The sequence below is a fragment of the Cellulophaga sp. Hel_I_12 genome (genome assembly GCF_000799565.1).
Classification (GTDB): domain Bacteria; phylum Bacteroidota; class Bacteroidia; order Flavobacteriales; family Flavobacteriaceae; genus Cellulophaga.
Map to the genome: position 1 here is coordinate 3,638,330 of NZ_JUHB01000001.1, position 115,343 is coordinate 3,753,672.

Consider the following 115,343-nt stretch of genomic DNA (forward strand, 5'->3'; position numbering starts at 1 on the left):
TTACCTGTGGCGCCTAAAGCATCCCAGCGCTGATCATCTGTCAACAGAAAAATGATGTTAGGCTTGCTACTTTGTTTTAATTCCGGATCCTTCTTTTTGCATCCAAATAGCAAAAAAATCGATAGTACGACATAATTAAATTTTAGCATAAGATGACTTGGATTTTAGACATATATTTAATTATCAATAAGCTAAAAAAATGAAAATGAATTTATTTTTCATCCTGTACAAACCTGCTTCTATGTTTTTTGGATTTTGTTAAGGTTTTTTTTGATAGTTGCTTTTGAGTTCATCGGGCATTGCAGAAGGAACATATAGGTTTCCTGTTCCTCTATCGCCTTGAGGTTTATAATGTGGATTATTCTTTGTGCTCTCTGGTATATGGGTTGTTTCTCCGCTTTCATTTTTCCACCAATTTAACCAATCTACTTCAAGTTCAATAACTTTCTTTGGAAATGACTTAGAAAGATCATTTGTTTCCAAAGGGTCATTTACAGCATCATATAATTCCCAACCAGAGCCATCTATTTCCACAAGACTCCATTTTTTTGTTCTAATCGCACGATTGTCCATAAACTGAAAATATAGGGGCAATTTTCTTTTAAATTTTTTGCCATGAAGAATACTAATAAAAGATTGGCCAGCAAAATCAGTGGTGATATGAATAGTGTTCTTTGTGGGATTTGCCAATTCTAAAAATGTTGGGAACACATCCACCACATGCAAAGGTTCGTTTTGGATTGTATTTGTTTTTTCTATACCCTTCGGCCAATATAGGATGGCGCCTGTCTTGACTCCACCATTGTGTTGACTAATTTTATATAATCGGTTTGGTCCCACACTTGAATAAGCCCATCCTGTACCAGGTTGATAATTTGAACCTTTATCTCCAGGCAAAAGCCCTCTCTTTAACATTTCTTTGTCCATAACAGAAAAGGAGTCGGTGCCGTTATCGCTCATGAAGAGAATAAGTGTGTTTTCTGCTTGACCGTTTTCTTCCAAGGCTTTCATAAGTCTCCCAATACCATTGTCCATACGTTCTACCATGGCGGCATAAACTGACATTCGTAAATCTTCTAAATCCTTTTGTTCTGCGGATAAGGACTCCCAATCTGGTAGGTTTTTAGGAAATTTAGGCAACGGGGTATCTGCTTCTATTATCCCAAATTTAATTTGGTTTTTAATACGCGTTTCTCTTATGGCTTTCCAGCCCTTTAGATAATTGCCACGATAGGCCATAATGTCCTCTTTAGGAGCCTGTAGAGGATTGTGTGGTGCCTGATAACTGAGAAATAGAAAAAAAGGTTGATCATCCGTTTTTTTAACTTTCCTGGTAAAATCAATGGCGTGATCTGTAAATGCGTCTGTACTGTAGTACGTATTGCCAAAATCATTAAAAGGCGTTTTGTTCAAACGATAGTCTTTGCTGCCTTCAAAATAACTAGAATAACCTCCTAAAAATCCAAAAAAGTAGTCGAATCCTTTGTTATTTGGTTCACCATTAAGATGCCATTTGCCTACCAAGCCTGTTTTATAACCTAACGTTTTTAGTTCTTGCGCCATATTATTTCCGTTCTCAATGCCATATCCTGTATTTGGCCACCACCTGCCAGTTAACATTGAACTGCGCGAAATTACGCACATACCAGCATTATACATATTGGACAGTCTTATCCCATTTTGAGCCATTAGGTCCAGAGAAGGAGTTTTAATTTCGCCTCCATACGCGCCAATGTCACTATAGCCCAAATCATCTGCAACAATAAAAATAATGTTTGGTCTGTCTTTTTTTTTTGCCTTGTCTACAGGTAAAGTGAGTGTCACAAAAAATAAAATAGCAAGTAGTGTTTTTATTGGCATAATGGAACGTTTTATAAGTTTTTAAAATGTGTCATGTAAAAGAAATCAAAACCTTATAATTATTTATCCTGCACAATACTGCTTCCTTAGACTATGTTAATATCAGGCTAATCTGACAGGGAGGTACAGGATGCTTTTATGTGTTTGAATTCCTTTTTTCGTTCTAATTGATTTTTAAATTTATGATCATGTCCATCCAAACATTCACTCTCAAACTTTTATTTTTGAGCTCATTTTTTCTATGTCTTTATTCTTGTTCAGAAATCAACTCAACTAAGAACATCAAAATTAATGATATTACGGTGGAATATTTGACCAATCCATTAGGTATTGATGACCCTCACCCTAGTATTAATTGGACGATGACATCAGAGGGAAAAAGCAAAAAGCAATCCGCTTACAGAATTATCGTTGCGGCAAGTCAAAATCATTTAAATAAAGAAGCGAATCTCCTTTGGGACTCTGGAAAAATAGTTTCAGATCAAAATTCTCAAATTAGATATTCGGGAAAGCCATTGGAATCCGGTCAAAATTGCTATTTTAAGATTCAGGTGTGGGATGAAAATGATAATATGTTTGATTGGAGTGATACGGCTTATTGGACTATGGGTTTGTTAAAAGAAGAAGATTGGAAGGCTAATTGGATAGGGTTCAAAACTAACGATTACAATTCGAAAGACTCACTACACCTACCGGCAGCATCTTATCTTAGAAAAACCTTTTCAGTAGAAGGAAAAGTAAAAAGAGCAACCTTATATGTCACTTCATTAGGTGTCTTTGAGATGTCTTTGAACGGAGAAAGAATAGGAAATGATTTATTGGCCCCCGGATGGTCTGATTATAATCAACGAATTTACTATAAGACCTATGACTTAACTGATCATGTTGATGGTGGTATGAACGCTTTGGGAAGTATTCTTGGAGATGGTTGGTACGCCGGGTATGTTGGCCCCAAAGAACTTTCTAATCCTAAAAATAGGGAATTATATGGCACAAATCCAGCTTTGTTATGTCAATTGGAGATAGAATATGAAAATGGACATAAGGAAATAATAGCCTCTGATGAAAGTTGGAAAGGCAGTGAAGGACCATGGGTATATGCTGATTTGCTTATGGGAACCGAATATAATGCCAATTTAGAATTGAAGGGATGGCATACTCCAGACTATAACGACCAAAATTGGCAAAATGTTTACTTGCATGAGGGCACTCAAGGTGTTCTCCAAGCCTATCCAGGAAATAGTATTCAGGTGTATGATAAACTTGAACCTATTGAAATAACTGAACCAAAAGAGAACGTTTACATTTTCAATCTCGGACAGAATTTTGCAGGACATGCCAGATTGAAAGTTTCAGGAAGTAAAAATGATACCATAATCATGCGTTTTGGCGAAATGCTTCATTCAGATGGTTCCTTGATGACTGAAAATCTTAGGTTTGCGAGAGCTACCGACACGTACATTCTTAAGGGAGAAGGAACTGAGGTTTGGGAACCTAAATTTACTTATCACGGTTTTCAGTATGTTGAAGTGACTGGATTAAAAGAAAAGCCAGATAAAACTTTAATCACAGGTATTGCTTTTGGGTCCTCGATACCAATGGGGAGCTCATTTACTTCTTCAGACGATACCTTAAACCGTATGTTCGAAAACGTCCTTTGGACCCAACGTTCAAATTTCATGGAAGTGCCTACTGACAGTCCTCAACGGGACGAGCGTTTGGGCTGGTTGGGCGACGTTCAGATATTTTCCAAATCAGCACTATATAATGCCAATTTGGGGGCATTTAATGCAAAATGGTTTGCGGATGTACGTGATGCCCAATATGATTTTGGACCTTATTCTACGTTTGCACCAAGACCTTATCCTAAACTGATCTGGTATTCTCCAGGATGGATGGAAGCGGGCGTCATGGTGCCTTACAATACATTCAAATTTTATAATGACACAAAAATTGTAGAGGATCATTACGAATCTATGACTCGCTTTATGAACTATCATATTGAGAAAAGTGGAGCGCAAAAATTTTATCAAGAAAACTCATGGACAGAGATAGGGCCTAAGGGGGGGTTTGGTGATTGGCTCTCAATGACTGAGAAGAATTTGGCGCATGATATTATGGCTTCGATGTATTATCAGTATGCATTAAAGATTATGGCAGAAATGAGTGAAGCCATCGGAAAAACAGAGAAGTCTACATATTATAAGCGCATATACGAGGCCTCAGTTAAGGCATTTATTCAGCATTATTTGAATGAAGATGGGAAATTTATCATAGATGAAACAGCTTATGGTGATGGAGCAGGCTATTTTGAAGGTGAAAAAGGATTTACTGGCCATACACAATCTGCTTACGCCACGGCCATTTATTTTGATATTCTTCCACAGGATTTGAGAGATAAAGCTGCTTATCATTTGGTTCAGCTTATTGAAGATAACGAAAATCTACCAACTTCTGGAATTTTAGGAATCCGACAGCTTTTACCCGCTTTATCATTGATTGGCCGTTCGGACTTGGCCTATAAAATTTTATTGAAGAAAGATTATCCAAGTTGGGGCTTTCAAGTCAAAAATGGTGCAACAACTATTTGGGAACGATGGAATAGTTATACCCCTGAAAAAGGCTTTAATGGTGCAATGAACGCTAAAATGAATTCTTTTAACCATTACGCCTTTGGTGCATTTTCCCAATTTTTATTTAGTGATTTGGCAGGCATCTCTACTGAAGATTCTGGTTTTAAGCGTATTGTATTTAAGCCTGTACTAGGAGATTATTCGTTATCAAATGTTCGAGGCGAATATCAGTCTATTAACGGTAGAATAGTGTCTTCTTGGACAATAGATGCTTCAAAATTCATTTTGAAAGTTGAAATTCCAGTTAATACTACAGCAAAAGTTTATGTACCTTCTCTTGACGCAAAAAAAGTCATGGCGAATGGAAAAGAGGTTAATACTGCTCATGTTAAATTCTTGAAGCAAGAAAAAGGTTACAAAATCTTTGAAGTGGGTTCTGGGAGTTATGAGTTCGAGTCTGAAATCCAAAAATTATAATTATCCACCAAATAGTTTGCTCTATAAAAGTTTTTTTTAAATATCATTTAGGCTGCAAGAAGTAGCCTAAAAAGCCATAAGTTTTATTCTTAAATTTTAAACGATTCAATGTAAAATCTTAAAATTCATGCTTCAATTCTTCTAAATGGTTGAAGGATAAACTAAAAAGATGTTGTCCCTAGTTGTGAGTTTTGATCATGATTTAAAAAATTGATAAGTATTTATTAAAAAAAAGCTCTTTTTTATATTATAAATTAGACAAAACAGTATTGTACAGGATACATTCATATTAATCTTAGGTTAATATTGATAAAAATTAATTAAAACTAAACCAAAAAAATTATGAAACACCAATATTTTAAAGATGTCATAAAAAAGGTATTATTTTTTTGTTTGATGCTGTTTTCACTTGGGATTTACGCTCAAGAAACTATCGTTAGTGGAAAGATAATATCTTCAGACGGTATGGGACTTCCTGGAGCAAATGTTTTTCAAAAGGGAACAACCAATGGAGTTGTGGCTGACTTTGATGGAAACTATCAAATTACTTTGAAAAAAGGTTCAAACATACTAGTTTATACCTACGTTGGCTATGAAGATAGAGAAGAGGCAATCTCTGGAAGATCAGTTATTAATGTTACTCTTTTGGAAGATACGGAGAGTTTAGATGAAGTAGTTGTGATTGGTTATGGATCGCAAAAAAAATCGGATATAACAGGTGCTGTTAGCTCTGTTAAAAGTGAAGACTTAGAAAAAGCTATTTTCAACACCGTTGATCAATTACTTCAAGGGCGTTCTTCTGGGGTCATTGTTACATCTGCATCGGGAGAACCTGGATCAAATTCATCAATTAGAATTAGAGGAAATAATTCTATCTCTGGAAATAATGCGCCACTCTATGTTGTTGATGGTATTCCAATTAATGGAACTCCGGCATTTAACCCAACAGAAATATCAAATATTGAAATTTTGAAAGATGCTTCTGCAACTGCTATTTACGGTTCAAGAGGTTCTAATGGTGTTATTCTAATTACGACTAAGAAAGGTAAAGTTGGAAAAGTCGTAATTGACGTGAATATAGATACGAGTATTTCTTCTGTAACTTCAAGTCTTGATATGCTTAACGGCCAAGATTATGCAGCGTATAGAAATGAAGCAGCAGGACTACAGAATAATCCAATACCATTTCCTAATCCAGAGCAATATGCAGGACAAGGTTTTGACTGGCAAGATGAAATTATAGGGTCAGGTCTAAGAAACAACATAGGTGTTAATTTGTCTGGTGGATCTGATGACATCCGTTTTTTTTTAGCAACAAATTTATTAGATGACAAAGGGATTGTACTCAATTCTCGTTTCAGCAGAGGTACGCTAAGAGCTAACTTGGGTGCTGATGTTTTTAATGATAAATTAAAATTTGACTTCGGTATTTCACTTGCTCATTCACAAGGAAATCAAGCGGTATCTGCGACCAGGGGCTTTCCAAGTTCATTGGGACCTATTACAAACGCTCTATTGTCAGAGCCACTAGTTCCTTCACTTGATTATAGTGGTCTTGCTGCAGAAGGAGCTCAATTTTTTAATCCCTATCTAGAAGTAACAGAAAAGGACGATAGAACATTTAATACCGATATTTTATTTAACACCAAAATTAGTTGGGATATTACTAAAAATTTATCCTATACTTTTAATGGAGGTATTAATTTTAGAAATGATGTAAGAGAAATATTTTATCCTTCTACCGTAGGTCAAGGAATTATTCCTGTTGGTGTGGCAACATCTAATACTGGAAGAGCTTACGATTATGTTGTGAGTAATTATTTTGACTACAGTAAAATGTTTAACGATATTCACGATTTTTCTGCAACGGCAGGATTAGAATATAGTGAGTTTAATAATTACGCATTTAATACAAACGTATCGAACTTTGAATTAGAAATACTAGGTTTAGATAACGTAGGAATTGGAACTAGTTTAAACAATATTGGTTCTGGAAGAAGCTTAGCAGTTCTCCAGTCAGGATTCTTTAGATTACAATATGCTTATAAAGAAAAGTACCTCTTAACGGCAACGGCTAGAGCGGATGGTTCTTCTCGTTTTTCTCAAAATAGAAAATGGGGATATTTTCCATCGGTTTCTCTCGGTTGGAATATTGCAAAAGAGAACTTTTTAAAAGAGAGTAAGACAATTAATAACTTGAAACTAAGAGGGTCTTATGGCGAGGTTGGTAGCCAGTCTATTGCTCCTTACCAATCACTCGCACGTTATGGAACAACTCAATATCCTATTGGTAACTCCCCCTCTTTAGGCTTTATACCTACGAGTGTAGAAAATCCTAATTTAAAATGGGAAACCACAGAACAACTTAACGTAGGGCTTGACCTAGGGCTGCTTAAGGACCGCATAACCTTTACAGCGGAGTATTACAAAAAAACAACCAGAGACCTACTACAATCCATACAACTTCCCTCACAATCTGGTTTTGGAGGAGCTTTAGTAAACTTTGGTAGTATTGAAAATGCTGGTTTTGAATTCGACTTAAATGCTTATGTTATTCAAAAAGAAAAATTCACTTGGGATACTTCTTTTAATATTTCTTTTAACAAAAACAAGGTTTTAGAACTTGGCGGTGATGAAGAAATTTTTGGACCTGGAATTGGTGCTAATTTTATAGGTGGAGCTCACATTTATCGTCCAGGTGATGAGTTTGGTTTATTTTGGGGCTATATTGCAAATGGTCTTATTCAACAAAGTGATTTAGATGCCGCTGCAGCTTCTGGAACTCCATTGCCAGCAAGAAATAACGACAGACAATTAGGTCATTGGCTACTTGAAGATAGGGAGCCAGACGGAGTTATAAATCAAAATGATAAAACTATAATTGGTAACCCCAATCCAGATTATGTTTTTGGATGGAATAACGATTTCACATTTAAAAATTTTACATTGAATGTTTTTATTCAAGGTTCTCAAGGGAATGATATCCTTAATGCACTAAGAACAATAACTAATATGGGTTTCGATAATAACGAGTCCTATAAGAATCAAACCGTAGATTGGTATAGAAATCGTTGGACACCTGAAAACCCAACAAATAATATTTTGTATCCATCTATCAACACTCCATCCCCAGATGCAGGTAATTACATGGTGGAAGATGGCAGTTATATTCGTTTGAAAAACTTGTCTTTACGATATAGTATCCCGTCAAATAATTTAGGCTTTTCGGCCATACAAGTTTTTGTTACAGGGACAAATTTATTTACGATTACAAATTACTCTGGATTTGATCCAGAAGTAAGTTCGTTAGGTGCAAATACTTTAGCACCAGGTGTTGATTTAGGAGTTTATCCGAGGCAACAATCGTACACTTTAGGGGTTAATCTTAAATTTTAAATAAAAAATTAGAAAATTATGAAAACAATATATAAAACAATTTTAGCTTTTATTCTAATTTTAGGATATGGATGTGAATCTTTAGATGAAGTGCCATTTGCCTTTATAGGGGTTGAGAATATTTACAAAAATGAAGCAGATATTGATAAAGCTTTGTTAGGTGCTTACCAGCCAATTTTTCAAGATGGGGTTAATGACTTATGGTTGTTTTTAACTCTTTCAGGACCTTCTGAAAATGTGACAGTTCGTTTAAAAGCAGGTGCTCAAGGGCGCATGGCTTCTGTAAATTTTATTGATAGCGATCCTCAAGGGGGTATGTGGAATAATTACTACAGAGGAATTAACAGAGCAAATACTGTTATTGAGACAATTCCGACAGTTGGTTTAGAAACCTCTTTAGAAGAACAAAAAATTGCAGAAGCTCGGTTTATTCGTGCATACTACTATTTTAATTTAGCCCATATGTTTGGTGGAGTTCCGCTTCATTTAACATCTACAACCTCATTTGATGATGAGTCGGTTAAAAAACCTAGAGTAACCTTAGAAGAAGTATATGCGGTAGTTGAAGAAGATTTAATCTATGCAGAAAGCCGTTTAAGACCATCTTGGGACGCAAGCAACTTACGTAGAGCTACTTCGGGTGCTGCTAAAGCATTTTTAGGAAAACTATACTTAACAATGGCAGGTAAACCTTTAGAAAAAGATGGTATGTATGAAAAGGCTGCAACTAAACTTGCCGAGATTTATGGCGACTATAGTTTAGTTCCTAATTATTCTGATGTTTTTAGTATAAATAATGAGAATAATCCTGAAATTATTTTTGCAAGACCTAATATTACTAATATTGCAGGTAGTGGTACTGTGTTAACTTTTTTTGCTGGAGCACCAAATACTCCATTTTCATTTAATGGAGGACAATATCAATTTGCATTAAGCGAGGCTTTTTATGATTCTTTTGATGCAGCTGATGAAAGGAGGGATGGTTCCATGTTGTTTGCTTATACTAATAGAAACGGAGTAGATGTCGAATACAAACGTTCAGGTGCAGCCACTCCGGGTTTGCAGTTTGGAGGGCCAAGAAGGCCTAACGGAATTCCTTTTAATAAGTTGAGAGACCCTGAAGCAAGTACTTCTCCATTTGATCATGGGAACGATATTATTTTTATGCGTTATGCCGATGTATTATTGATGTTAGCAGAAGCAAATAATGAAGCAGGAAATTCTGCTGGCGCTCTTCCTTTTTTAAATGAAGTAAGAAATCGCGCGGGTCTTGTCAATAATATAACAGAAACAAACCAAGATTTACTACGTGATATTATCAAACAAGAAAGAAAATGGGAACTAGCTGGTGAATATACTGAGTATTTTGATTTACAACGTTGGGGAGATTTAGAAGCCTCTATGGCCATAAATCCAGATGCCATTCAATTTAATGTGGTTTACGAACCAAAATTAGAATTGTTCCCAATACCCTTGAGTCAATTACAAACAAATCCTAATTTGGTACAAAATCCAGGATATTAAATATTATTTATTGTTGAGTTAGTTTTTAAAATTGGGTAAGATTTTTTATAATTTTATCCAATTTTTTATTTAAAATATAGTCATTTAAACAATTTTCAGATGAATTTGTTAAGAGGTAAAGCTTTTAGGGTTTTTATTATTGTACAGCTTTTTATTGGAGCAGTAGTCGCACAAAATATAAAACAAGAAAAGAAAAAAAATATTGTTTTCATTTTGGCCGATGATTTAGGGTGGATGGATTTGAGCAGTTACGGATCAGATTTTTACGAAACACCAAATCTGGATGCCTTAGCCAAAGAAGGTATGTTATTTACAAATGCTTATGCAGCGAGTCCGCTATGTTCGCCTACCAGAGCAAGCATTTTAACAGGTCAAGAACCTGGTCGTTTGCGATTTACAACACCATCTGGTCACGTACCTCAGGTAGTACTAGATCCAAAAGAAACATATACTTCAGACCCGCACGATAAAACAGCAACGCCTCAAACACGAACACGGCTACCAAATGATTATTTGACTTTTGCTGAAGTTCTTAAAGAAAATGGCTACTCCAACGCATTTATGGGAAAATGGCATTTAGGAAGTGAACCATATATTCCAGAAAACCAAGGTTTTGACGTCGTTGTTGGAGGTCGTGAACATCCTGGGCCTCCAGGTCCAGGACATTTTTTTTCACCTTGGAATTGTGAAACGCTACCTGTAGTTCCAGAAGGAACCCACATAAGTGATGTTTTAACTGATGAAGCTATATCATATATGACAACCAATAAGGACAATCCTTTTTTATTGTGTTTGTGGTATTATGATGTGCATGCGCCATTTCAAGCAAAGAGAGAATTGATAGAAAAATATCAAAACAAATTGAATCCAAGCCACATTCAGCGTAGTCCAACTATGGCAGCAATGATAGAAACTATGGATATTAATGTTGGAAGAGTGGTGCAGACACTTAAAGATCTTCAATTGGAAGATGAAACCATCATTATTTTCACTTCAGATAACGGTGGTAATATGTATGATGGCCCAGACAACACCAATCCTACCAACAATTATCCATTGCGCGCAGGTAAGGGTAATAATTATGAGGGTGGTGTTCGTGTACCTTTAATCATTAAAGTACCTGGAGTAACGAAGGAGGGAAGCACCTCTAAAGTAGTAACCTCTACTGTAGATCATTATGCAAGTTTACTAGAACTTTTAAGCATTCCTTTTCCTGAAAATCTTACAACGGATGGTGTAAGTTATGTAAAAGCGTTAAAGGGTGAAGATTATGAAAGAGCGCCAATGTATTCAACTTTTGCACATAATGTTATCGCAACTGGTAACCGCGCCAATATTTCTATGAGGCAAGGCTCTTGGCGATTGTATAAATTTTATTTTGATGGTCCTAATCAAGAACATCGTTATGAATTATACAATTTAGATGACGATATTGGAGAAACAAATAATCTAGCTGACATTATGCAAGATAGAGTTAAGAAAATGCAAATCTTACTCGACGCTCATGCGGAAGAAGCTGCAATTTTGCTGCCTAATAAAAATCAAAATTATGATGGCAATTCTGCCGATGCATGGTGGGGTTCAACAAATACTCAGCTGTCTGTTTTAGATAAAATACTTCATATTGAGGCTTCTGAAGATAATCCAAAGGTAGAAACAGTTTATACACCAAATGTTAGCAAAGGCACCTATTATCTTACGTTCGAGATGAAATCATCCGGAAATGGCGAGGGAACATTGGCTTGGAAAACTGGAAAGGACAAGGATTATATTCCAGAAAATAAAACTGAATTTGAGGTTAAACATGATAACCAATGGCATCAATACAAAATTGAAATCCCGCTATCAGATAGGTTAAGTACCATACAAATTCAACCATCACAAAGTAAAGGTAAAATTCAGATTAAAAATATTGAATTAGTCAATGAAGATGGTTATTATATCAGAGATTGGCCATTATATTAATTTAAATGTTAATGAGCTTTAAAAATTACGTCTTATCAATTTCCATATAAAATGAAAACCAACTATTTAATTACCTCAATAGTATCACTTTTAATAGCCATATGTTCTTGTAAAGAAACTCCCAAAGCACTAAAGAACACTTCCCAGGAAGTCAAAAAACCTAATCTTTTAATCGTTTTATCCGACCAACATTCTTATGATATGCTCGGTTCTTATGGAAATGATCAAATTATCACCCCCCATTTGGATCAGTTAGCTACAGAAGGTGTTCGACTTACAAGTGCCTTTTCAAACCAACCTGTTTGCACCCCATTTAGAGGTATGATCATGAGTGGTATGCAACCCTTGAAGAATGGAGCTTTTATTAATGATGCGCCCTTATTGCCAAACAAATCCAAACTATTGGGAGAAATTCTTAAAGAACAGGGTTATCAAACGGCTTACATTGGTAAATGGCATTTATTGGGTGGCGATCGTGATCGACCTGTGCCAAAAGGAGAATTGCGTTACGGATTTGATACGCTCTTGACCAATAACTGTCATGTCGATTTTAGACCGGGTAAAGCTTTTTTTTGGAATGAAAATGATGAAAAAGAATACTTTGAGGATTGGGAAGTTTACGGACAGACCCAACAAGCCTTAAACTATTTGGACCATATTGATACGTCGAAACCATTTGCTTTGATTGTGTCTTGGCATCCACCACACGATTGGGGGAAATTTAAAGGAGAAGACGGTAAAATGCATTATCGATATGATACCATGGATGAGCTAATGGCTTTATACAATAGAGATTCTATTAAACTACGTCCTGGTTTGGAATCAACACCGGATAGAAAAAGGATGTACCACGGTTATATGGCGATGGTGAGCGGCGTAGATAAAGCTTTTGGAATGCTCATGGATAAATTAAAAGAAATCGGTGTAGATGACAATACCCTAACAGTTTTTTCAGCAGACCATGGCGATATGTTAGAATCACACAACGCTTTATTGCCAAAACAGTATCCTCATGATTATTCAAATCATATCCCATTTATCGTAAAATATCCAAATAAAATAAAAGCAGGCACTACGTCTGATGCTCTATTTGGAGCTTTAGACATTATGCCATCATTATTGGGGCTTATGGATATTGAAAGTAATCAAACCTATGATGGGCTAGATATGTCGAAGACCTTAGCTTCAAAAAATGGAAATACGCAAGATTTTGTCCCTTTGTGGCTTTATAAAAGAGGGGTAGCCAATAACAACAATTGGCGAGGTGTTGCTACTAAAGATTATACATTCGCTATGGGTAAGGGTGAAGATTCCATAGCGTTGACCAATGTGCTTTATGATCGAAAAAATGATCCTTACCAACTCAATAATTTATTCAATGATCCGAAATATGCCAATGTAAAGAAAGATTTGGAAAAAATGACCTACGGATGGATGGATAAATATAACGATAAATTTTACGGTGTGGATGATTTTATGAGAATTAGACCCAAGGAAACCTGGATGTATAATTACGCTAAAAGTCCTTATGAGCTTTTTGCTGAAGAGAAAGAGAAGAATTAGTCAAAAGAGCTCACAGTCCCGAAAAGCTTTCGGGATTGAAACCTGCGAGATCTGAAGTAACTAAATTGAATTACCTTTATTCTCTATCCCAAACTTTAAAGCTAATAATTCCATCTTTTATTTTTGAAAACGGTCCTGGCGCAGGATTTTTGATATTTCTTTTCTTTCCTAAGTAGTCTTTATCCAAGGTATATAGAGAACCATCAGCTTGAACGAAAGGCAAGTCAGGAATTTTAGCTTTACCTAACATATCTGTAGTAACTAAGTGCCTTCGTTGTTGAAGCCAATCTTTGTTCATGTTTATTTCAAGGTAAGCACCATCTGGTTTTCCTAAAATTTTAACAGCAGTTTTGAAGTTAGGACTTTCTATCCTATTGATTTCTGTCTTAAAAGCCGTTGCTTGGTCCACGTAAACATTTCCCTCTGCGTAAATTGGAAACTTATCAGGATCATAGGCGCCAAGTCCAAAGAAATTTCCTTCCTTTTTCTGTCCCATTCTCTCCGGCCACGGTGGCTCGTTATTATAGCTCATGAAAATGTTATTATAATATTTGTCATCGCCATGAATTATCAGTTTAGTCCCCGCCAATTCAATAGAATGCTCTTTAAAATAAGGTGTTTCCCTGTGATTGGTTTCAGGAACATCAATACCCAGAAAAAGATTATGCACAAAAGCGGTTCCTCCTGAAAGGTTACGAATGGAATTAGCTGAAAGTAGGATATTATTATCAATCAACATCGGCCCATGATTTACTTCGATGAACATATCGTGGGCCGCATTATTGTCGTGCAATAGATTTCCAGTTATGCGGGTACCCTGTGCCATCCAATCTATCCAGATACCTCGCCAGCAATGGTGTACATAATTTTTACTGATTAGCATATCAACTGGGGCGTGAATTTTAATACCACCCATTTCCATCCCTGAAAAAAATCGTTTTACATGAATATCATGCACTTCATTTCCAGAAATCTCACTAAAAATAGCACCCAACGAGCCGACAATCCCAACTTGTTCACAATGATGAATGTTGTTGTTTCGAATGATGTGACTACCAACCGTTTCTTTAGACCAGCCATATGCAACTGCACGTTCTATGGTGCCGATGTAGCCTTTTGCAGTATCTCCAGATTTGTTATCAAATTCATCACCATACTTACCTAAGGTAACTCCAGAGCATATGGAATAAGAAATCTCATTATTTTCAATAATCCATCCTTTGCTCCAATGGGTACCAATCAAACCTATTTGTTCAGCGGTAGGTGGTGCCCAAGGTGTTGCAGCCTGCTCTAATTTGAATCCTTTAACAGTAATGTAATTAATGCTCTCCTTTTCAGGATAAAAAACAGATTGACGGACGTTGATTTCCACATTTTCGTTATTTGGATTAACATTTTCAAATTGAGCCCAAATAGTGGTTGTTGTGTCATTTACTTCTGCAAACCATAATTTAGCATCAGAAAGGGGTTCAAAAATTTTTCCTTTTTCAGCAGCTTCGTCAAGCCAATGGCCGTTAAAATAAACTGCTCCAGTATGGTGGGTACGATCTAGGTCAAAAAACCAATCGCCATAAATAACATCGGCATATGGATTAAAATCGCCAAAAAATGAATTATCCAATGTTACTTTCCAAACACCCTTACTTTGCAACTCCCATGTCTTAATCTGTTCAGAGCCTTTAATGGTCACTTTTTCTCCTTTGGCTGCTCGGTAAACAATTCGTTTTGAATCTGATGTACCGCCTCGAGGAGGATTTATATATTCCCGATATATCCCTGCATGAACTGTAATAATGTCTCCAGGTTGCGCCATATCTGCTGCTTTTTGAATAGTAAGAAAGGGAGATATGGCAATCCCTTCATTTGCATCATTACCAGTTTTGGCAACATGAAATTCTTGTGCCTTTATCTCTGAAAAAAGCAAGAATATGAATAGTAGTGATAGAATTTTGATAGTTTTCATTTTAGTTTAGAAATTGGAATTTTATTGAATTAAACTCTTAAAAGGTATCTCCCTAACTTCTTTTTGTGGATTGTAATTTTCGTTTAGAGTGGGCCAATACCGTTTCTCAACATTTTTTTCTAACCATGTTATAAGTTTAGCAAACATTTCGTTTTTCAGCGCTGGTATGTCTTCAACAAGATTTGTTTTTTCATAAGGATCTTTCTCAATATCATAAAGATACAAACGGCCGTACCAATCAAAAATGAGTTTGTAGTCGCCATCCCTTATGGCAGAATGTGGTGTGAGCGGATATCCATCATACGGACTGTTGTAAATGACATTGAAAGGATAATGCCAGTAATGCTCTTTTTTGGTGTAGGATTTTTTTTCGTTTTTGGTGTCTTCAAGTAAAAACATCAAATTTTGACCATCTAAATCTTGGGTCCTGATCATCACTTTTGAATCCATTCCGGCAGCAGCTAAAATGCTTGGGTAAATATCAGTACAATCCACGGGAACATCCACCCATTGCCCACTTTTAATAGTACTTTTCCAACGGAAAACGAGAGGCACTCTTATGCCACCTTCGTTTAATGTGGCCTTTCCTCCTAAAAATGGGGTGTTGTCTGTGCCATCGCCTTTTGGCGTAATCTTGGAATCAATACCACCGTTATCCGACATAAAAATAACCAAGGTGTTATCTTCAATTCCGGTATCCTTAAGTTTCTTCAAAATAGCACCCACGGAATTATCCATACTTTTTATCATGGCGGCATACACAGGGTCTTTGTGCCCATTCCAACCTTTCGTGGCTTTATTTTCAAAATATTGAATGTCCGCTTCAATACCTTGATATGGTGAATGCACTGCAAAATGTGAAAAGTATAAAAAGAACGGTTGATCTTTTATTTTTGAACGTTCTTCTATGTAGCTTAAAGCCTGCTGCGTGAGGTCATTGGTCAAGTAGGTCTCTCCTGTTTCTTTACCTGAATTTCCAAATTCCCATTCCTCTTGCGGCATTTTTGGAAATGCTGCTTTAGATTTGTTGTCCCATCCTTTTCTCCAGTTAAAATAGGTGGATCCCCCAGCGTCAGCCCACGCCAGTGGCTCAAAGCCCTGGTCTTTTGGTTGGTAACCATGAGCGCCAAAACCACCAATATGCCATTTGCCAATAAATGCCGAGTGATAACCTTTTAGTGCTTCAGTAATAGAAATTTCATCTTTACCGTTATCATAGACGGTGCCTGTTGGAACGGCCGAATTTGAAGTGCCATTGATCCAAGCTTGCTCAATTTTAATATCATCTTTATGTTCCAAAACATCATGGGCATAAAAGCCATCTGGTACTGCAATGTTCTGATTATAGTAGGTTGGTCGCAATGGCATTGCCGTAGTAAATCCTAATCGGGAAGCATATTTTCCCGTCAAAATACTCGCTCTTGTTGGTGAGCATAATGGGTTGGCATAAGCTTGTGAAAAAGCTGTGCCTTCAGCTATGAGTTTGTCCATGTGTGGTGTTTCGTAATACATTTTGGAGGTGTCAACTCCCATAAAATGATTGGCATACGCCTGGGTATCCATAATACCAAAATCGTCGGCTAAAATGAGTATTATGTTAGGACGTGAAGTTACATCAACACCTTTATTTTTTTTATCGAGTTTAGTTGAACAGCTACTATAAAGTAAGGCAATAAAGTAAATTATTCCAAGTTCTAAGTGTTTCATAATTTCAAATTATAATTAAATTGTGATAATTCTATTTTTATAAAGGAACAATTGTCGCCGCTATTTTCTGTTGATACATTAAAAGGATTTCTTCCAATGTTCAATCACCTTTAAATTGGGATAGTCTATTCCGTTTAATATACCTGCTAAACAAAAAGAGCCTTTTTATGTACTGCTACTATGTAGTATTTCCGAACTTAAAATTTATTTGGATTTGTATTTCTTAAATCAAGCAACAGTTGTCGTTTGGGATTTTCTTTGATTATTCGATCATAAATTAGTTTCGTTTTTTCAGGATCACCGGCTTGTTTCAGTAATTCATCCAGTTTAATATCCAATCTTTTGATCAACTTACTATAGCTTAGGTTACCAACCAAATTATTCATCTGGTAGGGGTCTTTTAAATTGTCATACAATAACCAGGGACTTTTATCTTCATAACGCGCATACGTAAATTGTTTAGTTTGTATTCCTCTATACGTATCTAGGCCATTAATTAGGCTAGTACCATTAAAATGAGTTAAATTCATAAGCAAAATAGCATCACGGGTATCATCTTGTTCTTTTTTGATTATGTTGCTTAAATCAATTCCGTCAACCTTTGAATGCTTAAGATTGGCTAAACCCAAAACAGTTGGGAGCATGTCAATGGGAGAAAGCAAAGCATCGGATACTGTTTTCGCTTTTAAAGCTTTTGGATATCGTAATAAAAAAGGTATTGAAATGGATTCTGAAAATGGTGTATTTTTACCATAAAACTGGTGTGACCCGAGGTGATCTCCGTGATCTGAAGTGAAAACAACTATAGTATTGTCGAGTATTCCTTCTTTTTGAAGCGTCTTCATTAAATTACCGAAATAATCATCCAAAGCCAATATTGAGGCGAGGTAACCAGCGTAACGTTCTTTGATCATTTGCTTGTCTTTTGCAAGTTTACGGAGACCGCTAAAGCTCTTAATAAATTTATCAGGTATTTTAAAACGAGGATTGTTTTGCAGCTCATCTACAATTTCATGCTCTGTTATATTTTTTCTTAATACTAAGTTTTCGGCAATAATTTTGTCTCGATATTCGTCTGGAGCAATATATGGATCGTGTGGCGGACCCCAGGAAAGTGTCAGAAAAAAGGGTTTTTCTTTATCTCGGTTTTCAATATAACTTTGTGCCGATTTTGTTTGTGCTTCAGCATCATAGCCTTCCCAAAATTCAAGTTCTTTAGAATTATTGTCATAATATGGTGAATTAAAATAATCGTGCGTACATTCTAAAGCTTGCCAATAGTCATATCCTAAACGTCTTTCTGGAGGTATATAAGATGTTCTTCCAATCCCATCCAGATGCCATTTGCCAATAAAAGCAGTATTATAACCAACTTCTTTGCAAGCTTTGGCAAATGATGGCAAGTCAGGATTTAAGGGGTGGTCATTATTAGAGATTCCAGAGTGTAATGGATAGAGACCTGTTATCAGCATTCCTCTGAATGGGGAACAAATGGGATAGGTGCTAACCGCGTTGGTCATTCTTACGCCTTCTTCTGCTAATCGATCCAGATTAGGAGTTTGAATATTAACTCCTCCATAAGAACTCAGTTCGTGTGATCTTAATTGATCGGCAATAACAAATACGATATTAGGTTTTGAGGTGATTTTATGGTCTTTCTCTTTTATTTCTGCAATAGATTGACAACCAAAAATGAATAGTGCCAACATAAAATAGAAAAATGATTTTATTTTTTTCATAAGGAGTTGCTTAGTTTGTATTTGTTGTAATTGTTCCTTTGAGCATGTCATCAAAATTTGGATGCCTTGTCCATACTTCCCTTTTTTCTGGGTTAAAATCAGGATTTTGAATGGGTATTAATGCTTCAGTGTCTTTGATCCAATTTTTTAGAGATCTTAGTAGATCTTCTTTTTTCTCGGGATGATTTTTTGCAACATCATTTGTCTCTCCAATATCAACTTTAAGATTAAATAATTCTTCATGATCGTCTTCATAAAAATAAATCAATTTCCAGTCCCCTTGTCTGATAGCACTTGCAGGTGTTGCATGGTGATAAACAGGATAGTGCCAATAGAGGGTTCGTTCTGTATGATTTTCTTTGTTCAAGAGTGTGTTTACAATACTTTGGCCATCTATTAGTTGATTTTTAGGAAGATTTGTTTTTGCCAATTCAATAAACGTGGGAAAAAAGTCAATACTGCTCACCAAAGCGTCTGATGTACTAGCTGCCTTTATTTTTTTTGGCCATTTTACGATGAGTGGTTCTCTTATACCACCTTCAAAGAGCGTTCCTTTTTCTGCACGCAAAGGCTTATTTGAAGATGCTATATATTGCAACGTGTCCTTTTCGTAATAGTGCAGTTTTTCTTTGGCAATCAAGGGTATTTTATCGTAACGGGTTACCAAACCACCATTGTCGGAAAAAAATACGACTACGGTATCATCTTCAAGATCCAACTCGCTCAAGGTTTTTAATATTCTACCCACACTTGTGTCTACATTTTCAACCATCGCCGCATAAATAGCATTGGATGGATAATCTATCGGTTTTGGTTTTTTTAGATACTTATCAATCAGTTCAGATTGGGCATCTAACTGAACATGAACATCATAATGTGCTAAAAATAAAAAGAATGGCTGTGCTTTATTTTTATTTATGAAATCAATACTCAAATCAGTAAGTGCTTCTGACAGGATCTTCCCCGGAGGAAAATCTGTTTTTGGCGACATCAGATTATTGTAATCAAAAAATCCTCCTCCGTTGTAAACCACACTTTCATCATAACCTTGATTTTTGGGATGGTGTTTTTCCGTATGTCCCAAATGCCACTTTCCAAAGTAACCTGTTTTATATCCTGCACTTTGCAAAACTTCACCAATGGTTTCATAACTTAAAGGGAGAAATTGTGTTTTATTGGATGGAACGGTAAGTTTTTCAAAAGACCTCCAATGTCCTGGTAAAAAATCGTTAAGACCTATTCGTGCTGGATATTGGCCTGTTTGAATGCTGGCTCTACTTGGTGAACATACAGGATTTGCCGCATAGGCATTGCTGAATTGCATTCCTTGTTTCGCTAAGGCTTCAATGTGTGGAGCTTCGTTGAATTGATTCCCATAATTTGGTAAATCTGCCCAACCCATATCATCGGCTAAAATAAAGAGAATGTTCGGTGGTCGCTTTTCTTTTTTTTCAATCTTGTTACAGCTAAATAGCAGTAAGGTGATGAGCACTATACTTCCTATATTCCTCATAGTTTAAATTTTAATACCTATAATTAGCTCTTCTACTTGGGGCATTATCTCCTGCTTGAATAAGATCATCAATGGTTTTTAATGCTGATGGATGATCCACCCAATGGAAGTCAAAACTTAAGTGGTCTTTTGTGGATTTGAATATTTTTTGTGGTACTTCTAACATCAATTGATTGCCTTCTTTTTTATACATAATGTTTTCAACGAAAACCCATCCTTTGTTTGGATGGTAGGTTTTGAGAGATGTTGTATTTTCGTTTTTAACCCCATTATTGATAAGTAAGTCATAGCCATTCCAACCTGTGTTTGGGTTTTGGTCGGTATCAATTAGCAAAAGCATCCAATAAGGATCTGTGTTAGACGAGATGTCATTTGTGGTTTTGATATAAAAAAATACCGAGGTGTTATTGTGGGCGACTTTGGCAAGTTCAAAATCGTTTCGTCCTTTAGTGTCGGTATATGATCCAGCATTTCCCTGTTTTTGACTATGCCGATGTTCAGTGTCTCCAATATGGTCATAATAAATAGACTCAATATCTTCCCATTGCTCAAAATTTTCGTACAGGTCTATATCTTTAAAAGTTTGGGAGGAAGGTTTTTCTACACCTTTGTACTTTCTTATGTTGGCCATCAATTGGTAGTAATAATTATCCGTATGACCGCCTTTCATAGGTTCAATATCTCTGCTGTATTCTTGATTGTACTGATCAATAAAATAGGAGTCTCCTAGATGTAGTTTCTTTCCAACTTTTCCTAAATGTGCTCCAGGATAGAATTTCCATTGCTGCAATTCTTTACTCACATTGAATCTTATGGTTTGCCTTCCAGCCGACCATTCATTCCATCCGGTTACAAAAACAAATTCAGGATCGACTTCCAAAGCCCTTTTCCATTGTTCTTGAAAAAATAATCCATTATTCGTAACAGGTGTCAAGTCAAATTCGTTGAGTTCTGGTTGGTGAAAATTATGAAAACTCCGTCCCATGTTTGATAATGGATGTTGTGCTACAGCAACAGGTACCATTTCTTTTTCTGACGGATCATTGTGCCATGATATTGCTTGCGGATAGTGGTCAATCCATGGCCATTCATCCTGTCCTTCTTCATACCATGGTAAGGAGGTCCAAGCCCAACTTTGCTTCAGAGTGAAGAAATTTTCGATCTCTTCAGAGAATTTAATATCGTTGATTAAATGGCGTTGTGGTTGTTCATGTTGGCCATAGAGTAGAAGTGGTTTGCCCTTCCAAATGAACCATAAATCTTTATAACGTCCTTTGGAATAAAATTCTTCCCATAATGTGTTAACGGATATTTCGCTCCCTAAAAAGGCGATATCAGGGGTTCGTTCGCCTTCTCTACGCATTTTTTTAAAGACTTTACAAATGGTAGAATAGACTTCAAAATAGGTTTTATTGTTGGTCACATCGATAATGATGACGTCTACACCAGCGTCCGTCAATTGTAGCGCATGACGTCGAATGGCCCATTCTTCTTGATTGAGATAGTATCCAATTTCAGGTTCACCCCAATAATGGCTGCCGCTGCCCCATTTAGGATTTTCAGGATTTTTCGCGATGATTTTGCTAACATTAAAAGGTCCTAGAGCGTCGGGATCATTATGGGTAATAAAATAAAACATGCCTACAAAACGATCCTCTTTTTTCGGACCACATTCGTCGTAAGTTGGAAGTTTTCTTCCCAAGGCATCTGTTGCCACCCAAGTATCGCTATGCACATTCCTCAAGGTTTGGATTTTTTTTTTCCTGTATCTACTTTTTGTCTGATCTCATCCCAATTTTCAATGCCGATCATTTTCTTGTATGGATCAAAAACTTCATCTTCTTGGTCTGTCCCAAAGGCTTGATAAACATTCCAAACAGGTTTTATAGCACCTGGTTGATCTTCGTCATCAGGAAAGCGTCGCAGTCCAATCCTTAAACCACCTTCTCGACGGTTATCTTGCCAATTATGATATTGAAATCCATCAATGCCATCTAAGTATTTTATCTTTTTTAAAGCATAAGCCATTCCAGCGGCCTGCTCCTTTAGATCCTGCTCACTATAGGTTGGTGAATTGGTGCCATTTTCTGAGAGATATACAATACGTTTTGTTTTACCCTTAAAAAGCACTTCGGGTTGTTTTACCCAAGCATCTAAAACTTCAGTGTTTTTAAAGGTGATCAGTTGGGTATCAAAATCAAAACTCACTTTTTTGTCCAACCAAGTTTTTGGTTCTCTAAGTGATTCAGGATATGGATGCTGTGCAATTGCCCATTCAAAGTCGCCTTCTGTTTTTGAGAACTGTAAAAGTTGCTCCAATAATTCTTTGGAATGGTAGAAATGCGGATTGGACGTCCAGTTCCAATAATGTGTCAAGGAAATAAACACTTTAGAATTTGAATTGTATTTTCTGGCAATATTGTGAGACATTCGCATGGATTTATGATAAAGATCCATGAATACTAAGGCGGTTTTATCTCCAGCATTGGTCCAAACCCAACCTGCATCAACTTCATTGTGAATGATATAATGATTAATCGTTCCATATTTTTTATCAGGTCGGCTATATCGGTTAGCCAGAAAATCGAGAACGGCGGAATAATATTGTACACCTTCTGGCGTAGTAAAATTAGGCATACTGTAAATGCCTGCGGGATCACAATCTGGATGTTGAAGAATACGTCCTATTTCTTTGTCTTTTGCTTTGGTAGCTTTGTCCACTAACAAAATTGCTGAGACTTCAATATTCCGTTCTGCGGTTGATAATAAGGTATCATCGTAACTTTTTACTTTTACTTTATCTACATAATAGGTTTTGCCCATATATTCAAAAGGCATATTGGTTGGAGATGGTCCAGACATAAAGAAGTGCGTGATCCAAATATTTACCGTAGCACTAGTGATGCCTAAGTCGTCTAAATCAGACATAGGCGCATCCCTATTGGCGCTGTAACCGCCAAGACCTTTTTTTGTGGACGGCTTTAGAAAATTATGAGTGTATTTTGGCACGATAGAATCGGCGTAACGTGAACCCGAGGCTAATTGATAGTTGTTGTCTTTTTGTGTGACAATAACCCATTTTGACAAAGCCCGATCCTGATTAAAACCATGCCTTTTTATGGTACGGTCTATATTCATTTCAAAGAATTTTCCAACCGTTTTAATCGGTGCGATGAATTCAAAGGCTTTAAGTTCGGTCACATTTTCGTAGGGGCTGACTTCAGCCAAGTAGTAATTATCATTCGTAGAGACTGTTCCTTTTATTTGAATTTCCTTGTCGGTAGCCAAAACATATTCGACTTTATTTTGGAAGTTTGTTGACAGATAATCTTTTAAATGTTTCTCAAGAATAGCTTCTTCCTCTTTTTTGGCCTGTTTGTTGACTTCAATTTCCTTTTCTCTAATAGTCAATGCCCTAATCTGAAGATTTTTAATTTGAATTTTTAAATCGGGAGCATTGCCAAAATCCAAACGAATTACATCGTTCATTTCTCCCCAGTTTTCAAGAGCATCGGAAATAGCTACTTTAAATTCTACCCAACCTTCCGTTGAACCCACATCACCTATTCTTTTTGAGCTAATTTCTTTTTCTGAACGAAGAAAATGAAGTTTGATAAAATCAACACCTGTTGGACAGAAATATTCAAAACTCAGTTGTGTGCTGGGTTTAGAGGTTTTTGAAACTAATGGTGTTGTCAAAACATACGGATTTTTACCTGTTGTTGTGATATCGTAAATTTCGTTTTCTTGAAATGCTATCTTAATATCATTGGTTTTATCTAGGTCAATAGATAACTGAACCGAAGCATTTTGAGCAATTGCAAAACAAGGGAGAACGAATAAAATACTAAGTAGTTTTTTCATAAACGGAATCTTGAATGATTCCTAAAACTACTTTAGCAATTTTAAATAACTGTCCTGTGGTATGCTGATGAGGTTGTTTAGTGAAGTATCTTATATGGAGTTTCTGTCAATAAAATTAAAAGGGACTTTAAATTTTCCTTTCTTCTTGTCTAAAATCATTTGAGCCGCTGATGCTCCCATCACCTTGAAATCTGTAGACATAACCGTTATGCCCAAAAGTTCTTTCAACGGCGTATCATTATAAGAAATGACACCAATATCTTTGCCCATAATATATTCATCATCTCTAATTTGCTTCACTAAATTAACCAAGTCAGATTCTTCTATTGTGATAAATAAGTCACCTTTTTTAAGGATCATCTCATCATAAACCTCACTCAAGATTTCAAAATTTAAATTGAATTCCACACAAAATTTTCTAAAACCGTGTAAAATACGTCTAGGAAAAGGATAAACGGCTTTATCTGGATATATCAAAATTAATTTTTGATAGGTTGAAATTTTGGTGAGGCCTTTTTTTAAAGCGTTATAGATGTCATTTTCAAAATCTTGATAAATCTCAACAATTTCACCATCCATATTGAGTTTAATATTATCGAGGATGACTAATTTTTGCTTAGGTATTTTCTTTATTGCGTTTACAACGGGCTCGGTAAAACTGATATGCTTTAAATCTTCTGTTTTAAAATGGGGCATAATCACGTAATAATCATACGTCGATTTATGCTTTTCCATCAAATTCAAAAAAAGTGATTCGTCGCAATGGTAAATGTGTAGATCCGTATGGGCATTAGTCCCTATGGCATTGATAAAAGAATTATAGGTTTGTAATTTATAGGAACTCAATTTATTTACAAGAAATAAAATGTTGATTTTAGACAAGAGTTGAGTCCTATTAATGTAATAACCTTTACCTCTAATGGAGGTGATGATTTTTCGTTCCTTTAAAATATTATAGGCTTTTTCTACTGTATCTCTCGATAAATAAAATTCTTCACTAAATCTATTAATTGATGGAATCTTTTGATCCATTTTTAAATTTCCAAGAGAAACATTATAGATCATTGAATCCACAATTTGCCTGTATTTAGGGATTCTTGAGTTTTCGTCAATTTTAATGAATTTGAATATGTCCATTGGGTAAATTCTTTAGTAGATTTATTATAAGTTAGACAACAAAGTAAATAGATTTTTGAGAAAATATCATTTTAATTACAATTATATTTAGATTAGTTAAAATAAAATTATCAAGATTTAGCGGTACAGTACAGGATAGAAACACAACTTTACTATTTTACTTTAGCAGCAATAATATAATATTTTAAGATTTATAATATGAGTGGTTCTCTGAAACAATTTAAATATGTCGATTATCTTTGGGATGAAAAAAAAGCGGCAGAATTAGGTGACGACCAAGTTGCTTTATTTTTATACCGATCAAATATTCTCGGAGCAGATTTAAGAATAACTAATTATGGTGGAGGAAACACAAGCTGCAGAACTATAGAAAAAGACCCTCTCACCAATGAAGATGTTGAGGTAATGTGGATTAAAGGCTCTGGTGGCGATATAGGCACTTTAGATAGATCAGGTATTGCCGGAATTTATGTAGATCGTTTACGTAATTTAAAGAATGTATATGGGGGCTTAGAAGATGAAGACCGTATGGTAGGTTTGTTTAACCACAGCATTTATGATTTGGACAGCAAAGCACCATCAATCGATACGCCACTCCACGGTTTACTCCCATTTAAACATATAGACCACTTACACCCTGATGCACTTATTGCTGTTGCGGCTGCGGAAAATAGTGAGCAAGTAACCAAAGAAATTTGGGGAGATACTATGGGCTGGGTACCTTGGCAACGTCCAGGGTTCGATTTAGGACTTCAAATAGAAAAATGTTTAGCAGATAATCCAGGGATTCGTGGTATCGTTTTAGGGAGTCATGGTTTATTTACTTGGGGAGATACTTCTTATGAGTGTTATATCAATAGTTTAGAAGTAATAGAAATGGCCTCTGAATTTATAGCAAAAAAGATAAAAGAAAAAGGGAGTGTTTTTGGTGGACAAAAAATTGAAAGCTTACCAAAAGAAAAGCGTTTAGAAAAAGCGGCTCAAATGATGCCTTTATTAAGAGGGTTGTGTTCTTCAGAAAATAGAATGATTGGCCATTTTTCAGATACGGATGTGGTGATGGAATATATTAATAGTTATGATTTGGAACGCTTAGCACCCATGGGAACTTCATGTCCTGATCATTTCTTAAGAACTAAAATTCAACCTTTGGTATTAACCTTAGATAAAAAGGAAGATTTATCGGATGCTGATGCTATTTTAAAGAAATTAGAGCCTGCGTTTGCGGCTTATAGACAGGAATACGCTGATTATTATAATACCTGCAAAAAGGCGAATAGTCCTGCCATGCGTGACGCTAACCCTGTAATTATTATATATCCAGGGGTAGGTATGTTTAGTTTTGCAAAAAATAAGCAAACCACACGTGTGGCTAACGAGTTTTATATTAATGCTATTAACGTAATGCGAGGTGCTGAAGCTATTACGGCGTATACGTCATTACCAAGACAAGAAGCTTTTGATATTGAATACTGGTTATTAGAAGAAGCAAAGTTACAACGTATGCCAAAAGAACAACCGTTATCGCGCAAAGTAGCTTTTGTTACTGGAGCGGGTGGTGGAATTGGTAAAGCTATTGCTGATAAATTAGCCGCTGAAGGCGCTAATGTGGTGTTAACCGATATTAACGAAGAAAGTTTAATAGAGGCAAACGCTACTTATAAAAGAGATGTGTCAACCTATGCTATTTGTGATGTAACAAAGACCGAATCTATTGCTTCTGCCTATAAAAAAGCATGTATTGAGTTTGGTGGTGTCGATATCGTAGTACATAGTGCAGGGTTAGCGATTTCAAAAGCTCTAGAAGATACCACAGATAAAGATTGGAATATTTTACAAGATATTTTAGTAAAAGGTCAGTTCTATTTAGCAAAGCAATCCGCAGCCATTATGCGTCAGCAAGGTTTAGGAGGTAATTTTATTTCTATCGCTAGTAAAAACGGATTAGTAGCTGGACCTAATAACGTAGCCTATGGTACTGCTAAAGCAGCACAACAACACATGGTACGTTTATTAGCCGCTGAATTAGGTAAAGATAAAATTAGAGTAAATACTGTAAACCCAGATGGTGTTATTATAGGGAGTAAAATTTGGGAAGGTGCTTGGGCAGAAGGGAGAGCAAAAGCAAATGGCATTACGGTAGAAGAATTACCTGCTTTTTATGCTAAAAGAAACTTACTAAATGAAATCATTACACCTGATGATATTGCAAATGGCGTGTTCGCTTTGGTTGGAATTCTAGATAAGTCTACTGGAAATATTATTAATGTTGATGGGGGTATGGCGAATGCTTTCGTACGTTAAATTATTTTGATAAAAACAGAACTTTTATCTTTAAAAATTTCATCTAATAACTAAGATATACCTATAAATGCGTTTAGACAAAACACACATAGAAGATTGCAATAAAAAAGACCTATTAAATCATACGACTGATTTTGATTTCCTTGCTAACAGTTTAACAAAAAATGGATCAAATGTTGATCAGTTAGTAAAAAAATTAGCTGATTTTCAAGTAGCCATTCCTAGTTGGGCTCTAGGCGCTGGTGGAACACGTTTTGGACGTTTTGGCTTCCAAGGAGAACCATCAAACTTAGAGCAAAAAATAGATGATATTGGGATGATTCATGCCCTTACGCAAACAGCAGGAGCCGTATCGCTGCATATTCCTTGGGATGTTCCTAATGATTATGCTGCAATTAAAGAAAAAGCGGCTTCCCACAATATTTTATTTGATGCTGTAAATTCTAATACTTTTCAAGATCAAAAAAATGCCAAAGAGAGCTATAAATTTGGCTCTTTAAGCAATACAAGTAAGGCCGTTCGCGATCAAGCCATTGCTCATAATATTGATGTAATCAATATTGGCAACAAACTAGGTTCAAAAAGTTTAACGGTATGGTTAGCTGATGGTTCTAATTTTCCAGGCCAAAGTAATTTTCAAACCGTACTAAGTCATACACAAGGTAGTTTAAAGGAAATTTATAGAGGATTACCGGAGGATTGGAAGCTATTTATTGAATATAAACCTTATGAACCTAATTTCTATAGTACTGTTATTCAAGATTGGGGAACTTCATTCATGTTGGCTAACGAATGTGGCGATAAAGCCTATACCTTAGTTGATTTAGGACATCATTTACCAAATACGAATATTGAACAAATTGTAGCCACGTTAATGTTAAAAGGGAAACTAGGTGGTTTTCATTTTAATGATAGTAAATATGGTGATGACGATGTTACCGTTGGAAGTATAAAACCTTATGCCTTGTTTTTAATATTTAATGCCTTGGTTTACGGGATGGAAAATAATCCACAGAATCCGTATCCTGCCTGGATGATCGATGCTAGTCATAATATAAAAGATCCTTTAGAAGATATTATGCAATCTTTAGAAGCGATTCAAGAAGCCTATGCAAAAGCGCTGTTAGTAGACCAAAAAGCATTAAAAGAAGCGCAAGAAAATCATGATGTAGTGAAATGTCAAGAGCTAATTCAAAATGCGTACAGAACAGATGTTCGCCCTTTATTAGCTAAAGCTCGTTTAGTACGTGGAGGTGCATTGAACCCAATAGAAGCGTATAGAACACTCCAAATACGGAAAAAATTGATTGATGAAAGAGGTGCAAATTCAGTAGCATCGGGATTATAATACATAACCATGAAGAAGGTAACTGCTGTATTTGATATTGGAAAAACAAATAAGAAATTTTTTCTTTTTGATGCTGATTTTCAAGAAATTTATAGAGAATATACAAGGTTTGAGCTGATTGAAGATGAAGACGGTTATCCAACAGAAGACTTAGCCTCTTTACAAATTTGGTTAAAAGAAGTTTTTGATAGAATTCTACATGCAGAAGAATATAATATTATAGCTATTAATTTTTCAACGTATGGAGCCAGTTTTGTTCATTTAGACGAAAACGGAGAGGTTGTGACCCCGCTTTATAATTATACAAAAACTTTAGATCAAAGCTTAATTACAGAATTCTATGATACCTATGGGCCAGAAATAGAATTTTCAACAGCAACGGGATCTTCTAATTCAGGAATGCTGAATTCAGGAATGCAACTCTATTGGTTAAAACATACCCAACCTAAAGTCTATCAAAAAATTGCTCTTTCGTTGCACCTTCCACAATATATCAGCTATATATTTACAGGTATCCCTTTAAGTGAATACACCAGTATTGGCTGTCACACAGGTTTATGGGATTATAGCAAAAAAGACTACCATAGTTGGGTGTATCAAGAAGGCATTCATACCAAACTACCCCCTATTGTTTCTACTGAAACCAGTATTAACATGAACTATAACGGCAAACGTATCAAAATAGGTGTTGGCATTCATGATAGTTCTGCCGCTCTTTTACCTTATGTACGAAGTGTAAAAGAAAAATTTATTTTAGTATCAACAGGTACATGGAGTATTGCGCTTAACCCATTTTCAGAACAATTATTATCTAATGAAGATATAGAGAAAAATTGTATTAATTACATGCGTATAAATGGAAAACCTGTTAAATCTAGTCGCTTATTTTTAGGTAATGAATATAGTCTTCAAGTAAAAGAATTGTCAGATAAATTTGAGGTAGATAAAGACTATCATAAAACTGTAATGTTTAATTATGATACTTTTTTTGATATCATAAAAGACTTTAATTACAGTTTTAAATGGAAAAGTATTGTGCATGAAAATATGCCTAAAGAAACTACTGTTTCTTATGATAAATTTGAACATGCCTATCACCATTTAATGATAGAGTTAGTTTTATTACAAGTAGAAAGTATAAAAATCGCAACAGGCGATGATACTATTGAAAAATTATTTATTGATGGTGGTTTCAGTGATAATGATGTGTATATTAAATTAGTATCGCATTATTTACGAAATATGGTCTTGAGAACAACAGACTCCTCTTTAGGTTCAGCTATGGGTGCTGCCATTGCTATATCAGATACCAAGTTAAATTCTAAATTCTTAAAAAAGAATTATTCTTTAAAAAAACATATTCCTTTTATATCAAAATAAAAAATACGCACCGAATGGCTATGAAATTTAATTCTGATTACCCGTCTATGGACGATTTACGAAACAAAGCCATGAAGCGTATTCCAAAATTTGCTTTTGAATACTTAGATGGTGGTTGTAATGAAGATGTAAGTATTGTTAGAAATACTGCCGACATAAGAGAAGTACAATTACAACCCAGATACCTTAGAAATGAAGGTATAAGTTCTACAAAAACAAAAGTATTAGGAATGGAGTTTGACGCTCCTTTCGGAATAGCTCCAGTAGGCTTGCAAGGTTTAATGTGGCCTAATTCCCCACAGATTTTAGCAAAAGCGGCTCACCAACATAACATTCCTTTTATTCTGAGTACGGTAACCACTATGGATATTGAAACTGCAAGTGAACTTACCGAAGGTAACGCTTGGTTTCAGTTATACAACCCTGCAGAGGATAGTCTAAGAGATGATATTATCAATAGAGCCGAAGCTGCTGGTTGTCCCGTTTTAGTATTATTGTGTGATGTACCCACTTTTGGATATCGGCCAAGAGATATCCGTAACGGATTGGCTTTACCACCCAAAATGTCGATTACCAATATTTTACAAATATTAGGAAAACCGACTTGGGCTTATAACACCTTAAAATACGGTCAACCCACTTTTGAAACTTTAAAACCTTATACACCAGAAGGTTTAAACTTAAAGCAGTTAGGGCAGTTTATGGATAGAACCTTTTCAGGACGATTAAATGAAGAGCGTATAAAGCCAATTCGTGATAAATGGAAAGGAAAGCTAGTGTTAAAAGGTGTTGCTTCTGAACAAGACACACAAGACGCTATTCGTTTGGGTTTTGATGGCATTATTGTTTCTAATCATGGTGGTAGACAGCTTGATGCTGCAGAATCTTCTATTAACTCTTTACAAGAAATCACTAAAAAATATAGCGATCAAATTGAAATAATGATGGATAGCGGTTTACGCTCTGGTCCTGATATTGCCAGAGCTATCGCATCTGGTGCCAAGTTTACCTTTATGGGAAGATCATTCCTTTATGGTTGTGGTGCTTTAGGAAATCAAGGAGGAGACCATACCATATCAATCCTTAAAACACAATTTAAGCAGGTCATGGACCAATTATGCTGTGAAAAAGTAGAAGATTTACCAAAACATTTAATCACCAATTAAGTAAAACTAACCATGAGCCAATTCAATATAGAAGAAGAAGTTATCGAGCGTATCGTAGGTGGCGAATTCGAAAGAGAGCCAATTCCCCCATCGAAATTAAAAGGATGGCAAAGTTTTTTAGGGATGTATGCCGGAGAACACGCCGCGGGAACTGAATTTATGATTGGCCCTTTGTTTTTAACTGCTGGGGTAAGTGCTTTTGACCTTATAATTGGTTTATTACTAGGGAATCTTTTAGCAGTATTAAGCTGGCGCTTTTTAACAGCAGAAATTGCGGTAAAAAACAGGTTAACATTATACTACCAGTTAGAAAAAATTTGTGGTAAAAAATTGGTTACTGGCTATAACCTTGCTAACGGAATTTTATTTTGCTTTTTAGCAGGTTCTATGATTACGGTTTCTGCTACGGCGGTGGGTATTCCTTTTGATATGGAGATGCCAAAACTAACCGATACCATGCCTAATGGTGCTACATGGATTATTATTGTGATCGCTATTGGAGCAGTAATTTCATTAATTGCCTCCAAGGGGTATGATACTGTTTCTAAGGCAGCTAACTGGATGTCTCCTATTATTGTTATTGCATTTATAGCTTGTGGCATTGTTGCTTTAAGTCAATTAGGCGTAACTAATTTTACTGATTTTTGGAATATCTGGGGAGAAGGTTCAGAACCTTTTCCTGGTCAAATAAAATACACCTTTTGGCACGTAGTGATTTGGTCTTGGTTTGCCAATGCTGCTATGCATGTAGGAATGTCTGATTTATCCGTATTTCGTTTTTCCAAAAAGGCTAGTGCCGGGTGGACAACCGCGGCAGGAATGTATGTAGGGCATTATATGGCTTGGATTGCTGCTGCATTATTATATGCGGTATACCTAAAGTCACCTGAGGCTATGGCTTTTTTAAATAATGGGGAAGCACCTCCAGTAGCACCAGGACCGCTTGCGCACAACGCTATTGGTATTTTTGGAATTATTGCCGTTGTTTTAGCAGGTTGGACAACAGCAAACCCAACCATTTATAGAGCCGGCTTAGCTTTCCAAGCGATTATTCCTAAAGTATCGACTTTTTGGGTTACGATTATTGCAGGTACTATTGCTACTATTGCAGGTTTATTTCCTGCCTTTGCTATGAAATTATTAGGTTTTGTAGCGTTATATGGATTTATTCTAGCCCCTTTTGGTGCTATTATCGTATTTGAACATTTCTTTTATAAAAAAGCAGGGATTATTAAAACCTATGCTGAGAAAGCAAACATAAGTTTTAATAGTTCTGTATTTTGGGCTTGGGCAATTAGCTTCAGTATATTCTACTTTATATCAATCCAGTTTAATGTTTTCTTATCGTTTGTAACGCTTCCAGCTTGGTTGTTGTGTGGTATTCTATTTATAGTGTTTAGTCGATATTCTCAAAAAAAAATTAATACATAATTTTAATTTGATACGTTCGATAATTTTATAGCGTTTTTTTCAATTTATACATATTAATTAATCAAGAATATGAATGTAATTAGTAATTAAAAAAGATTAGATTTAGTTTTTTATTCCTTCAAAATATATTTTATTCAATGGAAAATTTCAGATTCCAATTTATAACATTTCTTCTTATTTCTATGGTGTTTGCTTGTAATAATAAATCTACAAAAAACAATAAAAAGCAAACTTTCAGTATTTCTTCGAAAGCTTCAATTACTAATTCAACAACCTTAGACAGCTTAATTAATCATCCACCAGATGGTATGGTCTGGATTAAAGGAGGAACTTTTTTGCAAGGAGCTGTACCTCAAGATAAGATGGCAATGGATCATGAAAAACCGCAACATTCTGTTGCAGTTGATGGATTCTTTATGGATATATCAGAGGTTACAAACTCGGAATTTTCAAAATTTGTTTTGGAAACAGGTTATGTTACAGTAGCCGAAAGGCCAATTGATTGGGAAGAAATGAAGAAACAATTACCGCAAGACACACCTAAACCTAATGATTCAATTCTACAACCAGGATCATTACTTTTCAAAAAAGCAAAAGCAACAGTTCCAAATTTATATGACTTTTCACAATGGTGGGCATGGTCAATAGGTGTTAATTGGCGGCATCCTTTAGGTCCAAAAAGTAATTTAGAAGGGAGGGAGAATTATCCCGTTGTTCATGTTGCATTTGAAGATACCAAAGCTTATTGTAAATGGGCCAATCGACGATTACCAACAGAGGCCGAATGGGAATATGCCGCTAGAGGAAATAAAACGAATGCAACCTATTTTTGGGGGGACGATCTATCTCAATTATCAAAAATGGCGAATACTTGGGAAGGGGAATTCCCAGTGATGAATACATTAAAAGATGGTTTTGAAAGAATGGCACCTGTAAAATCATATCCGCCTAATACTTTTGGTTTGTATGATATGACGGGAAATGTATGGGAGTTCACAACAGATTGGTATAATACTAGGTACTATAAAGAAATTACGGCATTGCATAAAACAATTAAAAACCCTAAAGGAGCAGAAAGAGCTTATGACCCAAACAACTCATATTTACAGCAAAGAGTAATAAAAGGAGGTTCTTTTTTATGTAGTGATGTGTACTGTGCTAGTTATAGAGTTTCATCAAGAATGGGAAATAGTGTAGATTCTTCGGCAGAACATTTAGGTTTTAGAACGGTAGCAACTCCTAACATGTTGTTAAAAAAATAATGCTTTACTTAGTATAGATTTCAATAGATTTTATTAGTGCTTAGATAAAATTTTCGATAGTTTGAATGATGATTTTATAAAAACAAAAATATTTTCAAAAAGAACATTTATTTATGTTTCAAAGAACAAAATAGTATAACTCATACTTCGCTTTATTGCGTTTCTATTGATAAAAAAGGTAATATGTATAATTGGAAAGTCTTACACACAATCCCCTAGAATCCGGTTTCCATTGCGCTAAGCCCGGCCAAAAACGGAAATCGTTTCATTTTTATTCTACAAATTTGAAATTAAGTCCGCCTAAATTCTATATAAGGAGAGATAAGGATTTATAAACCTTTCAGCACATTCCCCTGCATTCCGCAAAAAAGCTACATTCCGGGAAAAGAGCTTCCCTTCAACTATCTTGGACACAATCCCCGATTTTAGCTTTCCATTCTATTAATCCTTCCCGATGCTCTGGTAAGGAACATTTCATTCCTAAGCCAAAATCGTGAATTAAGTCCGCTTTTTAATAGGAAAGCCATCGCCTTGATTTTCTTAACCGGATGTTCGGCGCGGTCTTCTTGAGCCCTTACTCGAAAATCCATAAAAATCAAACAGTTGCCTTGCAGATTTTAAGGGGTTTATAATGGATAAAGCCTTAGTTGTTTTTCAGGGCGTCGAAAAACAGGCCGGACATAACCAATTCTAGATTAAACACTGCTACTTATTTCACTTAACTATCGGTACGCTCAAACGCAACTGCGCTTAAAAGAATTGCTAATGTCCTTATGGAACTTATCAAGACTATACAAGTTTTAGTGAAAAATAAGGTTTCTACTTCCTTGAAAACCCAAGGGTTTTACTACGTCGCAAACACACCTGATTTGTTCCCGAAAAGTCTTGACAAAACCCACTATATCCATTGTGTTACGCACAGAAGAAAAGAACAAACACCCCTTAAAATTTAATTTCATTCCCTTGTATAAGGGAACCTAATAAATCAATAGGGGAAGTATAAATCATTTAAATATTTTAATATGAAAAGTATCAAAAATCTTGTACAGTTAATTGGAAATGTTGGACAAGAGCCAACCATTACAAACCTTGCCAACAACAAAAAAGTAGCTCGGTTTTCTATCGCTACAAACGAAAGCTATAAAAATAGCAAAGGCGAAAAAGTTCAGAATACAGATTGGCATACGGTTGTAGCTTGGGGTAAGACTGCCGAAATCATCGAAAAATTTGTGAGTAAAGGAAAGGAGTTAGGAGTAACTGGAAAACTCAGAACTCGAAACTACACTACCGAAGATGGTAGCGAGCGTTATGTGACCGAAGTAGAAGCAAAAGAAATTCTATTGCTAGGAAGAAAAAACGATAAGTAAAGCTTAGGAAAATCAAAGGGCGTCCCCGAAATTAAACGCCCTTTTTTTTAAAGTATTTAGTTCAATATTAATCTTTTAAAGAAAAATAATGAAAGCGCAAATTAACGAAATTAAAGAACAATTACAACATTTTAAGGGTACAGAAATGTTTTATCAAATACCAGTATTACGAACCCGATTTACGGATGGGCTAAAATATTTGTCCGAGGTTGCCGAATGTTTTTGGCTGATTACTGATACTTCCCTAATAGCAAAAAGTTTGATGAATCGGAGTGAATTTATCAGGATAGATTTCAAAAAAACTCCCATCGAAAAATTAGAGACTACAGGGTACCAAGCAGAAATTAGTTATTCTGATGGTAATGGTAATCTTTTACAAAAACAATGGTATCATGTGACCCATTTTCCATTAGACGAACTTCGCTTATTTTTTGTAAATAATATACTGATGTTACCAAGCGAATACTAAACTAATTATAAAATAGTAAGCCATGGTATATAAAATTTTACGGATTTAAAGGAATAAGCACAAAACTGAATTTTGGAAGCCTCAAATGTAAGCTTCCCTTAAAACCGAACTGTTTAAAAGTAGAATATAAATCTTAATTTTGAACAGTATGAGAAAGAGTAAATTTTCACCCACTCAGATTGCAAAGATCCTTAAGGAATTCGATGGTGGTAAGAGTGTCGACCAAATTAGCCGTGAGCATGGAGTAAGTGCTGCTGCTTTTTATAAGTGGCGTTCTAAGTATGCAGGAATGAATTCTAAGGAATTAAAAAGACTCAAGGAGCTAGAAGAAGAAAACCTTAAACTCAAACAGATTTATGCTACCCTAGCACTAGACCATCAAATGGCAAAGGAGATTATTGAAAAAAAGCTTTAAAGCCTTACCGAAAAAGAAACATAGCCAAAGAGCTTGTTCATTACGGCATCAGTAGGGCGTGTCGTGTTCTCAATATGAGTAAGAGTGTTTACTACTATAGGCCATTACCAAAAGATGATTCGGCCATAGAAGAATCACTCCAACAAAAAGCAAAGGAACATTCAGAAGAAGGATTTTGGAAGGCTTATGACCGTTTACGAGAAGAAGGCAAGCCTTGGAATCATAAACGTGTACATCGTGTTTATGTGGCATTAGGACTTCCATTGCGGAGAAAAGTAAAGAAACGTTTACCTGCCAGGGTTATGGAGCCCTTAGAAGTTCCAAATAAACTGAACCATACTTGGAGTATGGATTTTGTAACGGATGTCCTAGAAAACAAGAGACGCTTTAGGGCATTTAATATCATTGATGATTTTAATCGAGAGGCACTTCATATTGAAATAGACTTTTCATTAACAAGCAATCGCATCGTTTGGGTACTCAACCATTTAATCAACAAAAAAGGAAAGCCCAAAAAAATAAGGATGGACAATGGTCCAGAGTTTATAGCACATATCACAAATGATTGGAGCCATATGCACGAAATAGAGTTTAAATACATTCAACCAGGAAAGCCAACTCAAAACGCTTTTATCGAGCGTTTTAATGGCTCCTATAGGCGTGGAGTTTTAAACAAGTATATATTTGAAGACCTACATCAAGTAAGAGAACAAACCCAAATTTGGATGGATGATTATAATCATAAGAGACCACACGATAGTCTAGGGAAAATCCCTCCGGTAAAATACGCAAAACTTAATTCCTCTGGGGCTAGCCCCAGAGGAATTAAAAACAAAATAAATAATGTAATTTTGGAAAAATAAGCAGTTCTATTTAAGGGAAGCTTACATATTTAATATATTATATCAGTCAATACATTAAAGTTTATAAAAAAATCTTCATGAATATTAATAATTAACTGTTATACTAAAAAATTATAACTCTATAAAGTGTAAACTATGTACCTTTTACTTTGCAAAGGATGTCCCTTTAACGTACCAAATTCCTGCAGCCTTTAGTGTATGAAAAATTCCGTGTAGATTGGCACTAATTTTCGAATTAACAAAGATCATAAAAATATGAAAAAGCCAATGAATTAATCACTTAATAGCAATTTTTTATATACTTAGTTATTCGCATTTTTTTCTTAACATACCTTATCTTAATCACTTCAGACTTGATTCAAACGTTTATCATTCCCTAAATATATTATCTAATTCTTTATGATTTTCTTTTTTGGCAACCATTTTCAATTCTTCAATCAAGTCCATTGTTGTGGCTGGTTGTAAGGGAAATGTATGTTTGGTTAACAGCCTTTTTAAAGCCAAATTGATTTTCTCTTCGCCAATTAACAAATACAATTCATACATTTTTACCAGACCTTTGTTGTATATGACATTGGCATTATTTGGATTTGAGTTATACAAAGGCTCTTCGCCACTAAATGCTTTTTCACTTTCATACATATCTTTATAAAGCTTGACCATTTCCAGCATTTTTTCTTTACCGTAGTCGTTTTTGTACAACATCAATTGCGTGTATTGTGCCAATGTCTCTGTAAGCACACCACTTCCTTCTCTATAATCGGGTTGTAATTGTGCATTTCCCCACCATTGATGCGACAATTCGTGCCCTGCTAATTCATTGATTACATCACTGCCTTCCCCTTGCAATAAGTTTAAATGGAATTGTGCTTCATTGATATAAATAGTTGCTGGATAAGCCGTTGCTGCAAAACCTCTAGTAAAAGAACTGATTTCAGCGAATCGAATTGTTTTGTAGGGATAATTTCCAAAATTTGTTTCACAATACTGCAATGTTTTTTTTATGCTATTGACTAAATGCGAAATATTTTGATGGTGCTTGGGTTCGTGAAAAATTTCGATTGCAATATCCTTATAATTCGATTTTTTAATAGCATATTTTGCTGAAGACACTGCAAACCGGAACGGAATAGTATTGGCTTTATACTGAAAATAATTTCGATTGTTCTTTGAATAATTTTTTACTAATTCTCCAAGCGAAATTGCCGTTTGGTCAATCGAAGTGGAAACAATAGCATCAAAATCTATAAATTCATAATTGTATGGATTTGCCAAAGGTGCATCCACTTTTGCAAGTGCATCCTGCAATGGCATTTCCCGTTTTTTTCTTTCGTCTTTATCTTCAATTTCATTTCCAGCATTATAACCAATGGATGGAAAATAATTGCTAATTCGTATAAAGGCTCCATTTTCCACAATGGCATTAAATGATTGATGCCCTTTTAAAGGTTCTATTTTATATTCAAAATTAAAGCAGATGGAAATAGTATCATTAGCTACCATTTTTTGATTTGTCTTGAATAGGTACTGTCCAAATTCTTCATCTTTTTTTACTAAAGTCAATTGCGATGAAGTAACGGTATTCCAGGTGATGTCTTTGGAGGTGGCTATTAAAATTTCCGAAATTTCAGATTGGGTTTTGTTGACCAAAATATAGGTGCCTTGTACTTTATAACTATTATCTTCTGGATATAAATCAATGCTGGTTTTTACATCGGTAATACTGGGTTGCGATTTGTTTTTGTAAAATTTGTATTTTTCTTCATAATCCTGTTGCCAATTCAACTGAAGGACTTCGGAAACCACACCACTTTTAGTGAAAATGTAAATTCCAGATAGTAGCATTATTAAAAAGGGTAAAATTAATATCGTAAATGATTTCCATTTTATTTTCAAACCCGATTTGTTCAAAAAAAGAATGGCCAAAAGGGAAAGTAAAACTGCAAAAGAAAAGCTGTACAACATAGCAACCGAAAAGACTTTTGGGAAGTATCCTAAACCATTGATATCACTAAAAGCATCAGGTAGAAAATTGGCAAATCTGGATAGTGGATGTTCAAATCCAAATGCTTTTCCTAAAGATGTATTTGTCAAAACCAAGAAGATGGCAGAAACAGCAAGTGCTATGTATTTGTTTCTTATAAGATATTGAAAAGCAATAATCACAAGACCACAAAGCGATGCAGGCAAGCCAATGAAATAAAACAAGGAAAAATAAGTACTCCAATCTATGATTGCATACTGATATGAAATCTGAAATAGTATACCTACAACAACACATACAACTATCAAAATCAAAGAAATGACAAATACTACACCAAATTTTGAAAGGAACAAAGCCGAATTTGAAAATGGTGTTGAATACTCGATTGCTGAAAAGTTGACACTTTTACTTTTCCAAACCAATTCACTTCCGTAAAAAAGCATTGCCAATAACAATAGGAAAGGAATTGTTGCCAAAATCGTATTTATCATTAAAGCTGTGGTTGCGAAATACTGTGGTAATCGAATACCTCCTTCTATTGCGCCGTACATTTCCATACCTACTATAAATAGGGTGATGGTAATCAGTAAAACGAATGGTATGCTTTTAAGGGTTGATTTTAAATCTATTTTTAAAAAAGAGAAAATTGTTGAGATGAAATTTTTTTTTCCGTTCGATTTTGTTGCCTTTCTGGTGTAAACATATTTTCTATCAGTTAATTCATTTACGGCTTCAACTTTCTTTTTTTGCTTGTTTGAAGTTTTGAATCGGAAGCGTTTATAGGCAATATATAAAAGGGCAAGGGCCACTAAAATAATTGTAATCCTATTGAATAGCAAGTTCCCCGAAAGTTCTAGAACCATTGTGTTTTTTTGCAATGCAGTCCAATATCGGGTTTGTTCAAAAAAAGCAGCCATCCCAAATGGGTCTAACTTTGCTGAAAGGTTCATGGCACCATCAGAAACTGGTGAAGCATTAGCCAATAAAGGCGAATTTGAAAAAATGGAACTTACCATATACATCACATAAATGCCCAATCCACTTAAATAAATAAGCATTTTACTTTTGCTTAACCAAGCTGTGCAACAAACAATTACCGTGCATAAAAAGATGTTGGGAAGTACAATTAACAAGAAAGAATTTAGATAATAATTAAAACCAAAAATTCCCCAATTTTCGCCGTTTTCCATTTCCATTAAATGCCCAAACACATAACCCATAAGAAACAGTAGAAACGTCAATACAGCAACTCCAAAAACCAATAAAAATCGACTCACAAAATAGTTTCTGACGGTAATCGGGGTCGCATACAATACCTGTTCAAAGTGATTGTCTTTTTCTCTCAATAAACTTTGGGAAGCCATTATTACTATGGGAAAAAGGCTTGCCAATGAAAACAACCCCAATATGAAATTGATGGCATAAGGGGAATTATATGTGATATTTGGAAATGCAACTCCCGCAGAAGTTCCAACCAAGATGCCCAAACCAAGAAACGATAATAGCATTACATAAAATGAAATTTTACGACCATAAAATTTCCATTCGAATAAAATTAAGTGATGTAACATTTTATTGAAGTTTTTGTAATGTGGTGAAATAAACATCTTCTAAATCGGCTTCGGTTTGCATAAATCCGTTTAGCGGATTTTCATTAGCAAAAACTTTAATGCTCAATTTGCCAGCTTGTAATTGGGTAGAAATAATCTTGTATTGATTTTGATATTCGTGTAGTTCATTTTTATCAATATGTTTCTTCCAAACTTTGCCATTAATTTCAGTAACAAACTGTTCAGGGTTACCAGTCAATAGCAATTGTCCTTTATTGATAATTGCCATTTTTGTACAAAGATTTCTTACATCTTCCACCAAATGTGTTGATAGGATTACGATGATATTTTCTCCAATTTCACTTAACAAATTATTGAAACGGTTTCGTTCCTCAGGGTCGAGACCAGCAGTTGGTTCATCGACAATGATAATCTTTGGATTGCCCAAAAGTGCTTGTGCAACCCCAAAACGCTGACGCATTCCGCCACTATAGGTACTAACGAATTTGTTTTTTTGCTCCAATAAATTGGTTTTTTCCAGCAGTGACAATATTTGTTCTTTTCGAGTACTTTTATCATTTAATCCTTTTAAAATAGCCAAATGATTGAGTAAGTCGTATGCCGATATATTTTGATAAACACCGAAATCTTGGGGTAAATAGCCTAATTGCTTTTTGATGAATGTCGGATGTTCAATTAGGTCTTTATCATTGAATAAAACCGAACCACTATCGGGTTGTTGCAAACCGACTATGGTTTTCATTAAGGTAGATTTCCCTGCGCCATTTGGTCCCAACAAGCCAAACATTCCGTTTTCGATTTCAAGTGAAATATTGCTCAATGCTTTAACGCCATTGGCATATGTTTTTGTAAGATTTTTGATTTTTAAACTGTTCATTTTTTAATTGATTTGATGATTGATTTATGCTAACATTTAGACAAAGTGATACCTGTCAACAAAATAAAAACTGTTGATAATTGTAATTTAAAATTGATTGAATTTTATTCTTCTACGTACTCCATAATATCGCCTGGTTGACATTCCAATGCTTTGCAAATAGCTTCTAAAGTATCGAACCGAAATCCTTTGGCTTTACCAGTTTTTAGTATGGATAAATTAGCCGGTGTAATATTTAGGATTTCTGCCAATTCTTTGCTTTGCATCTTTCGTTTGGCAAGCATAACATCTATGTTTACTACTATTGCCATAACTATATATATAAATCTTGTTCGTTCTGTAGATTGAAGCCTTGTTTAAAAATGGCATAAAGGAAATAAGCAAAGACACCAAGGAAAAAGTGAATTACCCCAGCCCATTCCAATCCATCTTCTATGTTACCAGTGAAAATCAAGGCAAATAAAATGATGATTAAAGGCACAAAAATATTTGCTAAACAAAACCATTTTAGTTGTTTTACACCATACTCAGTAAACAGTTTGGGTTGTTTAAAAGCATTGAACACATTACTGACCAATAAAAAGAAAATACCATAAGCGCCAATCGGAATAAGAAATTCGAAAATTTTATAGTTCCAATTGTTCTCCCCAAGTAGAAATCGGGTCTCGGTAAAGGGATAACAGACCGCAAAGTTTTCTCCGTTGTCTCTGGTAATGTAGCTCCATCCGGTTACTAATGAAACAAGCGCATAAATTGTGACCAAAATATACAAGATGGCTATTATTCTTGTGATATAAAACAAAATTGTAGAAATGATTTTGACATTCTTCATCTGAATGAAATTTAATTTATTACCGCAAATAAACAATTAATTATTGTAATACAATAATTAATTGTCAAAAAAATTATTTAGCAGAGGTATCAATTATTTTGAGGAAGTTATTTTGGGAGTGTCGCAGATAATGTTTTTAAATGAATTGTAACCCTTACCAGTTGGCATAAAAGTTTTTCGGAACGAACATTTCAGATAAAAACTAGTTTTGAGTAATCCGTAGGAATTTCAAATTAGGCACGTAACAGCAATTTTTCGCGTAAAAGGTTAGCAACCTTTTTTTATTCCCCTGTATTAAGATAGTCTGTCCATTTTCTAATTCCGACAGATGCGGATATTTCTGCATTATTTTGATGGTCGGCATTTTTGGTAAAGTCCGAATACCAAATCAATTGGTCGTTTTCTTTTTTACTTAAGGTTTTTGTCATTTCCTTAAATCCTTTTTTCATTTTTTCGTTTTCATCTTCTCCCATACTCAAATATAGAAAAGAACTTAAACTCTCGTTTTTAGCAAGAAAATCAGAAACCTTATTAACAATCAAATTATCATCTCGCCAAAAAGCTGGACTGAAGCAAAACCTACCTTTAAATAAATCGGGTTTGTAAAGTAAAGAGTACATTACTAAAAGTCCGCCTCTTGAATTGCCTGCAAGTGAACGATTTTTAGAAACAGAATAATTTTGCTCGACATAAGGAAAAAGCTCTTTTTCCATAAAAGATAAAAATTGGTCTCCTCCTCCTAACGGACTGTCTTTTTCATCAATGTCCATCTTCATATAAGGAGGTGTATAATCCCGTTGCCTTCCTTTTCCGCTTGTGTTAGGAATACCGACTACAATTGTTTCTGGAACGTAACCAGCGGTTGATAAAATATCAAATTTATTGGCTAAATGTTTGTCCTGTGAACTACCGTCAAGGACGTACATAACTGGATACTTTTTTTTCTTGTCGTAGTTAATTGGAAGATGAATTATTACTTCTCTCTCTTCGTTCAATATTTTTGAATTTATTGTAGTTTGAACGACAGATTCAGGATATGTTGGATTGCCCGTTAAATAAGAAAATAGAACAATAGAGATTGCCGAAGTAGCCAAAATTGTAATGCCAAATATCAATATTTTTTTCATTGTTGAGGATTTAGTTTTGGGCAAAATTACCTGTTATAAACCCTTTTGGTTACGACATTACTGCGTCATTGTTGGGACATTTAAAATAGATTAGGGAAAAAAGAATAGATTTCGGTGTTTTCTGTTTTTAACTTAATGGAGTTTTTAACGATGAAAAATACATTTATCAAGAGAAGTAAAATGTAGACGACACTCACCATCGGAACGCGACCCGATATAAATTCTCCGGTTATTTTATAATTTAGAAAATGGGTTGTGAGTAAAATCAACAAAGAAAATAGAAACCATAAAATTTGAAAACTGATAACTTTTCTACCCTTTTCATTGACCAACGGATTTTGCCTGTTTAATCTCCATAAGAAGACTGGAGCAATTATATTTAAGAGAGGTATTAAAACACCTAATAATGCCGAAGTATTTATCAAGTTAATTTTTGCTATAGCCTTATCCTTTGCTAATTCGGAATTGAAACTTTCTTCCAACTGCTCTATTTTCATATTCAAAGCCTCTGCAATTACTTTTAATGTATAAGGTCTTGGTTTAGATTTATTATTTTCAATTCTTTGTATAGTTCGTAATGAAATGCCACAATTTTCGGCAAGTAATTCTTGTGATAAGCCCTTGTTTTTTCTCTGTAAGCTTATTTTTTCTCCAAGGTTCATTTCTTTTTATTTGTTAAAATAGTAAACAATAAAACATAAAGCAAATTACCTACAACTGTTTTGTATATGGCTCTTAGTGTATAAATTAAAAAATTTTGCGGATTAGCAAATATGACTTAACTTTGATTATATAAATATCTGTCTATGAACTATATATGTTTTTTAGCTATAGTTCTATTTTTTACTTTTTACGATTGAATATTTAGGTTTTGATTTAATAGTCATATCTAAAATAATATCATAATCACCATCTTCAACTATTTGTATGTTATATCCATCATAAATAATACTTCCATCTATATTTATACCTAAACTATTACTCCAATCATTATTTAATCTAAATCTTAATTCACCAGCATTTAACTTATAATTTTTTAAATAATATAAATTAGCCTTATTTTCTTGTAATGCAATATCTTCCCCATACAGCCACTTGAAGTTGCTGTTCCAATAATACCCCAAGGGAAAGTATCGGATACTTTATTTGCATTTTTTATTCCTTGATAGGTATCATCAATACTAACTGATTCTATTTCTTCTGTTGGTGTTGTTTTGAAATAAACTTTAAATTGTTCTCCAAAATTAAAAGTATTTTTTGAAGTAGGAGTTAAGGGAATTCTTGGCATATTACCGCCACTAAAAACAAGCATCCCGTTAATATTTTTTAAATAAAAATTGCCATCTTTAGAAGAATATACCCCTTCTATTTTTTGTAAATGATTTTTGCTTATTTTGGGAATTTTATTTATTTCATATGCATTATCAGTCATAATGCCTGTGATTTTTTCAGCTATATTCATAGGAACCATTTCCGAATTTACAAGTATGATTATAGTAATATCATCTTCTAATATTTTGAAAAATTGACAACGGTATCCAGGACCAACACCACTATGTCCGATTGTATTTTTATTAAGAATTTTTTGAATATCATAACCAAATCCATAATGATCATTAAGAAAAGGAGTTTGTGCTTTGTCAACTGTTTTTTTGTTTAATATTTCTCCTTTTTTTATTGCTGCGCTGAATTTGTATAGATCTTCTACTGTTGAATACATCGCTCCTGCTGCAAAAGGATGATCTGTTTTAAATTGTAACGCTTCGTTTGAATTTTTCCCAGACATAAATTCATATCCTAATGCTTTATTTTCATTTTTCAAATCATTGAAATGAAAACCGCTATTATTCATTTGTAGAGGATTTAATACAATATCTTCTATGACCTTGTCATATTCTATTCCTGTTATTTTTTTAATTATATAGCCTAACAAATAGTAATTGACATTTGAATACCCCCAACTTTTACCTGGAGAAAAATTTAAGGGTTTTTCAGAAATGTCCTTTAATAAGGCTTCTTCATTGATTGTGATTTCAGCTAAATCACCATCGGGTATTCCAGAAGTATGAGATAACATATTGGCTATAGTAATACTGTCTCCTTTTGGATAATCAGGATAATATTTTGAAAGTTTATCATTTAGAGATAACCTCCCTTGTTCTTCTAATTTTAAAATAACTGTTGCTGTAAAAATTTTTGTAGTTGAATATATTCTATAGATACTGCTATTCGTGTTTTTTTCTTTTGTTTTGGTGTTTCTATAACCATAACTTTTTTCAAAAATGATGTTCCCCTTTTCAGCAACCAATACTGAACCACTAAATTGATTTGCTTTTTCGTAAGTCAATAATAACGTATCTATTTTTTTACTTTTTTGTGAATAGATAGTATTGTTTGTAAATACTAAAAAGAGAATGATGATAATTTTTTTCATATAAGTTTTTTGTTTTTCAATTTATATTTGAGTTTGGGAAAATTACAGCTAACGTTTTGCGTGTATAAGAAGTAGCGGAAAAAAAGCACTTCACTTTCAGTTTGGTACTGACTTTTATTAAAAGTACAGACCTTCAATTTAGCACTGAAACCGCTATTTCTTATACTTTTTTAGCGGTAGTGCTTCAATTGTCGTTATTTTCTCAATTCTAAAAGCATATCTTTTGCATTACCATTATTTGGATTTAATTCTAAACTTTTCTCATAGTGTTTAATAGCCAAAGTCTTGTCGCCTTTGTTCATATACGATTCTCCTAAACTATCAAAAGCATTTGCAGATTTTGGAAAGGCAAAAGTATTCATTATGAAAAGGTTTATTGCTTTTTCGTAATTTTTTTGCGACAAAAAATCGTAACCTTTTGCGTTTAAAATGTATTCTAAAATATTTGTGTTAGCAGGTCTTTTTTTATAACTTTCTTTACCAGCTTCAATTCCTTTACTCAAAATTATTTCAATTATATTTTGAGAATATTTTTGATTGGCTTCATTGTCAGCAATAGGTATGATTGGGTTATAATTATTTTCAAAAATCATTTTAGACAACTCAAAATTTAATTTATCAAAGTTTGTTTGATGTGATTTATTAGAAAGCATAATCAAAGTAACATCCTCATCTATATATATCATAAAGTCTGCAAAAAAAATATTGTTTGACCCGTTGTGCCAATATCTTTTTGTATTTCTATTTGTTGGTGCAACGTCCCAACCATATCCGTATATTGGTTCGTTATAATTTTCTTCTGTCCTTATTTTTGGGTGGTATAATTTATTTTTTGCATCTTTCGATAATATATTTTCGCCCTTTAAGGCTTTATGCCATTTATACATATCTTCTGTTGTTGAAAGTACTCCACCATTAGCCGTAAGATGCCAATATGGTGCTGTTTTATCCCATTCTTTATCTGTTGGTTTGCCCCATATTTTATCGTATTTATAATATCCGATAGCTATTTTGGATTTGTCAAACATTGGTCTTGAATATCCTGTCATTTCCATTTGCGCAGGTTTCCAAAGGTTGTCATATAAATAGGTTTCATAAGTTTTGCCTGATGTTTTTTCTATAATCATTCCCAATAAACTATATCCAATATTTGAATAGGAAAACTCTTTTCCAACTTCAAATAACAATTTGGAATTCATGACCTTATCAAGAAATTCTGCTTGACTTATTTTGTCATAATCTTTACCTACGTTACTTTGTAGTCCTGATTGATGACGAAGCAAATCGTGAATTGTTATGTTACTTTTATCAATTGGAACATTTACGAAATACTTAGTGATTTTATCGTCAGTAGAAAGTTTTCCCTGCATTTCCAATTTTAGTATTGCGGTAGCAGTAAACTGTTTTGTAATTGAACCAATGCACAAAACAGTTGAAGGTTTGTTTTTTATCAGATTAGCCTTATCGCTGAAACCGTAACCTTTTGAGATTGCTACTTTTCCGTTTATTTCAACGAGTACAATTCCCGAAAACCCAACTTTTTCAAGTTCGGTTAGATAGGTATTAATTTGTTTCGTTTTTTTTGTGCTATTTTTTACTTGTCCAAATGATATTGTATAACATAGCATTATCATTACTGTTAAAATTATTTTCTTTTTCATTTTTTATTTGTTTTATTGGTATAAGTATTAATCTAAACTAAAAAGGTCATCAACTTTACAATCCAAAATTTTAGCAAGTTGTAAGCCTAACTCTAATGATGGAAAATACTTGTTGTTTTCTATAGCATTTATTGTTTGCCTTGATACTTTCAATTTTTTTGAAAGGTCATCTTGAGTGTAGTTAAATTTAACTCGATAGATTTTCAATTTATTATTCATTTTTAACTTTTATAGTGTTGGTATAATTTGAATTTAAATATCAAATTAAAAAATAGAATAATCATAAATAAGTTAAAGATTAAAACATAATAAAATGTAAGTTCATATACTAAAATATTTGCAAGAATAAGAATGCTATAGTTAAGATAAAGTGATAACGTTAAACTATCAGATCTAAGTTTTGCTATCAATTCATCTTCGACAATTTCTTTACAAAAAGAGTTGACTAAACCAGATACAATAATTAAGGTTGTTAGTATTTCATCAAGTAAGCCATTTTTAATCCATTGAAATCCGCTTGAACCAATTATATTTTCTGTATTTTCGGTTATAATAGTTTTTTCAAAGGAAAATAGAGAGTAAACTTTTGTAACAAGTAATTCATCAAATTTGTCTGTGAAAAGCAAATAGAGGGAAATTGGAATAGAAAGGTAGAATACCCAACCTGAAATCTGTTTAAATTTATGATTGAAAAGTAAATTCATATTGATAAATTTTTTTTCAAATGTATAATATTTTTTACTAAATGTATAATATTTTTTACATTCCTATTTTTTATCAACTTTTTGAGTATATTCGTAAGCTATTATTATAATTGGGTTAGATTCTTGAATTCTCCGAGTCTGTGAGGGCATTGCCGCTAACTATTGTATAAAAGCAATGCGTTTATACCCAATATGACTTTTATTATATCTGTAAAAAATATACTTTTTTAATCAAAAAAAGGAGGTGAAAAACACCTCTTAAATTCGTTTTCTTTTTTCGCACGTTATGTTTTTCAAGTCAGACTTGATTCCAACGTTTTTCATTCCATAAATATCTCTTGATTTTGGCCCAAGTGAATAATTTTTAGAACTTGATTAATTTTGCTTAATAAAAGGAAAAACTCTTTCTTTTTAAAACATAAAAACTGGTCTCCAGCTACTAAAGGACTGTCTTTTTTCTATACCATCTTCATATAAGGTAGTGTTGGAGGCGTACCTTAGGCATTACCGATTACGGACGTCTACTCGATTAGTGGCATCTTTTCTATTTAGTCGATTTGGTATAAAAATCATAAGTTGCTTTTGCGATGTCAGCTATAATTTTTTCATTCGTGTCAAAACTTTCTTTGGATTCAGTAACGAAAACACTTATGATGAAATACTCTCCGTTTGGTAAAAATACAATTCCGATATTGTTTACAGCGCCTGTAATTCCTGATTCTTTATTTGTACCAGACCAGCCTGTCTTGTGAGCAACAATTACTCCTTCAGGTAATTGTCCTTTTATTCTGTTATTTCCAGTTGTTGTTTCTTTATTTGTTTTCCAAAAAAAGTCGTGACTAGTTTTTGAAAGTAAGTTGTTTTTATTCTCATAAAATATTTTCAGCGTCTCACTGGCCGCTTTTGGTGTTGTCCAGTTCTCAAACATATTTCCCCATTTTGCCTGCATATCTTGTTCGTTGAAAGTAATTTGTATGTCTTTAATACTATTTTTTTTAATGTATTCTTCAACTGTTTTGGGTGTTCCAATAAGTCGTATTAAAACATCACAAGCTGTATTATCACTATGAGAAACGGTATATTGAATTAATCTTTCAATAGTAAAACTCCCACCGTTCGGATTTTCGTCTCTCAATGGACTCCAAAAATCTTCGGGTAAAAGTTCATTTTTATTTATCTCTATTTTCTGGTCTAACGAAAGTTTTCCTTTATCAACCTCCGACAATACTGCAAGTGCAATATGAAATTTAAAAACACTTTGCATTGGAAATCGTCTATCTCCGTGTAAAGAAATGGTGTCTTTAACCTTATTCCCCATAATCGAAACTCCAACTACTGCGTTTTTGTCGGATACAATTTGCTCAATTTTACTTCGTAGCAAGTTGGTTTTGTTATTTGAACTTTGGCAACTCGGTATGAGTAATAAAAGTAAAACTGTCAATTGAAATAGTTTTGTCATATTTTTGGGTTATGTTGTCTTTTTAAAATTGCCACGAACGATTGTATAAACACAATATTTTTATTTTAATTATAACTTCACATTTGTTATATCTGTAACAAATATAATTTTTTATTCACAAAAAAAAGAGGTGAAAAACACCTCTTAAGTTCTAGTCTCCTAAACCATCTTTCGACTTCCTTCAGCCGCAGTATCAACTTGTCATGATCCCCTATAATAATTCGTTGAAGACACTAAATTTTCATCAGAAATTGAATTTTTTGCTGCAAAAAGACAAAATATATATCGAACAGTAAAATAGGAACCAAATTGGTTTTAAAACGGAAAGGAAAGATTAATATGGCTTGTTGTTTCGTAGTTTTTCCACGTGTTCAATTTTAAATGCTTTGTCCAAAAGTTAGCAAATTAGTATCAGGGTCAAATAAAGAAAATTCCTTTTTTCCCCAAGATTGGGTATTCAATGCTAAGTTTAGATGAATTTTTTTTTGTGGGTAAGCAAATATTATTCTGTTCTAATTTTTATTGCCAATTCCACGTCTTTGTCCACTAGGGTTTTGTCAGCCCAACTTCCCTCATAGGCAATGTTCCAATCAAGTCGGTTAAAGGTAAATATGGTTTTAAAATTGTCACCTTTCTGATGTGCAAAAAAATCTATGTTCTTTGTAACCTCTCGAATGGTTAAGTTTCCTGAAATTTTAAGACTGTCGTTTTTTGTTTGGTGCACACTGGTCAATTCCAATGTTGATAAAGGATAATGTTTAACATTAAAAAAATCATCGCTTTTCAGATGATTAAGAAGATTTCTTCTTGCAATATTTTCGTGCAATGGAACATCAGTTGCGTCCATTGTTTCCATATCAACAGTAAATTTTCCGCCAACTATTTCGCCATTTCGGATAAGGAAAAAGCCATCTTTAAATGATATGATTCCCGTACGCCTTTTTATTCCACGCATTTCTGTTGCTACCCAATTGATTTTTGATTTTTCAAGATTGAGTACAAGCGTGTCGGCTTCAATTAAAAGGTTATGTTCAACCGCTGGTTTTACCGTTACTTTTGGGGCGTCCGATTTATGTTTGTCGATACAAGAGAGCACCATCAAAGGAAGAAGAAAATAACGCAACCTATTCATAATTAGGAATGTTTTTGCCTAAAATGATGTTCCGCTCGATAGTAAGCACTCCGTTTTCCCTAATTGGTTTCATAATTCCAGAACCACCTCGGTTATTTAACTTATCCCTTTTGCTTTTGGTGAGTATTGGGTCATCGTCAAAAAGATAGTCATCAAGATAGTATTCGTTTTTTTCAGGTTCTTTCACCGTTAAATGGATATGTTCAGGTTCACTTCTGTCGGGATAAGATGCTGGTCTGAAGGTGTAAAATGCATATTTCCCGTCTTTGCCTGTTTTTGCCCAACCTCGTATAAACCCGTGTCTTTTTGCCCAACCTTTTTCATTGCCTTTGGTTTCATAAATGCCTTGTCTGTTAGTATGGTAGATATAAATAATGACATTTTCTACTGGTGTCTTGCCGTCCTTTTTGAAAACAATTCCCTTGATTCTCAATTTGGGTTCATTGTTTTGAAATTCGGGAAGAGTGTCAATTGTGGTTAATTTTTTATCACCATACTCATATATTGCATCACAACCTTCGCAACCTCCACCAATAAGTTTGGTCGTCGAATGCTTCGTTTGGGCATTGCAGGATGTACAAACCCATAATACTAATAAAAGGGTTAGTCTAATTTTTTCAATCTTAACGCTCATAATTTGTCTTATTTGAAATTTGTGTTCAAACAAAATTATGTATGAAGAAAGAGATGGAAAAACAGAATGTTTTATGTCGATGAGTTTATAGATTGACCTGATGACCTGTACCGAAGCGATTTTTGAAATCGGTTGCATATGTTCTACTTAACCTTACTAAATCTCCGTTTGCCAATTGTAAATCGTAGTCGCCATTAAGCCTTGACTTGAAAGAGCTGACTTTTGAGATGTTAACCATGCTGGATTTATGTATACGAACAAAGACATTGCTATCCAACTGGCCACACATAGATTTTAGTGTTTCGGAATGCAGATGCCTTTTGTTTTCTAGATGGATGCAGATATAGGGTGTGGCGGAAGTGATTTGTATAATGTCTTTAACATTGACCACCACATTTTCCCTACCGTTGTTGATGATAATGGTACTCAATTTAGGTTTTATTTCCTCAATATATGTGTTCCGTTTAAGGGTTATAAAATACTTATAACCCAATACAAAGCTTGTGTAAACAATAACCAATTTATACAAGTCGCGTGCCAATGTATATGAAAAGAATTTGTACAGGTCATACCTGCCTTCGTAGAAAAGTACAGAGAGAACTACAGCAACGAAAGGTAAGATGAAAACATGCACTATGATGGGTGTTACAATGAATATCAGTGTTTTACGAAAGCTATCGAATGTTTCATTTTCCAGTTTTTTGTGCAGTACTGCTAATATTGGAATGAATAGAAACCAAATGGTTTTGAAAAGTATGGATTCGTTGAAATGGAAGGGATACCCATTTCTTTTCGATTCCAAGAAATCCTGAAATATGGTTAAACCTACAATGCAGAGAAAAACTCCTGAAAGCACCATAAGTAACTTTCTAATGTTCTCTGAAGAATTATGTTTATTTCTGCCCGTTATAATTAAGTTTACCATGCTTACTTATTTGTTTATTTCCTCTATTTGGGTGGTTTAATATTGACCCTGATTCGTTAGATCTTGAATAAATATACTTTTATCCCATTTATTTTCATAAGATAAAAGAAGTTTATTTTTTTAAAGGAATTGTAGGGTCAGATTCTACTTTTTAATTGGTTTTAACCCAAGTGGTGTCAAGGGTTTGGTAGATAATTTATACTATAAAAATAACTTAACAAGCAGCGGGGAATAAAACCGTAATAACATCAAGAGTTTGATTTACTTCATACTAATATTGGTTGCTAGTAAATTTGAATTTCGTCATTTTCGATTGTCATCTGTCACTTAATCTATGACTGCGTTGATTTTTTTTATAATTGACTAAAAAATAAAAATTAATGGAACATCATAATTTTTTTTGTAACATTTTGAAATTCCTTGTATCTAAATGAAAACAAAAAGGAATCAAAATGAAAAATACTATACTCTTATTCGCACTTTTAGTAGCTACATTCTCTGCTAATTCTCAAACAATTTATTCAAAAGCATATGGAAATTCAAACGATAAACCACTCATCTACCTTCATGGCGGTCCAGGATTTAATGCGGCTGGCTTTGAAGTAACAACTGCTCAAAAACTTGCTGAAAATGGTTTTTATGTTATTGCTTACGACAGAAGGGGCGAAGGAAGGTCACTAGAAAAAAATGCAGCGTTTACATTTAATGAAACGTTTGAAGACCTAAATTTAATTTACGATACATTCAATATAACATCAGCAACCTTGGTTGGTCATAGTTTCGGGGGTATTATAGCCACCTTATACGCCGAAAAATATCCAAATAAAGTTAAAGCTGTAGTACTGGTATCTGCACCTTTGTCGACGCAAGAGTCATTTTCTACGGTATTAAATTCATCAAAAGCGATTTATTTTAGTAAAAAAGATACTGTAAATCTTAACTATATAAAGATACTAGAGAACATGGATAAGAGTACTCTTGAGTATAGTTCGTATTGCTTTGGTCATGCTATGCAAAACGGATTTTATTATCCTAAAGCACCTACAAAAGAAGCTGTAGACATCTATTCAAGATTTAAAACAGATACTTTGCTGGTGCAGTATGGTTCACAAATGACATACGAAGCTCCACAAGGGTTTTGGAGAAACGAAAAATATACAACTCTAGATATAAAAGAAAATCTAAGAACTGTATTAAAGAATAGTACACCTATTTTTGGCTTATATGGTAAAGATGATGGGCTGTTTTCAGAAGTTCAAATTACTGAAATTGGAAGTTTAATTGGTAAAGAGAAGCTGGAGTATATGGAGAATTGCTCTCATAACCTATTTATAGACCAACAAACCAAATTTATCAACGCATTAAAGAACTGGATTAAATAATGAATTTTGAAACTATTTATGCCACCTACTGGCAAAAAATTTTTAGGCTCTGTATGGGTTATGTAAATGATGTAGATGCAGCCAAAGATTTAACGCAAGAAACATTCATTAAAGTTTGGAAGCAATTACCTAAATTCAGAAACGAATCCTCTGTGGGAACTTGGATTTTTAGAATTGCCTCTAACACTTGTTTACGTCAAATTCAAAAAGAAAATAAAATGCCTAAGTCTGGATTGCCCACAGACATTAAGGAAGAAATTTCAGAAACAACGTTAGAAAATGACGTATACTATTTATACCAATATATCTCGGAGCTTAAAGAAATAGAACGCATCATCATATCATTAGAACTTGAGGATATCGATCAAAAGGAAATCGCAAAAATTGTTGGACTCTCAGAGAGTAATGTTCGCGTTAAAATTCATAGAATAAAAGAAAAATTAACACAAAAATTTAAAAAAAATGGATACTAATATAGATTTTAAAAAAATATGGAATAGTCAGGAAAAAGACATTCCAAAAGTTGAAGAGCTTTTTAATAAAGTAGATCAATTAAAAAGGAATAGCCTACTTAAACTAATTATAGTGAATTTTACCCTTTTGTTAACCATCGTATGTATTGGTTTTATTTGGTATTATTACCAACCTGAATTAATTACAACTAAGATTGGTATTAGCTTGTGCATTTTGGCTATGATTATTTTTTTAATGCCTTATAACAGCCAATGGTCTTTATTATCGGCTCAAGACATCGAGCCAAATAGCAAGGATTACGTTCAAAATCTTATACAATTAAAAGAGAAACAACTATTTCAACAAACAACGATGTTGAGTACCTATTTTATGATGCTTTCTTTAGGCATAGGGCTTTATCTTTTTGAGTATGTTTCAAAAATGCCCGTAACTTTAGCAATAGTTGTGAGTGTAACAACCTTGCTTTGGTTTGCTATTAATTGGTTTTATTTACGGCCTAAAATAATTAAAAAACAAAATACTAAGCTTAATAAACTATTAGATCAATTTAAGCACTTAAATGACCAAATCATTCAGTAGAATTGGGATAAAATTGCGGGATAAGAGATTATATTATAATTTAGTACCAGCTTTCTGGTTCACAAGGAAAAATTGTGGTAAAAACTCGCAAATTCGATAGAACCGAAAGAGTAAATAATTCCTAAAAACAAACACAAATCTCATGAAAAAAATATGTATACCCCTAATTCTTATTTTAGCTTCTTTAAATTCTTGCAAGGATTCAATTGAAAAAAATAGTTCACAGGATATTGAAAATCAAGACGATGTAAAAATTGTAAGGGAAAAAGAAATTACCGAAACTAAGAAAATTGATTTTGAAATCACTAAAATTCCCTTGAGTAGTTTTACTATCATCGACCTTCCTTTTTTCAATCTTCCGGATGGATATGAGTTCTCCAGTAAAAATAATAGAGATTATGAATCGATTCGATTTTGGACAGGAAATGATTTTGAGCTGCCCGAAGGTAGCTTATTTTATGGAAGAATTTCAACGACTGAAAACAAACAGTTTTCCATTCTTGAACTTACAAAAAATTTGAATAAAGTCTTTACGGATGCTGGTGGAGTTGAACTATTTCAAGGAAAAGTACCTAGGGAAGCTATTCTTAAAAACGAAGAATCCAATCCAATAAGCGATTATGGTTTAAGAGGAACCGCCTATGGTTTTCAAGGATACGCAAAAACTTGGACCTATGTCATCCGACAGGATTTACAAAATGTATGGATACAATTAAACGAATCTGACGATAGGGCAAGTTTGTACCTATCAATTCTTAAAACAAAACCTATAGAAATTACAACGAAACTGATCAACGCTGACCAAATGAAGCTCACACTTGACCAAAAAGGAATGGTCGCTTTGTATATTAATTATGACACTAATAAATCTGATATTAAAGTGGAGGCACTGCCCACACTAGATGAAATTTTTAAACTATTATCCGAGAATCCTAATTTAAAAATTAGTATTGAGGGACATACGGACAATGTAGGTAATGCACAATATAATATGCAACTTTCCGAATTAAGAGCTAAGGGCATTCTTGATTACCTCACAACCAAAGGAATCAAAGGCGAGCGTTTAAAAAGCGCAGGATTTGGGGATAGCAAACCAATAGCTGCAAACAATACCGAAGAGAACAAAGCTTTGAATAGAAGAGTAGAACTAAGAAAAATATCATGAAACAAAGCCTAAGCTTTTATCTAACGCTATTAGTAATAAAGCTAAAAGGTATTAAAAATGATTTTAGTAAAGACCCGATAGATATTAATAAAATAAGAAAAGGGGATGTACATTATCCCAAGAATAATTTTTTTCGTGAAAATCACGTATCAAATTTTAAAGTTTTAGATTCCTTAATTACTGAAATTAAACAAGAAGAAAGCAGTACTAACCTTTTAATATTCATTCACGGAGGAGCTTTTATTTTGGGACCTTCACAACATCATTGGGATACCGTTAAGGAAATCGCTAAACTAACAAATTATACCATTTGGATGTGTGATTATCCTAAAGCACCAGAACATAAGATTTCGGAAATTTCAAATAATATCGACGCTATATACGCTAAAGCACTACAGGACTACGATTCACATAAAATTTCATTGATGGGTGATTCAGCAGGAGGAACTTTAGTGACCGCTTTAATTCAACGTCTTATAACAGAAAATAGAGATTTGCCCCGTAAAATAATTCTTGTGTCACCCGTTATGGATGCGAGCATGTCTAATCCTGAAATAGTAAGAGTGGATACTCTTGACCCAATGTTGTCCAAAAAAGGAGTGTTAAGTGCAAAAAAAATGTGTGTAGAGAAGACTGATTTAAAAAATAGAATGATTTCCCCATTGTATGGAAGTTTTGTTGGATTCCCGAAAACTATACTATTTCTGGCAGAAAATGATATTACCTATCCAGACCAGAAATTGGTGGTCGATAAATTAATTGCCGCTAAAGTTGATATTCAATTAGTAAAAGGGAAAAATATGCCACACATCTGGCCATTATTACCCATAATGAAAGAGGCGAAAGTTGCTTTAAGGGAGATTATTGCGATATTGAATAAATAATCATGTACTAAAAAAAATAATATGAAAAAACAATTTTTAATTTTAGGTGCCAGTTTAGGGATATTACTATTTGCCAGTTGCAACACTAAAACGGATAAAAAAGAAAACCAAAGTGAGAGTGTACCAACAGTTGAAACTAGCGAAATCCAAGAAGAAAACACAAAAAACTCAAACCAAAAATTATTCTTTACTTTTAATGGCCAAAACTTTAAAAATGACCTCACCCGATCTTTTGACTTAGAGGCGACTTATGTAAAAGGGGACACTTGGATTATTTCTTTTATAGGCTCAGAAACAGATATTAATCCTGAATCTGATGATTATAAAGAAGTTACTATGAGTTTTAATTTAGTGGATTATAAGTTTACTACGGATAAATTTGACATCTTGAATTGCACGATTAATTTAATGGGTTTTGAGGATATTGAAACCAGTGATGAAATTCTTACTTCGAATGATCATCAATTTTTATTGGAAATTACTGGTGTAGAAAAAGTTAAAACAGAAACTGCATTTGGGATTACTACAGATTTTTATAGTATCAGTGGTACATTTTCTGGTGAGTTTAGAAATATGACTGGCACCAAGACATTTAAAGTAGAAAACGGTAGTTTTGAAAACTACATCTTACCGTATACTCCATAAAATTAGAAGTTGATGAAGCGTTGAGATTCCTATAGTTTTGTGATAACAAAATCATTTTGGATCACCCTATAGAAGTTAGACAATAAAGAATCTTTTTAGAAGTTTGTAGCATTTATTTATTTCAATCGTCATTAAGTAAAATAGTTTACTTATGATCAAAATAAATAAAATCAAATTCAAGGTTAAATTATACTACGTTTGTTTCTTTTTACTTCCCATACTAGCATTTTCACAATATCTACCAGAAAATGGAATTTATCACAACCTAAAAACGAATGATGGTGTTTCCTTATACGTTTTGGAAATAGGAAATAATAAAGCAGAAAACACTTATATAGTACTTCACGGCGGTTTTGGAGCGGAACATTCCTATCTTATAAATCCTTTACTTCCCCATTCAAATAGAAATCGTTTTATCTTATTTGACCAAAGAGGATCTCTAAGAAGTCCCGCGGCCGATAGTCTAATTACCTTCCGTAATTTTGTTAATGACATAGAACAAATACGTAAGGAATTTAAAATTCTTAAAATCAATATTTTAGCGCATTCTAACGGAGCAACTATTGCATTGGATTATCTTCATTACCATCCGGAGAATGTCAACAAATTAATAATGATAGGCTGTCCCTTGTCAATAATAGATAGTGCGTATTTTAAGAATATAGATGAGCCAATAAACAAATACATGGCAGCATTGGAAGTTTGGCAAAAAAGGGTAAGCAAAAATATAGAGCATAAAAAAATCCTACATAATATAAAAGATGAAGACAAGCTTACGGGAATTCAGTTTACTTTATTACAGAAGATATTATACGCTGCAAACCATACATATTTAATGAATGAAATTGAAAAAACTGAAAATGCTTTTTTCAATCCCAATGTTTTTAATGCACTTCAGAGCAATGTTGGTAGTGAGGAATGGAGCAAAAGAACAAGTCGTATGTCCGAGGCACTTACAAAAAGTGCTATACCCATTTTTTTAATTAATGGGGAGTATGATTTTGTAGATCCATACGGCAACGCTTGGAGCCCAATTAGTGAGCAAGTTCCATTTTTGGATTTTATGATGATTAAAAATGCAGGTCATAATATTTGGCTAGACAAACCGAAAGAGTTTAAAAAAATTTTAAAAAAAGTATTGAATTAAAGTCTATTAATCATAAAATAGAAATATGTCTTTGCACATTACAAAAAAAACTTTTTTATCCAATTCTGCATCATTTTGACTAGTATGATTTTGCCTTATAAAACTAACAAAACTATCTAGTACTAAAAGTGTAGACTGACTTATTTCAGATGGTTAAAAAAGACAAACCACATTCTAGCTTTATAAAATTTTAGCGTAAGTAGTGGAAATAAAATAGCTCTTATTACTAAAAGAGGTTTTTTCCAAGATAAATATTGACAATTTTACAGAGGGATAAAATTCAACAATTTTATTAAAGGAACACTTATCTGCCTTGGATAAGGTCATCTTCTAAAACTTTGATATTGATTTAAAAAACTCAGCTAAATTTACAAACTAATTTTTATGAATTTCATAAAAAAGAATTCCACCTTTTAAATCAACCGAAACTAATTGAGAAGCATCAGGCGCAATGTCCATAGCACTAATTGTAGCTTTGTGTTTGATGATATCTTCTAAATGTTGACCATTAGTTTTATTCCATTTTCGAATAGATCTGTCAATACCTGCGGTAAATATATATTCTTCCGTTAACTCACCTACTGTTAATGCCAATTGTAAAGGAATCCTCAAAGTGGTATCTTGTTCCTTTACGTAGTATGGCCAATCTTCGTGTTGTTTTTTTGGTGAAGTAGAATCAATAGCGGCATTGTAATACTGAAAGTTTGTATCGTTAATCAGTAGCATATTATTTGAAGCATCAATGGCAGCCAAATTACCATTAATCTTAACTTCTTTTTCAATCAAATTCTTTAAAGGATGCCAAAAAAGATAAGTACCCTTGCCTTTAAGGATAATGCTGCTATTTTTTGAAATTCCTGTAATCCTATAAGTTGACAAACTATCCGGAAGTGTTATTAAAGCTTGGTCATTTTTTAAATTCCAAATATGGTTTTTTCGGTCAGCCGAACGTCCTGCTAATATATTTCCATCGGTTGATAAAAAAATATTGGATATCCAAGTTTTTTCTAAAGTCAGTCTATCTATGATCGCTTTGTTCTTGGCATCAATAATAAAAATACCAGAATTAAGTGTTGATGCATAAATACGATGCGTTATTGAATCATATGCTAAACTATATATCTCATCTGGGATTTGTAATACTAAAGTTTCTTTTTCTTTTCCATGAATTCTCTGTGCAATTCTTCCATCAAAAGTTGAAACTAGCACTGTATCCTTGTTCGATATATAAACAACATCGGTGTAGGCTAATGGATTTATAGCCGTAAATGCAGCCTTTTTAATTGAGATTTTCTGTTCACAACTACTTAGAGTTATTTTGAAGATCACTAGTAATATCAACTTCCTTCTCATTATGATGTACTTATTTTTCTTTTCCATTTTCTATGATTTCAAACTGCGTGCCTTCATCAGAAGCTCCAATTGAGATTTTATTACCGTTATTTCCCCAAACCTGCAAAGTAGCTGCACCTTGAGGCTCGGCAATAAACAGGGCACGTTGTGATGTTTTTGAGTCTAGTGTTAGAAATATATTTCCATAATCGTTATCAGTCACGTAACCGCCTCTTTCTTGACCTTCAGAATCATATAGCATGATGCCACTCACTTCACCACCTCTAGAAAATCGATTGCCATGACCTTGTGGGTCGGGAAGGTTGGCACCAATAATTACACGTTCAACCCCATTGGCATCTGTTATTACAAGTCCCTGTGCTTTAATAATTTCATCAGAAAAATCTAGTTCTATGCTGCGATTTAAGTACTGATTTATAGCTAGAAATCCTGTGAAAGCAAGATTTAAAACTAATAGTGTTTTTATAAAAATGTTTTTCATAATTTAAATATTTTGAGGCTTTCAGGATAAGTTTTGTTTTTATTTAGTTTTAAGACGATTGAAACTTTATAATGCTACATTCACTTCTAAGTTTCGTTAAGATAGGACTGTTAATAATTCGAATCTATTAATCTTAAATTCCAACTGTCCTTGTAAGAAACAACAAATTTAGCGAGAGTCAAATCATCAATACTCAAGCAGAATCAATAAGGTATTCCAAGGTACAATCAAATTGTCGTAGCACACTCGGCTCATTCCCCAAAATTCCGAAAAAAAGCTATATAAGGAGAAAAGCGCTTCACTAAGAAAGATCTTGGACACAACTTCAAAGCCTCCGTTTTCTATTTCACTTGTCGGCTTAATTCCGAGAAAGATGAAAAGTGTTCAAACCATATCCCAATTTTTAACTTTGCTTTTAAGTCCGCCTATAATCATACAATAAAGTAAATCCATTTTCATAATCCACTCAACACATTCCTCTTCATTCCGTAAAAACTACATTTCGAGAAAAGAGCTTCATTACCAAAGGCCTTGGACACAATGCTAAATTTTTAGATTTCTACTTCACTAATTCCTGCTAGATAAAGCCTGGAACGTTGTGCTCCCAATCTAAAAATTAAGCATTAAGTCCGCTAAAAAACCTTGTTGCATTTTATGTTGCTTCCAGTGTTTTTGTAGTTCACTATAAGTTTAAAAGTAACACCCAATCCATCACTGTTATACCTTTTTTTGCTCGCAAAATTACAAGATTTAAGTTTGAACGACAGCATAATCAGGCTCGCTTCGACTGCGCTCAGCGCAGGCTACGCTCACTCTTTTTATATGTCGCAACAAACTTAAATATTGAAGCACACAAAGCAACAAAAAGAAGGTAACAGTGACGGCTCTATGGGAAGTACATCTAAAATACAAATCATGAAATCATATAAAGTCAACAAAAAGGAAGCAGCACAAAAGGAAAAACAAAAAAAGGAAAACGCTCTGGATATAATAAGTAAATCTCCTTCAAAAAATATAAAGGCAAACTACTTGAATGGTTCAAGTGGTCTTTTATTAATCAGGTCTGAAGCTATCAGGCTATAAATTCTTTGATTATGAGTACTATAAAAAATCATGTGCAGTTAATCGGAAATGTTGGACAAGAGCCAACCATTACAAACCTTGACAACAACAAAAAAGTGGCTCGGTTCTCCATCGCTACCAACGAAAGCTATAAAAATAGCAAAGGTGAAAAAGTTCAGAATACAGATTGGCATACTGTTGTAGCCTGGGGTAAGACCGCCGAAATTATCGAAAAATTTGTAAGCAAAGGAAAAGAGTTGGGCGTAACAGGAAAACTCAGAACTCGGAAATATACCACCGATGATGGAAGCGATCGCTATGTGACCGAAGTGGAAGCAAGAGAAATACTATTACTTGGCACTAAAAATGACTAGTAATTTTTAAAACAATTTAAAAGGGCGTCCCCGAATTTAAACGCCCTTTTTTTTGATAGACATTATGAACTTTTTAAACAGAACACAATGACAGTACAAAGTAACAAAATTAAAGAAGAATTACAGCATTTTCATGGAACAGAAATGTGCTACCAAATTCCACTGATACGAACACTTTTTACAGATGGATTGAAATATTTATCCGAGGTTGCCGAGTGTTTTTGGCTGATTACCGACACTTCTGTAATAGCAAAAAGTTTGATGAATAGAAGCGAGTTTGTAACCATCGACTTTAAAAGATTGTCCAAAGAAAAACAGGATTTAAGCGGTTATGAAGCAGAGATAATTTACACCGATGGAAATGACAACCTTTTAGAAAAACATGGATATAGAGTAACCGATTTTCCATTAGACGAACTTCGCTTATTTTTTGTAAATAATACCCTGATGCTACCAAGCGAATACTAAACTAATTATAAAATTGGAAGCCATGGTATATCTAAATTTTACAGATTTAAAGGAATAAGCACAAAACTGACTTTTGGAAACCTCCAAGAAAGATGTTGAACTTAAATTTGTCCATGATATTCGAAAATATATTAGAGTAAATTATACCTGTTTTAAAATCTTATGAAGTGCACCTGCCCAGAAATAGAAGTCAAGTATTATAAAATTTATATTCTTATCAGTATGTTTTTAATATTTGAATTTACATTAGGCAAATTAATAACACTAAAACCTCTGAGTAATCAGAGGTTTTTTGGAATAAAAAGGGATTAACATTCCTGTAAAGTTCACATTTATTCATTTATATTTTAAGATATGAATTTTTGATATAGCGCAGGTATCAATAGGATATGGTTCTAAATAAAATAATCATAATACAGCCGAGCTTATTTTAATTTGAAATAGTCAAAAAAAAGCAATACAACTAGAAAAGCATTCAACTCAACAATAAAAAATGCATTAAAAAATATTTTATAACTAATTTCAATGAAGTTAAATGTCCCAAACATGAAACACCTACTATTTTTTACCTATTTAATAGGTATTGGTCTATATGCCCAAAATGATGTTTTTGACCCGCTTAAAAGTAAAGGTCAATTATTTGAATATGCAACTTTTTATAATTCAGGTAGTGCTGATTTAAGCCTACAAGAGGTTGCGAAAGACTCCCTTTTTATAGGTAATATTTTAGAATCTGAAAACCATAGTGTTGGCTTTACAACAGATAATTTTTGGGTTCGATTTAGGCTAGAAAATAGCTCAGAAAATTCGATGACCTATTATTTGGAAACCGCAAGACCTATAACCGATAAGGCAGAATTATATCTAATAGATGGTAATGAAATTCAAACTTTTAAAAGTGGTGATAAAATCCCTTTTAACAACCGGCAAGTGGCGCATAGAGCCACTATTTTTAAATTAGATTTACCTGCTAATTCTATCCAACAAATTTATCTACATTTTAATAGTGACGGGGAAACATTAAATATTCCACTTAATCTCTATTCAGAACCCTTATTTTGGTATACCAACTACAATCAACAATTATTTCTTGGATTATTCTACGGTTTATTGTTTTTAGCAGGGGTAATATATTTGTTCTTTTATACAAGTCTTAAAGAAAGTGCATTTTTGTATTATGGCTTATATGTGTTTTCCATTGCATTTATGCAAGCGGCATTAGATGGGTTTATATTTGAATTTTTGTTGCCAAGTGGAGGTTTTTTGAATAGTAGGGCAGTTCTTATAACGGCATTATTTTCTAATTTTTTCTTGTTGAAATATTGTGAACATTTCCTAAAAATAGGCATACAACTGAAGAACTTTAAAACAGCATTTTATGTTATTTATACAATATTAGCTTTGTTGTTTTTACTGCTTTTTATAAACGATAGAACATTGGAAATTGCGTATCCATTAAGTAATTTGAACGGACTTTTTAGCTTGATTTTAATTTTAATAACCCTAATCACAATGCGTTTTAAGGGGATTGATATTGACACCTATTTCTTTATAGGAATATTTTTTTTGGTTCTAGGTCTTCTCGGGTTTGTAATGAATAATTTGAGTTTACTACCCAATAATTTTTATACCTTGAATAGTGCTAAATTTGGTTCTGGTTTTGAAGTTATTTTCCTGTCTTTGTCCATGACCAATTTGATTGGAAATTTACGATTGGAAAAGGAAATTTCTCAAGCAGAGGCCCTTCATAAATCACAAGAGATAAGTCAATTAAAAACATTTTTCATGTCTAATATGAGTCATGAATTAAGAACACCCATTAATGCCATTATGGGAATAGCTGAACATCAGTTAGGAAATCTTAATAACAAAGAAACCCGAGAACAATTTGAAATCATTAAAAATGCATCTTTAAGTTTACTAAGTAATGTGAATGACATTATTGATTTTGAACAGATAGAAAAAAATAAACTCGAATTGAATCTTCAAAATTTTAGTCCTTCTTCTATCCTAAATCAATTAAGTAATAATTGGAAGGCTGAAGCTACTAAAAAAGGTTTGGGTTTCAACTTTCATATGAATTCAGAAATCCCAACAAAGGTTAATGGTGATCCAGAACGATTTATACAAATCGTAAACAATGTATTGGCAAATGCAGTAAAATTCACTAAAAAAGGAAGTGTTAGTTTTGATGTAACCACATGTCAACAACCCGGGGATATTTGTCTTTTTTCTTTTGTAATATCAGATACAGGAGTTGGCATAGATCCGGAAAACATAAAAACTATTTTTGAAAGCTTTAGTCAAATGAGATCTAATCATTCGCGTGAGTATGGGGGTATAGGTTTAGGTTTAACTATCGTTAAACATTTAGTAGAACTTTTTAATGGCACTATAAGTATAGATAGCAAAATCAATAAAGGAACAGCTATATGTATAGAATTACCTCTAAAGAATAGTATCAAAGAAAATGAATATGTTACTGAACTAAAAACCAATTTAGATGCCTTAATTCCTCAACATGTTTTAATAGTTGAAGACAATAAGCTTAATCAAATGGTGATGCGTAAAATTTTGAAAAGTTTTCCTCACGTAAGTTTCAAGGTTGTAAATAACGGACAAGAAGCCTTAGATGCTCTAGTAGAGGATATTTATGACCTTATTTTAATGGATTTACAAATGCCTATTATGGATGGCTACGAGGCTACTCGAATAATTAGAAGTGGTGTATTAGGTAAACTCGTCGCTTGTATTCCTATTATAGCCGTAACTGCTGATGCCTTGCAAGAAACAAGACAGAAAGTTAGTGATTTGGGTATGAATGATTATATGACAAAGCCAGTGGATAAAGATTTATTGTTAGAGAAAATAATCTCTTTAAGCATCAATAAAGGTTCTAAACATAGCGCATAATGTTTGTTTTTTCACTCTTCAGAACTAAAGTTTAAACCATTGAAAATTCGAGGTATATTTTTATGGGTTTTCATTTGTAGGTAGAAAACTGATTAATTTGAATAAATTAGGAGAAAAGTATACCTGTTTTAAAATCCTAAGAAGTGAACTTGCCCAGGAATGGAAATCTAGTATTATTAGATTTATATTCTATCCGTATGTTTTTAATATTTAAACTAATTTTTTTTGGAATTAGTTGCCACTAAAACCTTTGAATTCTCAGAGGTTTTTTTTCAATTAGTACGGAATTGAAATTGCAAATCTGACGTCTGAAATTCAATAGTATTTTATTTTCATAAAATTAGGCACCATACCATGTCATTTGCCATCATTCCTCGTTTTTGTTTTACAAGACATTCCTATAACTTTAAAGAAGCAGGGTTTCAAAAAACAAAGCCATTGAAATGAATTTCAGTGGTTTGAATATTTTGGTCCCTGCGGGACGAAAATCGAAAAGCAAGAGGGTAACACGCAAAGCGGTGTTACACTATTCGATTTTCTCTGTAATCCCTTGATATAATTGGGATTAAAGGCTATTGATTTAGGGGCGATTTTACAACCTTTTACTAAAAAACTCTCGCAGCCCAATGAAAGCAATAATTTATTTACTAAAAAATGGACAAAGGGTATGAAAAAGAAAAATTTGAGACCATCAAGATAAAATCTTCGGTGGCTAAACGCTTTAGGAATTATTGCAGAATCATTTCTAAGTCGCAATCCATGACGCTTAAGCATATGGTTGATTTTTTTGAACTTAATGGGGTTTCACCAGAAGACAACTTAGGAACAACAATCTCCTCCCTGAAAAGACAAATAACGCAACGCACCAATGCGGTCATTGCCATCATTAAAAATATTGAAAAAATACATCATAAACCAACCACCGCCATCCTTCAATCTTTGTTTGAAGAAACAGCTCATCTGGAAAAAGAGGAGGAAGTTTTTGATTTTCAGAGTCCAAAACTTAGCACAGAAAATGAAGAATTAGATTATTTTAAAAAAGTCTATCGTCAATCGCAGGAATCAAATCAACAAAGAATACAAGCAGCAACAATGTTGTTTAAAAAACTCGTTTTTGTTCGAAATAGTTTTGGAACTGGACACTATAGGTTAAACATTTCGAAAGAACAAATGGCAATTTTAAAACAAAAATTAACGGATGTACATCACGATAACAGCACAGAAATCGGGAGCTAAATATTCAGCTTCTGTAGTTGATTTTGTAGCATATCTTGAGAAGGAAAATGAAGGGAAGACCATGGAAGAACAGGAACATTTTTTCAACCATTTTGGAGCTGATTTTTCTGGTCGAGAAGTCATTCAAGATATTGATGCAAATACCGCCAAGCTCAAAAAAACAGAACCGCGTTTTTATTCCATTACCGTAAGTCCAAGTAAGGCAGAATTAAAGCACTTGCAAAATAATCCTGAGGCCTTAAAGGAATATACCAGAGCTATTATGGAAGACTATGCCAAAGCTTTTCATCGAGAAATAGATGGGAAGCCAATCACCGTAAACGATATAAAATATTATGCGAAAGTGGAACACGAACGAAGTTATAAAGGCACCGACAAAGTCATACAAGAAAATGCGCCTTTCCGCAAAGAAATCGTACGCCTGCAAAACGAGATGCAAGAAATAAAAAGCGGAACAAGAGAGGGGAATATCCAAATCAGAAATCAAAGGATAAAGCAACTCATAGAAGAGGCTCCTCATAAACGAAATGGAAAACTAATAGCACAAGGTATGGCAAAAGAAGGAGCACAGTCTCATATTCATATTATTGTAAGTAGAAAAGACCAATCTAACCGGTATAGCTTATCCCCAGGAAGTAAATACAAGGCTTCAGAAACTACGCTGCACGGAAAAACCGTAAAACGAGGTTTTAATCGGGATGCCTTTTATGGAAATGCAGAAAAACGTTTTGATTCCTTATTTAAGTATCAACGGAATTATGTGGAAAAGTATGTATCCCGAAAATTGTTTATTAAGGACACTAAACAGTACTACACGAATATCATGGGATTGCCTGCCAATGAAAAAGCACTAGCATTTAAGTTATTAGGAAAGGCAGGATTGCCTACTCCTTTGATGAATATTCCCACCAATAAAGTGCAACTGGTACTCAAAGCAGTACAGTATTTAAAACGAGGTGTTGGGAAAGCCATTGAATCTGGATCTATTGGAATATGAATACAACACTAGTCAACAGTATTTTATATATCATATTGCCTATACTTATTACCGCTATGCTATGGATTTTATTCTTTTATAAGGATGAGAATGCTCAGATCGCTAAGAAATATCGGGTCAATTTTAAGCTTAAATATGGCCGTTTAAAAATAGAAAATCTTAAACGTGGTGTTTCTATTATCGGATCCGCGGGGAGTGGAAAAACAGAGAGTGTGGTGTATAATCTTTTACAACATCTAAGTAGACACAATTTTTGTGGAATTATTCATGATTATAAGGATTTTGAACTGACAGAAATAGCCTATCCTTTATTTAAAAATAAGGAGAACTTAAAGTTCTACACCATTTCATTTGATGCTATTCATCATAAGGTAAATCCAATTGCTCCTAGGTATTTGCCTAACGAAGAAAGTGTTAATGAATTGGCAAGGGTACTCATTGAAAACCTCCTAGAGCAAGGAACATCTATGAATGCTACTTCTCGTTTTTTTAATGATGCTGTGGAAGGCTTATTAGCAGGATTGATTTGGAAATTAAAAACAAGCTATCCTGAACTATGTACTTTACCTCATGTTATTGCCATATTCCAAACCATGAACACCCGAAAGTTAATGGCATTTTTAAGTTCGGATTTAACAGCCAAAAGTATGGCGAGTGCTTTTATTAACGGGGTGGATTCTGAAAAGCAAACAGCAGGGGTAAAAAGTAGTTTGGCTAACGCCTTCAAAAAAATAGGCTCTCAAAAAATGTTTATGGTGCTATCAGAAGACGAGGTGCCTTTGGATGTTAATAGTGATGCCAATCTTGGGATCATTTCTATGGTTAATAATCCTAAATATGAAACTGCTTATGCGCCTATTATTGCGACCATTATGCATACCGTCATCAAACAAATGAGTGTTAGGCATCGTCGCTCTGCGTTCGTTTTAATGGAAGAAGCTCCTACTATTAAACTCTTAAACATGCACCGAATTCCAGCTACACTTAGAAGTTATGATATCACAACTATATACGTGATGCAAGACAAAATACAGAATGATATGCTCTATGGCGATAAAGCGAGTAAAGCCATTTTAAGCAATCTTTCCTATCAATTCTTTGGAAAGGTAAATGATCCAGATACCGCTAAATATTACGAACAGTTTTTTGAACTGATAAAAATACCGACTAAAAGCGTCAGTAGGAGTAGTGGCTTGACTTTAGATAGCCGGATTACAAAAGGGGAGAAGGAAGTGGCTAAGCGTCGAGCTGCTATATTTTTTCGTTTGAAACAAGGAGAGTTTGTTGCTTTTGCAGATGGGAAAGATAGAAAGGTGAAATTTACCCTTCAAAAGATTGAAAAAGAACTCCCAAAGATAAAAGTGGACTATCCAGCGGAAGAGCTACGACTGAATTTAGAAAGGGTTTACCGGGAGGTGAAGACAGTACTAGGATAATTTTTAGAATGATATTTTTATAAAAAAAAAGCACGTAAGTAGTTTCTTCTTAGTGCTGAATCTTAAGCTTTTGAAGCTAAGCATAGTTTAACATATATTAAAAATTAATTGTATATTTGCATGAATATTTAATTATAAATAATGCAAAATAGTATAGATTTTGTTAATGTAATAATTAAAAAAGAAGGAGTATGAGTAAGATAAAGGAATTAACAAAACATTTAAGGCGAGGGAAAGTATATCGTAGGGTAGAGCTAGAACTTTGGTCCAATGCGGTTGATCGTCATATTGCAGAACTTTTAGAAGATAAAACGCTACAGAGGCTTTCTCCTGGACTCTACTATTATCCTAGAAAGACGGCATTTGGGGTAGCACCTCCGGATGAAGAAACTCTAGTGCGTAGTTTTTTGAAAGAAGATGAGTTTTTATTAATGTCTCCCAATGATTATAATACCTTAGGAGTAGGTACTACACAATTGTATAACAAACGCCTAGTCTATAATCATAAAAGGCATGGGAAATTTGTATTAGGTGGTAGAACATTTTTTTTTCATGTAAAACCTCGTTTTCCTAAAAAATTAACTACGGAATTTTTATTGGTGGATTTGGTAAACAATCTTGATAAACTCGCTGAAGACCCCAATGAAGTACTAACCAATGTGAAGGACAGGGCTAAAACATTGAATACTGCGAAGCTTCTAAAAGCAGTGAAAAACTATGGTGGGGTACAAGCTAAAAAAGTGTTTAGCACGGACTTAATTCATTAAACGCAGTTCTTATGCCTAGTAACTATCTTCATGAGCATCTTGATTTTATTAATCTATTGCGAATTATAGGACAAGAAAGAGATATTCAAATTCAATTAATTGAAAAGGATTACTGGATTATGCATGTGCTTTATGGTCTGAAAAAACAAGGTTTTGATTTTGAATTGAAAGGCGGAACTTCTTTATCTAAAGGCTATAAAATTATCGATCGATTTTCTGAAGATATTGACATTCATATCAAACCTCCGATGGCGTTAAAAGTGAATGAAAATCCCAAAAATACCAAGGATAATAGTATTCAATCTCGTAAGGAATTCTATGATTGGCTTGCTGAACATCTCGAGATTGATGGTATTGTAAAAATAGAAAGAGATACTGCTTTTGACGATGAATCTTATTATCGTAGTGGTGGAATTCGGCTTTTTTATGAGGCTAAAACGGGAAATTTGGAAGGTATCAAAGAAGGAATTTTATTGGAAGCAGGTTTTGATACAGTAACTCCAAACAAACAATTACAAATAAGTTCCTGGGCCTTTGATAAAGCATACAATACTTCGGGAATCAGTATTGTAGATAATCGAGCCAATAATGTTGTATGTTACCATCCTGGTTATACATTCATTGAGAAACTGCAAACAATCGCTACTAAATACAGACAAGAGCAAAGTGGAGAACCACCACGGGCTAATCTAATGCGACAATATTACGATGTATATTGTTTGTTAGCCTTAGAAGAAGTACAAAATTTTATAGGAAAACCAGCATATCATAAGCATAAAAAAACGCGCTTTCCTAAAGTGGATTTCGAGATTCCTATTTCAGAAAATGAAGCATTTTTATTAAACGATATGGATATCAGAGAAACTTTCAAAAAAAGATATAAAGCTACTGCATCACTTTATTATGCTGGACAGCCTAACTTTGAAGACCTTTTGATACGAATTAAAAAGTATATTGATCAATTATGAAGTTTTTGCAGTGAAATTATTTTACGATATTCATTTTTCTCTGAGAAGTTTTGAATCTCAACTGATTGGATAAAAGATAGAATAAATCATTCATAGGTTAAATGCTGCATAAACCAAATACGAACGGTTTTTTTTCCAATTACTCCATTTTTCAAATCAGCTGGAATCTCCCAAATATCAAATTTAGTTGGCCAGTCCGTTTTATAACCTTCTGCGGTCGGGTTAAACTTAAATCGGCTTTTTGCGAAATCATTTTCTTTAAACCTTTTCACAATGCTCTGAAGTAAATTCCAAATATCTTTTTCGTATTGGTCGATTGTCTCAGCTGTAAAGTCATAATAATAGTCTGGTTCAGCATTCCAAAAAATTTTGCATGCTGTTCCTTTGTCACATTTCGGACTGTTAATTATCCATTGCAAAACGACTGCTCCATCATCCCAATTGTAGTTGTCGGCAAGATAATATTGCTCCGCTGAATTTAGTGTTTTAAACTTCTCAAAATCGGGGATAGTTTCTTCATCATTTTCGATATCATCATCAAGTGAGAATCCGATAAAGTTTTTCTTAATCATTAATATTTTATGTGGACGAATTATCATTTATTCGGTAGGATATTTTTTGTTCAAGTCCAACTTTTGATGACCAAAAATTTTATTCATTTTTAAATTAATAACAATTACTATGTAAATATTTTCCTTGTCTGTTGGCAACAATATATGGTCATATGTATTTTGGTCATTTCGATAGACATATTCGACTGTTTCACTTTCATAAGTTATTTGATTAATTACTTTCTTTTCAGTCAATTCTCTAACATAGTCCCAAATGTCAATCGGTTCCTCAATTTCCATTGGGGTTATGTCTGTCATTTTATTCCCGAAAGTATTCTCGAATTCAGATTTGGTTAATTCGTATGTCATTTTTTTGCATTAAACACAACGGTTCGTATAACCGCAGTTACGGGTTAATATGCGTTAATTTTCGGTTTAGCACAGACGTTAGCAATTCCAAGTGGATTCGGACGTAGTCGAATCCGCCGTAATTGCGGTTATACATTGTTGTAGTGCGTTTTTTCATTTTTCAGATAACAGTTTTACAATATTCTGGCGATATTCCTCATCCTTTTCATTCAATTCGACAGTTCCGTTTTTTAAGTCAGGATTTAGATAGAATTCAGCGTATAGATTTTGCTCATTGTTGTCGTCAAAAAACAGCTTAAATTTAAATCGACCATTTTCTAAAGTTGCGTTTTCTCGGTTTAAAGGAAATATTGTGAAAGTCAGTTTTTCGGTCGAGAATTTCGTTTGTTTAGGTTGTCCGTAAAGTTTAGAAATTATACCTATTAGCTTATCGCTTTCAGTTCCGATTGATTGTATTTTAATCCCGTTTTCTACAAATCTGGTATTATCAATCTCATTATTCACGATTCCAGCTGGAATTCCGTCCGCAATATTGATTTTTAGTCCAACAATCTGATTTTCATATTTTGCTTTACAAGTCAAACTCCAAAATCCATTGTCTATTTTTTCCTTTTTAGTGATTGTGAAAATTAAATCTTGCCAACCTTCTTCAGCGTCTTGATTTGAAGTCAGTTCAATTAGATTTTTGTTTTGACTAAATCCGAAAACGCTACTTAAAATTCCCATTATTAATATCAGTTTCTTGATTTTCATTAGGTTGCTCTCAAATGTTCGTTAAGGCACATAGTTTACACAAGTTAAAGATTAGGGTTTACACTAAATTAGTTTCTAGCCTTGTTGCTTGTTGTTTATTTCTTAAATACTTTTCATCAAAGAAACCTAAAAATACGTTTCTATAAAATACCCTCCAAATACCATTACCCATTTCTTGAATACCTATGTATTTCCCTGTTAAAGCTGCGGTTACATATACCCAATAATAAGATTTCCATCTGATAGATCCATTTTGAGTTACTTTAAGCACTTTGTATTGCGCATCGTAATCAAAGTTAGGTATTTTTTCAAGGAATGGTCTAGTAGAAAAATCATGTATAGCAGCAGGAGTTTTCATGTCTAATGCTTCATGTGGTCTTATGTGATTATATTCCTTTACAAAGTGATTTAAACGCCTTTGCTGGGCTTTTAAATCATAAGCCGAGGGTTTGGCACAAGCTGCTTTTAAATCTCGATGCATGCGTTCATGTCTTCCGTTTTGTTCCGGATGAGCAGGGTCTGAAAAAACAGGTGTAATACCCAGCTCAATAAACCAATACGAGAGCTGCGTAAAGCGTTGAATGGTACGTACAGAACCAAAGGGACTACCGTTGTCTGTGTGTATTTGTTTAGGGATGCCAAAGGTTCTAAAGACCCTTGTAAATTCAGCCTTAGCAGACTTTAGGTTTTCATGATAATGGCCTTTGGCGGTAAATAGAAATCGACTTTTAGAGTCAGCAATAGTAAGTGGATGACAATAGATTTTATTGCCCATTAAAAACTTTCCTTTATAGTCCGCACTCCATACTTCATTACACTCTTTTGGGTCGAAAATAGGGTATACCGGTTTAACTCTTCGCATCCTTTTTTGCGGGCATACTAAACCGTTTTTCTTTAGGATGTTGTGAATTGTAACCACAGAAGGCACTTCTTGTTTTGTAAACTCGTTAAACAACAATTCCTTAATTTTTTTTGCTCCCCAATGCTTGTGTTTTTTCTTTAGTTTTAGAATACCATCAACGATATTTTGATTGGTTGCATTAGGGTGTTTTCCTGGAGCTCTGGACTGTTCTCTTAAGGCTTCAAAACCTTGTTTTTCGAACCTGCTGATCAACTTATAAGCCGTTGGTCTAGAGATTTCAAAACTTTTGCATAATTCCGTAATGGTGTATTTTCCAGTCCGCCATTCACAAATAAATTCAATTTTTTGTTCCATAGTTGTTGTTTCTTTCCAAGGCATAATTTCTGAGTTTTATTCAGAAAATTAGTCTTTAAAAGTGTAAACTATGTGCCTTTAAATTTGTAAAGGATGTCCCTTTAACGTACCCAAATGCACTACAACGTTTAGTATAAGAATAGTAGACGACTTCGTGGCACTTTCCTATCAAGTTACAAGAAAGTCGAAGCGGACTACAACCCCTGAATTTACTACTGTCTCGGCTATTATTTTTATATATTGTTGTGTGTTCGTGCTTTATTTCAATTCTTGTCCTTTTATTAATCTTACGATATTCTCTTTCGTGTCTATATTTGGTTCAATTTCTTTTAAGTGTCTTATTTCTTTCTCAATTTCTGACGACCAATTTTCTAGTTTCCACTTATCCAAAACTTTGATTGCCATATTTCTATTTCTTGTTACTGGGCTTTTAAGAGCTGTCATAATAATCTTCTCTCCTTTTTTGGGATAATTCTCCAAAAAGGTAGTTGCATTCTCAAGACTGGCATGCTTATCGTAATTATCACCAAATCCATTCGAATCTTTTACTCCTGACGCTAACTCATCAATGGGTAAATGTCTAAGCGCAAAGTCTATAATTTTGTCCGAATGTACAGGAGAACTATAGTGTGTAACATCATACCAAGCTGAACTGTCAAGTGGATTTTCTTCCAGCTTTGCCCAAACAGTTTCCCATAAATCAATTCCTAATTTCTCAGATGCTTGCTTTGCATTCCAATAAATCACATTGTCCTTGCTTTTCAATCCTTCATATGCAACAACTTTCCATTCTTTGCTTTTTAAAATTCCAACAATTTCAATTATACAGTTTGAAATTATATCATGATTCCAACCGTTTTTCTTTTGCTCTCCAATATCGTTTTGTAACTCAGTAAGAAAGTCTTTAATTTTATGTAAAGCATTAAAGTCTGAAATGTCGGTCGTGTGTGTTTTTGAATGCCTTATGAAGTGGTGAATTACTTGTGCAGCAAAAGAATAAGTAGTAATATCTTCGGCAGGACTATGCTCCACGATAAGTGCTTCAATAATGTCAGAAGCTGATTTATAAAGTTTGTGTTCAATTTTTCCGCTTTCTATTTTTTTATGTAATTCACCATTGACTGCACAAGTGTAAGCCAAATATTCGTACATAATATTGTTTTTATAACCATCTGATATTAACCAATCTTTTATTGGCTCACTCGATTCTGGATTTGCTAATCTGTCGACCAATTGAATTTTCCCCCAACCATCTACTTTTCGAGCTAATTCCCAAAGGTCATTTTCAGCATTGTCAGATAAATTGGCAATTGCAATCGATGAATAAACGGTAAATTCATCGTGCAATCCTAGAATTTTTATATCGTTAAGAATAGATTTATTTTGACACAACCCCAAAATCGCAATCCCGAACTTTACAGCGTTTCTTTTATTAGTCTTCGTTGCTAAATCTTTTGCATAATTGAACAGATAAGGTTTAATAGATAATGCTTCATTTGCGACTGTCTGCAAAAACTCGTCAATAATTCCAATTACACCTTCATTTTCAGTAATTAATCTATAAAACTCTTGTTCGCTTATTTTGTCTCCATTTTTCGCAATTTTTTTTAAGTGCTTTGTAAGTTCAACAATTCTCTTTTTAGAATCACCTGAATCATCTGCCCCAAACATTGCATCCATAAGTCCAGGAGCAAACCTTATATTCTCATCCTCTTTTTTTTCATCAGGCAGGTCATTTGTTGTTTCTGCTAAATTGCCATTATTGTCTAAGCGAGAAGATAGAAATTTGAGAATAGAATTTTTTGTTCTCCATTCTCTAACCTCTATTGTCGGTTTTGAATCAAATATGTCTTGTAACCACTTTTTAATCATTGGCACTGTCTTTTTTGCATTACACACAACGTTTGGGCTATGATTAGTGCGGGGCAGAAATCCGACGGATTTCCAACTAAGCACTAAGCAAAAGCAGTTTTTTTTGTTTTAATTTTTAGCTTTCAAAGCAAAATCAAACTGATTTTGCGCACTTTATAAATATACTCAAAGCACTGAACTAAACACCAAAGCCCGCATTAATTATAGCCGTTGTTGGGCACAGGTTTTTTATTTGTTTAGTGCAAATTCAATTGATTGTTCGCAGAGCGCTTAAATAGCATGCTCGATAAATAAAACAGAAAAGCAAAAAATCCGCTTAATAAAAAAACTCCAGTCACACTTGGTGACCATGAAATTTCTGATGGTGGCCAAATAATTATTGCTATCATTGGTACCATCATTTGAACAACAGATGCAACTAATAAAGTTTTTGACATTCCTTTGGCCTTAAATCGAGAAATCAGAGCACCTACCAGACCTACCAAAAAAACTGCCCCAAACAAAAGATTGGCATCTTGGTTTTCACTGCCTATAATTCCCACAGCACCATTCACCCAAAATAGCAAAAAGGCACCCAAAAGTCCTATTACAAAAGCAATTTTATAGGTGGTTTTTTTTGATTTTATCGAGACAATTTCATAGGCGATTCCTATTCCGATCAATACAATTCCCATTATTAAGAAATCGGTCAAGTCCCAGTTTATTTCATCAGTAAATCTCATTGCAATAAACGGAATTAGTAAAGTGCAAATCACAAAGACAATCCAACCAACAAGTCTTTTAGTATCTAAAATCATATTCTAATTTAATGATTTTAACTCATTTTTCATAAACTTTCCATTTTCAGTTTACTTGTGCCCAACGTTTATGTATAAGAATAGTTGCGGGTTTGTATGCGAGGATTTTCCGAAGGAAAATCAGATGTTACAAACACGCAACGACCTTTGGCTAAGCACTAAACCGCAATTATTTTTATACGGTGTTGTGCTTTCGTACTTTATTCTCATATGTTCTTCTGGACCGAAACGGTCAAAAACAAAGTGCACTATTTTAATTCCATTAATTGACCATTCATAGTTGTCAAATCCATCATTCCCTTTCGATTTTCCAGTTGGATTTCCAAATGCTTTTTCAAAATGAGATTGGAAGTCATCGAATGATTTTATTTGGTCGCTATAATCTGTTCTAAAGAATTCTAACTCATTTAAAAATCCTTTTTTCCTCGGTTCAAAGTGAAATCCGATTAAGCATTGCAATCCGTTAAGTGATTCACAAGAGATTGAGTAATATCCAGCCGTCACATTTTTCAATTCCGTTTCCTTAAATAATTCAACGAGTTCTTTCTCGTTATATTCCAAGGAATAAATACATTCGGATTATCTATTTTAAAACCTTTTTCTATTTCCATTCTTGGTTTTCAGGTATGAAGCACAACGTTTAGTATAACCGCAGTTACGGGATTAAATTTAATGTTTTTCGGATAAGCACCGACGGTAGCAATTACGCGTGGATTTGGACGCAGTCGAATCCGCCGTAATTGCGGTTATACAGTGTTGCCAGTAGTTTTTATTTATAGATGTATTTTTCAAACTCCGATTTGTCTATTTTTTCCATTTCGCCATTTGATTTTTCGAGAAAGTATTCAAACGATTTTTTGTTATAGTCAAATTTCGACCAAGCAAAAGTCTTTTCGATACTGTCGTTTTGATAATAGTCAGTTTCTGATTTAGCGTTTAATAATCCGAACTCAATTACCTTCTTGAAATGTCCAATTCGAGGTTCTGGCTTCCACCAATAAGTGGCGAATTGGTCAGATTCATATTTATTTTTTTCCCAATCTTTTTCAATTGTTGGAATCCCGAAGTTTTTCCGTTCAGAGTTAAATTCAATTCCATAATTCTTTTTTAGTGGAATTATGTGTTTTGATCCTTCTTTTAACCCAACAAATAAGAGTATAGCAAGAAGTACAGCTCCAACGGCTCTTATAGATTTTGTAAAATCTGTTGGATTTTTTTTGTAATCTTTACGATAAGCGAAAAATATCACTAACGGAACAAACAAAAGTCCGATTATTATGTAGATACTATAGTTCATTTTAAATTACTGGCAACGGTTGGGCTATGGTTTCGTTGCGTGAAAATCCGCAAGGATTTTCCGTCGTAAACCGAAGATAGCAAATTTGCGAGGACTTTCTGCTAGGAAAGTCAGAAGCAATGAACTATAGCCGTTGTTACCTGCTTGCTTTTTAAATTTTAAAACCCAAAATTAACACCAAGGTTAATTGATGATGAATTATCTTCATTCTCACTAATTGATGTATATGAAAGCGCTAGGTCTAACTTTTCTTTTACTTTATATGCAAATAAAGGTCTAAAGTAAAACCCTCCAGTTTCCTCATCTATAAAACTACCATCACTATCACCAAACCCATTGGCATTTAGAGCATAACCAATATCCAATCCTATATAAAATAACTCTGAAAGCTTTACTCTGGATGCCATTGCAATAGGAATAAACACATCTGGAATTGAACTAAATAATCCACCTGAGCCATCAGCATTATTGCCTTCACCTAGAAATACAAGTGCACCCGTAGTTGCTCCTATATAAATATCATCTGATACACTCCACAAATATTGAAAATCAGCTTGAAGTGTATATGAGAAATATTCACTTGAATCTCCTAAAGTTGGACCAACACTAATACCTATTCTAAACCCTTCTTGTGCATTTATTGAAGAAATAAACAAGAAGGTCAATACGATAAAACTTAATTTTTTTTTCATAATAAGCTAGTTTTAGTTGTGTATATTAAAATTTGACTAGTTTTCTGTTTTTACTGCTTGCAGGTAACGGTTAGTATATGAAAAGTTGCGTGTAGATAGGCGCAATTTTTTCGATTTAGTACTGACTTTAAATATATGAAAAACCCAATGAATTAAGCACTTACCAGCAATTTTTTATATACATTGTTAGCCACTGGCTTTATTCCGTTCTGCTTTTCAATTCCGATATTTTTTGTCAGTTCGGATTGAGCGTTGGCAAGACATACTCTTTTGCAATTTTGGATGGTGTGTTGGCATTGAGCGAATTGCAAATGCGTATGGCTTTTAGCGTTGGCTAATTCTGCGTAGCATTCACTTTTTTCACAAATTGTTCCAAAATCATTATATCTGCACGATGTTCTTGGGGGAAACTCGACAAATATGCTTTAGGCACAACTAATTGCACATCATATTGTTTCATTTCTTCAAGTTGATTTTTAGAAATTCCTTGTTGTAATGTAAATAAATGTTTGGTCTTAATTCTGTCCGCTTCATTCAAAATCTGTCGCCAACGGTCTTTACAAGTCGTTTTAGATGCTAACAATATTAGCTTCCCATTGTCAAATTCCGGATTGTTATATGCCTCTATATTCGGAAAAAGAAAATCTGGTTTTTTATTATTCTCGGTGGTAACTTGAGTTTGAAAAATTAGTTCAGAAATGCGAAAGACTTCTTCCAAGTGATGCTCAAGAGATTTACCTGCCCGACTTTTACGTCTATTGAGGATAGTATTTGCGGAAATTACTAAATTCTCAACTGATGTAAATGGTTTTTTAATCAACTCTGAATAGCGGTCATTTTCCAATGTTTTGAATAAGTCATACTCTGCTTCAAGCCATTTAAGAATTTCTTTATCAGGATTTGATTTTATATAATTTGTAGTGATTCCATACGAGTTTAGATAGCAATTACGAGAATTTGATGCTATATCCAAAGTCGGTGGAAAGTCAACTTTAAGAGTTTTGATATATTTTAGAAAACACTCAACAAGACTATCTTCTGCGGTTTGCTCTAATTGTTTAGGAATTATTCCATTTGTTTCTGTGGAAGAAATATTTAGTGATGCAAAAAAATCTTCAATGTCCTCGTCACTACTTAACACAAAAGCCTCAAAGTAGGTTTTTGATTTCTTACAAAGCACTAATAAATCGCCAACATTGTCATCTGTTAAAAAAGGGAAATCTCTACCAAAACGTGTCAGACGATATTCATTACGTGTTCCTGTTCCATAATAGATAAATCTACTTGAAGTTTCAAAATCATCTTGCCATTTAATTGTTGCAAAAAGGTCTTTGTTGTTGCCTTTTTGTCCTTCTGTTTCAAAGAATAAAGGCCACGAATTTTTGTGCAAATGAAAACCAGCTTGATGACCACCAGTTGAGCCTGTGTCATTAGGTTTAATGAATTTACTAAATGCTATTTCAGACTGTTGCGCTGATTGGATTGCCTTTTCTACTATACTCATCTATTTTTGAAAGTTCTTTTACAATGTTTTTGGCAACTGCTTGAAATAAAGGTGATACAACGGAATTGCCAAATTGTTTGTATGCTTGATTATCTGATACTGGAATTATGAAACTATCAGGAAACCCTTGAAGTCTTGCGCATTCTCTTGGTGTCAATCTTCGTGGATTTTTACCTTTTTGAGGTATTAAGATTTCTGCGCCATCTTTGTAATAACGGGCGCTCATTGTCCTAGATATTCCATTGAGGTCAGTTAAACCAAATCCAAATCCGTTTCCTTTTGCTTTGTGTTTTTTCTTATATTCTTGAAGGTAATTCCAAAGTTTATCTGAAAGTGTATATTTTGGGTCCACTTTAGGTTCAAGAATGTCTTTGATTGCGTAAGTCTCGTTTGTTGGTTCTGGAAATTTAAAGGTTTCTTTGCCTTTAAACACAGATTTTTTAAAACCTACAATTACAATTCTTTCTCGATGTTGAGGAACGTAATTTTGACCGTCTAAAATTTTATAGTGAAGATTGTAACCTAATTCACTTAAGGTTTCTGTTATGACCTTAAACGTTTTTTTCTTATCGTGCGAAACAAGATTTTTGACATTTTCCAACATAAAAACCGAAGGTTTTTTATATTCTAAAATTCTTGCAATGTCAAAAAATAATGTTCCTTGGGTTTTGTCTAAAAAACCGTGCGCTCTACCTAAAGCATTTTTTTTGGAAACCCCTGCAATTGAAAAGGGTTGGCAGGGAAAACCACCAAGTAAAATATCGTGGTCTGGAATGTCTTTTTCGGAAATTTCTGTGATGTCGCCAAATGGAACTTCTCCAAAATTAGCTTCGTAAGTTTTTTTTGAATAAGCATCCCATTCACTTGTAAAAACGCACTTTCCACCATTGTTTTGATAAGCCATTCTCAATCCGCCAATTCCTGCGAAAAGGTCAATAAACTTAAATTTTGGTTCCGTTTGTGGTGGAAAAGGGATATCCCATTTTATTGGCAAGTAATATTGAAAATCAGGTTCTTCAACTATGTTTAATTTTTGGTGTAGTTCGGTTAGATATTCTTTTGCAGTTGGCTGAAAATATTGGGAAACACCATTTTTGTGATTTTGAAAATAATGTGTTAAATGGGCTAAATCGTTGTCGGTTTTTTTGTCAACAACAATTTGAAGTTTGTCCTTTATTTTTGAATATCGTTTGTCCATAGTTATCTGTAAAGAACGTAAAAATTAGGCAAAATTTCCAGGTTTCTGTTTCAAATTCTTAACAATCTTGTCAACGTGATTTTGAGCGCAAAAGCGAAAACAGCTCTTTTATTTTTTTGAGCGTGGGCTTTGAGCGTTGGGAAAAAATAAATGTGCTGTTTGTGTGGTGGCTTTTCCGATAAATTTTGTCTGAAGTTCGGATTTTTTTTCAGCTTGTGGCTAACGGTCAAGTATAAGCGTAGTGCGGGATTAGAAGCACTTCACTTTCGGTTTAACCTTATGTTTATTAATATTCAATTTGTTTAAATTTAGCACTTTAGCCCGCATTACGCTTATACAATGTTGTATGCCGTATTTTTTCATTCTTTCTCCATTTGTGAACTTATAAAAGGTATTCTCGGAGCTAAAAAATAGCCTGTCAAACTTGCAAATAAGATTGGGATAAAATGTCTAAACCCTGTCAATGTTGCAAGTAAAATGGTTGTACTCATTGGTGTTCGGGTTACGCAAGCGTTAATTGCTGCCATACAGCTAACTATCGCTAATGTCAAATTTATTGTCGGAAATAGTTGATGGATAATTAGTCCTAACGTAGCTCCTACGAAAAACAGCGGAATAATAAATCCACCTCTCCAACCTGATGTTACTGTTATTGAGATGGCTATAATTTTAAAAATCAAAATAGCAAACAATAAAGTCAATGGAAAATTCCCTGAAAGTAGTTCGTTAATTTCGTGATGTCCAAAATATCGGGTTAATGGAAAGTAAAATGCTATGATGCCAAGTAGAATTCCACCAATTAGCGTTTTGATGTAAATTGGTATGGGTTTTTTCTCGAAAATTGATTTGAAAAATTTGGTGCAAAAAATAAAAGCCCAACCAAAGGCTGCTCCGATTATTGCAAAGAGAACTGCATAGCCAAAATCAAAAATCCCTGAATATTCATAAGCAGATAAATCCCAAATAGGACCAAGTCCCAAATGAATGATTAAGGCGAAAACTAAATAGCTAAAGCAACTTGCAACAAACGCAGGAATAATTGCTTTGTAATACTCAACTGCGTGTTTGTGATGAAGAATTTCTAATGAAAAGAGGCTGCCGCCCAATGGGGCACCAAATAAAGCTGTAAATCCTGAAGCCATTCCTGCGATACTTAACGACCTTAATTCTTCTCCTTTTAGTCGAAACAATTTTCCTATCCAAGTTCCTGTTGAGCCTGTTACTTGAACCAATGGCGCTTCGGGTCCGAGACTTCCACCTGACGCAACGCATAGCAATGAAGAGAGAACCATTGAAGGATTGTTTTTAGGGTCAAGTTTTCCTTTATTAAATCGGATATTGTTTACAATCAAATGTATTTCGCCTGGGTCTCCAATGAAATGAATTATCAAACCTGCTAAAAGTCCGCAAATCGCCATTACAGGTATTACTTCCCAACCACTAAAAAAAGCTAATTGATGAGTTAGAAACTCAAGTCCAATCCAATAAGCTCCTGCAATTACTCCACCTATCAATCCAAGTAAAGCCCATAACAAAAAAGTCCGACTGAAAACGAAAGGATTAAATCGGACAGGTTGGTCTAAAATATTTAAATATGTTACTAGTTTTCTTCTTCGTTTTAATTTCACTGTTTCGTTTCTGTTTTATATGGCATACAACGGCTCGTATATGAAAAGTAGCGCTGAAAATATGCGTTAACTTTTCGGATTATACCCAAGCCAAATTTTTAAATTAACTAATTATTTTATCTTTGGGAATTTGTCAAATTTAAAAATTTGGCGACTTTCCAAAAATGCACAAACCATCGTTTTAGCAATGAATTGCGCTATTTTTTATATACATTGTTATACCACGTTATTTCTTGCTATGTCAGCAGTAATTGATTCAGTTATTTTGTCAACAGTTTCGACATTTGCGAGACCAGAATTTTCCTCAAAAGTAATTCTTGCTTTACCCGTTTGTTGGCTAATCGCAACATCTGTATATGGAATATAACTTTTAACTATTCCAATTAACGCTGCCTTATTCATCACTTTAGTTCCTTGAATAAAACTTGCCTCTGGTTTTATAATTACTGGACCACCACTATTACCTGGGAAAACTAAAGAGTCTACTGTGAATGAATTATTTCTATTTTCGAAAACATCTCGAATCCTTGCAATTATCCCTCCTCTTACTATAACGTGTTGACGGTCAGAAGGCATCATTCCCATTGGATAACCAAGAACATAAATAAAATCTCCTTCACTTACTCCTTCATCAATCATATTTTGTTTTGTAAGTATATCAGATTGTGATTTGAAATATGAAAATTTCATACCAGCATCAATTAGCATTTGCGCATTTAGTCCAATAACGGCAACATCAACTTGAGGGTTTTGATGCCCTGTCCAAACATATGTTCCATCTGCTTTTTTTAATGCAAGAGGGAAATCAGTAGCAGCTTGTCCATTTTGAGGATTGAATCTTAATATGATGTTTTCTTGATTATTTAAAACGTGTTTATTTGTGACAAGATGTATTTTATAATCAGATTTTGTAGGGTCATCAGCATTAACATTTTGAAATGTTCCATATATAAAACCAGTTCCAATCCATTGCTTTCGAATTGCTGCATCAGTTCCAGTTTGTTTTCCAATTGCAATTACAGTATCTATAAAAAAAGGTGGTATTAATGCCATAGTTTTCTTCTAATGTGGTATAACGGTTTAGCTATGCGTAGTGCGGAGGCAAGGAAACCATTTCGTTTCCGTCTGAGTACGAAGCTAAAGCTTATTGTTTTGATTTGTTTTTTTCTATTCTAAAGCTAAATCCATAAGATTTAGCGACTTTATAAGTATACACAGACCTTTTATTTAGCCCTAAAGTCCGCATTGCGTATAGGTTTTGTTGGCAAACGGAGTTTCCCTTCAGATTGGCACGTAACTATTTCAATCCAAAACTCCCTTATTCTTTTCATTTGGTTCTAGTAAATCCCACATATTACCATACAAGTCCACAAAAACTGCAACCATTCCATAGTCCATTTGTTCCGGTGGTCTTATAAATTTTATTTCTTTATCTACCATTTTGTTATAATCTCTCCAAAAATCATCTGTAAATAGAAATAGAAAAACTCGACCACCTGATTGGTTACCAATGCTCGCAGTTTGTTGTCCATTTGTAGCTTTTGAAAGCAATAAACAACATTCTTTTGCTCCATTAGGGGCAACCATAACCCACCGTTTTTCCTCCGTCAGTTTGGTGTCCTCAATTAGTTCGAAGTCCAATTTTTTGGTGTAAAATTCGATAGCTTCATCATATTCCTTTACAACTAATGCAATATGTGCAATCCTTTGTTTCAATCGTGAGTTTTTAGTCCATTTGTAATTTTTTCCACTATGTTTGCCAACGTTCAAGCTATGAGTAGTGCGGAGGCAAGGAATCCTTTTTTTTGCGTCTGCGCACGTAGCCAAAGCATTTTGTTTGCGTTTTATTTTTTATGCTTTAAATGCCAAATCAAACTGATTTGGCGACCTTAAAAATATACACAAACCATTGAAATTAGCACTAAAATCCGCATTACTTATAGGTATTGTTGTAAGTAGTCTTTCCTTATTTGTATTTCTTCAAATCTTTCCTTTGGCACATCTTTAATATCAAGTTCTTTAAAATACTTTTCAATTAGGGTTTGAGTTTCAATTGCCTTTCTTGGTTGATTAGAAATGATATAAAAGTCAAATATTTTTGCTGCGTGTATCCATCTTTCTTCTTTAAACAAGTAGTCAGCTGCACTTTCCCAATCAGATATTTTATTTAGTATTGGAACACCAATATTCAAAATGTTTTTGGTCAGGTCAGTCATTAGTTTAACATTGTCAAATTTTGTCAAATCATAATGTCCACCATCCCAAAATTTTGAATTCCAAGTCTTAATATCATTATCATACCAAGAATCTACAAATTCATTCATTGGTTTAAAACCATAAGTCTTTTCGTGCCATTTCACATAAAAATTAGATTTTACCGATAATATTATCCAAAATGAAACCACAGTATTACCAAAATTCCAGCGATTTTTTGAAAAGTGAATTTCTTGAGTAAATTCCCCTATTTTTCGCTTAAAAGTCAATTCCGATTTCAAAAGTTTAAATCCAAGTTTGGTCATTTCAGGCTCAACGAATTCTTCGATTAATTTCCGAATTCTGTCTCTTGGTGAAAGTTCAGTGTATTTGAATTTTTTTCTTTTGAACATTAGTTATTCAAGATTACTTACAACGAGTTTTTATAAGATTTGTGCGACTGGAAAATCGGAGATTTTTCGGTGGTAGCAAATCGATTGTTGAATGTTTGTCGGTTCGTTATTTAGTTTAAAAGTAAGCATAAATTTTATGAGGTGTTGTACCACGTTTTTATTTTTTAATCAATTCCTTTATCGTTAGAATATCAGTCAGTTTATTAATTCCTGTGTTTGATATAAAACGAAAACTTAATTCTATAAATACAAATCTTACAAATACAATTCCCATAATCATTGGAATAATTATTTCGAGTGATTTTTCAATTCCGTTAGTAAAAAGAATAATTCCAAATCCGATAATTGGCAATAGCATTAAAATCGAAAACATCACTTTAAATGCTTTATGAATTCGAACTTCTATTTCTCCAGTTTTTCCCTCAAATTTTCCAATCAAAACACATACTGCTCCACGACCTATTTCAGACGATATTATTTTGAATCCGTTATCATTTATTTGTCCACGAAATGCTTTATCTGTCCAGTCAGAAGTTAGTGATTCAGTAATATCAGTATTTGATTTTAAGTTTTGCATTGAGATTGAATAATCACTTCTCAATTCTGCTTTAAAATATTTATTTGGGAACAATTTCATTTAGTTCGTGTTGATTTTTTCAAATGTGGTACAACGGTCTCGTATAACCGTCAGTTACGGGTTAAAATTAAACAATCTTTCGGCAGAGACCGACGGAAGCAATTCCGCGTGGATTCGGACGTAGTCGAATCCGCCGTAATTGCGGTTATACATTGTTGTAAGTAGTTTTTTTTCTTTCCGCTACTAATTCGGTCAATTTGTTAAGTTTATCTTGGTCAATTTTTTTCCAATCAGCTTTTTTAAATTCCAACGTATTGAACTTTTTTAAACTCCGGTACATTGGTAAAATCACAGACTCAAAATCTCCAGTCAGTTTATAAATCAGATTTCGGTTTTCTGTTATTCCTCCACTTTTTGAAATATTCAGCTCAATTTCTTTTCCGTGTTGCTTTAGTTCAAAGACATAAAATTCAGGTTCCAAATTCCAGCATATTTCCGTTTCGATTGCGTTTATTGCTAAAATCAGAGATTCGCAAAGTTTGTCAGTCGGATTTTCAGGAATATTTGACGCATTAAATTCCAATTCAAAATCCGTTGACTTTAATTCAATTGGAAGCCATCCACTTTTCGGATTCCCTAAATTCAGTTCTATTTTCGTTTTTTTGGTCAAATTACTTACAACGTCTCGGCTATGGCAAGTAGGGCAGGCAAGGAAACTTTTCGTTTCCGTCTGGTCTGCGAGCCAGAGCTTTTTGTTTTGTAATTATTTTATTTTTTTAATTGCCAAATCCAAAAGATTTGGCGGACTTAATAAATATGTCCAAGCCTTTAAATATATCGCTTTACGCCCTATTTGCTATAGGCATTGTTAGCAACTGGCTTTTATTTTTTCCTCAATTTTTTGATTTCCAACTCCAAGTCCATTTGCGCTTGCTTTTTGATTTGAGAATCGGATTTTTCAAAGTCCAGAAAATCGTGGATTGGGTTTTCAAAACTTCTTGTCAGTCCGCACTCGTTAACTTTCAGTACTCCGTTCGAATCCGTGTGTCCGTAGAAAATCCATTTTCCAAGTCCATTAATTATCGGACCGCATTGTTGGTCATAAGTCCCTTCGAAAATAAGTCCGTTTTCCGTTCCCTTAAATGATTCCATCACTTTTATTCGATAACTTTTCTTTTCGGGATTAAACTCCAAAACTTCGCCGATGAAAATGTACTCCGATTGTTCAAATTCCCCAAACTGAAATATTTCGAGATTTTTATACACTGGGCAGGAACAGGCAAATAATCCAAACCCCACCAAAAATGCTAGAATAGTCAGTATGTAAGTCTTCTTTTCCATTTTTCAGCTTGTTGCTAACGTCTCGGCTATGAGTAGTTGCGTGGGTTCGCACTTAACTTTGCAAGTACACACCAAGTTGGAAATTCCGCAGGAATTTCCAAAGTAGGCGAGAACAAGCAATTACTTATAGCCATTGTTGTGTGGCGTTTTTTTCTATTTTTCTTAAAATTAATTTTTTCATACAGCCAAATCATCAGCTCTGATTTTTTTAGAATCGTTATCTTTTTGTTGCAACAAAGCAAATCCAAAAGTTAGAACTCCAACTCGACCAATAAACATTAAAATAATTATCAATGTTTTCCCAATATTAGATAAATCTCCTGTAATTCCTGTGCTTAATCCAACAGTTCCTAAAGCGGATGCTACTTCAAATAATATGCTTTCAAAAGAAAAGTTTTCAAAGTAAGAAAGTAAAAATGAAAACAAGAAAATTAAACTCGTGTAAAGCATAAAAGTAGATGTCGCAACATATATTCTCTCAAATGGAATGAGTCGGTTTAAAAATGTGATTTTTTTCTGACCAAACAATCGGCTTTTCAATATCGATAGCATTGCCGTTAATGTCGTTATTTTCATTCCTCCTGCTGTTCCCGAAGGCGAAGCTCCGATATACATAAGAAAGGTTACAAGCAGCAATATTGGCAAGGATAATTCACCTATAGGTATAGTGTTAAAACCAACTGTTGTCATAGCTGACATTGCTTGAAAGAAAGAGGTCATTAGTGAACTATTTGAGCTGAGAATAGATGATGACTCTGTTGTGTAAATGAGTAAAGTACCTAAAAAAAGCAAAAACAAAAAGCCATAAACAATGATTTTAGTTGTAAACGAAATTTCTTTTGATTTACCCCTAATTCGATACCACAAATCTGTAATTACAATAAAACCCAAAGAACCAGAAATTGCTAATACAGAAATAATTGTATTTATAAAAGTATTGTCTTGATAGCTTTCGAAACCATCATTAAACAATCCAAATCCAGCTGTACAAAACGATGAAATACTATGAAAAATTGAAAACCAAATTGCTTTTAAACTTCCCATTCCAGAATTGGTAAAGGCAAAGTAGAAAAGTATAGCTCCAATAGTTTCCATTATTAGAGTAAAAACAATAACGCTTTTGATGAAATCTTTTATCTGAATTGTATTGGGTAAAGTAAATTCCGCACCTATTAATTTACTATGCCAATGCGTTATTTTTTTTGTGGTAAATATTAAATAGTATGTCGTTAGCGTCATATATCCAATTCCGCCAATTTGTATTAATGCCATAATAACAAACTGACCGAAAAAATTATAGGAATCGAAAACGCTTATAGTTACAAGTCCAGTAGTAGAAATTGCAGAAGTCGAAATAAACAAATTATCTAAAAAGTATATATCGGTTTTGTGAAATAAAGGAATAGACAGTAAAATAAATCCAATGAGCGTATACAAAAAGAATCCCCAAACTAAATTCATTTGAGGTGATTTACTAATTTGGAATTTTCGGTACCAATTAGATATTTTCTTGTATGTTTTATTTTCCATTTCTTGTATTCAGGTTTTTGTTTGTAAATGACACACAACGGTCTAGTATATGAAACGTAGCGTATAAATAAACACTAACTTTTCGGATTATACACGAGCCAAATTTTTATTTTTTCTATTTATCTTTAATTTTTTAAATATACAAAAATAAAAATTTGGTGGACTTAATAGAGAAGCAAAAACCTCTCGGAAAGCTTGTAATAGTTATGTTTTATATACATTGTTGTGCATAGTGCTTTTCACGTTTTGCTTGGTTTTCCGATGTTTGTTATTTAGTTCTAAATTGAGCGTTGGCAAGACATATTCTTTTACAGTTTTGGTGGTGCGATGGCTTGAGCGACTGTAAATGTGTATGGCTTTCAGCGTTGGCAATTCCGATTACTTACTTAATTTCAAAATCCGAAATGCACCTTGTATTACCACTATAAAAACGATTGTTCCGATAATCAAATCAGGTTTGTTGGAATTTAGCCAATTCACTAAAATTCCTGAGATTATTACTCCCAAATTGATAATCACGTCATTGGAAGTAAAAATCATACTCGCTTTCATATGTGCCTCTTCTTTGCTCTTTGACTTTTGCAAAATGTAAAGACAAATTCCGTTTGCGATAAGTGCTAAAATCGAAACGATAATCATCGTTGAAAAATCGGGAAGTTTCTCGGCTCCAAAAAATCTTCTCAACACTTCCACAAATCCGATAATCGCAAGTGTTATCTGAAAATAGCCTGCAATTTTTGCAATCCGTTTTTTCTTAATCAACGTTCCGCCAACCGCAAACAAGCTAATTCCGTAAACAAAACTGTCGGCAAGCATATCCAAACTATCGGCAACCAATCCCATTGATTTCGAGATGAGCCCTGTGGTCATTTCGATAATGAAGAAGACAAAATTTATCGCCAGTACAATCCAAAGTAGCTTTTTTTGGTTGGTGTTTTCTACAAAATCTTTTTTGTTGGTTTCTTCGGTCGAGATTTTCTTTCCGCCTAATTTTAATTCGATAATTGACTTTTCAATTTGGTCGTTATGACCATCGTGAAAAACGGTCAATTTTCGGTTGGGAATGTCAAAATCGAGATTTTTGATTTCTTGGATTCCATCCAATTTCATTCGTATAAGATTTTCCTCGGAAGGACAATCCATCTTACTGATTTCAAATATCGTTTTGTTCATTTTAGTCGTCATCTTCGTTTCCAAAAGGTTTGATTATTACTCCAACGCTAAATATAAAACCGTCTGTTGGTGCATAAATTTCGGAAAATTCTGGATTGTCGTGTGGTGGCAAAACCAATGACGAAAACCTGCTTTGTCTTCTGTCCGTAAAGTTTTCAAAATTCACAAACGTTGTTCCCCATTTAAAATTTCGCATTGCCACAAAACCCATTGTTATGAAGTCGGTTGTTTCTGTTCCATTAGACAAAAATTGTTTTCCTGTGTAAAACGTTTCGTAACCGATTCGCCATTTTTCAGATTCGTACATCAAAACACTTCCTGCGTTATGTTTTGCAGTTAGCGGTTTTTGTGGATTTCCAGCCAAATAATTCAATTTTGTGTCAATGAGTGCATAATTCAAGAACCAACGAAAATCTTTATAGGTAAACTTGATGTTTGTTTCAGCACCTTTGCTCAAAATTTCATCTGTTGCATTCTCAAATTGGAAAAATCCATTATCAGTTGAATTTAACAGTAATGCATCATTAATCGCAGTTACATAAAACAGTTGATTAATAGAAAAACCAACGGTTTCAAATAAACGTGTTTGATAGTTGAAATCAAGATTTACACCGTAAGAACGTTCCGCATTTAGTGAAGATTTATCAATACCAAGTACATTTTCAAAATTGATAAATTCCGCCTCTTCTGTAAAAATATCTGGAATTTTGTAACCTAATCCACCACCAATTCTGCTCGAAAATCCACTATCGTTTTTGTATAGCAATGAAACTCGTGGAAGCGGAAAAAAGCCAAAATCAGTATTGTAATCTGCTCGCAATCCTGTTTCCAAAATCCAATTATCCGAAATGTCATAAATGTTATTTGCAAATGCTCCATAAGTTATATCTGTTTGGTCGCGTTGCAAAGTTGCATTATCATTTTCATCAAAATCAGAAGTATATAGGTTTGCTCCAAAAATCCAATCTGTTTTATTGGCTGACTTTTGATAGTTTATTTCCGTGAATGTATTGGTTTGTTTACCGTCAAATGTAAAATCGGGAATGGTCAGTTCTCTGTCGAAGAACGAGATACTATTTTTGATAGTTAATGAACTGACGGAATCTATTTGAGTTTCGTAAACCGCTTGACTGCTCAATCTTTTCGATACGTTTTCTTCGGTATATTGATGGATGCCATTTTCGCCACTTTCAATTTTTGTGATGTCGCCACCAATTCTGTCGTCATACGTTCCGTTTAAGCCAAACCAAAATGTTGTTTTTTCCGATGGATAATAAAAGAACTTTGGGTTGAATGAAATCGAAGTTGTTTTTGGTAAGTTACTAAAGTCATCATCTTCTGGGTCATACGCTTTTTGATAATGACCTGAACCATAAAGTGAAACACCAAATTTTTCATTCCGTTTGCTGTAAAATACATTTGCTGTACTTCCCAGAGCTTGGGTTTGTGTCAACATAATATCCAAAGCAGGTTCTTCGTCTGGTGTTTTGGAAACCATATTTATCAAACCTGCAATTGCACCACCACCATAAAGCGTTGATGAACTTCCTTTTATTATTTCAAATTGTTTTAAGTCTAATGGCGGAATTTGTAAAATACTCAAACCGCTGGAAAAACCGCCATAAAGTGGAAATCCATCTCTCAAAAGTTGTGTATAGCGTCCATCGAGACCTTGAATTCTAATGTTGGTATTTCCGCTACTTAACGAAGTTTGTTGCATCTGTATGCCTGTACTTTCTCGAAGTACCATTGAAATATTTGTCGGGTTCATTACTGCTTTTTCGCCTAATTCCTCCGCTCCGATAAATTCTATTCTCGTCGGTATTTTTCTAACAGTTCTTGTACTTCTTGAAGATTGTATGACTACTTCGTCAAGTTCATTTCCTCCCGATTCGAGCTTGAAATCGAACGCTGTTTTTGTTCCAACATCAATAGTAGTTTCTATGGTTTCAAAGCCTATGTAAGAAATTTTTATAATAAGGTTTCCGTTTGGGATTTCTGTGAACCTTGCAATTCCGTCAAAATCGGTTACTGCTCCTTTCTCTAATTCTTCAAAATAGACGGTCGCTCCCAATAGTGGTTCGTTAGTTTCTGCATCTCTAACAGAAATGGAAATATCACTCGTCTGTGCGAAAGATATAATTGATACGAATAAAAATAATGTGTTTAAAAATATGTTTTTCATCTGCTTATTCTGGTTTAAAAGAATAATGCAAATGTATTTAGGATTTACTGCAACTCGATTGCAAAGATTACTTGTTACAGTTATCGCATAGACCTTTTACGACCATATTTGCTTGTTGTAGTTTGAAGTTTTCGGGAAGTTGAATTTTGGGAATAGGAACATCAAAAAGGCAGAATGTTTTATCGCAGTTTGTGCAATAAAAATGATAGTGCAAATCCTTTGGGTCGCAGTTACAACCTTTGGCACAAACCGCATATTTGGTCATTCCTGAACCATCTTCAATGCTGTGGATGACTTTGTTTTCCTCAAATTTTTTCAGCGTTCTGAAAATCGAACTTCTGTCCGTATATGCCAATGCGTTTTCAATATCTTTCAACGATTGTGCTTTTTCTTGGCTCAAAAGATGACGTAAAACCACAGTTCTGACTGCGGTGTTTTTCACTTTTTTTATTTTTAGGATTTCTTCTTCGGTTTGCATTTTCCTAATGTATCATTTTTTTCGAGCGTTGGCGAAAAACAGCTCTTTTATTTTTTTAGCGGTGGCTTATTGCGGTTGGAAAAAAATATATGTGCTGTTTGTGCGGTTGGCTTTTTTAGTTCAAATGTTGAATTTTAGAACGATTTTTTGCATTATGCACAACGTATGCAGATATGCGGCGTTTTAATGCCGTATATGTGCTGTTGTGTTTAGTATTTATTCATTAGTAAATATACATTTTTTAAATACGATGTCAGTCAGCCGCCACATTAAAAGCGCTCCATATATCTTTTGCTTTTTTTATTATGTGCTTTATCAACCCAGACTGATAAGGCATCGTCATCAAAAAACGGTCGCTATTATTTCCAAACTCCACTCACTCCAATTTTTATAATACCCTCAGGATCTGTAAATCACTTGACTATGTCAAAAATTTCCAGTACCTTCATCAAACTGATATACGTTCCCAACGTTTTGATAGTGAAACTCTCAACGATGTCAATCGAATCAGTTTGAAACGAAACTTTATTCAAAGTTCCATTCCTCAGTATTTTAAAAATTGTACTACTCTTAGCTTAATAGCGTCCGAAAAAGAGTATTTGGAACCCAAAAGGCTGATCTTATTAAATACAACGTATGCAGATATGCGGCGTTTTAATGCCGTATATGTGCTGTTGTGTTTAGTATTTATTCATTAGTAAATATACATTTTTTAAATACGATGTCAGTCAGCCGCCACATTAAAAGCGCTCCATATATCTTTTGCTTTTTTTATTATGTGCTTTATCAACCCAGACTGATAAGGCATCGTCATCAAAAAACGGTCGCTATTATTTCCAAACTCCACTCACTCCAATTTTTATAATACCCTCAGGATCTGTAAATCACTTGACTATGTCAAAAATTTCCAGTACCTTCATCAAACTGATATACGTTCCCAACGTTTTGATAGTGAAACTCTCAACGATGTCAATCGAATCAGTTTGAAACGAAACTTTATTCAAAGTTCCATTCCTCAGTATTTTAAAAATTGTACTACTCTTAGCTTAATAGCGTCCGAAAAAGAGTATTTGGAACCCAAAAGGCTGATCTTATTAAATACAACTAGTTATATCTCTATAAAATATACTGTTTATAGGTTTATGTTTCGGGATAAACGTAATAACAACCTTTTTAATTTACAGACTTATAAAGTTAGTAAACCAAAAGATACATATCTTAATTTTAAATTTTAAAGCTCCAAATTAGGTATCTTATTGACCAATCAATTTAAAAAATTCGGAAAGTCTGATATTTCTAGCCTCACAGATTTTAATTAAAGTCTCTACTGGAATTCGATACTCCTTCTCTCCCTTTATTTTACGTATAGTACTTTCATCAATGTCATGTTTAATAGCAAACGAATTTTGAGACTTTCCTTCTTTTAGCCACGGATGCAACCATTCCCTTGTAATATAGCTACATATTTGATTATTGATGTTAGTCATATTGACAAAGAAATTATTTCCTCAATAAAAAATTACGGTCGTTCGACCGTAATTCAATTTTTATTATTATATTAGCACTAGTAATATTAAATTTGCGATTCTTCAACTAAAAATATTGAAGCATTCGCTTTGAATTTCGTCTTAGAAAACTGGTAATTTTACAGGAACGAAATGATAAGTAAGATGCTCACGTCTTAGGGCGTGGGCTCACTTATTGTTCCTCGGTATACCAGTACCTCTAAGGCAGTAAGCTGAGTTCCATGCCTTTTTTTAACCATGGTTATGCACTCACTACGTTTCTTAGCGCCGTTTCCTTATAGAAGTATAGCATTTGTCAGTTTTAAGCTAAAAAGCGAATGCACAACACGTTTTGTACATCAATACAAAAAGATCTATTACCCTATTCTTATAGGTTGATCTTATCTGTGTTTGATATTCTCTTTAAGAAAAAGCCTAAAAACCCGATATAAGTAATTTATTATGGGAGTAACGCATAGCCAATTTTCGGATTACGTAGTACTCTTTTCTCCCATAAGTAACGATCCCACATTGAATTGAATCCGAACAAACCCTATTTATAAGCTAAAGGCATCGATGCTTTTGTAGCCCTAACCTCCTTGTTTGCTATAGGAATCAACTTTTCCTGAATGAACAGGACATTTAAGGAGTACAAACATCCAAGCCAATTTTAGAAATATACACTAAACCTCTTTTTGCCTATGCCATAAACCAAAGAAAACAAACATATAAAAACCTCCTAGTCAACTTTCACAGGGTCAATAGGAGGTAATAAATCAATTAACTAATAAATAACTAATCATTTCAAAATTATGAAAAATAAATCGATTTGTAAGGGTCGTTTCCTAATTCGCAGTCTAGGCTATCTAATGGTCTTTTTTACTTACATGCAAATTTCGGCATCAACCACTTTTCATACACCTAGTTTATCCATAAAACTAGATAGGCTACAAGCAATAATTAAAGGAGAAATTACCGATACCAATGGGGTTCCGCTAGCAGGAGTGGCTGTTATGGTTGAGGGCAGTAGCTCTGGGGTTACTTCAGATATGGACGGTAATTTCAGTATTCAAGCCAGCCCCAATGATATACTAATTTTTTCTGCCTTAGGTTTTGTAACCCAAAATGTGCTAGTAAACCAACAAAATATTTTACGCATTCAAATGGTAGAAGCTATAACTCAATTAGAGGGTATAACGCTTAATGCCGGATATTATACGGTAAAAGAAAAAGAGCGTACAGGAAATATTGCAAAATTAAGCGCTAAAATTATTGAAAAACAACCAGTGAATAATCCATTGGCAGCAATGCAGGGCCATTTATCAGGGGTTAATATTGTACAAAATACAGGTGTACCAGGAGGAGGTTTCAATATTGAAATTCGAGGTAGAAATTTTCTCAATGGCGGAACAGAACCTTTATATATTGTGGATGGTGTTCCTTATGGTTCAGAATCTTTAGAATCAGTAAGTATATCGCAAGGGATTAATGGGGCTAACATTAGCCCTCTCAATGCCATGAATCCAAATGACATTGAAAGTATTGAGGTGCTTAAAGATGCCGATGCTACAGCTATTTATGGGTCAAGAGCTGCAAACGGGGTTGTGCTAATAACCACTAAAAAAGGGAAAACGGGAAAAACTAAGTTTAACGTAAACATGAGCTCTACCCTTGGGACGGTGTCTCATTTTTTAAATCTGATGAATACACAAGAGTATTTAGAGGTCCGTAGAGAAGGTATCAGTAACGATGGCTTTGGATCATTTTTAGAAAACCCTGCTTTTGATTTTGTGTGGCCTGATATAAAATCTTGGGATCAAAACCGATACACCGATTGGCAAAAAGTATTAATCGGAGGAACTTCTTACCGAAATCAATTGCAACTTTCTATATCGGGAGGAAGTGATCAAACTCAATTTTTAATCAGTAGTGCTTATCAAAATGAAACCACGGTATTTCCGGGAGATTCAAAATATGGAAAGGTAACAGTAAATTCTAACATCAATCATCAGTCAAAAGATAATAAGTTCAAGATAAACCTGTCCACCCTATATTCCCGAGAAACAAATAACTTGCCACGAACCGACCTTGCCAATAAGGCCTATACTTTAGAGCCTAATGCACCTACGCTCTACGATGAAAATGGGAATTTAAATTGGGAAAATAATACTTTCGATAATCCATTAGCACTATTACAGGAAGACTATAATGTCAATATCAATACATTAATTGCTAATGCAGGTATCTCTTATGATTTAACAAAAAATCTAGAATTTAAGACTAGTTTAGGTTTTACTACTTACGATCTTGATTCTTATAGAATACTACCAAGCACCGCAAGAAATCCTAGTTTTGGATTTACCCCAGAAAGCTACTCTACACTTACCACCAATAGTGGTTCAAGGCAATCTTGGATTGTAGAACCGCAGTTGCAATGGAAACAACAATGGAATAAATTGGGTTTGAATGTTTTAGTGGGAAGCACCTTTCAAAAACAAACATCAGAACAATTTGTAGTAAGTGGAAGAGGTTTTCCGAGTAATGAATTAATCCGTAACCTTTCTGCTGCACAAACGCTGCAAGTGGTAGAAGATAGTGCTAGTGAATACAACTATCAGGCATTTTTTGGTCGGATCAACTTTAATTGGGATAGTAAATACATTTTAAATTTTACGGGTCGCCGTGATGGTTCTTCTCGGTTTGGACCAGGAAAACAGTTTGGTAATTTCGGAGCGGTAGGTTTAGCCTGGCTTTTTTCAGAAGAACCATTGTTAAAAGAAAGTTCTTTTTTGAGCTTTGGTAAATTACGAGGGAGTTTTGGTACTACTGGTAGTGACAATATTGGAGATTACCAGTTCTTAGATACCTATAGGGTATCAGGTCTTAACTATAATGGGGTCGGTATCATTGAACCTTCAGGAATTTTTAACCCACTTTTTGGATGGGAAGTCAATAAAAAACTGGAAGTAGCTCTCGAACTAGGGTTTTTTAAAGATCGGTTACTTTTAAACAGCTCTTGGTATCAAAATAGATCATCTAATCAACTTATAGGTATCCCATTAGCGGCGACGACAGGCTTTAGCAGCTTAACAGGAAATTTTGATGCCACCGTAGAAAATACAGGATTCGAATTTGATTTATATAGTTCAAACATTAAAGGAACAAATTTTCAATGGAATAGTACTTTTAATATTACGCTTCCTGAGAATAGATTAGTAAGGTTTCCAGGGCTAGAAACGTCAGTCTTTGCAAATCGTTATGTGATTGGCGAATCTCTTTCGATTATTAAACTCTTTGAAGCTCAAGGGGTAAATCCAGAAACGGGGATTTATCAATTTAAAGATTTTAATGGTGATGGGCTTATCACTGGATTGGAGGATCGAAAATTTATTGAAGATTTCTCTCCTGATTTTTTCGGAGGTCTTGGGAATAACTTCAGCTATAAGAATATCTCTTTAGATCTATTTTTTCAATTTAAAAAACAAAGGGGTTACAATAGTTTCGTTACCCAAACAGCCCCTGGCTTTCGTAGAAACGGACCTGTAGATTTGTTAGACAGGTGGCAAGAAGTAGGGGACGAGGTTAGCGTCACACAGGCAACCGCAAGCTTAAATCCCCAAGGTTTTGAAGCTAGAGACAATCAAAGGTTTAGTACCGCAGCGGTATCCGATGCCTCATTTATTCGGTTAAGAAATATTTCTTTCTCTTACCATATTCCAAAAACAAAGAAGTATGGACTGGATGTGAACGTATACCTACAAGGCCAAAATCTATGGACCATTACTAATTATGACGGTCCCGATCCAGAGCAAACTTCAACACTTATTTTACCTCCATTACGTCAAATCACCTTAGGCTTACAATTAGGATTTTAACATTAAAATTTAATATTATGAAACATATAATACATACAATAATCCATCTTCAATATGCCTTAAAAAAGGTTTTCAACCAATGGCGATATGTTGGTTTTGCCCTAGTACTATTGGGAGCTATTTCTTGCTCAGATTTTGTTGAAGTTGATGCGCCAAAAAATAATCTCACCTCAGAAACAGTTTTTAAGGATGCAGCTACTGTAAAATCGGCATTAGCAAACATTTACGTTAAGATGCGTGATCAAAGTATGGTTTCTGGTAGAAATGGATTAAGTACTGCCATGGGTATCTATTCTGACGAATTAGACTATTACTTGTTTGATGTGAGTAATACTCAATTGAACCAGCATAGTGTATTAGCATCTAATGGGCTTCTAGCGAACTGGTGGAGTAGTGCTTTTACTATAATTTATGCAGCCAACGACATTATAAAAGGAGTCGAAAACTCTGTTTCGTTAAGTCCTGATGAAAAGGCGGATTTTAAGGGTCAAGCTTTATTTATTCGAGGCTATATGCATAGTTTGTTAGTCGCACTTTATGGAGATATTCCTTATATCACTACTACGAATTATATAGCTAATAATAAGGTTTCGCGTATTCCAATAGACATCGTTTACCAAAACATTATAGCAGATGTTAAAGAAGCAGTGAGTCTTTTAAAGAATGATGTCGCTACTGGTGAAAGAGTCATTCCTAATAGAGCCACGGCCAATGCCTTATTGGCGCGTATGTATTTGTATACAGAAAACTGGGAATTGGCAGAGGCAATCGCTAGTAAAGTTATCAGTAATTATGCTCTAGAAACAGATGTTAATAAGGTATTTTTAAAAAATAGCTCAAGCACGATATGGCAGTTTAAACCTAATGGTATTTCAGATAGAAACACCTATGAAGCCAATCAATTTGTAATTCGCTTTATTCCGGGGCAAGCTTTTTCGTTAAGTGAAAAATTATTGAACTCTTTTGAAGTAGGTGATACTAGACAAATTGCTTGGGTTGGTAGTAAAACAAGTTCAGATGGCCTAACCACTTTATTTTTTGCGAATAAGTATAAGGCTATTTTTAATGTCACCGAGTCTTTAGAGTATGCCATCCTATTTAGGGTGGAAGAGCAATACTTAATTCGTGCTGAAGCTAGAGCTCATTTAGGGAATATCGCAGAAAGTCAAACAGATTTGAATACCATAAGAAATAGGGCAGGGCTTGCAAATACCATAGCAAGCACCAAAGAAACCTTATTGACTGAAATTCTTAACGAAAGGTTTGTAGAGTTTTTTACAGAGCAAGGACAGCGATGGTTTGATTTGAAACGAACGGAAGAAGCTAGAAATGAATTAGCACCCATAAAATCTAATTGGAAAGATACACATGTTTTATTACCTATTCCTGAAACAGAAATAGAAGTGAACCCCAATTTAAAACCTCAAAATATGGGCTATTAAGAGATAAGTTTAATAGTACTTATCCTAATAATTCATCAAGTTAACTAAATATACTCATCGTATGAAATCATATATAATTTGTCTAAGCATGCTATGCTATTTCTCTGGACGGACGAGTATTTCGAGCCCGGAGATATATAGCTTTAAAACGTCTGTCGAGCTAACCATAAAGCAAGAGCAGCCTTTTTTAAAGACATACCTAGAGGGCGAGAAACTTTTTATGGAAATTTCGAATACCTTATTAAACCAAGAAATGCTTTTTGTTCGCCACAACGACGGGCAACGCGTAGTCAATAGACATGTTGTATGGTCTAAATTTAGAGATAGAATATTTTTAGAAGCTATCCGAGTAGAGTCTTTAACGGGTGTAAAAATTCCAATTCCAAGTAATCCAGGGAATAACAGAAGTATTTTGGCGACATTTTCTATTATTAAAGAAAAGAGTACCTCAGAAACTTTTTTTATAGAAATTTCAGATTTCTTATTAAGTGACCATGTTGAATGGGAAAGAACAAGCCATCAATCAATTGTCAAGGATTTGTCCTTTATTAAAAAAGCAAAAAATATTTCTAATGAAGTCCTTATACAAACTATTTGGGGAGTAACTAAAGATCAAGCCAGAATAACCATCCCAGTAGATTTTAGTTTTTATCGACTGCTTGCGCCCATGTCCCCCAGATTATATGATTATCGTATGGGTTTCAAGGCGGATGATTATGAAGGTGGGTTGGGTTATAAAACAAAGAACAACATTGCTAGTATAGCTAGATGGCGCTTAGAAAAAAAATACCCAGATCAAACATTAAGTGAACCCATAAAACCTATCGCATTTATTTTGTCTCCCGAAATTCCCGAAAAATGGTGGTCATATTTAAGAAAAGGAATTCTAGATTGGCTTCCTGCTTTCGAAGCTGCGGGTTTTAAAAATGCTATTGTGGTAGAAGATCCTTCGAGTAGGAATACCATAGCAACAGAATTCAATAGTGTGAACCATTCTATAGTTCGATGGGGAAATTTTCGAAATGTAAGGGGTTACGAGGATGGGGGTGGAGCCAGCATAAATAGTGTGATCGATAAACGATCAGGAGAAATTTTGAAATCTGATATTTTAATGAATTCAACCTTACAATTTTTAATGGACGCTTATTTTATTCGATGCGCACTTTTAGATAAACGAGCACAACAATATCCATTTCCTGATGACCTAGTAGGAGAATTATTGCAATCTTTGGTAGCTCACGAAGCAGGACATTCCTTTGGTCTAATGGATGGTCATTATGGGGAATATGCATATCCTTTTGATAAAATGCGTGATCAAAACTGGTTGCAGAAAATGGGACATACACCAAGTATCATGACCTATGCTAGACATAATAATTTGGTGCAACCAGAGGACAGTATTCCGCCATCACTACTGATCCAAAAAGTGGGTCCTACGGATATCTATAGTATTCGTTGGGGATATACTCCCTTTGTGAAAACCAATTCAATTAAAAATGAAGAAGCATTTTTAGAGACCACCATTAGAGTACAGGATACTATTCGGTGGTATAGAAGAAGTATTGGAATTGGAGAAATTGTAGGCCCTGGTGCAACTAATGAGGTAGTGGAAAATGATGACCCTATCAGAAGTACCGAATTGGCCTTGAAAAATTTAGAGAAAGTTATGGGGCTAATACCAGAAGTAAATCAAACTAAAAAAGACTATCAATTAGCTGAACGATTATACGATAAGAGTTTAGAACTTTGGCAAAGCCAAATGCAACAAGTGTTGTCACTGATTGGTGGATTTGAAATACGTTATAAGATTCCAGCGCAAGATGGTACAATGTACTCTTCAATTCTATTAGAGAAACAATATCGAGCTTTAGATTTTTTTCTCGACCAGGCCTTTAACCCTCCAAATTGGTTAGCAAATCCTGAATGGAAAAAAGACCTTAACTATTCTACTTATCCTAATAAATTAAATGAATTACAAATAAATCTTCTTTCTGATTTAGTATCACCACTTCGTATGAAAAGGCTTGAATATACGGAGGATACTAAAGATAATTTGAAAATTTTAAGAAAAGTGGTAGCACAAATACAGAACAGCTTATTTAAAGAGTTAAAGGATAAACAATGTATGCTGGATAGACGAAGACAAGAAATTCAGCAGTTTTATATTGATCGATTAGTATTTGGACTTCAATACACAGGAGAGCTCAGTGTGGGTGACGTAAAACGTTCTCTCTACAGCCAAAATTCGAAGGGTATTTTCAAAAACGAATTAATGATGCTAAAAAAAGAAATTACTAATAAAATTTATAAAGATAAAAATGATAGTTGTAAAGGACATTTAAGTCTTCTTTTACAAGAATTAAATAAACTAAAGGAATAAAATTTTTATCAGAAGATTTTGAGTTTTAAAGCAAAAGAGTATTGTAAGTAAAACTTAATGTAGTTGAATTAGTTTAAAAAGGTGTCCAATTTGGACACCTTTTTTTTAATCTCATAAAGGCAAATTTACATTTGTCTAAGATAAGGAAGAGTCAATGCAGGATCTACAAAGGTGTCAAATCCATTAAACTTACATGGAATTGTTCCTTCAATAGGACAATCAGAACCTCCCGGAACAGGTTGAACTCCTAAAACAGGATGATTGTAATAGGCAGGATCACTTATGGTTTCAGTCGTTGTTGCAAACGATAGCCCAACTGCTAATAAAATTGCAAAAGCAGGTAATACGGTTTTAAAAAATGTACGTTTCATACTATTAAAATTAAAATTAATGACTTACTCTTTTTTACAGGTTTTCGGTCTTCCCCTGATGCTGCGCAGCAATATTTTTAGGATTGAATATGTTTTTGTCTTTTAAGAAATACTATTCCAAGAAAAGCAAGTAATATAAAAGCTACATTGAAAAAAAGATGCTCGTTCCAACTTAATTGGCCTATAATTCCACCACAAGAACAGGGTATAGATTCACTAAAATTTAAAACAAAAAGTATATATAAGGTAAAAAGTGCCATCATAGAAAGGCTGAGGTAAAAAGCATTCAGTATATATTTTTGAAAAAGAAATAATCCAGCTAGAACGTATTCAGTAAGAGGAATTATCCAAACTAATTGGGATGAATACTTTGAGACAAAGGGAGATTTACTTAATTGAATTTGAAATTCATCATACATTAGTAGTTTGCTTGTGGCTGCATACACCCATAAAAGAATAAACAAAAAACAAATAGTTTTCACGATTATTTGGAGAGGGATTTTAGGAGTGGCCATATCTTTTAATTTGATATGGTAAAGTTCTATACTAAAATTTATTCTTAGGGGATAAAATATTGATTGTAAAGGATTTACTTTGTTTTTTCCTTTTTCAAGTGCTAATTATCTTTATTTCTAGACTTTTTTCTCAGGACACTTGGTGCATATCCATAACGTTTTTTAAATGATCTGGAAAAATGTGAGATACTTTTAAAGCCATTAATGTGTGCAATTGATTTTAGAGATTCATCACTAAATTGAATCATCATTTGAGCATTCCTAAAGCGTTCATTCATTAAAAATCGATGTACAGTGGTTCCGTATAATTCTTTAAAGCCATACTTTAATTTAAATTCATTGGTGCCTAACAATAATGCAAAATCCCTAAGTAATGGAAAGTCGGCTTTTAGATTAGAAAGTAATATATCACGACCTTTACGAATTTTTCGTATGTCCTCAAAACTCAATCTTATTTTAGATTTTGTAGGTTGATTTTCAGTTGTTCTCTCTGACTTATACTCTTCTTCAATATATTGCGAAATACTAGTTTTAAGCTCTTTATCCAATTTTTTTTGGTGATTAGAATGATGAATAATTGTGATAAGTAGCTTTGGTATTTTTGAGTGCAACGTATGAAAAGAAGTAACATAAGCTATTTTTGGAATTAATAAATCGGATTTAGTTTTAAATTTTAGTTCTAGAGAACTTTCAGATATTTTTTTTTGAATTAAGTTGTTCTCCAAAGCCTTCCATGTTATTTGGGAGGAGGGCTCTAAAAAAGATATAAAAGGAGTACCGATAACATCACTCATAAGTACTGATAGTATATTACAAGCTTGTTGATTAGCCATTTCAATAGTTCCGTTTTTATCTATGATAAAACTCATTTGAACTAAATCTAATATTGGGCTATTGGAATTTGAAAAGCCTTGATGGTAATTAGTGGCTTGAATTTCTTCAGCTAGCATATTTAGAGAAATGCTTATTGCTTCTAAATTATCATTTTTTGCATATCGTTCTAAACGATAAAAGAAATTTCCGGAGGCCATTTCTAATAACATAGCTTTTATATCTTTTATTCTCTCTTTTTTACTTATACTCACATTCTTTGTTTTAAAGATTACAATTTGATAAATAACAATACTTACATAAAACTTTTAAGGAAGAGCAGGGCTTCATCTATATTTTCACACGATTTAGTTGGTATTGGAGGATTACTAGTTCGAATATAAAACTCCCACATTATTTCCGAAACAGGAGGATCAACAATTACAGCTACCGCTTTGATTAGGGTGGAACCTTCAACGGCTAAGTAAGATCTTGCTGCTTTATTAATTTCTTTAATTCCACGTATATCACAGAGGATTGGAAAAGATTGGCCCTCTTGTAGTATCAATCGGTCTTTTACAATTTGAACCGCTGCAGTCATATCAATAATAACTTCCTGATGATATATAATATGTAATATACCATCATAGAACCTATAGGAAGTATAATCATTTTCAAAAAAATTTCGCATAATAAAGAAAACTGGTAATTTCTTTAAATCTACAAAATTATCAAGAACAATAAGGAAATTTACCTATTTAGGTATTGTATTACAGGTGTTTATATTAACTTTTAAGGATTAAAACTTGACTTTAAGGGATTTTAGAATTGCTTATTATCTAAATTCCTACAAATGATGTTAAATTATATGACTTAAATATAAAAGTCATGGCAAAAATAAAACACAACAACTTTTTAGACACCGTTAATGAAGTTTTTACAGATGCAGAAAACGAGGGTGTTTTGCATTTGTATGCTGACGGAGAATCCTTCAATGGACAAATAATAGAAGTGAAAAATCGGAGATTATTTCATTTTGGAACTACGGGATATTTAGGCTTAGAGCAAGATAATAGATTAAAAGAAGCAGCCATAGAGGCTATAATGAAGTATGGAACACAATTTCCTTTATCTAAGACTTATATTTCTAATCCGCTATATCGTGAACTCGAAGAAAAGGTTACGGCAATGTATGATAATCCTATTATCATAACTAAAAACAGCACTTTAGGGCATATGGGCGTTATTCCTAGTGCGGTAGATGATCAAGATGCCATTATATTAGATCATCAGGTTCATTGGAGTGTACAAAGTGCAGCTAAAGTATTAAAGAATAGAAGTGTCCCAATTGATATGATTCGGCATAATGACTTAAATATGCTAGAAGATAAAATTAAAGGAAAATTGAACAAACATAAAAGAATTTGGTATATGGCAGATGGTATTTATTCTATGTTTGGAGATTATGCTCCTATTAAGGACTTGAAAACTCTTTGTATAAAGTATCCTCAATTACACCTTTATATTGATGATGTTCATGGAATGAGTTGGGTTGGAAAAAATGGAACAGGATATGCCTTGAGTGAACTTCAAGAACTTCCTGAGAATGTTTTATTATTTGGTACTTTGAGTAAAACCTTTGGGGCAAGTGGTGCAGTTCTATCATGTTCTAATAAGAAAATGTATCATAAGATTAAAAAATTTGGAGGCCCATTAACCTTTTCAGCACAATTAGAACCTGCCTCCGTTGCGGCGGCAATTGCATCGGCGACCATTCATTTATCTTCCGAAATTTACGAGCTTCAAAATGAATTGAAAGCAAGGATTCTTTACTTTAATACTTTATTAAAAAAGACAGATTTACCAGTAGTGGATAAAAATAATTCTCCTGTATTTTATATCGGTACTGGAATGCCAAAAACGGGCTATAATTTTGTCAACCGTCTTATGAAAGAAGGGTTTTATGTAAACTTGGGTTTATTTCCAGCGGTACCGGTTAAAAATACTGGGGTTCGTATAACCATTTCTAGGCATAATCAAAAGGAAGAAATTAAAGGCTTGGTAGCCGCTATGGAATATCATTTTCCCAAAGCACTGGAAGAAACTTTGACCAATCCTTCTCGTGTCTTTAATGCCTTCAATTTAGAATTTAAAAGGCCTTTAAAAGAAGAAAAACAAAAACTTGTTACGGTAGAAATTAAAAACTCTATTGAACAAATTAATAAAGATTTATGGAATAGTTGCTTTAAAAATCATGGGATTTTTGATTGGGAGGGACTTAAGTTTCAAGAAAAAGTTTTTCAAAATAATGAGTTAATTGAGCATAATTGGACCTACAGGTATGTGATAATCTACGATGAGGATAGGAAGCCTATTTTGGCCACATATCTTACGATTGGCTTGTGGAAGGACGATATGTTGTCAAAAGAAAGTGCATCAAAGACTATTGAGGAAAAAAGGAAATCTAATCCTTATTTCCTTACATCAACAGTCCTCAGCTTAGGTTCATTATTTACAGAAGGGAATCATTTATTTGTGGACGAGAAGCATCCTTTGAGAAAAGAAGGTTTAGACGCTTTTGTTCAGAAATTGGAACAATTTGAGCATGAATTTAATGCGAAAATGACTGTTTTACGTGACTTCAAAAGGGATGAACCTTCCTACTCATACTTTCAAGGTCAAGGATTTGTAAGAATACAAATGCCTAATTCATGTGCCATTAATTTAGAGAGAAAAGAATCGATGGAGCAGTATATTTCAAAACTATCTAAAAGAAATAGACAACATGTTAGAAAAGAAATTCTCGCGATAGAACCTTCCTTAGATATAAAAGTGTTAAAAGAAGTTACAAAAGATCAATTAAAACAGATAGCATCACTTTTTTTAAATGTGCACCATAATAATTTGGGTTTAAATACTTTTCCATTTCCTAATAAACTTTTCATTACAATGAATGAACATCCTCAATGGGAATTTATAATGATAAGTTTAGCCCAAGCCCCAAACGTATTAATTGGTGTCATGTGTTGCTATAGTAATGATAACCAAACTTATGTTCCTGCATTTGTAGGTATGGATTATGACTATTTAACCGAGTTTCACACCTACAGACAATTATTATTCCAGACCATCAAAAGAGCAATTCAACTCAACTTTAAAAAAATTGATTTGGGAATGACGGCATCATTTGAAAAAAGAAAACTAGGAGCAACGGTGGAAGAGAAGTTTGCCTACATACAAACTGGAGATAATTATACTTTGGAGCTATTAGATATTTTAGAATAGTTGTGAAATACGTTAATTGAGTATGTACTAGGGGTGAAGTTTGAACAACTGATATTAGATTTTGAGACCAAGTTAAAAACTTTGGAAGCATGTCATGAACATATTTTACTCAAGGCTGAAAAGGGTATTGCCCAAACTGAGAAATCTATCAAAAGACTTAGAATTAGAGTTTTAGAAAAAGGTTTCTTTTCAAAAGCAGAAGAGATATTATTTTTCAAACATATAAAGCCTAAATTTTTTAGCAAACTTATTTATTACGTGAAACTTTATCATATAGAAAGTAAAAGACCTAGAAGTGGTACCAAATATCAAATTAAATATCTAAACCATCAGATACATAAACTTCAGATATATTTTAATGAAAATTTAGAGTTTTATTACTATTATCGACGAGGCGCTACCACATTGGATGAACAGTATTTTATAAGAGGAAAATCTAATCTGAGAACACCTACGCAATCTTTTCATTTCTTTGTAGATCATGAATTCTCAACTTTTCAAGATTCGGCGGTATCTACTATTATAGCTTTTGACATGTTGATTGACTACTTGCAGCAAGAAATTGAAAAACTAGAAAATCAAGGAAAAAAAACCAAATCAGGGCTTTTTAAGAATACTCCAAATGTAATTTGGACAGGAAACAAAACGGAATTAGTAGAATTAATATATGCACTACAAAGTAGTGGAAATATTAATAGTGGTGCCGCAGACATAAAAGAGATGGCCATTTTATTTGAACAAATATTTCATGTAGATTTAGGAAATTACTACCACAAATTTGCTGAGATTCGGGCACGGAAAACGAGTAGAACAAAATTTTTAGATAGATTACAAGAGGTTCTTAACCAACGCTTTGATCAACTAGAGGAGTAACCGATAGATGACCCCAAGGTGGGGTTTTCCAAAACAGTGATTTTTATCTAATTTCAACATTAAGTTTAACGTAATTTGGACTTGTTTGGTGTTTTGAAAGACTTTTTTTACGCTAAATTTTTAGTAAAAAAATTACCCACCTTGGGGTCGTCTATTGATTTTATATCAAAAGTGTTTTCCAATTTTGTCTCACGAAAGTCAAATCTAAGCAAAGTCGTCGCTAGTATGAAACCTAAACCCTAGACGGCTTTGTTTTTTAAATCAAAAATTATGGCAACATCTATTATTACCACAGACGATCTCCGAGAGTTCAAATTAGAATTATTGGGAGACATTCAAAAATTATTAAATGCTCAGAATGGGCAAGTACCCAAAAAATGGCTCAAATCGCACGAGGTTAGAGAATATTTAAGTATTTCCCCAGGAACTTTACAGAATTTGAGAATTAATGGAACCCTACCTTACACCAAAATTGGTGGAGTGCTTTATTACGATTATCGTGATATTACAAAAGCTTTAGAGGAAAATCGAGTTCATCATAAATTTTAGAAGTGTTATGGAATCAGTAAATTATATAAAACATCTGAATGCTGTTTTTTTGCTCTTCTCTAAGGATAAACGCTTGAACCCTTCCCATATATGCTTGTATATGGGGCTATTCCAATTGTGGAATAATTATCATTTTTCCACTAGTTTTTATATCAATCGTGATGAAGTGATGCAGTTAGCTAAAATAGGTTCAAAAACAACGTATCATCGCTGCATTAAAGAACTTCATCATTGGAAATATTTGGTGTATCTTCCTTCGTATAATCCTTTCCATGGTAGTAAAATTAAAATGTTCAATTTTGGGACAAGTGCTGAACAAGTAGTAGACCCATTTCATACCAATATGGAGACAAGTAGTGGACTAGCGATGGTATCTATAAACAAACATAATAAAACTAAAAAGAGGAATATAAATGAGAATAAACTTGACCAACCTAAAAATGAAAAGGAAGTTGTAGATTTTTTTTTAAAAGAAAATTGGACAGCATTAGAAGCAAAAAAGTTTTATAATCACTACGAAGGCATTGGTTGGCGAGTAGGAGGGAAATCTAAAATTGTTAATTGGCAAGCAACTGCACGAAATTGGGTATTGAAGGCTAATGAAATAAAAAAAGAAAAAATAACGTTCGTAAAACAAAAGAAAGCTGATAATCTGATGGTTGATATTCACAAGAAATACAATGAACCGCTATGAATCTTCATCATCCAAATATCATCATTGAAGGCGATTCTCACTATACCTTAGGTACTTTAAGAGGGAATAAGGTATTTTATGATTTTGATAAAATGCTTCTTTATCTTAATGCAAAAGGGAAATTGCTTTTTGGCAAAGACTTTAAAATCTTTGAAGAAGATCATCCATTGGTATACAAACTTTGTAATTATTTTATCAAAGATGTGGGTAATTGTAGAAAGTTCGATATTGACATCCATAAGGGGCTTCTGTTATCTGGCCCTGTAGGATGCGGTAAAACAAGTTTGATGAAACTGCTGCGATATCTTGTACCACACCAAAGGCCTTACGAGGTTATTCCCGCAAGAAATATCACGTTTGGATTTAATAATGTAGGGTTTAAAATCATTGAAGCCTATGGGGATAAAAAGTTTTATTGCTTTGACGATTTGGGGATAGAACCTACTGGAAAATATTTTGGAAAGGATTGTAATGTTTTGGGCGAAATATTACTTTCTCGCCACGATTTATTTTTAAATCATAACATCATGACCCATGCCACCACCAACTTAAATGCGCAAGAACTTGAGGAACGTTATGGAAGTAGGGTTCGTAGCCGCATGCGCGAATTGTTCAACTTGATAGCTTTTGATGAAAATACGGGTGATAAAAGGAAATAATTGAACTTTGGCAAATAGTGAATATTCAATCAAAATGTAATTTAAAAATTTCAAATGGATTTACTAAAGTCGAAATGACCTGTAAATCAAAATCACTTCTGAAATAAAATGTTCAATTATAGCCTTAAGACTTTTAGTTAGTTCTACAAATATATCTTTCATAGTTTCAATAATTTTGAATAATTAGTAAAATTGATAATGCTGACAATCGAATATTAGAGCGGTTTGAAAAATAATTATTTTCATCTCGATTACTCAAAAAACCCAATTCCAAAAGCACAGCTGGAAAATAATCTAGAGTTTCTCGTAACACCTGAAAATTCGCAAACTTCACACCCCTACTTTCAAAACCCAATTGCTTTTTAAATGAAGCTTGCAACGCAAAAGCCAACCAAACGGCGTTCTCAGTATATTGTGATTTTGCATTAGTCACATAAACTTCAAAACCTCTTGCATTTGGATTATCCGAATGATTGCAATGCAAAGAGATAAACAAATCAGCTTTTAGAACCTTGGCCAACTTAGTTCTATCCGACAACGAAATAAGTGTGTCACTATATCTCGTCAAGTAAATATCCAATGGCGTTTTAGATTGTTTGTTTAAGCTCAAAATTTCCAAAGCAATATCGAGTACAACATCTTTTTCTTGAATTTTATTTATTCCGATGGCACCAGAATCTTTTCCACCGTGTCCGACGTCAATTAGTATTCTTTTTTGCGTTGCAGTTTCCTGACCAAAAATGATACATAGTTGCAGGAGCAAAAAGACAAAACTGACGTTTTTGAGTGTTTTTTTCATTTCTATTTTTCAGGTTATCAACAGTTAGTTCTCAAAAATCCATAGAATTTGATGCCAAATAATAGCAACTGAATTCAATTGAATACAAATAATATTTTATTCACAAATATTTGATAATCAGTTATTTATATTCAAATATATGTAAATTTATCCTAACGAAAATGAATCAAAAATTTAAACTTTTCTGTTATGAAAAAATCACTCTATTTGGCAACATTCCTTTCACTTCTATCCACTTCGCTTTTTGCTCAAATTGGTGGAATCGAAGATTCAGTTGATGATGTCTCAAACACCATCCGAACAATTTTCCCCATTATTTTAGGGGTCATATTCCTTATAGGTTTCCTATTTAATGCAGGACACTTCTTTGGGGAAAACGCTGATCTAAAAAAAGGAATAACAAGAGTTCTTGTCTTCGTCCTTATTGCAGGTGCAGTTGTTGGCATATTTACCTATCTGATTTCAATCGTAGTTTAACCCTCTAAGAGGGATTTAATTTCCGAGCACTATGAAAAAATTTGAGGTCTATAAAAACATTAGGAAACGGGCAGTCATATTTGGCCTGCCCATTTCTCTATTCGCCTTAATGATGGTTTCCATTCTTGCCTCGCTGTTAATCATCATATTCTCATTCAGCTTCGCAATGATTATCACCATACTGATTTTCAATGCTGGATTATATATCGCATTAACGAGAATCAACCAAAACCCACAACTTTTTCAGATAGCCAAGGCCTTCCCTAGAATCATAAGTAACAAAAAACATTCAGGCTTCGATTATGAACAAGATTAACCTTTCGGCATATCAACCCATTGTAGATATTCAGAACAATATCGTATTTGCTAATAATGGCAATGTGGTATTATGCTATGAAGGGAATCTTCCAGAAATCTATTCCCTTTCGGCATCCGATTTTGAGGATATGCACGGTGCCTGGTTTCAAGCTTTGAAATCACTACCAGTTGGAACAGTAGTTCACAAACAGGATATCTACTTGAAGAAGTCTTATACTGCTGAACAACTTCCGAATAAAACCTTTTTAGAAAAAACCACACACGAGCATTTCAAAGGTCGCGAGTATATAGAACACAAGTGTTATTTGTTCTTTACGTTGACCAAGAACAAGGCACTAAACAATCCAAAATATGTCAATCCGTTTCGTAACATTTCAAAAGGCATTGTACAAGAATTAGACGACAACGTAAAAAGCTTCATCAACTCGGTAAGTGATTCCGTTTCTTTTATCAATAATAGTAGGAAAGTATCTCTCAGACCCTTAATAGAAAAAGAAATTGTCGGTCTCACTGAGACTTATTTCAATGGATTCAACGAAGGCTTCGACACCGATATTTTACTGGATAAAAAAAGCGTCACTATTGGCGAAAACTATTTTGATGCCCTGGCCATCAATAGCGAACTGTGCTTTGGCGAAAGTGTACAGAGTAGCAAGACCAATGAGAAATTCACATCTGACGATTTTGTGTTTCATCAAGGGTTTATTGATGGCTTAGGGCTTACGCTTAATGAAAATCATATTGTTAATCAGATTCTTTATCTAGACGACAAACAAAAGTGGCGCAAGCTGCTGGATAAGAAAATTGAGGAATTGAACAAGAGTTCCAATTTCGGATCACAGAATAAAGTGGTACTTGGGAAGATTCAACACATTCTCGACCAAATCAACGCAGATGATAATGCTCGGATTGTCCGTGGTCATCTCAATATTGTCTATTGGTCTCGGGAAGCCCGAGAGTTAGAAAAGATTACTTCTAAAATTAAGACTGTATTTAAAGAGCTAGATGCTATACCCTATTACCCGAGAGGCGAAGAACGCAAGAATTACATTCTAAATAGTTACTGCTGCTTCTCTTCCAACTTTTCAAATAACGATTTATATGTTACCGATTTAAAACACGCACTTTGCTTGTTTATCAATAACACCAATTACAAATCAGATGCTACGGGCATCATCTTTAATGACCGTGAACATAATATTCCAGTTTTAAAAGATGTTTGGGACGAACGGAAGAAACGTATAAAAGCACGAAATTTTGCCATTTTCGCGCCAACAGGCGAAGGGAAATCATTTTTGGCCAATAATATTCTGCGTCAATATTTTGAAAGTGGCGTTCGTTTGGTCATTATCGATTTAGGTGGCTCGTATACTAAATTTGCGAAGCTATATCCTGAACAATACACCGTACTGCGATATGAAAGCGGAAAGAACTTAGGTATTAATCCATTTTACATCAGCAATGTAAATGATCTTACACCCGAACGTCTTGAAGATTTATCTGTATTTCTCGTTGAACTGTTTGCTTCGGACTTAAAAGTGACCAAGGCACAATCGGTCTCCGTCAAGAAAATACTTCGAAACTATTACGATAGCACTTCCAACAATCATTCTTTGGAAGGCTTCTACGACTTTATAGAAAGACATCAAGAAAAACTTCTTGATGACCTAAAAATCCATCCCGACTATTTCAATGTCACGAGTTTTTTGCACGTAATGTCAGAATACGTCGGCGATGGTCTATATAGTTTTCTGTTTGAAGTCAGCGAAGACCAGACTTATAAAATCGAGGACAAACGTTTGATTGTTTTTGAGTTGGATGAAGTTAAGGATAACAAGGAAATTCTGTCCGTAATGCTAAAGCTGATAAAATCCGCCATCCAACGAACTATATGGAAGAACCGTGCTGAAAAAGGCATTATCCTTTTCGATGAGTTTGCTAAGCAATTGAAGTTTGAAAATGTATTGGAAAGCGTAGAATTCTATTATCAAGCCATACGTAAACAGAACGGAGCAATTGGGATTATTCTGCAATCCATCAATCAGCTTCCGAATAATTCAACATCAGCGAGCATATTGGAAAACACTCAGGTCATATATAGCCTGAACAACGAAAAGGGATATGATGAATTGGTCAAAAGACTCAATCTATCCAGCCACGATTTGAATCAATTGAAATCTATCAAAAACAATCTTTCGGGACCACGGAAGTACACTGAAATGTTTATTAAGATTGGAAAGGAAAGCAACATTTTCAGGCTTGAAGTTCCCAAGGAAGTGTATGCGGCTTATCTAACGGACGGACAAGAAAACGAGGCCATAATGGCCATTTATGAAAAGACCAATGATATGGAATTGGCAATTAAAGAATTCACCTCTAAAACATAATAGTATGAGCACAAAAATCAAAACAATTTTATTCGGGCTATTTTTTACAGTTGCCCTTTTATTGCCTGGAGGTGCTACCGCCCAGGGATTGCCTACGTATGACAATACCAATTTTATCAGCTTAGTGAAACAACTGATAGAATCCGGAAAACAAACTGCAAACATCATAAAGACTGTCCAGTTCTTAAAAACACAAAAAGAGAACATTGAAAAAGTTAATAATGTGGTTAGGCAATTAAAAGCTGTCCGTGAAATAGGACGCAACAATCAACGCCTTATCCAAATGATGCAAAATGATTTAAGAGATATCCTAGATAGTCCATATATCAAACCAGATGAAGTTTCAAGAGTTTCGGAATCCTTCACTGCTATAGTCCAGAATTCCTTGGACACAATGGATTTTATAGATGAAATTCTATCTAGTGATTACCTAAAAATGACCGATGGCGAACGTGCCGAAATTCTTAAAGAAAAGGAGCTGGAATCAAAAGAAATGGTATCCAACGTCAAAACTAAGACCAAGCGTTACAAGGACATCATTTCCTTTAGAAAAATGCAGGATAAAATCAATAATCGCGAAACAGAATACTAAAAAATGACAACAACTATCTTTTTAGGAATCGGTTTGGAATATGTGGATACCATTTTTCAGACCATCCAAAATAGCAGTTTTTCGCAATATACCATTGCCGGAATGAAGACACTTGCGGTTTTGTTCTTCCTCGTCAATATTCTTAAAAAATATAATGAAGGCATTGCAGACAAGTACGGCTACACTTGGGGATTGAGCCCTGGAGAACTAGCCAAGAATTTTGCAGTGGTTCTACTCGTCATTTTTTCGACACAAGTACTGGGCTTCTTTGATAGCATACTTGTTTCCATAGAAGCACAATATCGTGGTACAGCACCGGCATTGTTGCCATTGCAGATGCAGGACATTCCCATTGAAGAAGACATCAATCTTATTGATGCCGCCAAAAATGCGATGACACTTTTGTACGAAGCCTTGGTTACACCTCTTTACGGTTTTAAAATATTTGCCTTCATTATTAGTCTCTTTCTTTGGATTTTGGATTTGTTTATCTACCCGCTATTTCTTGCAGAACGCTATTTTTTATTGGGTATCATGCAAGCCTTTTTTCCATTGGTTATAAGTCTGGCAGTTTTTGAAAAATTCCGTTCACTCGCCTACACGTTTTTCAAATTGTACGCAGCTGTTTATATGCTTGTACCTGCATTCTTTTTGGTCAATGTATTTGTAAACGCACTATATACAGAAATAAACACAAATTTTTGGACCAACTTGTTTGGTACAGATGCAGGTCAAGGCTTTTTTGCACCTGTTGTACAATTAGGTTCGGTAGGTTTTATTGTCTTCCTAAAATTCAAGCTATATAGACGTGCCACATCTTTCACACTCAGATTATTTACTGCCTAAGGCAGATTAAAAATGCAACTATGAAAACACCCTATAAAAATATCTATAACGTCTTAAAATTGAATCGATTTATCGTTTTGGCAGTCGTTGTCTGTGCATTGCTGTCTAGCACCTTTTCAGTCTGGATGGCATTCAACACAAATCAAAAGGCTCTCAATAGTGCTTTTGCAATCAATACAGATGGCAGTATTATTCCGCTGAAACTTGTTGCTCAAAAAGAGAATTTTAAGGTTGAAGCGCTA

96 protein-coding genes (2 of these 96 running past the window's edge) are annotated in these 115,343 nt (G+C 34.0%); 43 read left to right on the forward strand and 53 right to left on the reverse strand.

All coding sequences use genetic code 11. From position 1 onward, the window contains the following. Nucleotides 1–149, reverse strand: the 5' portion of a protein-coding gene (locus GQ45_RS15815; protein ID WP_047419484.1) for a sulfatase. The gene continues 1,219 nt to the left of window position 1, outside the view; 149 of the gene's 1,368 nt are visible here — the first part of the coding sequence; the start codon lies at nucleotides 147–149; the stop codon falls past the left edge of the window. A gap of 109 nt (nucleotides 150–258) precedes the next feature. After that, entirely contained in the window at nucleotides 259–1,860 is a 1,602-nt protein-coding gene (locus GQ45_RS15820; protein ID WP_052188266.1) for an arylsulfatase, read from the reverse strand. Between the two features lie 224 nt (nucleotides 1,861–2,084). Between GQ45_RS15820 and GQ45_RS15825 the strand changes: the two genes are divergently transcribed. The 5 genes from GQ45_RS15825 (at nucleotide 2,085) to GQ45_RS15845 (ending at nucleotide 13,358) form a co-directional block, all read left to right on the forward strand. After that, on the forward strand, nucleotides 2,085–4,910 hold the full coding sequence (locus tag GQ45_RS15825) for an alpha-L-rhamnosidase (protein ID WP_197056971.1): 2,826 nt from the start codon (nucleotides 2,085–2,087) through the stop codon (nucleotides 4,908–4,910). Between the two features lie 342 nt (nucleotides 4,911–5,252). Continuing rightward, the gene (locus tag GQ45_RS15830; protein WP_052188271.1) at nucleotides 5,253–8,306 is read left to right on the forward strand and encodes a TonB-dependent receptor; all 3,054 of its coding nucleotides are present in this window, start codon (nucleotides 5,253–5,255) and stop codon (nucleotides 8,304–8,306) included. 18 nt (nucleotides 8,307–8,324) lie between these two features. Next, nucleotides 8,325–9,830: a RagB/SusD family nutrient uptake outer membrane protein gene (locus GQ45_RS15835; RefSeq protein WP_047419486.1), complete on the forward strand. Its 1,506-nt coding sequence runs from the start codon at nucleotides 8,325–8,327 to the stop codon at nucleotides 9,828–9,830. A 99-nt stretch (nucleotides 9,831–9,929) separates the two neighbouring features. After that, entirely contained in the window at nucleotides 9,930–11,795 is a 1,866-nt protein-coding gene (locus GQ45_RS15840; protein WP_052188273.1) for a sulfatase, read from the forward strand. A 51-nt stretch (nucleotides 11,796–11,846) separates the two neighbouring features. Continuing rightward, nucleotides 11,847–13,358, forward strand: a complete 1,512-nt coding sequence (locus GQ45_RS15845) for a sulfatase-like hydrolase/transferase (protein WP_081980937.1) — start codon at nucleotides 11,847–11,849, stop codon at nucleotides 13,356–13,358. Between the two features lie 76 nt (nucleotides 13,359–13,434). On the opposite strand, the gene GQ45_RS15850 is transcribed toward GQ45_RS15845, so the two are convergent. From GQ45_RS15850 to GQ45_RS15880, 7 genes are all read right to left on the reverse strand, one after another. After that, on the reverse strand, nucleotides 13,435–15,321 hold the full coding sequence (locus GQ45_RS15850) for a right-handed parallel beta-helix repeat-containing protein (protein WP_052188275.1): 1,887 nt from the start codon (nucleotides 15,319–15,321) through the stop codon (nucleotides 13,435–13,437). Between the two features lie 21 nt (nucleotides 15,322–15,342). After that, complete coding sequence (locus tag GQ45_RS15855; RefSeq protein WP_052188277.1) at nucleotides 15,343–17,028, reverse strand: sulfatase; 1,686 nt, start codon at nucleotides 17,026–17,028, stop codon at nucleotides 15,343–15,345. Between the two features lie 197 nt (nucleotides 17,029–17,225). After that, nucleotides 17,226–18,737: a sulfatase gene (locus tag GQ45_RS15860; protein ID WP_197056973.1), complete on the reverse strand. Its 1,512-nt coding sequence runs from the start codon at nucleotides 18,735–18,737 to the stop codon at nucleotides 17,226–17,228. A gap of 40 nt (nucleotides 18,738–18,777) precedes the next feature. After that, entirely contained in the window at nucleotides 18,778–20,280 is a 1,503-nt protein-coding gene (locus GQ45_RS15865) for a sulfatase (RefSeq protein ID WP_047419491.1), read from the reverse strand. A gap of 10 nt (nucleotides 20,281–20,290) precedes the next feature. Next, a complete protein-coding gene (locus GQ45_RS15870) occupies nucleotides 20,291–22,015 on the reverse strand; it encodes a hypothetical protein (RefSeq protein ID WP_052188282.1) in 1,725 nt (574 codons plus the stop codon). Nucleotides 22,016–22,020: 5 nt separating this feature from the next. After that, nucleotides 22,021–24,144, reverse strand: coding sequence for a DUF5722 domain-containing protein (locus GQ45_RS15875; protein WP_052188284.1), 2,124 nt, complete (start codon nucleotides 24,142–24,144; stop codon nucleotides 22,021–22,023). 90 nt (nucleotides 24,145–24,234) lie between these two features. After that, complete coding sequence (locus GQ45_RS15880; RefSeq protein ID WP_047419493.1) at nucleotides 24,235–25,281, reverse strand: GntR family transcriptional regulator; 1,047 nt, start codon at nucleotides 25,279–25,281, stop codon at nucleotides 24,235–24,237. 198 nt (nucleotides 25,282–25,479) lie between these two features. Between GQ45_RS15880 and GQ45_RS15885 the strand changes: the two genes are divergently transcribed. From GQ45_RS15885 to GQ45_RS15930, 9 genes are all read left to right on the forward strand, one after another. Further along, complete coding sequence (locus GQ45_RS15885) at nucleotides 25,480–27,585, forward strand: bifunctional rhamnulose-1-phosphate aldolase/short-chain dehydrogenase (RefSeq protein WP_047419495.1); 2,106 nt, start codon at nucleotides 25,480–25,482, stop codon at nucleotides 27,583–27,585. A gap of 67 nt (nucleotides 27,586–27,652) precedes the next feature. Next, nucleotides 27,653–28,933, forward strand: coding sequence for a sugar isomerase (locus GQ45_RS15890; protein ID WP_047419496.1), 1,281 nt, complete (start codon nucleotides 27,653–27,655; stop codon nucleotides 28,931–28,933). A 9-nt stretch (nucleotides 28,934–28,942) separates the two neighbouring features. Next, the gene (locus GQ45_RS15895; RefSeq protein WP_047419498.1) at nucleotides 28,943–30,313 is read left to right on the forward strand and encodes an FGGY-family carbohydrate kinase; all 1,371 of its coding nucleotides are present in this window, start codon (nucleotides 28,943–28,945) and stop codon (nucleotides 30,311–30,313) included. Between the two features lie 14 nt (nucleotides 30,314–30,327). Next, nucleotides 30,328–31,479, forward strand: a complete 1,152-nt coding sequence (locus GQ45_RS15900) for an alpha-hydroxy acid oxidase (RefSeq protein WP_047419499.1) — start codon at nucleotides 30,328–30,330, stop codon at nucleotides 31,477–31,479. Between the two features lie 12 nt (nucleotides 31,480–31,491). Then, entirely contained in the window at nucleotides 31,492–32,910 is a 1,419-nt protein-coding gene (locus tag GQ45_RS15905; RefSeq protein WP_047419500.1) for a cytosine permease, read from the forward strand. Nucleotides 32,911–33,047: 137 nt separating this feature from the next. Next, nucleotides 33,048–34,172 (forward strand): formylglycine-generating enzyme family protein, encoded by a 1,125-nt coding sequence (locus tag GQ45_RS15910; RefSeq protein WP_047419501.1) that lies wholly within the window; start codon nucleotides 33,048–33,050, stop codon nucleotides 34,170–34,172. A gap of 1,022 nt (nucleotides 34,173–35,194) precedes the next feature. Beyond that, a complete protein-coding gene (locus GQ45_RS15915) occupies nucleotides 35,195–35,539 on the forward strand; it encodes a single-stranded DNA-binding protein (RefSeq protein ID WP_047419502.1) in 345 nt (114 codons plus the stop codon). An 88-nt stretch (nucleotides 35,540–35,627) separates the two neighbouring features. Continuing rightward, nucleotides 35,628–36,008 (forward strand): DUF6876 family protein, encoded by a 381-nt coding sequence (locus GQ45_RS15920; RefSeq protein WP_047419504.1) that lies wholly within the window; start codon nucleotides 35,628–35,630, stop codon nucleotides 36,006–36,008. A gap of 148 nt (nucleotides 36,009–36,156) precedes the next feature. Then, nucleotides 36,157–37,286 (forward strand): IS3 family transposase gene (locus GQ45_RS15930; protein ID WP_156125453.1). Its coding sequence is split into 2 segments (ribosomal slippage): nucleotides 36,157–36,418 and nucleotides 36,418–37,286, totalling 1,131 coding nucleotides; the frame shifts between segments, so codons are not numbered across the junction. 369 nt (nucleotides 37,287–37,655) lie between these two features. Here GQ45_RS15930 and GQ45_RS15935 read toward each other — a convergent pair. From GQ45_RS15935 to GQ45_RS16000, 14 genes are all read right to left on the reverse strand, one after another. After that, nucleotides 37,656–40,841 (reverse strand): M1 family aminopeptidase, encoded by a 3,186-nt coding sequence (locus tag GQ45_RS15935; RefSeq protein ID WP_197056974.1) that lies wholly within the window; start codon nucleotides 40,839–40,841, stop codon nucleotides 37,656–37,658. Nucleotide 40,842: 1 nt separating this feature from the next. After that, entirely contained in the window at nucleotides 40,843–41,718 is an 876-nt protein-coding gene (locus GQ45_RS15940; protein WP_047419511.1) for an ABC transporter ATP-binding protein, read from the reverse strand. Nucleotides 41,719–41,822: 104 nt separating this feature from the next. After that, entirely contained in the window at nucleotides 41,823–42,029 is a 207-nt protein-coding gene (locus GQ45_RS15945) for a helix-turn-helix transcriptional regulator (protein ID WP_047419513.1), read from the reverse strand. 2 nt (nucleotides 42,030–42,031) lie between these two features. After that, the gene (locus GQ45_RS15950; protein WP_047419515.1) at nucleotides 42,032–42,550 is read right to left on the reverse strand and encodes a DUF2975 domain-containing protein; all 519 of its coding nucleotides are present in this window, start codon (nucleotides 42,548–42,550) and stop codon (nucleotides 42,032–42,034) included. Between the two features lie 281 nt (nucleotides 42,551–42,831). After that, on the reverse strand, nucleotides 42,832–43,677 hold the full coding sequence (locus tag GQ45_RS15955; RefSeq protein WP_052188285.1) for an alpha/beta hydrolase: 846 nt from the start codon (nucleotides 43,675–43,677) through the stop codon (nucleotides 42,832–42,834). Nucleotides 43,678–43,757: 80 nt separating this feature from the next. Further along, a complete protein-coding gene (locus GQ45_RS15960; RefSeq protein ID WP_052188287.1) occupies nucleotides 43,758–44,339 on the reverse strand; it encodes a helix-turn-helix domain-containing protein in 582 nt (193 codons plus the stop codon). Between the two features lie 374 nt (nucleotides 44,340–44,713). After that, nucleotides 44,714–46,111 carry a serine hydrolase gene (locus GQ45_RS17675; RefSeq protein WP_197056975.1) on the reverse strand — a complete coding sequence of 466 codons (1,398 nt, stop codon included), beginning with the start codon at nucleotides 46,109–46,111 and terminating at the stop codon, nucleotides 44,714–44,716. A 194-nt stretch (nucleotides 46,112–46,305) separates the two neighbouring features. Continuing rightward, nucleotides 46,306–47,772, reverse strand: a complete 1,467-nt coding sequence (locus GQ45_RS17680) for a serine hydrolase (RefSeq protein WP_052188289.1) — start codon at nucleotides 47,770–47,772, stop codon at nucleotides 46,306–46,308. A 27-nt stretch (nucleotides 47,773–47,799) separates the two neighbouring features. Beyond that, a complete protein-coding gene (locus tag GQ45_RS15975) occupies nucleotides 47,800–47,991 on the reverse strand; it encodes a helix-turn-helix transcriptional regulator (protein WP_047419517.1) in 192 nt (63 codons plus the stop codon). 2 nt (nucleotides 47,992–47,993) lie between these two features. Then, the gene (locus tag GQ45_RS15980) at nucleotides 47,994–48,476 is read right to left on the reverse strand and encodes a hypothetical protein (RefSeq protein ID WP_047419519.1); all 483 of its coding nucleotides are present in this window, start codon (nucleotides 48,474–48,476) and stop codon (nucleotides 47,994–47,996) included. A 544-nt stretch (nucleotides 48,477–49,020) separates the two neighbouring features. Continuing rightward, a complete protein-coding gene (bla, locus tag GQ45_RS15985) occupies nucleotides 49,021–49,935 on the reverse strand; it encodes a class A beta-lactamase, subclass A2 (protein ID WP_047419522.1) in 915 nt (304 codons plus the stop codon). A gap of 502 nt (nucleotides 49,936–50,437) precedes the next feature. Beyond that, nucleotides 50,438–51,067, reverse strand: coding sequence for a YceI family protein (locus GQ45_RS15990; protein ID WP_052188291.1), 630 nt, complete (start codon nucleotides 51,065–51,067; stop codon nucleotides 50,438–50,440). After that, a complete protein-coding gene (locus GQ45_RS15995) occupies nucleotides 51,060–51,701 on the reverse strand; it encodes an intradiol ring-cleavage dioxygenase (protein ID WP_081980938.1) in 642 nt (213 codons plus the stop codon). Before GQ45_RS15995 ends, GQ45_RS15990 begins: the two co-directional genes overlap by 8 nt. Before the next feature lie 85 nt (nucleotides 51,702–51,786). Next, nucleotides 51,787–52,626 (reverse strand): LytTR family DNA-binding domain-containing protein, encoded by an 840-nt coding sequence (locus GQ45_RS16000; protein WP_047419523.1) that lies wholly within the window; start codon nucleotides 52,624–52,626, stop codon nucleotides 51,787–51,789. A gap of 452 nt (nucleotides 52,627–53,078) precedes the next feature. On the opposite strand from GQ45_RS16000, the gene GQ45_RS16005 reads away from it, so the two are divergent. From GQ45_RS16005 to GQ45_RS16035, 7 genes are all read left to right on the forward strand, one after another. Continuing rightward, the gene (locus GQ45_RS16005; protein ID WP_047419527.1) at nucleotides 53,079–54,008 is read left to right on the forward strand and encodes an alpha/beta hydrolase; all 930 of its coding nucleotides are present in this window, start codon (nucleotides 53,079–53,081) and stop codon (nucleotides 54,006–54,008) included. Then, entirely contained in the window at nucleotides 54,008–54,481 is a 474-nt protein-coding gene (locus tag GQ45_RS16010; protein ID WP_047419529.1) for an RNA polymerase sigma factor, read from the forward strand. The genes GQ45_RS16005 and GQ45_RS16010 overlap by 1 nt, the downstream gene beginning before the upstream one ends. Further along, the gene (locus tag GQ45_RS16015; protein ID WP_047419530.1) at nucleotides 54,471–55,061 is read left to right on the forward strand and encodes a hypothetical protein; all 591 of its coding nucleotides are present in this window, start codon (nucleotides 54,471–54,473) and stop codon (nucleotides 55,059–55,061) included. Before GQ45_RS16010 ends, GQ45_RS16015 begins: the two co-directional genes overlap by 11 nt. A gap of 142 nt (nucleotides 55,062–55,203) precedes the next feature. Then, complete coding sequence (locus GQ45_RS16020; protein WP_047419531.1) at nucleotides 55,204–56,226, forward strand: OmpA family protein; 1,023 nt, start codon at nucleotides 55,204–55,206, stop codon at nucleotides 56,224–56,226. Next, nucleotides 56,223–57,110, forward strand: coding sequence for an alpha/beta hydrolase (locus tag GQ45_RS16025; RefSeq protein ID WP_047419533.1), 888 nt, complete (start codon nucleotides 56,223–56,225; stop codon nucleotides 57,108–57,110). The genes GQ45_RS16020 and GQ45_RS16025 overlap by 4 nt, the downstream gene beginning before the upstream one ends. Before the next feature lie 21 nt (nucleotides 57,111–57,131). After that, nucleotides 57,132–57,755: a hypothetical protein gene (locus GQ45_RS16030; RefSeq protein WP_047419534.1), complete on the forward strand. Its 624-nt coding sequence runs from the start codon at nucleotides 57,132–57,134 to the stop codon at nucleotides 57,753–57,755. Nucleotides 57,756–57,906: 151 nt separating this feature from the next. Further along, complete coding sequence (locus GQ45_RS16035) at nucleotides 57,907–58,902, forward strand: alpha/beta fold hydrolase (protein WP_047419535.1); 996 nt, start codon at nucleotides 57,907–57,909, stop codon at nucleotides 58,900–58,902. 375 nt (nucleotides 58,903–59,277) lie between these two features. Here GQ45_RS16035 and GQ45_RS16040 read toward each other — a convergent pair whose 3' ends face one another. Next, nucleotides 59,278–60,282 (reverse strand): hypothetical protein, encoded by a 1,005-nt coding sequence (locus GQ45_RS16040; protein WP_047419536.1) that lies wholly within the window; start codon nucleotides 60,280–60,282, stop codon nucleotides 59,278–59,280. Continuing rightward, entirely contained in the window at nucleotides 60,266–60,736 is a 471-nt protein-coding gene (locus GQ45_RS16045) for a hypothetical protein (protein ID WP_047419537.1), read from the reverse strand. Before GQ45_RS16045 ends, GQ45_RS16040 begins: the two co-directional genes overlap by 17 nt. A 915-nt stretch (nucleotides 60,737–61,651) precedes the next feature. Here GQ45_RS16045 and GQ45_RS16050 point away from each other — a divergent pair. The 9 genes from GQ45_RS16050 (at nucleotide 61,652) to GQ45_RS16090 (ending at nucleotide 70,957) form a co-directional block, all read left to right on the forward strand. Then, nucleotides 61,652–61,819, forward strand: a complete 168-nt coding sequence (locus GQ45_RS16050) for a hypothetical protein (RefSeq protein WP_231555214.1) — start codon at nucleotides 61,652–61,654, stop codon at nucleotides 61,817–61,819. 11 nt (nucleotides 61,820–61,830) lie between these two features. Further along, nucleotides 61,831–62,172, forward strand: coding sequence for a single-stranded DNA-binding protein (locus tag GQ45_RS16055; RefSeq protein ID WP_047419539.1), 342 nt, complete (start codon nucleotides 61,831–61,833; stop codon nucleotides 62,170–62,172). 87 nt (nucleotides 62,173–62,259) lie between these two features. Then, the gene (locus tag GQ45_RS16060; protein WP_047419540.1) at nucleotides 62,260–62,640 is read left to right on the forward strand and encodes a DUF6876 family protein; all 381 of its coding nucleotides are present in this window, start codon (nucleotides 62,260–62,262) and stop codon (nucleotides 62,638–62,640) included. 546 nt (nucleotides 62,641–63,186) lie between these two features. Continuing rightward, entirely contained in the window at nucleotides 63,187–65,553 is a 2,367-nt protein-coding gene (locus GQ45_RS16065; RefSeq protein WP_052188295.1) for a hybrid sensor histidine kinase/response regulator, read from the forward strand. Nucleotides 65,554–66,207: 654 nt separating this feature from the next. Continuing rightward, nucleotides 66,208–66,789: a BfmA/BtgA family mobilization protein gene (locus GQ45_RS17685; RefSeq protein ID WP_052188299.1), complete on the forward strand. Its 582-nt coding sequence runs from the start codon at nucleotides 66,208–66,210 to the stop codon at nucleotides 66,787–66,789. After that, a complete protein-coding gene (gene mobB / locus GQ45_RS16075; RefSeq protein ID WP_047419543.1) occupies nucleotides 66,752–67,786 on the forward strand; it encodes a MobB family relaxase in 1,035 nt (344 codons plus the stop codon). The genes GQ45_RS17685 and mobB overlap by 38 nt, the downstream gene beginning before the upstream one ends. Next, nucleotides 67,783–69,222, forward strand: coding sequence for a type IV secretory system conjugative DNA transfer family protein (locus GQ45_RS16080; RefSeq protein ID WP_047419544.1), 1,440 nt, complete (start codon nucleotides 67,783–67,785; stop codon nucleotides 69,220–69,222). The genes mobB and GQ45_RS16080 overlap by 4 nt, the downstream gene beginning before the upstream one ends. Nucleotides 69,223–69,413: 191 nt before the next feature. Then, on the forward strand, nucleotides 69,414–69,989 hold the full coding sequence (locus GQ45_RS16085; protein WP_047419545.1) for a hypothetical protein: 576 nt from the start codon (nucleotides 69,414–69,416) through the stop codon (nucleotides 69,987–69,989). Nucleotides 69,990–70,000: 11 nt separating this feature from the next. After that, a complete protein-coding gene (locus tag GQ45_RS16090; protein WP_047419546.1) occupies nucleotides 70,001–70,957 on the forward strand; it encodes a nucleotidyl transferase AbiEii/AbiGii toxin family protein in 957 nt (318 codons plus the stop codon). Nucleotides 70,958–71,043: 86 nt separating this feature from the next. Here the strand turns inward: GQ45_RS16090 and GQ45_RS16095 are convergent, their stop codons facing one another. The 23 genes from GQ45_RS16095 to GQ45_RS16205 form a co-directional block, all read right to left on the reverse strand. After that, on the reverse strand, nucleotides 71,044–71,529 hold the full coding sequence (locus GQ45_RS16095) for a DUF4274 domain-containing protein (RefSeq protein ID WP_197056977.1): 486 nt from the start codon (nucleotides 71,527–71,529) through the stop codon (nucleotides 71,044–71,046). A 27-nt stretch (nucleotides 71,530–71,556) separates the two neighbouring features. Continuing rightward, nucleotides 71,557–71,877, reverse strand: a complete 321-nt coding sequence (locus GQ45_RS16100; protein ID WP_047419552.1) for a hypothetical protein — start codon at nucleotides 71,875–71,877, stop codon at nucleotides 71,557–71,559. Between the two features lie 153 nt (nucleotides 71,878–72,030). Then, nucleotides 72,031–72,630 (reverse strand): hypothetical protein, encoded by a 600-nt coding sequence (locus GQ45_RS18165; RefSeq protein ID WP_197056979.1) that lies wholly within the window; start codon nucleotides 72,628–72,630, stop codon nucleotides 72,031–72,033. Between the two features lie 58 nt (nucleotides 72,631–72,688). Further along, nucleotides 72,689–73,870, reverse strand: coding sequence for an integrase core domain-containing protein (locus tag GQ45_RS16110; protein WP_047419554.1), 1,182 nt, complete (start codon nucleotides 73,868–73,870; stop codon nucleotides 72,689–72,691). 234 nt (nucleotides 73,871–74,104) lie between these two features. Continuing rightward, complete coding sequence (locus GQ45_RS16115) at nucleotides 74,105–75,718, reverse strand: hypothetical protein (RefSeq protein WP_047419556.1); 1,614 nt, start codon at nucleotides 75,716–75,718, stop codon at nucleotides 74,105–74,107. 236 nt (nucleotides 75,719–75,954) lie between these two features. Continuing rightward, nucleotides 75,955–76,515, reverse strand: a complete 561-nt coding sequence (locus GQ45_RS16120) for a hypothetical protein (protein WP_156125455.1) — start codon at nucleotides 76,513–76,515, stop codon at nucleotides 75,955–75,957. A gap of 120 nt (nucleotides 76,516–76,635) precedes the next feature. Further along, nucleotides 76,636–77,076: a hypothetical protein gene (locus tag GQ45_RS16125; protein WP_047419560.1), complete on the reverse strand. Its 441-nt coding sequence runs from the start codon at nucleotides 77,074–77,076 to the stop codon at nucleotides 76,636–76,638. A gap of 208 nt (nucleotides 77,077–77,284) precedes the next feature. Further along, nucleotides 77,285–77,812 (reverse strand): hypothetical protein, encoded by a 528-nt coding sequence (locus GQ45_RS16130; protein ID WP_047419569.1) that lies wholly within the window; start codon nucleotides 77,810–77,812, stop codon nucleotides 77,285–77,287. A gap of 158 nt (nucleotides 77,813–77,970) precedes the next feature. Next, nucleotides 77,971–78,504, reverse strand: a complete 534-nt coding sequence (locus tag GQ45_RS16135; RefSeq protein ID WP_047419570.1) for a hypothetical protein — start codon at nucleotides 78,502–78,504, stop codon at nucleotides 77,971–77,973. 334 nt (nucleotides 78,505–78,838) lie between these two features. Next, nucleotides 78,839–80,008, reverse strand: coding sequence for a type II restriction endonuclease (locus GQ45_RS16140; protein ID WP_047419571.1), 1,170 nt, complete (start codon nucleotides 80,006–80,008; stop codon nucleotides 78,839–78,841). Continuing rightward, entirely contained in the window at nucleotides 79,965–81,206 is a 1,242-nt protein-coding gene (dcm, locus tag GQ45_RS16145) for a DNA (cytosine-5-)-methyltransferase (protein ID WP_047419572.1), read from the reverse strand. The genes GQ45_RS16140 and dcm overlap by 44 nt, the downstream gene beginning before the upstream one ends. A 359-nt stretch (nucleotides 81,207–81,565) precedes the next feature. After that, nucleotides 81,566–82,834 carry a chloride channel protein gene (locus GQ45_RS16150; RefSeq protein ID WP_047419574.1) on the reverse strand — a complete coding sequence of 423 codons (1,269 nt, stop codon included), beginning with the start codon at nucleotides 82,832–82,834 and terminating at the stop codon, nucleotides 81,566–81,568. Between the two features lie 216 nt (nucleotides 82,835–83,050). Continuing rightward, nucleotides 83,051–83,887 carry a serine protease gene (locus tag GQ45_RS16155; RefSeq protein ID WP_047419575.1) on the reverse strand — a complete coding sequence of 279 codons (837 nt, stop codon included), beginning with the start codon at nucleotides 83,885–83,887 and terminating at the stop codon, nucleotides 83,051–83,053. Nucleotides 83,888–84,136: 249 nt separating this feature from the next. Further along, the gene (locus tag GQ45_RS16160; protein ID WP_047420561.1) at nucleotides 84,137–84,550 is read right to left on the reverse strand and encodes a VOC family protein; all 414 of its coding nucleotides are present in this window, start codon (nucleotides 84,548–84,550) and stop codon (nucleotides 84,137–84,139) included. Nucleotides 84,551–84,771: 221 nt separating this feature from the next. Beyond that, a complete protein-coding gene (locus GQ45_RS16165; protein ID WP_047419576.1) occupies nucleotides 84,772–85,440 on the reverse strand; it encodes a DUF4304 domain-containing protein in 669 nt (222 codons plus the stop codon). A gap of 157 nt (nucleotides 85,441–85,597) precedes the next feature. Next, complete coding sequence (locus GQ45_RS16170; RefSeq protein WP_047419577.1) at nucleotides 85,598–86,077, reverse strand: hypothetical protein; 480 nt, start codon at nucleotides 86,075–86,077, stop codon at nucleotides 85,598–85,600. 145 nt (nucleotides 86,078–86,222) lie between these two features. Next, complete coding sequence (locus GQ45_RS16175) at nucleotides 86,223–86,687, reverse strand: hypothetical protein (protein WP_047419583.1); 465 nt, start codon at nucleotides 86,685–86,687, stop codon at nucleotides 86,223–86,225. Nucleotides 86,688–86,899: 212 nt separating this feature from the next. After that, nucleotides 86,900–87,358 (reverse strand): hypothetical protein, encoded by a 459-nt coding sequence (locus tag GQ45_RS16180; RefSeq protein ID WP_047419584.1) that lies wholly within the window; start codon nucleotides 87,356–87,358, stop codon nucleotides 86,900–86,902. A 177-nt stretch (nucleotides 87,359–87,535) separates the two neighbouring features. Continuing rightward, a complete protein-coding gene (locus GQ45_RS16185) occupies nucleotides 87,536–88,888 on the reverse strand; it encodes a TrkH family potassium uptake protein (RefSeq protein WP_047419585.1) in 1,353 nt (450 codons plus the stop codon). Between the two features lie 378 nt (nucleotides 88,889–89,266). Beyond that, nucleotides 89,267–90,061, reverse strand: a complete 795-nt coding sequence (locus GQ45_RS16190) for a cation transporter (protein WP_047419588.1) — start codon at nucleotides 90,059–90,061, stop codon at nucleotides 89,267–89,269. Nucleotide 90,062: 1 nt separating this feature from the next. Continuing rightward, nucleotides 90,063–92,246, reverse strand: a complete 2,184-nt coding sequence (locus GQ45_RS16195) for a TonB-dependent receptor (protein ID WP_047419590.1) — start codon at nucleotides 92,244–92,246, stop codon at nucleotides 90,063–90,065. 67 nt (nucleotides 92,247–92,313) lie between these two features. Continuing rightward, complete coding sequence (locus tag GQ45_RS16200) at nucleotides 92,314–92,724, reverse strand: Fur family transcriptional regulator (RefSeq protein ID WP_026811287.1); 411 nt, start codon at nucleotides 92,722–92,724, stop codon at nucleotides 92,314–92,316. Nucleotides 92,725–93,977: 1,253 nt separating this feature from the next. Beyond that, nucleotides 93,978–94,211 (reverse strand): helix-turn-helix transcriptional regulator, encoded by a 234-nt coding sequence (locus tag GQ45_RS16205; protein ID WP_047419592.1) that lies wholly within the window; start codon nucleotides 94,209–94,211, stop codon nucleotides 93,978–93,980. 830 nt (nucleotides 94,212–95,041) lie between these two features. Between GQ45_RS16205 and GQ45_RS16210 the strand changes: the two genes are divergently transcribed. From GQ45_RS16210 to GQ45_RS16220, 3 genes are all read left to right on the forward strand, one after another. Next, entirely contained in the window at nucleotides 95,042–98,104 is a 3,063-nt protein-coding gene (locus tag GQ45_RS16210; RefSeq protein WP_047419593.1) for a SusC/RagA family TonB-linked outer membrane protein, read from the forward strand. 17 nt (nucleotides 98,105–98,121) lie between these two features. Then, nucleotides 98,122–99,546 (forward strand): RagB/SusD family nutrient uptake outer membrane protein, encoded by a 1,425-nt coding sequence (locus GQ45_RS16215; protein ID WP_047419594.1) that lies wholly within the window; start codon nucleotides 98,122–98,124, stop codon nucleotides 99,544–99,546. Between the two features lie 61 nt (nucleotides 99,547–99,607). Then, the gene (locus GQ45_RS16220) at nucleotides 99,608–101,926 is read left to right on the forward strand and encodes a zinc-dependent metalloprotease (protein ID WP_081980940.1); all 2,319 of its coding nucleotides are present in this window, start codon (nucleotides 99,608–99,610) and stop codon (nucleotides 101,924–101,926) included. Between the two features lie 125 nt (nucleotides 101,927–102,051). Here GQ45_RS16220 and GQ45_RS16225 read toward each other — a convergent pair whose 3' ends face one another. From GQ45_RS16225 to GQ45_RS16240, 4 genes are all read right to left on the reverse strand, one after another. Further along, nucleotides 102,052–102,297: a DUF6520 family protein gene (locus tag GQ45_RS16225; protein ID WP_047419598.1), complete on the reverse strand. Its 246-nt coding sequence runs from the start codon at nucleotides 102,295–102,297 to the stop codon at nucleotides 102,052–102,054. A 77-nt stretch (nucleotides 102,298–102,374) separates the two neighbouring features. Further along, a complete protein-coding gene (locus GQ45_RS16230) occupies nucleotides 102,375–102,812 on the reverse strand; it encodes a MauE/DoxX family redox-associated membrane protein (protein ID WP_047419600.1) in 438 nt (145 codons plus the stop codon). 101 nt (nucleotides 102,813–102,913) lie between these two features. After that, on the reverse strand, nucleotides 102,914–103,897 hold the full coding sequence (locus tag GQ45_RS17690; RefSeq protein WP_052188302.1) for a helix-turn-helix domain-containing protein: 984 nt from the start codon (nucleotides 103,895–103,897) through the stop codon (nucleotides 102,914–102,916). A gap of 41 nt (nucleotides 103,898–103,938) precedes the next feature. Beyond that, the gene (locus GQ45_RS16240) at nucleotides 103,939–104,313 is read right to left on the reverse strand and encodes an STAS/SEC14 domain-containing protein (protein WP_047419601.1); all 375 of its coding nucleotides are present in this window, start codon (nucleotides 104,311–104,313) and stop codon (nucleotides 103,939–103,941) included. Between the two features lie 197 nt (nucleotides 104,314–104,510). Between GQ45_RS16240 and GQ45_RS16245 the strand changes: the two genes are divergently transcribed. The 5 genes from GQ45_RS16245 to GQ45_RS16265 all read left to right on the forward strand — a co-directional run bounded on the left by GQ45_RS16245 (nucleotide 104,511) and on the right by GQ45_RS16265 (nucleotide 109,682). Beyond that, complete coding sequence (locus GQ45_RS16245; protein ID WP_047419602.1) at nucleotides 104,511–106,907, forward strand: aminotransferase class I/II-fold pyridoxal phosphate-dependent enzyme; 2,397 nt, start codon at nucleotides 104,511–104,513, stop codon at nucleotides 106,905–106,907. Nucleotides 106,908–106,988: 81 nt separating this feature from the next. Then, a complete protein-coding gene (locus tag GQ45_RS16250; protein ID WP_231555215.1) occupies nucleotides 106,989–107,780 on the forward strand; it encodes an RteC domain-containing protein in 792 nt (263 codons plus the stop codon). A 270-nt stretch (nucleotides 107,781–108,050) separates the two neighbouring features. Then, nucleotides 108,051–108,329: a helix-turn-helix domain-containing protein gene (locus GQ45_RS16255; protein ID WP_047419604.1), complete on the forward strand. Its 279-nt coding sequence runs from the start codon at nucleotides 108,051–108,053 to the stop codon at nucleotides 108,327–108,329. Between the two features lie 7 nt (nucleotides 108,330–108,336). Continuing rightward, a complete protein-coding gene (locus GQ45_RS18170; protein WP_047419605.1) occupies nucleotides 108,337–109,023 on the forward strand; it encodes a hypothetical protein in 687 nt (228 codons plus the stop codon). Further along, nucleotides 109,020–109,682 carry an ATPase gene (locus tag GQ45_RS16265; RefSeq protein ID WP_047419607.1) on the forward strand — a complete coding sequence of 221 codons (663 nt, stop codon included), beginning with the start codon at nucleotides 109,020–109,022 and terminating at the stop codon, nucleotides 109,680–109,682. Before GQ45_RS18170 ends, GQ45_RS16265 begins: the two co-directional genes overlap by 4 nt. Nucleotides 109,683–109,848: 166 nt before the next feature. Here the strand turns inward: GQ45_RS16265 and GQ45_RS16270 are convergent, their stop codons facing one another. After that, on the reverse strand, nucleotides 109,849–110,481 hold the full coding sequence (locus GQ45_RS16270) for an N-acetylmuramoyl-L-alanine amidase (RefSeq protein WP_047419609.1): 633 nt from the start codon (nucleotides 110,479–110,481) through the stop codon (nucleotides 109,849–109,851). Nucleotides 110,482–110,670: 189 nt separating this feature from the next. On the opposite strand from GQ45_RS16270, the gene GQ45_RS16275 reads away from it, so the two are divergent. From GQ45_RS16275 to GQ45_RS16300, 5 genes are all read left to right on the forward strand, one after another. Beyond that, nucleotides 110,671–110,958, forward strand: coding sequence for a hypothetical protein (locus GQ45_RS16275; RefSeq protein ID WP_025613710.1), 288 nt, complete (start codon nucleotides 110,671–110,673; stop codon nucleotides 110,956–110,958). A gap of 302 nt (nucleotides 110,959–111,260) precedes the next feature. After that, a complete protein-coding gene (locus tag GQ45_RS16285) occupies nucleotides 111,261–113,663 on the forward strand; it encodes a TraG family conjugative transposon ATPase (RefSeq protein WP_047419616.1) in 2,403 nt (800 codons plus the stop codon). A 4-nt stretch (nucleotides 113,664–113,667) separates the two neighbouring features. Continuing rightward, a complete protein-coding gene (locus GQ45_RS16290; RefSeq protein ID WP_047420565.1) occupies nucleotides 113,668–114,255 on the forward strand; it encodes a conjugal transfer protein in 588 nt (195 codons plus the stop codon). Nucleotides 114,256–114,258: 3 nt separating this feature from the next. Next, entirely contained in the window at nucleotides 114,259–115,101 is an 843-nt protein-coding gene (locus tag GQ45_RS16295) for a hypothetical protein (protein WP_047419618.1), read from the forward strand. A 20-nt stretch (nucleotides 115,102–115,121) separates the two neighbouring features. Further along, on the forward strand, nucleotides 115,122–115,343 hold the beginning of the coding sequence (locus GQ45_RS16300; RefSeq protein WP_047419620.1) for a conjugal transfer protein TraK. Its footprint extends 396 nt past the window's final position; 222 of the gene's 618 nt are visible here — the first part of the coding sequence; its start codon is at nucleotides 115,122–115,124; its stop codon lies beyond the right edge, outside the window.

Bases quoted from the DNA above. Each gene is read 5' to 3' on its own strand.
- GQ45_RS15820 (WP_052188266.1), bottom strand. From the start codon at position 1,860: ATGCCAATAAAAACACTACTTGCTATTTTATTTTTTGTGACACTCACT.
- GQ45_RS15830 (WP_052188271.1), top strand. From the start codon at position 5,253: ATGAAACACCAATATTTTAAAGATGTCATAAAAAAGGTATTATTTTTT.
- GQ45_RS15835 (WP_047419486.1), top strand. From the start codon at position 8,325: ATGAAAACAATATATAAAACAATTTTAGCTTTTATTCTAATTTTAGGA.
- GQ45_RS15840 (WP_052188273.1), top strand. From the start codon at position 9,930: ATGAATTTGTTAAGAGGTAAAGCTTTTAGGGTTTTTATTATTGTACAG.
- GQ45_RS15845 (WP_081980937.1), top strand. From the start codon at position 11,847: ATGAAAACCAACTATTTAATTACCTCAATAGTATCACTTTTAATAGCC.
- GQ45_RS15850 (WP_052188275.1), bottom strand. From the start codon at position 15,321: ATGAAAACTATCAAAATTCTATCACTACTATTCATATTCTTGCTTTTT.
- GQ45_RS15855 (WP_052188277.1), bottom strand. From the start codon at position 17,028: ATGAAACACTTAGAACTTGGAATAATTTACTTTATTGCCTTACTTTAT.
- GQ45_RS15860 (WP_197056973.1), bottom strand. From the start codon at position 18,737: ATGTTGGCACTATTCATTTTTGGTTGTCAATCTATTGCAGAAATAAAA.
- GQ45_RS15865 (WP_047419491.1), bottom strand. From the start codon at position 20,280: ATGAGGAATATAGGAAGTATAGTGCTCATCACCTTACTGCTATTTAGC.
- GQ45_RS15875 (WP_052188284.1), bottom strand. From the start codon at position 24,144: ATGAAAAAACTACTTAGTATTTTATTCGTTCTCCCTTGTTTTGCAATT.
- GQ45_RS15880 (WP_047419493.1), bottom strand. From the start codon at position 25,281: ATGGACATATTCAAATTCATTAAAATTGACGAAAACTCAAGAATCCCT.
- GQ45_RS15885 (WP_047419495.1), top strand. From the start codon at position 25,480: ATGAGTGGTTCTCTGAAACAATTTAAATATGTCGATTATCTTTGGGAT.
- GQ45_RS15890 (WP_047419496.1), top strand. From the start codon at position 27,653: ATGCGTTTAGACAAAACACACATAGAAGATTGCAATAAAAAAGACCTA.
- GQ45_RS15895 (WP_047419498.1), top strand. From the start codon at position 28,943: ATGAAGAAGGTAACTGCTGTATTTGATATTGGAAAAACAAATAAGAAA.
- GQ45_RS15900 (WP_047419499.1), top strand. From the start codon at position 30,328: ATGGCTATGAAATTTAATTCTGATTACCCGTCTATGGACGATTTACGA.
- GQ45_RS15905 (WP_047419500.1), top strand. From the start codon at position 31,492: ATGAGCCAATTCAATATAGAAGAAGAAGTTATCGAGCGTATCGTAGGT.
- GQ45_RS15910 (WP_047419501.1), top strand. From the start codon at position 33,048: ATGGAAAATTTCAGATTCCAATTTATAACATTTCTTCTTATTTCTATG.
- GQ45_RS15915 (WP_047419502.1), top strand. From the start codon at position 35,195: ATGAAAAGTATCAAAAATCTTGTACAGTTAATTGGAAATGTTGGACAA.
- GQ45_RS15920 (WP_047419504.1), top strand. From the start codon at position 35,628: ATGAAAGCGCAAATTAACGAAATTAAAGAACAATTACAACATTTTAAG.
- GQ45_RS15935 (WP_197056974.1), bottom strand. From the start codon at position 40,841: ATGTTACATCACTTAATTTTATTCGAATGGAAATTTTATGGTCGTAAA.
- GQ45_RS15940 (WP_047419511.1), bottom strand. From the start codon at position 41,718: ATGAACAGTTTAAAAATCAAAAATCTTACAAAAACATATGCCAATGGC.
- GQ45_RS15945 (WP_047419513.1), bottom strand. From the start codon at position 42,029: ATGGCAATAGTAGTAAACATAGATGTTATGCTTGCCAAACGAAAGATG.
- GQ45_RS15950 (WP_047419515.1), bottom strand. From the start codon at position 42,550: ATGAAGAATGTCAAAATCATTTCTACAATTTTGTTTTATATCACAAGA.
- GQ45_RS15955 (WP_052188285.1), bottom strand. From the start codon at position 43,677: ATGAAAAAAATATTGATATTTGGCATTACAATTTTGGCTACTTCGGCA.
- GQ45_RS15960 (WP_052188287.1), bottom strand. From the start codon at position 44,339: ATGAACCTTGGAGAAAAAATAAGCTTACAGAGAAAAAACAAGGGCTTA.
- GQ45_RS17675 (WP_197056975.1), bottom strand. From the start codon at position 46,111: ATGAAAAAAATTATCATCATTCTCTTTTTAGTATTTACAAACAATACT.
- GQ45_RS17680 (WP_052188289.1), bottom strand. From the start codon at position 47,772: ATGAAAAAGAAAATAATTTTAACAGTAATGATAATGCTATGTTATACA.
- GQ45_RS15975 (WP_047419517.1), bottom strand. From the start codon at position 47,991: ATGAATAATAAATTGAAAATCTATCGAGTTAAATTTAACTACACTCAA.
- GQ45_RS15980 (WP_047419519.1), bottom strand. From the start codon at position 48,476: ATGAATTTACTTTTCAATCATAAATTTAAACAGATTTCAGGTTGGGTA.
- bla (WP_047419522.1), bottom strand. From the start codon at position 49,935: ATGACAAAACTATTTCAATTGACAGTTTTACTTTTATTACTCATACCG.
- GQ45_RS15990 (WP_052188291.1), bottom strand. From the start codon at position 51,067: ATGAATAGGTTGCGTTATTTTCTTCTTCCTTTGATGGTGCTCTCTTGT.
- GQ45_RS15995 (WP_081980938.1), bottom strand. From the start codon at position 51,701: ATGAGCGTTAAGATTGAAAAAATTAGACTAACCCTTTTATTAGTATTA.
- GQ45_RS16000 (WP_047419523.1), bottom strand. From the start codon at position 52,626: ATGGTAAACTTAATTATAACGGGCAGAAATAAACATAATTCTTCAGAG.
- GQ45_RS16005 (WP_047419527.1), top strand. From the start codon at position 53,079: ATGAAAAATACTATACTCTTATTCGCACTTTTAGTAGCTACATTCTCT.
- GQ45_RS16010 (WP_047419529.1), top strand. From the start codon at position 54,008: ATGAATTTTGAAACTATTTATGCCACCTACTGGCAAAAAATTTTTAGG.
- GQ45_RS16015 (WP_047419530.1), top strand. From the start codon at position 54,471: ATGGATACTAATATAGATTTTAAAAAAATATGGAATAGTCAGGAAAAA.
- GQ45_RS16020 (WP_047419531.1), top strand. From the start codon at position 55,204: ATGAAAAAAATATGTATACCCCTAATTCTTATTTTAGCTTCTTTAAAT.
- GQ45_RS16025 (WP_047419533.1), top strand. From the start codon at position 56,223: ATGAAACAAAGCCTAAGCTTTTATCTAACGCTATTAGTAATAAAGCTA.
- GQ45_RS16030 (WP_047419534.1), top strand. From the start codon at position 57,132: ATGAAAAAACAATTTTTAATTTTAGGTGCCAGTTTAGGGATATTACTA.
- GQ45_RS16035 (WP_047419535.1), top strand. From the start codon at position 57,907: ATGATCAAAATAAATAAAATCAAATTCAAGGTTAAATTATACTACGTT.
- GQ45_RS16040 (WP_047419536.1), bottom strand. From the start codon at position 60,282: ATGGAAAAGAAAAATAAGTACATCATAATGAGAAGGAAGTTGATATTA.
- GQ45_RS16045 (WP_047419537.1), bottom strand. From the start codon at position 60,736: ATGAAAAACATTTTTATAAAAACACTATTAGTTTTAAATCTTGCTTTC.
- GQ45_RS16050 (WP_231555214.1), top strand. From the start codon at position 61,652: ATGAAATCATATAAAGTCAACAAAAAGGAAGCAGCACAAAAGGAAAAA.
- GQ45_RS16055 (WP_047419539.1), top strand. From the start codon at position 61,831: ATGAGTACTATAAAAAATCATGTGCAGTTAATCGGAAATGTTGGACAA.
- GQ45_RS16060 (WP_047419540.1), top strand. From the start codon at position 62,260: ATGACAGTACAAAGTAACAAAATTAAAGAAGAATTACAGCATTTTCAT.
- GQ45_RS16065 (WP_052188295.1), top strand. From the start codon at position 63,187: ATGAAACACCTACTATTTTTTACCTATTTAATAGGTATTGGTCTATAT.
- GQ45_RS17685 (WP_052188299.1), top strand. From the start codon at position 66,208: ATGGACAAAGGGTATGAAAAAGAAAAATTTGAGACCATCAAGATAAAA.
- mobB (WP_047419543.1), top strand. From the start codon at position 66,752: ATGTACATCACGATAACAGCACAGAAATCGGGAGCTAAATATTCAGCT.
- GQ45_RS16080 (WP_047419544.1), top strand. From the start codon at position 67,783: ATGAATACAACACTAGTCAACAGTATTTTATATATCATATTGCCTATA.
- GQ45_RS16085 (WP_047419545.1), top strand. From the start codon at position 69,414: ATGAGTAAGATAAAGGAATTAACAAAACATTTAAGGCGAGGGAAAGTA.
- GQ45_RS16090 (WP_047419546.1), top strand. From the start codon at position 70,001: ATGCCTAGTAACTATCTTCATGAGCATCTTGATTTTATTAATCTATTG.
- GQ45_RS16095 (WP_197056977.1), bottom strand. From the start codon at position 71,529: ATGATTAAGAAAAACTTTATCGGATTCTCACTTGATGATGATATCGAA.
- GQ45_RS16100 (WP_047419552.1), bottom strand. From the start codon at position 71,877: ATGACATACGAATTAACCAAATCTGAATTCGAGAATACTTTCGGGAAT.
- GQ45_RS18165 (WP_197056979.1), bottom strand. From the start codon at position 72,630: ATGAAAATCAAGAAACTGATATTAATAATGGGAATTTTAAGTAGCGTT.
- GQ45_RS16110 (WP_047419554.1), bottom strand. From the start codon at position 73,870: ATGCCTTGGAAAGAAACAACAACTATGGAACAAAAAATTGAATTTATT.
- GQ45_RS16115 (WP_047419556.1), bottom strand. From the start codon at position 75,718: ATGATTAAAAAGTGGTTACAAGACATATTTGATTCAAAACCGACAATA.
- GQ45_RS16120 (WP_156125455.1), bottom strand. From the start codon at position 76,515: ATGATTTTAGATACTAAAAGACTTGTTGGTTGGATTGTCTTTGTGATT.
- GQ45_RS16130 (WP_047419569.1), bottom strand. From the start codon at position 77,812: ATGAACTATAGTATCTACATAATAATCGGACTTTTGTTTGTTCCGTTA.
- GQ45_RS16135 (WP_047419570.1), bottom strand. From the start codon at position 78,504: ATGAAAAAAAAATTAAGTTTTATCGTATTGACCTTCTTGTTTATTTCT.
- GQ45_RS16140 (WP_047419571.1), bottom strand. From the start codon at position 80,008: ATGAGTATAGTAGAAAAGGCAATCCAATCAGCGCAACAGTCTGAAATA.
- dcm (WP_047419572.1), bottom strand. From the start codon at position 81,206: ATGGACAAACGATATTCAAAAATAAAGGACAAACTTCAAATTGTTGTT.
- GQ45_RS16155 (WP_047419575.1), bottom strand. From the start codon at position 83,887: ATGGCATTAATACCACCTTTTTTTATAGATACTGTAATTGCAATTGGA.
- GQ45_RS16165 (WP_047419576.1), bottom strand. From the start codon at position 85,440: ATGTTCAAAAGAAAAAAATTCAAATACACTGAACTTTCACCAAGAGAC.
- GQ45_RS16170 (WP_047419577.1), bottom strand. From the start codon at position 86,077: ATGAAATTGTTCCCAAATAAATATTTTAAAGCAGAATTGAGAAGTGAT.
- GQ45_RS16180 (WP_047419584.1), bottom strand. From the start codon at position 87,358: ATGGAAAAGAAGACTTACATACTGACTATTCTAGCATTTTTGGTGGGG.
- GQ45_RS16185 (WP_047419585.1), bottom strand. From the start codon at position 88,888: ATGGAAAATAAAACATACAAGAAAATATCTAATTGGTACCGAAAATTC.
- GQ45_RS16190 (WP_047419588.1), bottom strand. From the start codon at position 90,061: ATGAACAAAACGATATTTGAAATCAGTAAGATGGATTGTCCTTCCGAG.
- GQ45_RS16195 (WP_047419590.1), bottom strand. From the start codon at position 92,246: ATGAAAAACATATTTTTAAACACATTATTTTTATTCGTATCAATTATA.
- GQ45_RS16200 (WP_026811287.1), bottom strand. From the start codon at position 92,724: ATGCAAACCGAAGAAGAAATCCTAAAAATAAAAAAAGTGAAAAACACC.
- GQ45_RS16205 (WP_047419592.1), bottom strand. From the start codon at position 94,211: ATGACTAACATCAATAATCAAATATGTAGCTATATTACAAGGGAATGG.
- GQ45_RS16210 (WP_047419593.1), top strand. From the start codon at position 95,042: ATGAAAAATAAATCGATTTGTAAGGGTCGTTTCCTAATTCGCAGTCTA.
- GQ45_RS16215 (WP_047419594.1), top strand. From the start codon at position 98,122: ATGAAACATATAATACATACAATAATCCATCTTCAATATGCCTTAAAA.
- GQ45_RS16220 (WP_081980940.1), top strand. From the start codon at position 99,608: ATGAAATCATATATAATTTGTCTAAGCATGCTATGCTATTTCTCTGGA.
- GQ45_RS16225 (WP_047419598.1), bottom strand. From the start codon at position 102,297: ATGAAACGTACATTTTTTAAAACCGTATTACCTGCTTTTGCAATTTTA.
- GQ45_RS16230 (WP_047419600.1), bottom strand. From the start codon at position 102,812: ATGGCCACTCCTAAAATCCCTCTCCAAATAATCGTGAAAACTATTTGT.
- GQ45_RS16240 (WP_047419601.1), bottom strand. From the start codon at position 104,313: ATGCGAAATTTTTTTGAAAATGATTATACTTCCTATAGGTTCTATGAT.
- GQ45_RS16245 (WP_047419602.1), top strand. From the start codon at position 104,511: ATGGCAAAAATAAAACACAACAACTTTTTAGACACCGTTAATGAAGTT.
- GQ45_RS16255 (WP_047419604.1), top strand. From the start codon at position 108,051: ATGGCAACATCTATTATTACCACAGACGATCTCCGAGAGTTCAAATTA.
- GQ45_RS18170 (WP_047419605.1), top strand. From the start codon at position 108,337: ATGGAATCAGTAAATTATATAAAACATCTGAATGCTGTTTTTTTGCTC.
- GQ45_RS16265 (WP_047419607.1), top strand. From the start codon at position 109,020: ATGAATCTTCATCATCCAAATATCATCATTGAAGGCGATTCTCACTAT.
- GQ45_RS16270 (WP_047419609.1), bottom strand. From the start codon at position 110,481: ATGAAAAAAACACTCAAAAACGTCAGTTTTGTCTTTTTGCTCCTGCAA.
- GQ45_RS16275 (WP_025613710.1), top strand. From the start codon at position 110,671: ATGAAAAAATCACTCTATTTGGCAACATTCCTTTCACTTCTATCCACT.
- GQ45_RS16285 (WP_047419616.1), top strand. From the start codon at position 111,261: ATGAACAAGATTAACCTTTCGGCATATCAACCCATTGTAGATATTCAG.
- GQ45_RS16290 (WP_047420565.1), top strand. From the start codon at position 113,668: ATGAGCACAAAAATCAAAACAATTTTATTCGGGCTATTTTTTACAGTT.
- GQ45_RS16295 (WP_047419618.1), top strand. From the start codon at position 114,259: ATGACAACAACTATCTTTTTAGGAATCGGTTTGGAATATGTGGATACC.